This is a genomic window from Psychrobacter sp. T6-6 (assembly GCF_052258185.1).
GTDB lineage: Bacteria > Pseudomonadota > Gammaproteobacteria > Pseudomonadales > Moraxellaceae > Psychrobacter.
The window spans coordinates 288,357-403,699 of sequence record NZ_JBQQEX010000003.1 but is presented as its reverse complement, the minus strand read 5'-3'; the positions used below and the strand labels follow the sequence as shown (position 1 = coordinate 403,699).

The 115,343-nt window shown below is 44.4% G+C and carries 98 protein-coding genes and 1 tRNA gene (2 of these 99 cut by a window edge); 44 read left to right on the top strand and 55 right to left on the bottom strand.

The genetic code is table 11. From position 1 onward, the window contains the following. Positions 1-987, bottom strand: partial view of an AI-2E family transporter gene (locus ACTXGL_RS07635; RefSeq protein WP_443526002.1) — the 5' portion only. Its footprint begins 120 nt before the window's first position; the window shows 987 of its 1,107 coding nt (coding positions 1-987); it begins with the start codon at positions 985-987; the stop codon falls past the left edge of the window. A gap of 467 nt (positions 988-1,454) precedes the next feature. On the opposite strand from ACTXGL_RS07635, the gene purM reads away from it, so the two are divergent. Both purM and purN read left to right on the top strand, forming a co-directional pair. Further along, entirely contained in the window at positions 1,455-2,516 is a 1,062-nt protein-coding gene (gene purM / locus ACTXGL_RS07630; RefSeq protein WP_443526000.1) for a phosphoribosylformylglycinamidine cyclo-ligase, read from the top strand. Then, a complete protein-coding gene (purN, locus tag ACTXGL_RS07625) occupies positions 2,516-3,208 on the top strand; it encodes a phosphoribosylglycinamide formyltransferase (protein WP_443525998.1) in 693 nt (230 codons plus the stop codon). Before purM ends, purN begins: the two co-directional genes overlap by 1 nt. 144 nt (positions 3,209-3,352) lie before the next feature. Here purN and ACTXGL_RS07620 read toward each other — a convergent pair whose 3' ends face one another. Both ACTXGL_RS07620 and ACTXGL_RS07615 read right to left on the bottom strand, forming a co-directional pair. Continuing rightward, positions 3,353-4,726 carry an NAD-dependent succinate-semialdehyde dehydrogenase gene (locus ACTXGL_RS07620; protein ID WP_443525997.1) on the bottom strand — a complete coding sequence of 458 codons (1,374 nt, stop codon included), beginning with the start codon at positions 4,724-4,726 and terminating at the stop codon, positions 3,353-3,355. A gap of 322 nt (positions 4,727-5,048) precedes the next feature. After that, entirely contained in the window at positions 5,049-6,038 is a 990-nt protein-coding gene (locus ACTXGL_RS07615) for a LysR family transcriptional regulator (protein ID WP_058025743.1), read from the bottom strand. 695 nt (positions 6,039-6,733) lie between these two features. Here ACTXGL_RS07615 and ACTXGL_RS07610 point away from each other — a divergent pair. After that, positions 6,734-8,320, top strand: coding sequence for an isocitrate lyase (locus ACTXGL_RS07610; protein WP_319051255.1), 1,587 nt, complete (start codon positions 6,734-6,736; stop codon positions 8,318-8,320). A gap of 148 nt (positions 8,321-8,468) precedes the next feature. Beyond that, entirely contained in the window at positions 8,469-10,046 is a 1,578-nt protein-coding gene (locus ACTXGL_RS07605) for a CYTH and CHAD domain-containing protein (RefSeq protein WP_443525995.1), read from the top strand. 201 nt (positions 10,047-10,247) lie between these two features. Here the strand turns inward: ACTXGL_RS07605 and ACTXGL_RS07600 are convergent, their stop codons facing one another. Next, entirely contained in the window at positions 10,248-10,763 is a 516-nt protein-coding gene (locus ACTXGL_RS07600; RefSeq protein WP_443525994.1) for a L,D-transpeptidase family protein, read from the bottom strand. Positions 10,764-10,903: 140 nt separating this feature from the next. Between ACTXGL_RS07600 and ACTXGL_RS07595 the strand changes: the two genes are divergently transcribed. Continuing rightward, the gene (locus tag ACTXGL_RS07595; RefSeq protein WP_443525992.1) at positions 10,904-12,157 is read left to right on the top strand and encodes a hypothetical protein; all 1,254 of its coding nucleotides are present in this window, start codon (positions 10,904-10,906) and stop codon (positions 12,155-12,157) included. Between the two features lie 155 nt (positions 12,158-12,312). Here the strand turns inward: ACTXGL_RS07595 and ACTXGL_RS07590 are convergent, their stop codons facing one another. Next, positions 12,313-13,551, bottom strand: a complete 1,239-nt coding sequence (locus ACTXGL_RS07590; RefSeq protein WP_443525990.1) for an argininosuccinate synthase — start codon at positions 13,549-13,551, stop codon at positions 12,313-12,315. Positions 13,552-13,889: 338 nt separating this feature from the next. Here ACTXGL_RS07590 and pyrC point away from each other — a divergent pair, with 338 nt between their 5' ends. From pyrC to ACTXGL_RS07570, 4 genes are all read left to right on the top strand, one after another. After that, positions 13,890-14,960, top strand: a complete 1,071-nt coding sequence (pyrC, locus tag ACTXGL_RS07585) for a dihydroorotase (RefSeq protein ID WP_443525989.1) — start codon at positions 13,890-13,892, stop codon at positions 14,958-14,960. 281 nt (positions 14,961-15,241) lie between these two features. Beyond that, positions 15,242-15,901 carry a ribonuclease T gene (gene rnt, locus ACTXGL_RS07580; protein ID WP_443526060.1) on the top strand — a complete coding sequence of 220 codons (660 nt, stop codon included), beginning with the start codon at positions 15,242-15,244 and terminating at the stop codon, positions 15,899-15,901. A 282-nt stretch (positions 15,902-16,183) separates the two neighbouring features. After that, a complete protein-coding gene (locus ACTXGL_RS07575; RefSeq protein WP_319051261.1) occupies positions 16,184-16,381 on the top strand; it encodes a hypothetical protein in 198 nt (65 codons plus the stop codon). Positions 16,382-16,433: 52 nt separating this feature from the next. Further along, positions 16,434-16,509, top strand: a tRNA-Glu gene (locus ACTXGL_RS07570). Between the two features lie 220 nt (positions 16,510-16,729). On the opposite strand, the gene ACTXGL_RS07565 is transcribed toward ACTXGL_RS07570, so the two are convergent. The 12 genes from ACTXGL_RS07565 to ACTXGL_RS07510 all read right to left on the bottom strand — a co-directional run bounded on the left by ACTXGL_RS07565 (position 16,730) and on the right by ACTXGL_RS07510 (position 32,505). Further along, a complete protein-coding gene (locus ACTXGL_RS07565; protein WP_443525987.1) occupies positions 16,730-17,338 on the bottom strand; it encodes a BLUF domain-containing protein in 609 nt (202 codons plus the stop codon). A 419-nt stretch (positions 17,339-17,757) separates the two neighbouring features. Beyond that, positions 17,758-18,489 (bottom strand): 2-C-methyl-D-erythritol 4-phosphate cytidylyltransferase, encoded by a 732-nt coding sequence (gene ispD / locus ACTXGL_RS07560; RefSeq protein ID WP_443525985.1) that lies wholly within the window; start codon positions 18,487-18,489, stop codon positions 17,758-17,760. 116 nt (positions 18,490-18,605) lie between these two features. Continuing rightward, positions 18,606-18,914: a septum formation initiator family protein gene (locus ACTXGL_RS07555; protein ID WP_319051264.1), complete on the bottom strand. Its 309-nt coding sequence runs from the start codon at positions 18,912-18,914 to the stop codon at positions 18,606-18,608. A 161-nt stretch (positions 18,915-19,075) separates the two neighbouring features. Beyond that, positions 19,076-20,392, bottom strand: coding sequence for a phosphopyruvate hydratase (eno, locus tag ACTXGL_RS07550; RefSeq protein WP_443525983.1), 1,317 nt, complete (start codon positions 20,390-20,392; stop codon positions 19,076-19,078). Positions 20,393-20,726: 334 nt separating this feature from the next. After that, complete coding sequence (locus ACTXGL_RS07545) at positions 20,727-23,087, bottom strand: heavy metal translocating P-type ATPase (RefSeq protein WP_443525981.1); 2,361 nt, start codon at positions 23,085-23,087, stop codon at positions 20,727-20,729. 341 nt (positions 23,088-23,428) lie between these two features. Further along, the gene (locus ACTXGL_RS07540) at positions 23,429-23,653 is read right to left on the bottom strand and encodes a heavy-metal-associated domain-containing protein (protein ID WP_443525980.1); all 225 of its coding nucleotides are present in this window, start codon (positions 23,651-23,653) and stop codon (positions 23,429-23,431) included. 263 nt (positions 23,654-23,916) lie between these two features. Further along, on the bottom strand, positions 23,917-24,171 hold the full coding sequence (locus tag ACTXGL_RS07535; protein ID WP_443525978.1) for a hypothetical protein: 255 nt from the start codon (positions 24,169-24,171) through the stop codon (positions 23,917-23,919). A gap of 26 nt (positions 24,172-24,197) precedes the next feature. Continuing rightward, a complete protein-coding gene (gene kdsA / locus ACTXGL_RS07530) occupies positions 24,198-25,073 on the bottom strand; it encodes a 3-deoxy-8-phosphooctulonate synthase (RefSeq protein ID WP_443525977.1) in 876 nt (291 codons plus the stop codon). A 262-nt stretch (positions 25,074-25,335) separates the two neighbouring features. Continuing rightward, positions 25,336-26,970 carry a CTP synthase gene (locus tag ACTXGL_RS07525; RefSeq protein WP_443525975.1) on the bottom strand — a complete coding sequence of 545 codons (1,635 nt, stop codon included), beginning with the start codon at positions 26,968-26,970 and terminating at the stop codon, positions 25,336-25,338. Positions 26,971-27,177: 207 nt separating this feature from the next. Further along, a complete protein-coding gene (locus ACTXGL_RS07520) occupies positions 27,178-28,302 on the bottom strand; it encodes a porin (RefSeq protein ID WP_443525973.1) in 1,125 nt (374 codons plus the stop codon). Positions 28,303-28,605: 303 nt separating this feature from the next. Next, on the bottom strand, positions 28,606-29,715 hold the full coding sequence (locus ACTXGL_RS07515) for a porin (RefSeq protein ID WP_443525972.1): 1,110 nt from the start codon (positions 29,713-29,715) through the stop codon (positions 28,606-28,608). A 591-nt stretch (positions 29,716-30,306) separates the two neighbouring features. Then, the gene (locus tag ACTXGL_RS07510; protein ID WP_443525970.1) at positions 30,307-32,505 is read right to left on the bottom strand and encodes a malate synthase G; all 2,199 of its coding nucleotides are present in this window, start codon (positions 32,503-32,505) and stop codon (positions 30,307-30,309) included. Between the two features lie 580 nt (positions 32,506-33,085). Between ACTXGL_RS07510 and ACTXGL_RS07505 the strand changes: the two genes are divergently transcribed. Next, positions 33,086-33,892: a MiaE family protein gene (locus ACTXGL_RS07505; protein ID WP_443525968.1), complete on the top strand. Its 807-nt coding sequence runs from the start codon at positions 33,086-33,088 to the stop codon at positions 33,890-33,892. 201 nt (positions 33,893-34,093) lie between these two features. Here ACTXGL_RS07505 and ACTXGL_RS07500 read toward each other — a convergent pair whose 3' ends face one another. The 6 genes from ACTXGL_RS07500 to mtgA all read right to left on the bottom strand — a co-directional run bounded on the left by ACTXGL_RS07500 (position 34,094) and on the right by mtgA (position 38,884). After that, positions 34,094-34,294: a hypothetical protein gene (locus ACTXGL_RS07500; protein WP_443525966.1), complete on the bottom strand. Its 201-nt coding sequence runs from the start codon at positions 34,292-34,294 to the stop codon at positions 34,094-34,096. Between the two features lie 145 nt (positions 34,295-34,439). After that, positions 34,440-34,799 (bottom strand): hypothetical protein, encoded by a 360-nt coding sequence (locus ACTXGL_RS07495; protein ID WP_443525965.1) that lies wholly within the window; start codon positions 34,797-34,799, stop codon positions 34,440-34,442. Between the two features lie 106 nt (positions 34,800-34,905). Further along, the gene (locus ACTXGL_RS07490; protein WP_443525963.1) at positions 34,906-35,154 is read right to left on the bottom strand and encodes a hypothetical protein; all 249 of its coding nucleotides are present in this window, start codon (positions 35,152-35,154) and stop codon (positions 34,906-34,908) included. Positions 35,155-35,227: 73 nt separating this feature from the next. Further along, positions 35,228-35,398, bottom strand: coding sequence for a hypothetical protein (locus ACTXGL_RS07485; RefSeq protein WP_319051273.1), 171 nt, complete (start codon positions 35,396-35,398; stop codon positions 35,228-35,230). A 310-nt stretch (positions 35,399-35,708) separates the two neighbouring features. Continuing rightward, on the bottom strand, positions 35,709-37,853 hold the full coding sequence (gene ppk1, locus ACTXGL_RS07480; protein ID WP_443526059.1) for a polyphosphate kinase 1: 2,145 nt from the start codon (positions 37,851-37,853) through the stop codon (positions 35,709-35,711). A 344-nt stretch (positions 37,854-38,197) separates the two neighbouring features. Continuing rightward, positions 38,198-38,884, bottom strand: coding sequence for a monofunctional biosynthetic peptidoglycan transglycosylase (gene mtgA, locus ACTXGL_RS07475; protein ID WP_443525961.1), 687 nt, complete (start codon positions 38,882-38,884; stop codon positions 38,198-38,200). A gap of 327 nt (positions 38,885-39,211) precedes the next feature. On the opposite strand from mtgA, the gene ACTXGL_RS07470 reads away from it, so the two are divergent. The 5 genes from ACTXGL_RS07470 (at position 39,212) to ACTXGL_RS07450 (ending at position 44,445) form a co-directional block, all read left to right on the top strand. Then, a complete protein-coding gene (locus tag ACTXGL_RS07470) occupies positions 39,212-39,571 on the top strand; it encodes a glutaredoxin family protein (RefSeq protein WP_443525959.1) in 360 nt (119 codons plus the stop codon). Positions 39,572-39,627: 56 nt separating this feature from the next. Further along, entirely contained in the window at positions 39,628-40,815 is a 1,188-nt protein-coding gene (locus ACTXGL_RS07465; protein ID WP_443525957.1) for an alpha-hydroxy acid oxidase, read from the top strand. 184 nt (positions 40,816-40,999) lie between these two features. Then, positions 41,000-42,139, top strand: a complete 1,140-nt coding sequence (locus ACTXGL_RS07460; protein WP_443525955.1) for a rhomboid family intramembrane serine protease — start codon at positions 41,000-41,002, stop codon at positions 42,137-42,139. 156 nt (positions 42,140-42,295) lie between these two features. Next, on the top strand, positions 42,296-43,105 hold the full coding sequence (locus tag ACTXGL_RS07455; protein WP_443525954.1) for a MipA/OmpV family protein: 810 nt from the start codon (positions 42,296-42,298) through the stop codon (positions 43,103-43,105). 203 nt (positions 43,106-43,308) lie between these two features. After that, entirely contained in the window at positions 43,309-44,445 is a 1,137-nt protein-coding gene (locus ACTXGL_RS07450) for a hypothetical protein (protein WP_443525952.1), read from the top strand. A gap of 241 nt (positions 44,446-44,686) precedes the next feature. On the opposite strand, the gene fumC is transcribed toward ACTXGL_RS07450, so the two are convergent. Further along, positions 44,687-46,090, bottom strand: a complete 1,404-nt coding sequence (gene fumC, locus ACTXGL_RS07445) for a class II fumarate hydratase (RefSeq protein ID WP_443525951.1) — start codon at positions 46,088-46,090, stop codon at positions 44,687-44,689. A 207-nt stretch (positions 46,091-46,297) separates the two neighbouring features. On the opposite strand from fumC, the gene ACTXGL_RS07440 reads away from it, so the two are divergent. Both ACTXGL_RS07440 and ACTXGL_RS07435 read left to right on the top strand, forming a co-directional pair. Then, positions 46,298-46,948, top strand: a complete 651-nt coding sequence (locus tag ACTXGL_RS07440) for a 5-formyltetrahydrofolate cyclo-ligase (protein ID WP_443525949.1) — start codon at positions 46,298-46,300, stop codon at positions 46,946-46,948. After that, positions 46,948-47,208, top strand: a complete 261-nt coding sequence (locus tag ACTXGL_RS07435) for a hypothetical protein (RefSeq protein ID WP_443525948.1) — start codon at positions 46,948-46,950, stop codon at positions 47,206-47,208. Before ACTXGL_RS07440 ends, ACTXGL_RS07435 begins: the two co-directional genes overlap by 1 nt. 113 nt (positions 47,209-47,321) lie before the next feature. Here the strand turns inward: ACTXGL_RS07435 and ACTXGL_RS07430 are convergent, their stop codons facing one another. After that, positions 47,322-48,683 carry a Na+/H+ antiporter family protein gene (locus tag ACTXGL_RS07430; RefSeq protein ID WP_443525946.1) on the bottom strand — a complete coding sequence of 454 codons (1,362 nt, stop codon included), beginning with the start codon at positions 48,681-48,683 and terminating at the stop codon, positions 47,322-47,324. A 315-nt stretch (positions 48,684-48,998) separates the two neighbouring features. Here ACTXGL_RS07430 and lon point away from each other — a divergent pair, with 315 nt between their 5' ends. Together lon and ACTXGL_RS07420 are read left to right on the top strand one after the other, a co-directional pair. Continuing rightward, positions 48,999-51,608, top strand: a complete 2,610-nt coding sequence (gene lon, locus ACTXGL_RS07425) for an endopeptidase La (protein ID WP_443525944.1) — start codon at positions 48,999-49,001, stop codon at positions 51,606-51,608. A gap of 387 nt (positions 51,609-51,995) precedes the next feature. After that, the gene (locus ACTXGL_RS07420) at positions 51,996-52,553 is read left to right on the top strand and encodes a superoxide dismutase family protein (RefSeq protein WP_443525942.1); all 558 of its coding nucleotides are present in this window, start codon (positions 51,996-51,998) and stop codon (positions 52,551-52,553) included. An 83-nt stretch (positions 52,554-52,636) separates the two neighbouring features. On the opposite strand, the gene topA is transcribed toward ACTXGL_RS07420, so the two are convergent. Together topA and ACTXGL_RS07410 are read right to left on the bottom strand one after the other, a co-directional pair. After that, complete coding sequence (gene topA / locus ACTXGL_RS07415; protein WP_443525940.1) at positions 52,637-55,303, bottom strand: type I DNA topoisomerase; 2,667 nt, start codon at positions 55,301-55,303, stop codon at positions 52,637-52,639. 276 nt (positions 55,304-55,579) lie between these two features. Further along, positions 55,580-56,173, bottom strand: a complete 594-nt coding sequence (locus ACTXGL_RS07410) for a hypothetical protein (protein ID WP_443525938.1) — start codon at positions 56,171-56,173, stop codon at positions 55,580-55,582. Positions 56,174-56,578: 405 nt separating this feature from the next. Here ACTXGL_RS07410 and ACTXGL_RS07405 point away from each other — a divergent pair, with 405 nt between their 5' ends. After that, entirely contained in the window at positions 56,579-57,118 is a 540-nt protein-coding gene (locus tag ACTXGL_RS07405; RefSeq protein ID WP_443525936.1) for a DUF2799 domain-containing protein, read from the top strand. Between the two features lie 349 nt (positions 57,119-57,467). On the opposite strand, the gene ACTXGL_RS07400 is transcribed toward ACTXGL_RS07405, so the two are convergent. From ACTXGL_RS07400 to ACTXGL_RS07390, 3 genes are all read right to left on the bottom strand, one after another. Next, complete coding sequence (locus ACTXGL_RS07400; RefSeq protein WP_443525934.1) at positions 57,468-57,869, bottom strand: ExbD/TolR family protein; 402 nt, start codon at positions 57,867-57,869, stop codon at positions 57,468-57,470. Positions 57,870-58,002: 133 nt separating this feature from the next. Beyond that, positions 58,003-58,674 carry a MotA/TolQ/ExbB proton channel family protein gene (locus tag ACTXGL_RS07395; RefSeq protein WP_443525932.1) on the bottom strand — a complete coding sequence of 224 codons (672 nt, stop codon included), beginning with the start codon at positions 58,672-58,674 and terminating at the stop codon, positions 58,003-58,005. Between the two features lie 108 nt (positions 58,675-58,782). Then, positions 58,783-59,784 (bottom strand): energy transducer TonB, encoded by a 1,002-nt coding sequence (locus ACTXGL_RS07390; RefSeq protein ID WP_443525931.1) that lies wholly within the window; start codon positions 59,782-59,784, stop codon positions 58,783-58,785. A 624-nt stretch (positions 59,785-60,408) separates the two neighbouring features. Between ACTXGL_RS07390 and ACTXGL_RS07385 the strand changes: the two genes are divergently transcribed. The 4 genes from ACTXGL_RS07385 (at position 60,409) to ACTXGL_RS07370 (ending at position 64,602) form a co-directional block, all read left to right on the top strand. Further along, complete coding sequence (locus ACTXGL_RS07385) at positions 60,409-61,398, top strand: siderophore ABC transporter substrate-binding protein (RefSeq protein WP_443525929.1); 990 nt, start codon at positions 60,409-60,411, stop codon at positions 61,396-61,398. A 112-nt stretch (positions 61,399-61,510) separates the two neighbouring features. Beyond that, the gene (locus ACTXGL_RS07380) at positions 61,511-62,605 is read left to right on the top strand and encodes an ABC transporter permease (protein ID WP_443525927.1); all 1,095 of its coding nucleotides are present in this window, start codon (positions 61,511-61,513) and stop codon (positions 62,603-62,605) included. A 92-nt stretch (positions 62,606-62,697) separates the two neighbouring features. Beyond that, on the top strand, positions 62,698-63,783 hold the full coding sequence (locus tag ACTXGL_RS07375) for an iron chelate uptake ABC transporter family permease subunit (protein WP_443525925.1): 1,086 nt from the start codon (positions 62,698-62,700) through the stop codon (positions 63,781-63,783). A 60-nt stretch (positions 63,784-63,843) separates the two neighbouring features. Next, complete coding sequence (locus ACTXGL_RS07370) at positions 63,844-64,602, top strand: iron ABC transporter ATP-binding protein (RefSeq protein ID WP_443525923.1); 759 nt, start codon at positions 63,844-63,846, stop codon at positions 64,600-64,602. A 145-nt stretch (positions 64,603-64,747) separates the two neighbouring features. Here the strand turns inward: ACTXGL_RS07370 and ACTXGL_RS07365 are convergent, their stop codons facing one another. Further along, positions 64,748-66,082, bottom strand: a complete 1,335-nt coding sequence (locus tag ACTXGL_RS07365) for a PepSY-associated TM helix domain-containing protein (protein ID WP_443525921.1) — start codon at positions 66,080-66,082, stop codon at positions 64,748-64,750. A gap of 228 nt (positions 66,083-66,310) precedes the next feature. Further along, complete coding sequence (locus ACTXGL_RS07360; RefSeq protein WP_443525920.1) at positions 66,311-68,383, bottom strand: TonB-dependent receptor domain-containing protein; 2,073 nt, start codon at positions 68,381-68,383, stop codon at positions 66,311-66,313. Between the two features lie 553 nt (positions 68,384-68,936). Here ACTXGL_RS07360 and ACTXGL_RS07355 point away from each other — a divergent pair. The 5 genes from ACTXGL_RS07355 (at position 68,937) to ACTXGL_RS07335 (ending at position 73,347) form a co-directional block, all read left to right on the top strand. Continuing rightward, entirely contained in the window at positions 68,937-69,212 is a 276-nt protein-coding gene (locus ACTXGL_RS07355; protein WP_443525918.1) for a Trp family transcriptional regulator, read from the top strand. Positions 69,213-69,315: 103 nt separating this feature from the next. Further along, positions 69,316-70,734: an anthranilate synthase component I family protein gene (locus ACTXGL_RS07350; RefSeq protein WP_443525917.1), complete on the top strand. Its 1,419-nt coding sequence runs from the start codon at positions 69,316-69,318 to the stop codon at positions 70,732-70,734. Positions 70,735-70,805: 71 nt separating this feature from the next. After that, a complete protein-coding gene (locus ACTXGL_RS07345) occupies positions 70,806-71,453 on the top strand; it encodes an anthranilate synthase component II (RefSeq protein ID WP_443525915.1) in 648 nt (215 codons plus the stop codon). A gap of 75 nt (positions 71,454-71,528) precedes the next feature. Continuing rightward, on the top strand, positions 71,529-72,038 hold the full coding sequence (locus ACTXGL_RS07340) for a hypothetical protein (protein WP_443525913.1): 510 nt from the start codon (positions 71,529-71,531) through the stop codon (positions 72,036-72,038). Between the two features lie 352 nt (positions 72,039-72,390). Then, the gene (locus ACTXGL_RS07335; RefSeq protein ID WP_443525911.1) at positions 72,391-73,347 is read left to right on the top strand and encodes a DMT family transporter; all 957 of its coding nucleotides are present in this window, start codon (positions 72,391-72,393) and stop codon (positions 73,345-73,347) included. Between the two features lie 200 nt (positions 73,348-73,547). On the opposite strand, the gene ACTXGL_RS07330 is transcribed toward ACTXGL_RS07335, so the two are convergent. The 4 genes from ACTXGL_RS07330 to ACTXGL_RS07315 all read right to left on the bottom strand — a co-directional run bounded on the left by ACTXGL_RS07330 (position 73,548) and on the right by ACTXGL_RS07315 (position 77,010). Further along, positions 73,548-74,294: an amino acid ABC transporter ATP-binding protein gene (locus ACTXGL_RS07330; RefSeq protein ID WP_443525910.1), complete on the bottom strand. Its 747-nt coding sequence runs from the start codon at positions 74,292-74,294 to the stop codon at positions 73,548-73,550. 69 nt (positions 74,295-74,363) lie between these two features. Further along, a complete protein-coding gene (locus ACTXGL_RS07325; protein ID WP_319051306.1) occupies positions 74,364-75,101 on the bottom strand; it encodes an amino acid ABC transporter permease in 738 nt (245 codons plus the stop codon). Then, complete coding sequence (locus ACTXGL_RS07320; RefSeq protein ID WP_443525907.1) at positions 75,101-75,937, bottom strand: amino acid ABC transporter substrate-binding protein; 837 nt, start codon at positions 75,935-75,937, stop codon at positions 75,101-75,103. The genes ACTXGL_RS07325 and ACTXGL_RS07320 overlap by 1 nt, the downstream gene beginning before the upstream one ends. Before the next feature lie 287 nt (positions 75,938-76,224). Next, a complete protein-coding gene (locus ACTXGL_RS07315; protein WP_443525906.1) occupies positions 76,225-77,010 on the bottom strand; it encodes a UTRA domain-containing protein in 786 nt (261 codons plus the stop codon). Positions 77,011-77,315: 305 nt separating this feature from the next. On the opposite strand from ACTXGL_RS07315, the gene hutU reads away from it, so the two are divergent. The 10 genes from hutU to ACTXGL_RS07265 all read left to right on the top strand — a co-directional run bounded on the left by hutU (position 77,316) and on the right by ACTXGL_RS07265 (position 87,603). After that, positions 77,316-79,028, top strand: coding sequence for a urocanate hydratase (hutU, locus tag ACTXGL_RS07310; protein ID WP_443525904.1), 1,713 nt, complete (start codon positions 77,316-77,318; stop codon positions 79,026-79,028). Between the two features lie 63 nt (positions 79,029-79,091). Further along, positions 79,092-80,654, top strand: a complete 1,563-nt coding sequence (gene hutH, locus ACTXGL_RS07305) for a histidine ammonia-lyase (protein WP_443525902.1) — start codon at positions 79,092-79,094, stop codon at positions 80,652-80,654. 27 nt (positions 80,655-80,681) lie between these two features. Then, on the top strand, positions 80,682-81,722 hold the full coding sequence (gene hutG, locus ACTXGL_RS07300) for a formimidoylglutamase (RefSeq protein ID WP_443525900.1): 1,041 nt from the start codon (positions 80,682-80,684) through the stop codon (positions 81,720-81,722). Positions 81,723-81,780: 58 nt separating this feature from the next. After that, positions 81,781-83,094, top strand: coding sequence for an imidazolonepropionase (hutI, locus tag ACTXGL_RS07295; RefSeq protein ID WP_443525899.1), 1,314 nt, complete (start codon positions 81,781-81,783; stop codon positions 83,092-83,094). 243 nt (positions 83,095-83,337) lie between these two features. Beyond that, complete coding sequence (locus ACTXGL_RS07290) at positions 83,338-83,700, top strand: roadblock/LC7 domain-containing protein (protein ID WP_040641606.1); 363 nt, start codon at positions 83,338-83,340, stop codon at positions 83,698-83,700. Positions 83,701-83,889: 189 nt separating this feature from the next. Then, entirely contained in the window at positions 83,890-84,384 is a 495-nt protein-coding gene (locus tag ACTXGL_RS07285; protein WP_443525897.1) for a PAS domain-containing protein, read from the top strand. Positions 84,385-84,387: 3 nt separating this feature from the next. Next, entirely contained in the window at positions 84,388-85,137 is a 750-nt protein-coding gene (locus tag ACTXGL_RS07280) for a PhnD/SsuA/transferrin family substrate-binding protein (RefSeq protein WP_443525895.1), read from the top strand. A 99-nt stretch (positions 85,138-85,236) separates the two neighbouring features. Then, on the top strand, positions 85,237-85,866 hold the full coding sequence (locus ACTXGL_RS07275) for a hypothetical protein (protein ID WP_443525893.1): 630 nt from the start codon (positions 85,237-85,239) through the stop codon (positions 85,864-85,866). 62 nt (positions 85,867-85,928) lie between these two features. Next, positions 85,929-86,543, top strand: coding sequence for a hypothetical protein (locus ACTXGL_RS07270; protein WP_443525891.1), 615 nt, complete (start codon positions 85,929-85,931; stop codon positions 86,541-86,543). Between the two features lie 382 nt (positions 86,544-86,925). Further along, on the top strand, positions 86,926-87,603 hold the full coding sequence (locus ACTXGL_RS07265; RefSeq protein WP_443525889.1) for a class I SAM-dependent methyltransferase: 678 nt from the start codon (positions 86,926-86,928) through the stop codon (positions 87,601-87,603). An 18-nt stretch (positions 87,604-87,621) separates the two neighbouring features. Here the strand turns inward: ACTXGL_RS07265 and ACTXGL_RS07260 are convergent, their stop codons facing one another. The 7 genes from ACTXGL_RS07260 to nfsB all read right to left on the bottom strand — a co-directional run bounded on the left by ACTXGL_RS07260 (position 87,622) and on the right by nfsB (position 95,633). Then, entirely contained in the window at positions 87,622-88,182 is a 561-nt protein-coding gene (locus ACTXGL_RS07260; protein ID WP_443525888.1) for a GNAT family N-acetyltransferase, read from the bottom strand. A gap of 34 nt (positions 88,183-88,216) precedes the next feature. After that, the gene (locus ACTXGL_RS07255) at positions 88,217-88,972 is read right to left on the bottom strand and encodes an NTP transferase domain-containing protein (protein WP_443525886.1); all 756 of its coding nucleotides are present in this window, start codon (positions 88,970-88,972) and stop codon (positions 88,217-88,219) included. Further along, complete coding sequence (locus ACTXGL_RS07250) at positions 88,969-90,342, bottom strand: XdhC family protein (protein WP_443525884.1); 1,374 nt, start codon at positions 90,340-90,342, stop codon at positions 88,969-88,971. Before ACTXGL_RS07250 ends, ACTXGL_RS07255 begins: the two co-directional genes overlap by 4 nt. A 109-nt stretch (positions 90,343-90,451) precedes the next feature. Further along, positions 90,452-92,875, bottom strand: a complete 2,424-nt coding sequence (locus ACTXGL_RS07245; RefSeq protein ID WP_443525882.1) for a molybdopterin cofactor-binding domain-containing protein — start codon at positions 92,873-92,875, stop codon at positions 90,452-90,454. 2 nt (positions 92,876-92,877) lie between these two features. Continuing rightward, entirely contained in the window at positions 92,878-93,870 is a 993-nt protein-coding gene (locus ACTXGL_RS07240; protein ID WP_443525880.1) for an FAD binding domain-containing protein, read from the bottom strand. After that, positions 93,867-94,538, bottom strand: coding sequence for a 2Fe-2S iron-sulfur cluster-binding protein (locus ACTXGL_RS07235; RefSeq protein WP_443525879.1), 672 nt, complete (start codon positions 94,536-94,538; stop codon positions 93,867-93,869). Before ACTXGL_RS07235 ends, ACTXGL_RS07240 begins: the two co-directional genes overlap by 4 nt. A gap of 438 nt (positions 94,539-94,976) precedes the next feature. Then, positions 94,977-95,633 (bottom strand): oxygen-insensitive NAD(P)H nitroreductase, encoded by a 657-nt coding sequence (nfsB, locus tag ACTXGL_RS07230; protein WP_443525877.1) that lies wholly within the window; start codon positions 95,631-95,633, stop codon positions 94,977-94,979. 436 nt (positions 95,634-96,069) lie between these two features. Between nfsB and ACTXGL_RS07225 the strand changes: the two genes are divergently transcribed. Together ACTXGL_RS07225 and ACTXGL_RS07220 are read left to right on the top strand one after the other, a co-directional pair. Further along, the gene (locus tag ACTXGL_RS07225) at positions 96,070-96,723 is read left to right on the top strand and encodes a DsbA family oxidoreductase (protein ID WP_319051329.1); all 654 of its coding nucleotides are present in this window, start codon (positions 96,070-96,072) and stop codon (positions 96,721-96,723) included. A 43-nt stretch (positions 96,724-96,766) separates the two neighbouring features. Beyond that, on the top strand, positions 96,767-97,462 hold the full coding sequence (locus ACTXGL_RS07220) for a haloacid dehalogenase type II (RefSeq protein ID WP_443525875.1): 696 nt from the start codon (positions 96,767-96,769) through the stop codon (positions 97,460-97,462). A 128-nt stretch (positions 97,463-97,590) separates the two neighbouring features. Here the strand turns inward: ACTXGL_RS07220 and ACTXGL_RS07215 are convergent, their stop codons facing one another. Continuing rightward, positions 97,591-98,700 carry an S-(hydroxymethyl)glutathione dehydrogenase/class III alcohol dehydrogenase gene (locus ACTXGL_RS07215; protein WP_442967661.1) on the bottom strand — a complete coding sequence of 370 codons (1,110 nt, stop codon included), beginning with the start codon at positions 98,698-98,700 and terminating at the stop codon, positions 97,591-97,593. A 311-nt stretch (positions 98,701-99,011) separates the two neighbouring features. Here ACTXGL_RS07215 and ACTXGL_RS07210 point away from each other — a divergent pair, with 311 nt between their 5' ends. Both ACTXGL_RS07210 and ACTXGL_RS07205 read left to right on the top strand, forming a co-directional pair. Then, on the top strand, positions 99,012-99,902 hold the full coding sequence (locus ACTXGL_RS07210) for a LysR family transcriptional regulator (RefSeq protein WP_443525873.1): 891 nt from the start codon (positions 99,012-99,014) through the stop codon (positions 99,900-99,902). A gap of 93 nt (positions 99,903-99,995) precedes the next feature. Then, positions 99,996-100,511: a DUF302 domain-containing protein gene (locus tag ACTXGL_RS07205; RefSeq protein WP_443525871.1), complete on the top strand. Its 516-nt coding sequence runs from the start codon at positions 99,996-99,998 to the stop codon at positions 100,509-100,511. Positions 100,512-100,586: 75 nt separating this feature from the next. On the opposite strand, the gene ACTXGL_RS07200 is transcribed toward ACTXGL_RS07205, so the two are convergent. The 8 genes from ACTXGL_RS07200 to epmB all read right to left on the bottom strand — a co-directional run bounded on the left by ACTXGL_RS07200 (position 100,587) and on the right by epmB (position 111,502). Further along, on the bottom strand, positions 100,587-100,859 hold the full coding sequence (locus ACTXGL_RS07200; RefSeq protein ID WP_443525869.1) for a DUF4031 domain-containing protein: 273 nt from the start codon (positions 100,857-100,859) through the stop codon (positions 100,587-100,589). A 124-nt stretch (positions 100,860-100,983) separates the two neighbouring features. Beyond that, on the bottom strand, positions 100,984-103,233 hold the full coding sequence (locus ACTXGL_RS07195; RefSeq protein WP_443525867.1) for a transglutaminase family protein: 2,250 nt from the start codon (positions 103,231-103,233) through the stop codon (positions 100,984-100,986). Next, positions 103,230-104,246, bottom strand: a complete 1,017-nt coding sequence (locus tag ACTXGL_RS07190) for a hypothetical protein (protein WP_443525865.1) — start codon at positions 104,244-104,246, stop codon at positions 103,230-103,232. Before ACTXGL_RS07190 ends, ACTXGL_RS07195 begins: the two co-directional genes overlap by 4 nt. A 100-nt stretch (positions 104,247-104,346) precedes the next feature. Next, positions 104,347-105,303, bottom strand: a complete 957-nt coding sequence (locus tag ACTXGL_RS07185; RefSeq protein WP_443526057.1) for an AAA family ATPase — start codon at positions 105,301-105,303, stop codon at positions 104,347-104,349. Positions 105,304-105,419: 116 nt separating this feature from the next. Next, positions 105,420-105,881, bottom strand: a complete 462-nt coding sequence (locus ACTXGL_RS07180; RefSeq protein WP_443525863.1) for a c-type cytochrome — start codon at positions 105,879-105,881, stop codon at positions 105,420-105,422. A gap of 72 nt (positions 105,882-105,953) precedes the next feature. Continuing rightward, on the bottom strand, positions 105,954-108,053 hold the full coding sequence (locus ACTXGL_RS07175) for an EAL domain-containing protein (RefSeq protein WP_443525861.1): 2,100 nt from the start codon (positions 108,051-108,053) through the stop codon (positions 105,954-105,956). A gap of 332 nt (positions 108,054-108,385) precedes the next feature. Next, positions 108,386-110,107, bottom strand: a complete 1,722-nt coding sequence (locus ACTXGL_RS07170) for a hypothetical protein (protein ID WP_443525859.1) — start codon at positions 110,105-110,107, stop codon at positions 108,386-108,388. 387 nt (positions 110,108-110,494) lie between these two features. Beyond that, complete coding sequence (epmB, locus tag ACTXGL_RS07165; RefSeq protein WP_443525858.1) at positions 110,495-111,502, bottom strand: EF-P beta-lysylation protein EpmB; 1,008 nt, start codon at positions 111,500-111,502, stop codon at positions 110,495-110,497. Between the two features lie 148 nt (positions 111,503-111,650). Between epmB and efp the strand changes: the two genes are divergently transcribed. Then, entirely contained in the window at positions 111,651-112,223 is a 573-nt protein-coding gene (gene efp, locus ACTXGL_RS07160) for an elongation factor P (RefSeq protein WP_443525856.1), read from the top strand. 162 nt (positions 112,224-112,385) lie between these two features. On the opposite strand, the gene ACTXGL_RS07155 is transcribed toward efp, so the two are convergent. The 3 genes from ACTXGL_RS07155 to ACTXGL_RS07145 all read right to left on the bottom strand — a co-directional run. After that, positions 112,386-114,164, bottom strand: a complete 1,779-nt coding sequence (locus ACTXGL_RS07155) for a GAF domain-containing hybrid sensor histidine kinase/response regulator (RefSeq protein WP_443525854.1) — start codon at positions 114,162-114,164, stop codon at positions 112,386-112,388. A 21-nt stretch (positions 114,165-114,185) separates the two neighbouring features. After that, positions 114,186-115,055 (bottom strand): tRNA threonylcarbamoyladenosine dehydratase, encoded by an 870-nt coding sequence (locus ACTXGL_RS07150; RefSeq protein WP_443525852.1) that lies wholly within the window; start codon positions 115,053-115,055, stop codon positions 114,186-114,188. 126 nt (positions 115,056-115,181) lie between these two features. Then, positions 115,182-115,343: the 3' end of a TatD family hydrolase gene (locus tag ACTXGL_RS07145; protein WP_443526056.1), read on the bottom strand. Its footprint extends 792 nt past the window's final position; only the last 162 of its 954 coding nucleotides appear in the window; its start codon lies off the right edge, out of view; its stop codon occupies positions 115,182-115,184.

Below are 115,343 nucleotides of genomic sequence, written 5' to 3'. Positions count from 1 at the left end.
CATACCAACAAAACCCAATAAACTTGCCCCTGCTAATACCGCAAATATGACCCATAGTGGTGATAGTCCAATCTTATCACCTAATAGCAATGGTTGCAGAATATAGCCTTCTGCGGCTTGTCCAACCAAAAACGCCCCAACAACTAATGACAAATATGTCCAGTTGAGCCCAAACTGAAATAAGCAGGCAATGATAGCGGCGATAAACCCGATACCAAAACCTAAGTAAGGCACAAAACTAGCGATACCGGCTACCATACCGATAATAAGACCAAGCTCCAACCCAATGAGCTGTAACTGTATCGCATAAATAGCACCCAGTAGTACCATCACCAACAACTGACCTTTGATAAAAGCCATCAATGCTTGATCACATTCTTTTGCGATACCAATGACTTGTTTGCAATAAGGTCCTGGTATTGCCATCTTCCATGTATGCAAACGCTGATCCCAATTAAACAGGAAGTAAAAGGTCAAAATCGGCACCAATACAATAAGGCCTGCATTGTTAATAAAGTTCATACTTGACGTTAAAATTTGGCTCATCATGGTACTGGCATCAGCGAACTTATAATTCGTTTGCATATAATCAACCAATGTATCAGAGAACTCTTTAGACTGTAATTGAGGCAATTGGACACGAGTATTGCTATTAAACCACTCTCGCACAACTTGGTTGTACCAATTAAATATCTTAGGCAGATAATCCCAGGCCGCTTGCAGCTGACTCCATAATGTCGGTATCAACCACCATAATAATAGCGCCATGCCCAATGTGATCGTCGAGTAGACAATAATAATCGCAACCCACCGCTTAAGATATCTCGATAGCCGCTTTACTAAAGGATTAAATAAGTAAGCGAGCATAAAGGCAAAGATGAATGGCACGATTACAGGCAGCATTAGATATAAGAGGAATACAGCCACCACTAGAGCCACGACAATGAATAAACGTCGAAAAAAGGGATCTATTGACTCATTCATCATGCTGGATACTCCTATTATTAAGCGGGTTTGAGATAGTGACAAAGCGTGAGACAACAGCGATTCATTAAATGATTGAGTACTTTTTAGTAAAAGAACTCGGTATGTAATCGACGAACATCTTTAACAAGATTTTTTTGATATGGCTGTGTATTCTTTGGTACTCATCGACTAACATACTAATGATACTTAAGTCATCATTTAGACAATCATTAGCAATAAATTTAGCGTTCTATTATCGCAGACTCCAACGAAGAATCAGTCATTTTTTGTTTCTTAGCAACTTATTTGGCACTTAATGCAAAACTTAGCCAAATATCGGTAAGTTGCTTTGCGAGTGCGGTCTATTTTTGGGTATAATGCGCCCACTGTTTGTAAACTTTGCCATTAAACTTTATAGCGCTGATTGTAGCGTGATTGACTCCCTTACTTTTTAATCCCAATTATCTACCCCCAACTGTGAGATGACTATGAGTGACAAGCCTTCTTTAAGCTACAAAGACGCCGGCGTTGATATCGATGCAGGTGATGCTTTGGTTCAGCGTATCAAGTCCGTTGCAAAAGCCACTACTCGTCCTGAAGTCGTGGGTGGACTTGGCGGTTTTGGTGCGTTATGCCGTATCCCAACAGGTTATACCTCGCCACTATTAGTTTCTGGTACTGATGGCGTGGGCACCAAACTAAAACTAGCATTACAACTCAACCGTCATGACACTATTGGTATTGATTTGGTCGCGATGTGCGTCAATGATCTATTGGTTTGCGGTGCAGAGCCATTATTCTTTTTAGATTATTATGCAACTGGCAAGCTGGATGTCGATGTTGCGGCGACGGTTGTGACTGGTATTGGTGATGGTTGCAAACTAGCTAACTGTGCGCTCATCGGTGGTGAAACTGCTGAAATGCCAGGCATGTACCAAGACGACGACTATGATCTCGCTGGATTTTGTGTGGGCGTGGTAGAAGAAGCAGAGGTCGTCACTGGTGAAAATGTCGCAGAAGGTGATGTACTGATTGCACTTGCCTCAAGTGGCGCACACTCAAACGGCTATTCACTGGTACGAAAAGTTATCGAAGTTAGTGGCATTGACGTGACCAATAGCGATGAGCAATTAGATGGTCAGCCTATTCAAGACGCTCTCATGGCGCCTACTCGTATCTATGTAAAAGCCATCAAGGCGCTACAAGGTACCCTTGGTAGCTCAGCGCTTCATGCGATGTCACATATCACAGGTGGCGGCTTAACAGATAACTTACCACGCGTATTGCCTGATGACCTAGCGGCCAGCATTAATACAAACAGCTGGCAGTTCTCAGAACTGTTCACTTGGCTACAGACCCAAGGTAACATCGCGCAAAGTGAAATGTACCGCACATTCAACTGCGGCGTTGGTTTTGTCATCGTGGTTCCTAAAGACAAAGCAGAAGCAGCTATCAAGATATTGACTGACGCTGGCGAAAACGCTTGGCAATTGGGTGAAATGATCAAACGTAGCACTGATGACCAAGCGGATGCGGTGGTATACCGTTAATGTCTATTGATCAAACAAGCCAGCCTATCAAGCCATTACGTATTGCTGTTTTGGTATCAGGGAGTGGTAGTAACCTACAAGTGCTGATAGATGCTATGCAAGCAGGTGCGCTACCGATAGAAATTGTCGGCGTCATTAGTAATCGCGAAGATGCTTATGCATTGACACGTGCTAAAGATGCCAATATTCCAGTTGCTGTTTTGTCGCACGTTGCGAGTGGCAAACGCATGGGCATCAAGACCTTTGAAGCCCATGCCAATGAGCAGCTTGTCGCATGGCAACCAAATCTGATTGTTTTGGCTGGATTTATGCGGGTATTGAGCGGTTCATTTATCGATAATGCGCCTGCATCAATGATTAATTTACATCCATCTCTACTTCCCGTTTATAAAGGTTTAGATACTCATAAACGAGTCATACAAGCGGGTGATCGTTATCATGGCTGTAGTATCCACAAAGTGACAGCCGAGCTGGATGCAGGTCAAGTGCTGACGCAAGCAGTACTAAGTGTCGGTAACAGTGATACAGCGGAGTGTTTACAGTCACGGGTACAGAAGCTTGAGCATCAGCTACTACCGTGGACGATATTACTACTGGCAAAGAATGTATTATCCCTTGAAGTAAATAATATTTCATCACAAGCTAAGCAATATTTACCAACCCTACCATTACAGTTACTCATTGACGCATAAGAATATCAGTTATTTGAGTTATTGCTTTTGCATTGCACTACAAAAAGCCCAGTCACTCATTATGAGTAACTGGGCTTTTTTGATGACTATTCATGAATCAAATCATAAATAGTCATCTATTATGCTTATATAGTATTTTAAGTTTTAGAATACGTGAACTGCTTTAATGTTTACAAACTCTTTGATACCAAATCCACCATGCTCACGACCATAGCCTGAGTCTTTCACACCACCAAATGGTAGTGCAGGATTTGCTAAGCCATAGCCATTGACGTAGACCATACCTGTATCGAATTGCTCACGGGCCAAGCGCACTGCTTTTTCTTCGTCTTTTGAGAATATTGCACCACCTAGACCGTAACGACTGTCGTTAGCAATACGCATTGCGTCATCTTCGTCTTTTGCACGGATAAGCGAGGCTACAGGACCAAACAATTCATCGTCATAGGCAGGCTGACCTTTCTCGACATTTTCTAAGATAGTTGCTGGATAAAAGCTACCTTTACCTTCTGGTACTTTACCACCAACAGCAATCGTGGCACCTTTGGCTACACTTTGTTCTACTTGCTCATGCAGCTGATCTCGCAAGTCTGCACGTGCTAATGGACCGATGTCTGAACTGTCATCCATTGGGTCACCAGATTTGGTACCTTCAAACTTCTCTACGATACGCTTGCGAAATTCATCATATACGCTGTCAACTACAATGAAACGCTTCGCTGCTACGCAAGTTTCACCATTGTTGATCAAGCGAGCTTGAGTACAAGTTTCCACAGCGGTATCTATGTCTGCATCTTCTAAAACGATGAAAGCATCGTTAGAACCAAGCTCTAATACAGCTTTTTTGATTGCTTTGGCTGCTTGTTGTCCAACGATACGGCCGGCATCATCACTACCAGTCAGCGTCACACCGCGTACTTTATCGTTTCCGATTAGCTCTTCTGATTGATCATGATCAATCAAGATAGTGCGGAATAAATCATTCGGTAATTCTGATTCATGAAGAATCTTTTCAATCAATAAACCTGAGCCAGTGACGTTAGAAGCATGTTTTAGCAATACACTGTTACCAGCCATTAGGTTAGCAATCGTATAGCGGAACACCTGATACGCTGGGAAGTTCCAAGGCTGCATACCATAGATGATACCAATCGGTTGATAGGTCACAAGACCTTTTTTCATACCTTCGATATCACGTACATCATCAGCTAAAGAAGCGACACCGTTTTCAGCTGTGTAGTCGCAAATCGCTTTGCATAGACCTAACTCTTGTACGCTTTGGCTATATAGCTTACCGCGCTCTTCGGTCATGAGCTTAGACAGCTCTTCTTTATACTCCATCAGCTTGTCGCCGATAGTCTTGATAATACGGCCGCGCTCTTCATGGCTGACATTACGCCATTCTAAAAATGCATTGTGGGAAGCGTCAACGATTTTGTTGACTTCTTCATTGCTCATGTAGTCGTAGTTTTTTATGTCTTCACCAGTGGCTGGGTTTACAGTAGTAATATCTGACATATTATTGTCCTTGTTATTTGATTTTATGTGTTTGTATAGTTTTATCTGCTTGGTTATTCTGTATTTAGTAGCAGTGCTACTTTTGATTTTTAATTATTTGTTGTTACATCGATAGCGGCGTTCGTTAATCACTCGTTCTCTATCTGCAGACATATTACCAAGTGTGGGCAGCGAAGAGTTTTACAATATATTGTAAAGTGTGTTGAAGATGTTAAGAGTGTGACCGTCTTATTAAGAATGGCTAAATATTAGAAAAGACTTTATAGCAGCTCTAAACAAAAAGACCAGCCTAGTGGCTGGTCTATATAGAACAATCGAGTCTTTAAAACAAATGGTTGATAACAGGTATTTCCTGTGGTGGGTTTTCTTCTTCAGCTACCACTTGGCGTGCTACATGCATGATGAGCTGACGTAGCCATCGATGCGCTGGGTGATGCTGCAGCAGTGGTGACCAAGCCATCGTCAGCTCAAATTCAGGAATAAAAAACGGCGGCTCTTCCATCATAATGCTGTCGTTGTTAGCTTGCATTCTCGCCACACGGGTGGGCAATGTTGCTATCAAATCTTTATTTGCTGCAAGCATGGCTGGCATCTGATAATGACGAGTAAATACACTAATTTGGCGTTTTTGCCCAAGGCGCTGCAAGGCCTGATCGATTGAGCCAAGTCCACCTGATTTTTCTGGATTAACACCGAAGCCCACACCCATACCTGTCTTAGATACCCAGACATGCTGCGCTTTTAGATAATTTTTCAGATTAAAACGGTTGGCATAAGGACTCTCAGAAGATAATAGACAACTAAACGTATCACGCCATACCAGCACCTGATGGAAGCTTTGCGGTATCTCATTAAAACGGTTGATTGCCAAATCAACACGCCCCTGCTCCATGTCACGATAAGAGACATCTGATGGGGTCAAAAAGTCCAAAATAACATTGGGGGCCTCAGAGCGTAGCGCTTTTACGAGCTTGGGTACCAAGGTCGCTTCGGCATAGTCTGAGGTCATGATACGAAACACACGTGACGTACTATAAGGACGGAACTCAGTACGTGGCTCTAGTACTTGAGTCAGGTCAGCGAGTATCTCCCGAATGCGCGGCTGTAGCTCAAGGGCGCGCTCAGTCGGTGTCATACCTTCAGATGAGCGTACCAGTAGCGGATCATTAAATAACTTGCGCAAACGCCGCAAAATATTACTCATGGCAGGCTGGGTAATACCAAGCTGCTCTGCTGCGCGAGTGACGTTTTTTTCTCGTAGCAACACATCTAAATGGACTAATAAATTTAAATCAACCCGCTGCAAATTCATATCTATTTCTCTTGGCTTTCGAATAAGTACCACTGCAAGTTTGGTATTCTCAATGCTGTAATGGCTAGTACTGTAATAGTTAATGCTGTGATGACAGATTGCGGTTTACAACAGCATCAGTCTTATAATTTTTTATTGATCTTGCTATACCAATCGCTAGTTATAACCCAATTTACCTATCGCAACATACTGTTATACATGCATTATAACCTATAAAAATACTAAAGATAACTATCATAAATTAGATAAATCTTGGTAAGACAGTTATAGTAAGTTCCATAAAGGATTTGCGAAAAAATAATCAAGTTGAGTCTTATGAGCTGATTGCAAACCAAAAAAACTCAATAGCTAAGTAGCATATTAATGGTTTTTATTGGCAGTGAAACATTACCAAGCGACTGTATTATTGTAACATCTCTTGTTACCCATTATGACATCGCTGCCCATTAAATACTGATATGCCTTAGCGATAAACGAATTATCATCTATAAGATAGTCATTATTTTCAACTGCTGAGTTTAGCAATTCCCTTGTATTAGTGCATCGGTTTGTTTAGGGTAAATAGAACTTAGACAGATTAGTAATGACCCAAATTCTACATATAGCTTTGTTAGTTTAATAAGAATCTTAGTAATACACGTTTTTATTACTTTAATAATTAACTTATTTTTTACACCCCACCAAGGAGACTATAGATGTCAACTGCATATAAATCAGCGATCGACTTAGTACGTGAATTGAAGCAAAAGCACGGCAACTGGCAGAACATTAGCGAAGTTGATGCTGCACGTATGATGTCACAAAACCGTTTTAAGACGGGCTTGGATATCGCAAAATATACTGCAAAAATCATGCGTCAAGACATGGAAGATTATGACAATGATACGTCTCAGTACACGCAGTCTTTAGGTGCATGGCATGGTTTTGTAGCACAGCAAACTATGTATGCTAAGAAAAAATATTTCGGTACGACTTCTAAAACTTACATCTACCTTTCAGGTTGGATGGTAGCTGCCCTACGTTCTGAGTTTGGTCCTCTACCTGACCAATCTATGCACGAAAAAACGTCAGTACCTAAGCTAATCGAAGAGATCTACACGTTCTTACGTCAAGCTGATGCTAAAGTACTGAACGACTACTTCCGTGAGCTAAATGCTGCTGAAGAAGCGGGTCAAGATACTTCAGCCATCCTAGAAAAAATCGAAAACTTTGATTCACATGTGGTGCCAATCATTGCTGATATCGATGCAGGTTTCGGTAACGAAGAAGCTACTTACCTATTGACCAAGCAAATGATCGAAGCTGGTGCTTGTGCCATTCAGGTTGAAAACCAAGTATCTGATGCTAAGCAATGTGGTCACCAGGCTGGTAAAGTCACCGTACCACATGAAGACTTCATCTCTAAGCTAAACGCTATTCGTTATGCATTCCTAGAGCTTGGTGTTGAAGATGGTGTTATCGTTGCTCGTACTGACTCTGAAGGTGCATCACTAACGCAAAAAATCCCAGTATCAAATGAGCCAGGTGATCTTGCTTCTAAGTATATCGACTTCATCGAAATGGAAGAAGTATCTCTTGAAGATGCAAAAGAAAACGACAGCTTGCTTAAGCACAACGGTAAACTAGTACGTCCAGTTCGTTTGCCTAACGGTCTATATCAATTCCGTGAAGAAACTAACATCGACCGCGTTGTACTTGACTGTGTAACTGCTCTAGAAAACGGTGCTGATCTACTATGGATCGAAACACCTACGCCAGACGTTGCACACATCAAATCAATGGTTGACCGTATTAAAGAGCAACAGCCTAAAGCGAAGCTTGTATACAACAACAGCCCATCATTCAACTGGACGCTTAACTTCCGTAAGCAAGTTATTGCACAGTGGGAAGAAGAAGGTAAAGACATCTCTAGCTACAACAAAGATGACTTGATGAGTGCTGATTATGATGGTACAGAGCTTGATGCAGCAGCTGATGTTGCCGCTAAGAACTTCCAACGTGATGCATCACGTGAAGCTGGTGTATTCCATCACTTAATCACGCTACCGACTTACCACACGACTGCTCTTAGCGTTCATGAACTTGCTAAAGGTTACTTCGGTGAAGAAGGTATGCTTGCTTATGCAGCTGGCGTACAGCGTAAAGAAATCCGCGAAGGCATCTCTTGTGTTAAGCACCAAGCAATGGCCGGTTCTGACCTTGGCGATGATCACAAAGAAATCTTCTCTGGTGACAACGCACTAAAAGCTGGTGGTGGCAAAAACACGATGAACCAGTTCTAATAACTGACAGATTAGCAGTATTTATCAAAAAACCGCCCTACGTCATGTAGGGCGGTTTTTTATTGCGGTTTAAATAATCAGAGAATGGTAGACTAATAGTAATAAAGCTATCAATCAGAGCCGTCAGTCAGAATTATTAGGAGCCAATATGCAAGAGATAGAGCTGAAGTTTTTGGTACCAGAGTCACGCCTAAAAGGTTTAATGCGTCAAGCAAAAGTTAAATCTTCCCAAGTGACGCAACTGGCTGCACATTACTATGATACGCCTGACCAGCAGCTTGCACAGGCAGGCATTGGTTTGCGCATTCGAAAAGAAAACGATACTTGGGTCCAAACCATCAAAGCCGCTGGTGACGGTATTGCTGCTCGCTTAGAGCACAATGCTATACTCGATAATGAGCAAGTACAAACGATGCTTGACGATAATGAATTAATGCCTGATTTAACGATATATGAAGACACCTCGGTCGCCCCTGCACTGGCGGACTTTAAGCTCAAAAAACTACAAAAAGCACTGACGCGGTTGTATGTTACTGATGTACAGCGCACTACGCGATTACTGACAGAAACTAATGATGACGACATAAATAGCTGTATCGAAGTGGCCTATGATCAGGGAGAGATTATTCATGGCACTGATAAGACTCAGCGAAAAATCATTCAAGAAATAGAGTTCGAATTGGTGTCAGGAGATATAGACTTTTTGTTTATGACAGCAAAAACATGGTGTAAACGCTACAAGCTGTGTCTATCTACCGTAACCAAAGCTGAGAATGGTGGCTTATTGATCAATGAACAAGACCATAGTCCAGCCGTTGATGCCGATCTTAGCCAGTTGCAAGTAGATAAAGACAGTAGCGCGCCCGCCTTCATAAGGTCTGTGGTACATAATTGTCTACTACAGATACTGCCCAATAGCAGTGCTATTATCGCTGGAAGCACTGATCACGAGCATATTTTACAGCTAAGAGTTGGAATAGATCGCCTGCATGCTGCCCTAAAAGCATTTGCTGATTTCTCTGATGAGATCAACCCTGAATGGCTGTCGATACTCGAACAAACGGCAAATTTGCTTGGCACTTATTATCAACTTACTTATATTGGTTCACATATCGAGCCTGAGCTACAGGCACTCGGCGCACCTGCTGTTGACTGGACGACAGATATCGAAGATATAAAAATCACGCCTATCAATACGCTGCAAGCCAATGATTTTCAGATCACTTTGTTAGAGTTGATTGCTTTTACTATGAGTGATCCAAGCATTGAGCCTCACACTGATCAGCTTGCCTGCGATAAGTTGGCAAAGATTCTAACTAAACAGTATAAAAAGTGCATTAAAACCAGTAAAAAAATTGAGGCATTCAGCAGGCTTGATGACAATGACGATATAGATGAAGACGTGATTGATGACAGTCAATCAGAAGACAAGTTGTGCAATCATCTAAAAGAGCTGCGCTACGTTAGTGAATTTTCTATTCCCTTGCTAAGTAAGAAAAAATCTAAGAAAAAAACCAGACGTTGGCTAAAGCGGCTGGCAAAAGCGCAAGCAGCATTAGCACAGCGCAATGATGATAGCAAATATCATGCGTTTTATGCTCTAAAATCAGCCACAGATACAAACGCATTATATGGAGCAGGTTGGTTTGCCGCCATGCTTACTGATGACCCCACTTATATTGAAGCACGTTTGGCTAAATTCAGAGACAGCGCTACGTTTTGGTAAAGTTGTCATCTAGCACTGATGCTAATGACGATACTAACAACGATAAAAAAGACAGCTTACTCAATACGAGCTGTCTTTTTTATCGTCCATTTTTCCTGTTTAGTAGCCTCTCTCATCGTCGAATGCTCAGTATTAGTGGTTATAACTAGAATCATATGACTATAAGACTCTCTTATCTAAAGATAAGTTATCCACTGACAGTCAATTGGGCACGATGGTTACCGGCATGCCCTCTTCGACTTGTTCAAACAATTCAACAATATCTTCATTGCGCATACGCACACAACCATGTGACAACGGTATGCCCATCGGCTCGGTATCAGGTGTACCATGAATATAGATGTACCGATCATAAGTATCACAGCCGCCTTGGCTGTTGCTGCCTTTGTTTGATCCTTCTTCCAATCCGCTTAACCATAGGATACGGCTCAGTATCCAGTCGCGGTTGGGGTGACGCGTACCCAGCTCATCATCATATATTTCACCAGTTGGTACACGTCCTACAAACACGGCACTCATGGGCTCACTACCCCCTATTTTCATCTCGATAATATGCTTACCCAGTGGCGTACATCCACTATCTTGCTGACTTCCGATACCGTTTCTTGCAGTCGATATCGTGTATCGTGCAGTCTCAGCGTGCTGCTGATAAACCGTTAACGTTTGCTCAGCAATATTGATCACCAAATGCTGATCAGGTGTTTTGTTATGAGTCATAAATGTATCCAACGATCGGTCATTCATAAGATTACCATTAGCATAATCCGTAAAATGATTAAAAATTTCTATTATTAAGGGATTGTATCAAGGCATTGGGCACCGTAAGATAGGGGCACACTTTTTGATGCTAGCAGATTATGACGACTATTTCACCGACACGTGTGTCGATGTATGATTTTTTATATCATGATACCAAGCCAATGCTGTCGCTATTGGCTGATGCCTCACAGCTCTCGTTACCACAAGCGCGCTTGGCAATGGATGCCAGCCTACAAGCAATTCTAAGTGCGCTACTTGCCTATCAGCAGCAGCATCAAGGACAGGTACTTAGCAAAAGGCTCTTCGGACGTGCTGCTGTCAAAGAATTGCGACAGTATAACTCTATGAATTTTGCAACCATGAAGGCAACACTATATCACCGTCACGATGCTGCAGATGCTGTATTTAGTGACAATGCACGTGTCATAAAAGCGAGCGATCATATTGCTGAAAAAATTGGTGCCACGACGCAACAAGTTCAGATTTTACTTACCTCTTTGTGCGTGATTGTGCTGCGCGAATTGGCTATTCTGGCAGAATATAGCCAACTTGATAATGACGAGCGAAATAAATGGTTTGCTATGCAGCCACAGTTTTTGTCAGCAGCAAGATTTAGTACAGATGAGGTGCAAGCAGTACCCGCTGAGACAGAAAATATCGATAATGAGCCTGATACGCTGACAGAGCGCTCAGATAATAGTGTAGATAGCGCCGCAGAGCTCACACTATTAAACACTGAACAGCTATCAAGTACGCCGCCGCCATTTGATACTTACTGGTACGAGTTGACTGGATTTAAGCCTGAAAACTATGAGCCTGTACAGGACATGCAGTTAGCGACTGGCAATTACTTAAAAGCCATTGGTCGCTCACCTGATAATTTACAGCAAGGTCGCCATAACGACATGCTGGTATTTACAGAGATGCATGCAGTTGTATTACCTCATCAACGCTGGCTATTACAATTGGCGAAGATCTCTGACATCTATCTTAGTCGGAATCGACTGCGTGTTAACTCTGAACCTGCCAACCCGCCCAAGCCGCCTTTGGTAAGTTTAGGTTTGATCGGTGGTAATCAAGATAACACTCCGACGACGACAAGTGAGAAGCCCATAGAGTATGAGAAATCTACACCGCTTTGGAAAAATCCTGTCATTCTCATCATCATACTGGTCATCGGTGTGCTTGGTGCGCTCGCTGCTCTCAAATATCAATCGCAAAAATCTGATGGACTCATATTGGCTACCGAAGAAGTATTAGAACAAGATGCCATTGAAGAGCGTCAGCAGCAGGATGTCGCTATTGTCATGGTAGATGATGAAGATTCTGACACTGCAGTAGTGGCTGAGTAGGTATTTACTCTCGACAAATTTGTGTTCGAAAAACTCAAGGCAGAATCATGAGTAATACAATAAAAAGTGACTAGCAATAAAAAAAGAGGCTCTATATTAATATAGCCTCTTTTTTGTGTGTCATTCGAATTAGCCAATAGATATAACAGGCAAATCTATTTTGATAAATCGCGACCACGGCTGGCTTCGATAGCTAAGCGTAGACCATTTAGACGAATAAAGCCTTCTGCATCTTTTTGATCATAAGCGCCAGCATCATCTTCGAAAGTAGCGATTTTTTCGTCAAATAATGAATCGTTTGACTTACGTCCAACGACACTTACGCTACCTTTATATAGTTTTACACGTACAGTACCGTTGACGTATTCTTGTGATTTGTCAATCAATGCCTGTAGCATCATACGCTCAGGGCTAAACCAGTAGCCATTATAGATAATTTTTGCATAGCGTGGCATGAGCTCATCTTTTAGATGTGCCGCCTCACGATCAAGCGTTAACGACTCAATGCCGCGATGCGCTTTTAGCATAATTGTACCTGCTGGCGTCTCATAACAGCCACGTGATTTCATACCGACATAACGGTTTTCAACGATATCTAAACGACCGATACCATGTTTTCCGCCCAGTTCATTCAGCTTGATCATTACTTCATACGGCTTGAGCGTCTCACCATCGATAGCAACGATATCACCTTTTTCGTATTCTATTTCTAAATATTGTGCTTCATCAGGTGCTGCTTCTGGGCTAACAGACCAGCGCCACATGTCTTCTTCTGCTTCGGTATATGGCTCTTCTAAAATACCACCTTCAAAAGAGATGTGAAGTAGGTTGGCATCCATTGAATAAGGCGATTTTTTCTTGTTGCCAGCGTAATCAATAGCAATATTATGCTCTTCAGCATATTTCATTAAGCTTTCACGGCTTGACAGGTCCCACTCACGCCAAGGGGCAATGGTGACCACGTCTGGAGACAGAGCAACTGCCCCTAGCTCAAAACGAACCTGGTCATTACCTTTACCAGTTGCACCATGGCTGATAGCGTCGGCGTTGTGTTCTTTGGCAATCTCAACCAAACGCTTAGCAATCAATGGACGGGCGATAGACGTACCGAGTAAGTATTCACCTTCATAGATGGCATTGGCACGGAACATAGGGAATACATAGTCACGAGCGAACTCTTCGCGCAAGTCTTCAATATGAATATGCTTGATACCCATCGCTTGAGCTTTGGCTCGTGCTGGCTCAACTTCTTCGCCTTGTCCGATATCAGCGGTAAAAGTGATCACTTCCGCATCATAGGTTTCTTGCAGCCATTTAGCGATGATTGAGGTATCAAGACCACCTGAATATGCCAATACGATTTTATTAATATTTTTTGGATCAAGTTGAGCCATGAAAAACTCCTGTTATGAGAATGTAGTTTTGGGAAACGCGCTAAGATCAAATCGAAAGCAAATTGAAATACAATTACCCGCTCAGTGTACATCATATTTACTATAGGCAAAAGTCTAACTGCCACACAGCGTACGGTTTTAGCTCAATTTTCAAACCATACCATTTCCTAATCTCAGCACTTATATTTTATGTGATGAAAAAAACCAAATAACGTTCCCTAAATTATGTACAGATATTTAGCCTTATATTTAGTCAAGTGAGCAAATCTGTTATGATAGGCACACAACATCACTCCCTTTTGTTTCCTTTATTTGACGATATAGAGCGCTTTGACACTATGACTGATTCGATTAGAGAATTGACCATCCTTCAACCAGATGACTGGCATATTCACTTGCGCGACGATCTAGCATTGAGCACGACCGTACCTCATGCAGCAAGTAGTTTCAACCGCGTGATCTGTATGCCAAATCTGGTACCACCTGTCAAAAATGCTCATGATGCGCGAGCCTACCGTGCGCGTATTATGGATCAGTTAGACGCTAGTGACTTGAGTCTGGAGCGAAAATCGGCTTTTGATCCACGTATGACTTTATATTTGACTGATAATACCACTGCTCAAGATATTGAGTTGGCAGCACAGTCAGGCATCGTACAAGCTGTCAAACTGTATCCAGCTGGGGCGACTACCAACTCTGCCGATGGCGTCACTAATATTAACGCTTGTGTCGATATATTTGAAGCATTAGAAAAGCACAACTTACCACTGTTGATACATGGCGAAGTCACCCAAGACCACGTAGATATCTTTGATCGCGAAAAACGTTTCTTAGATGAAGTGTTGGCTCAGATCATCGTCAAATTCCCCACACTAAAAATCGTGGTAGAGCATATCACCACCAGCGATGCTGCGGATTTTGTATTGTCTCAAGGCAACCATGTTGCAGCGACTATCACGCCGCAACATTTGATGTTCAATCGCAATCATCTGTTGGTTGGCGGTATCAAACCACACTTTTATTGCTTGCCTATTTTGAAACGTGAAAGCCATCAAAAGGTGCTGCTGGATGTTGCAACCAGTGGTAATCCTAAATTCTTCCTAGGCACCGACTCTGCACCACATGCAACGGATAAAAAAGAAGCCGCTTGTGGCTGTGCTGGCTGCTATAGTGCAGCGACTGCCCTACCGTTATACGCCACTGCTTTTGATAGTGTGGGAAAAATAGACAAGCTAGAGGGGTTCGCCAGTCGTTTTGGTCCGCAATTCTATGGTCTACCTCTAAACGAGAGTACCATTACACTCGTCAACACCCCTATGCAAGTGCCAACTGACTATCCTTATTTCGATGGTGCTTCTCTGACGCCGCTCATGGCAGGTGAAACACTGCCTTGGTCTTTAAAGGCATAGTGCTCGCAGCTCTTAGCACTTATAAAGAGATCTATTAACATCATGATATTAACGATGCCTTTGTACTATATTATTTAGTATTAAAGGCATTATTAATATCACAGGATGCTTATTTTTTATTCAATATACCAGTACGACTGATAAAAGTGATTTAACTTGATATGACCAACCATAATACAGCAACTTTGCCAAGCGAAGAGTTATCAAACCCTACTAACACAAGCCTCAATGTGACTGTAAATACTGCGGCGGATGACAAGGTAGATGACGAACACGCACCTATGCGTTTAAAAGATCGTTTTCGCAAATTTTTACCTGTTGTCGTCGATGTTGAAACAGCGGGTTTCAATGCCCAGACTGATGCGCTACTAGAAATCGCCTGTATTCCTGTGCTACTTGATGAGCAAGGTGTATTTTATACGGGCGAGGCATTTAATGCTCACGTTGAGCCGTTTGAAGGAGCAAATTTAGAACCAAGCGCTCTTGCCTTTACTGGTATTGATCCTAATAATCCCATGCGTAAAGCCATTGCTGAAGACGAAAAGTCTGCCTTGCGCCGTATTTTCAAGGGATTAAAAGATGTGCGGCGTGAGGAAGACTGTCGTCAGTGTGTCTTAATTGGTCACAATGCGCATTTTGACTTGGCATTTTTGAACGCTGCCGTATTACGTACCAATAGTAAAAACCACAATCCTTTTCACAACTTTTCAGTATTTGATACCGTGACCTTATCCGCACTGGCATTTGGTCAAACTGTGCTAGCACGTGCTTGCAAAGCAGCAGGGCTTGAATTCGATGGTAAAAACGCACACTCAGCACTATATGATACTCAAAAAACTGCTGAGCTGTTCTGCCACATACTCAACCATTACCCTATGTTGGCCAATGCCATGCATAATGAAGACGCCAAAGAAGAATCAGTCGACAATAATAGTGAATAAGTCACATATCATGTATTGCCAACCACACGTAATAGTGCTATTTGTAATACTTGATGACTTTGACATCTTGATTTGATAATCAATAGGGATATGATTGATATCACGATAAGCAGGCGGGATTACTTTTATGACAGTAAGTATCATATTCTAGGATGAACAATATGATTAACTTATAGTGAAATATCGCTTTTGAGCGATACAGTTATATCCTATAGATGATTTGAGTTGCTCACACTGTCTTGGTAGCCAATACTACTAAGACCTAATTGGAGGGACTTCATTATGGATCCACAACTGAAACTATGGGGGACCATCATTGGTTATATGCTACTTGCTTTGACCATCAGCGCTTGTACTTCTTTATGGATTCGACATCATTTAAAGCGTAAAGACCTACACCCTCGCCGTGCAATTAAAAAAAGATATTTAATTTTAAAAAGACGTAGAAAAAGGCTTGACAGGAAGCGCCGACGCTATTAAAATACGCACCACTTCAGCATAAACGGTGAAAGCAGTTGGAGTGTTGTTACTAGTCCCCATCGTCTAGAGGCCTAGGACACCGCCCTTTCACGGCGGTAACGGGGGTTCGAATCCCCCTGGGGACGCCACTATTCGGCGTCACTTATTAGCACAAATACTTAGTATTCGATTAGACTAATAAGCGTACCACTAAAAGCCCCCTTCATAATCTATTATGGAGGGGGCTTTTTTTATGTTGATTTTTAGTGCTCAAACGATTCATCCAAACAAGAAAGCCAGCATCTAGTGCTGGCTTTTTTCAATTATATTCTAAGCTAAATATTACCTACTATGATATAGGTCTATCGATTACAGCATTAGCCACAACAATGTAGCAGCTATCATCAAACCCAGTACCGTCTGAATCAAAAAGAACGCCTGATGCTGACCAACAACTTTGCTCAAAGTTACCCCCAGAGTACTATACTTAACAGGTGGCGTATCGATTTCACCTGTTTTACTTCGTTCTTCGTAATAGCACTGCAAAACATCTAAGAACCTCTCCCATTCACTAGTGTTCCAAGTCTGGGGCTTAAACGGCATGAGCTTTTTGAGTTCAGGGTCTTTGGTCATCCAACGCTCAAGTGTGATAGAGCGTAATGACCAGCTACCGAATCGGCGCTCAGTAATTTCCGAAAAATCTAAAATCTCTAAATCCTTGTGTCGATCATCTACTAACAAGCGATTTTTTAAGTTTGTTAGCGCCTGTTCTGAACCTTCTACGCATTGGAAAAAGTAACCGTTGCCGTAGCAAAGGATACCCGTAATATTATTGGTATGGTTACTATCAACTGCGGTCTCTGAAATGTCATTAAGCGTGCTAGGACTTGAAAGACCAGTAGAGGTAATCCGGCTTATATATACAAGACGGCAGAGATCTGTCGTTACTGGATTTGTCGAATCGTTGATTGTTGACAATCAGCTTCTCCCTATTATTAGGTAAATGTCGCTAAAACAATCATACTAACTTCAGAAAAATATAGAGACAACGCTTCTATGCGTGATGAATGAGTCTGATATATTATTGATTTTATAAGTTTTTATATTAATTGTATTAAGTTAGTTACATCATAGGTTAGTTTAGTCATCAAAGCAACCTCTTTCGATTGATAGTCTTATTTCTGTACAAAAAACATGTAACAACAATATATTATATTTCAAGTTAATATATGCGAGCTGATATATACCGTGATATAGGCTTTTTACTACTTACTATGATTTGATATTTGAGAAGGCATTAAGACACCAACTAATGATTGATGTTTATAGAATATGTGAATCGAGAATGGTAGCTGCCTTATATAAAAAGCAACTTGATAGTGTTGAGGAGAATGGAGTTAGGATTGAATAGTCAGAATTGCTGAGAGCAACACCGCATCATCGGGATACGTAAGCTTTATGTTTTGTCGACTACCAGACACTAGACGTATCGGTAACTCTAAATGCTCAAAAGCACTGGCTTCGTCAGTAATACTGAGCTGGTGTTCCGATACATAATTTAGGACCCGTCTGAGCTGTCCCAAACGAAATACTTGCGGCGTTTGTGCTTGCCATATATTGCTACGGTCAATAGTACGCTTGGCATAAGGGCTTGTACTGCTGCCCTCTTCTATCGATACCGGCTTTGTATGAGAGGTTTTTAACGTATCTGCTACTGGTGTTGCCAAGATAGCGCCATAAGGCTCCCTCATCGCCGCTTCAATAACTTGATCTATATCAGCAACAGGCACTGCAGGACGAGCCGCGTCATGAATTAGTACCAGATCTGAATCATTCGCGCCTGTCTGAATGATTGACTCAACCCCTGCTTTTACCGACTGCCAGCGCTCTTCTCCGCCGACTGCGTAGTATATAGGGATAGCAAACTCTAGCTGCTGCGCTGTATTATCATCTGCCGCTATAACCAACAGACACTTATCGATATAGGTACTACGACCGAGCCGTGCCAAACTATGCTGCAATAATGTCTGATCTTGCAGTGTCGTATACTGTTTGGCGATAGACGCACCAAAGCGGCTGCCGCGACCAGCTGCGACAATCATAGCGTGAATGCTTGGGGGTTTATTCATAGTGGTGTACTCATGGTTGGGGCCATGACAGTATATTTAAAGGGGAACGCTGAAGAGGTGAAAGGTAATTACTGATTTTGTGATAAGTCATAACGTACGGTAGTACTTCATACAAACTAGTAAGCGCTATGGGTCGTAGGTGCAGTAGACACTTGAACGAAGGTCTCATTGGGCTTAATCAGTCCCAGGTCTAGACGCGCATGTTCCTCTACCGCTTCAAGTCCGGTTTTTAAGTCTTGAACATCGGTACGTAATAGGTTGTTTGCTGCCACTTGATTATCATTCATGCGCTGTTGATCTTCAATTTGAGTGGTCAACTTATTATGTTCAAACCGACCATTTTCACCCAGCCAATACTGATATTGCAATCCCAAAAGCACTGCAACGGCTAAAGCAAGTAGTATAAATTGGCTAAAGTATTTCATAAGATGATAACGCCAAACGACATAGAAAGAATGATAGTAGGGTTTTGAGCTGATCAGGCGATACATAAGTGATTATATACCGCCTGATTTTGACTGTCATCTCAGTTTACGATATCGGGATCTTTGACGTACAATACACATCAAAAATCCCAGTCAATCTCTTAACCACGTAAACCGATAAACTCTTCACGGCCACGATAGCTTGCACGTACTTGCTGCTCGATACGTAGCAACTGGTTGTACTTTGCAACGCGGTCTGAGCGGCATAGCGAGCCTGTTTTGATCTGACCTGCTGCCGTACCAACTGCTAAATCTGCGATAGTGCTATCTTCAGTCTCACCTGAACGATGCGAGATAATAGTAGCGTAGCCATTTTTCTTCGCCATATAGATCGCATCTAGCGTCTCTGACAAGGTGCCAATTTGATTAAACTTAATCAAAATAGCATTGGCAATATGCTTATCAATACCTTCTTGCAAGATCGCAGGATTGGTCACAAACAAATCATCACCAACCAACTGGACTTTATCACCGATCTGCTCAGTCAAATACTTCCAACCATCCCAATCCGACTCATCAAGACCATCTTCAATAGAGATAATAGGATACTGGCGTGCCAGCCCAACTAGGTAGTCTGAAAATCCTTGGCTATCAAACGCTTTGTTGCCTTCGCCTGCCAAAACGTATTGACCATCTTTATAAAATTCACTGGCTGCACAATCTAGCGCCAAATGGATATCTTCACCGGCTTTGTAACCGACTTGCTCGATCGCCTGCATAATGACGGTAATGGCTTCTTCGTTACTACGTAAGTTTGGTGCAAACCCACCTTCATCGCCGACTGCTGTATTTAGACCTTGTGATTTCAACACAGATTTCAAGCTGTGGAAAATCTCTGTACCAGCACGCAGCGCTTCTGAAAAGCTAGTGAAGCCTACAGGCTCAATCATAAATTCTTGGATATCAACCGTATTGTCTGCGTGCTCACCACCGTTCAAGATGTTCATCATCGGTACAGGCATAGTCAATGACGTCTGATTGCGCAGGTTGGCAATGTACTGATGTAATGGTAGATTTTGTGACTTAGCTGCCGCTTTGGCAGTAGCAAGTGACACCGCTAGCATGGCATTGGCGCCTAGGCTTTCTTTGTTTTCTGTGCCATCTAATGCAATCATGGCATCATCGATACCTTGCTGCTCAGTCACGTTTTTGTCCATCAAAGCACTACGAATTTGACTATTGACATTAGAGACGGCTTTTTTGACACCTTTGCCCATATAGCGAGCATTATCGCCATCACGTAGCTCAAGCGCTTCACGTGAGCCTGTTGATGCGCCACTCGGAGCAGCAGCACGTCCGACAGTGCCATCAGCTAAGATCACATCAGCTTCGATAGTTGGGTTACCGCGTGAATCTAAAATTTCACGAGCGCGGATGTCTTTAATTGCGGTGACGTTGTTGGTTTCTTCAGCGTACATAATGTCTGTTAATTCCTTTGGTCATGCCAAGTTTGTGAGATAAATAACGGCAACTAGAATACAAAAAAGATAAAGCAAAATATCATACAGCATATGCACCAAGAACACCCTAACCCTATATGTCATATAACTATACTGACATAGTAATGACAGGTTTTTTGAGCGCGTTAATGGTTGGCTATAGTGCTTGGCATCATAGCATATATTTTACCAAACTTCCCTTATCTTACACTGACTTGCGGTCATAAATATAATCGGAGATAAGCATATCTACTATAATGTTTCGGTCTGTATTCATACAACCCTACAGCCAAGCCAACACTTTTACTTATGCTTATGTTTTTATTAAAGGGTCTTTGTCCGTAGGGAAAACGGGTACTACCTGCTCAAGCTCAACGGCTGTCTGAAAACGTGTCAACCGTAGTGCATTCATTAAGACAGAGATGGAGCTCATCGCCATAGCAGCGGCGGCAATCATTGGATTCAAAAACCCAAGTGCAGCAAGCGGAATACCAAGACAGTTATAAACAAAAGCAAAAAATAGATTCTGTTTGATATTGCGTAGTGTTGCTTGAGCGATTTTTTGCGCCGCATCGATATGCATGAGCGACTCACCCATCAATCGTGCAGAGGCGCTGTGCTGCGCCACGTCCGTCCCCTCGAACATAGCAAAGCTGGCATCAGCGGTCGCCATCGCTGGCGCATCGTTAACCCCATCTCCTGCCATGGCTACTTTATGACCAGCAGTTTGCAACCGTGCAATTTGGCTAGCCTTGTCACGTGGACTCATCTTGCCATAAGCGTTGTCGATGCCAAGCTGTCCTGCCACATGATCGACGACAGATTGCTTATCACCACTCATCAAAATCACATTGATACCCGCATCTTGTAGCGCAGTGATTGCCTGCGGCGTATCTGCTTTTAAGTCGTCAGCGAGAGCGAATGCCCCTAACGGCTTATCGTTAATACTGATTGCAACCGTACTGGCAATTTGCCAGACCTTTGGCATCAGTTTAGGTAACGTTAAGTTAGCAAACTCTGGCGTACCAATTTTTATCAGCCCAAGCCCTTCGATATTTGCCTGTATGCCAGCACCTTTTACAACACTGATGTCGGTCACATCGAATAGTGACAGCTGACGGGCTTTGGCTGTATTGACTAACGCTGTCGCTAATGGATGACTGGCATGCGCCTCGACACTGGCAGCGATCTGCAACACATCATCAACAGCAAGCGATCGATCTACCATGACATGATCGACGATAGTCGGTCTACCGATGGTCAATGTACCCGTTTTATCAAGTACCACTGTGTCAATATCGCCTGCAGCCTCTAAACTTTGCGCATCTTTAAACCATACGCCATGACGCGCAGCCACACCCATACCAGCCATGATAGCCGCTGGTGTGGCTAGACCCAGGGCACAAGGGCACGCAATGACCAATACCGATACTGCATGCATCAATGCAGTGTCAATCATGCCTGTTAGCCACCACGTGACTCCAAAAGTAATCAACGCAATAGCAACCACGATTGGAACAAATACTGCAGTCACTCGATCAGCAAGACGAGCTAAGTTGGCTTTTGAACCTTGGGCATCACTTAATGCTCTTACCATATCACCAAGTTTTGTGTCACTGCCCTTGGCACTAACGCGATAGAGCAAACTGCCATTCTCTACCAATGCACCTGCTAGCAACTCATCACCCTGCTCTTTTTTGAGCGCTACTGATTCACCCGTTAGATGACTCTCCACACACCAGCCACTACCGGATATCACGGTGCCGTCAGTAGCGACACGGCTGCCTTGCTTAGCACGTAGGACGTCATCTACTTGCACATCAGATAACCCAATATTATGAAATTCACCATTTGGCTGCTGCTGCTCTACTTCATCAGGTGTCAATGACAATAATAAATCAATACTGTTCAAACTGTGCTTCTTGGTACGTTCCTCAAGATATTTACCTGTACGGACAAAAGCGATGACCATAACGCCTGCTTCAAAATATACGGCTGGGCTATTACTCGCACCGTGTCCGCCCAGATGCCCACTTTGCAAAAGACTGTTTAAAGTACCATCGCCATGCGTGAGCCAAAGGTAAGTCGAATACGCCCATATGGTGACAGTACCAATAACTACCAGTACATCCATATTGGCAAGACCACCTTTGATCGATGCCCAAGCACTTTTGTAGAACGGTAGCGCAAAGCCAAACTGCACAATCGTTGCTAAGAGAAACTGAACCCAGATAGGTGGCATCCACGCCATGCCAATACCTGTCAGCATGCCTACCATACCAACCAAAAATGGTATCAGACAAATCCACAATCCAATTAAACGCCATGGATACTTAGTTGCCGTATCCTCATCTGTCTGTGCAAATAAGCTATCGCTGGCTTGTAGGTTGGCGACAAATCCCGTTTTGTTCACCCATTCTATCACTTGTTCAGGTGTCGTCTCAGCCGGATCGTAGTCTACATTGGCAGTCTCACCAGCAAAACTCACGCTCGCCTCGTAGACCGACGGTTTCTTGTTAAGCACCTTTTCAATTCGTGACGCGCAGGCCTGACACGTCATACCATCAATGGCTAATTGTAGATGGGCACGTTGCGGCGTGATCGGTGTGTTTGACTCCACATCAGTATCGACATCGTAAGGCTTTTTAGTGGCGGTATGGGCGTTCTTATTCATAGAAATAACTCGTCATAGCACCTATAACTACATAAGCGCCATCATACAATATCAGTGGATTAATAAAATATTCAAATAAAACAAGCACAGCAATAATAATTATAAACGTGCTGTTTAGGGTCTATTTCTATAACGCAAAGACATACAACAATAGTCTCAAACAGTACGTTGTAGACAGTCATTACTACCCAGCTACTCAAACAAAGCACTGTTATTCAATCAACGGCATTAAGCTAAAGAAATCTGAAACACAGCTTTAAGTTCAGAGATGCTCACCATTAAAAAACCAGCTAACATGCTAGTAATAACAGGTTAGCTGGTTGTTTGGGAAATAACATGATCTACGAGTTGGCAACTGCTGCTTCAAATCCAGCATCACTGATAGCTGAGGCAATAGTCTCTGCGCTGGTTTTGCTATCATCAAAGGTGACCGTGGCTAAGCTGTCAGCCAAATCAACTGTGATGATATCTAAACCGTCAATGTCAGCGGTAGCCGCATGTACACTTGCCACACAGCCGCCACAAGTCATACCATCAATTTGAATAATACGTGTTTGGTCTGCCATATTAGGCTCCTTATTTTTATAAATAAAAATGGCTAATAGTGAAAATGACTCTAATCGTTGTCTCTCGACTATTTATTCTCGATACCTATCTTTAGAGACACTATCAGGTCTTTAGACACACTATCAGAGTGGTGTTGAATAAGCATAAACTTTATCATTTTCACTAACAAGACTGTTTGGTTGTTACTTTATTACTGACACGATATTTCATTACTAAACAGGCAAGGACTAACCGTGCATTTAAGCAAAATGATGCACACAAACTAGTCGTGATGGTGTGGGTTCTGCGGTGCCTCAATAGGGAATGGCTGCGTCACATAGTCCACCATGCTGATTGCCGCTGTTAGAGCATGGATACTGGTATCCGTATCATCATAGCTCACTATGCCGACGTCATGAGCAGGATCAAGATCTATCTTGATCACGCCTGAGATATTTTTGAGCGCTGTCATTACGCTATCTAGACCTTGCTCATCATTTATATTTTCGATACTGACTTTCGCCATTTGAATTGCCATGGTACAACCCTCCTATTATTTCGATATCAATGAGTATCCAAGACATCAAAACCTTTTACCAAGTCATCAATTTGCTTGAGCTGGCGTAAGAACGGCTCTAGTTGGCTCATACGCAGCGCACAGGGTCCATCACACTTTGCAGTTTCTGGATTTGGATGCGCCTCCAAAAACAGCCCTGCCAATCCTGTCGCCATACCCGCACGGGCAAGCGTTGTAATCTGCTCACGGCGACCACCTGCGCTATCACTACGCGCACCTGGCTGCTGCAAACTGTGCGTCACATCAAAGAATACGGGGATATCCATCTGCTTCATGGTATCAAAACCAAGCATGTCAACGACTAGGTTATTATAACCAAAGGCACTACCACGCTCACATAGTATGAGCTTATCATTACCACCCTCTAAGCACTTATTGACGATATGGCGCATCTCATGCGGCGCCAAGAATTGTGCCTTTTTGATATTGATAATCGCATCTGTCTTTGCCATCGCATGGACTAAGTCCGTCTGACGTGATAAAAAAGCTGGCAGCTGAATGATATCAGCGACCTCAGAGACTGGTGCGGCCTGATGCGGTTCATGCACATCGGTAATGATGGGTACTTGGAACTTTTCTTTTATTTGACCTAACCAATCAATTCCTTGCTCAAGTCCAGGGCCTCGGTACGAGTGCAGGCTTGAGCGGTTGGCTTTGTCAAAGCTCGCTTTGAACACATAGCCGATACCTAGACGCTTGCAGATATCTACATACTGCTCTGCAATCTCGAACGCAAGCTCTTTAGACTCTAAGACGTTCATACCACCAAACAATACAAAAGGCTGGTCGTTACCAATGTTAATCGTACTGCCAGTAGGCGTGCTCAGTGCGATGTGTGATTGTGCTGTCAATAAATTTTCCATAAAGTCATTACCTCTTATATTGTTATTAATATACTTATCCCATATTGTAACCGATAGCCCAATTAAAAAAAGTATGTAAGCGTAATTAGCCATTATCGATAGAGAGTATTTTAAGACCGCTATTAGACAATCAAATTTATGAACTGTCATTGCGTGTCATTAAGCAAAGAAAACTTAACAAAAACACTGAGCAAAAAAAAGACCGATCCGAAGATCAGTCTTTTTAAGAATAACGATTTTGCTTTACACTACGTGCCAAGCACTATTTAGCTTCGCTATGGTTTTTTGCCGCTTTTACAAAACTATTGAACAATGGATGACCACCGCGTGGTGAGCTGGTGAACTCAGGATGGAACTGCACAGCGACAAACCATGGATGCTCACTAATCTCAACAGACTCTACTAGATGCTGCTTTGCAGAGTAACCAGAGATCGTCATTCCTGATTGCTCTAATGGCTCGATATAGCGATTATTCATCTCATAGCGATGGCGATGACGCTCAGTGATGTTATTAGCGCCATATATCTGGGCAAGCTTACTACCAGGCACAAGCTCTGCTTGCTGTGCGCCTAGACGCATGGTACCGCCAAGGTCTGAGTCATCACTACGAATCTGTAGCTCGCCGCGCTCATCTAACCATTCGGTGATAAGCCCAATGATTGGCTCAGCTGTCTTACGATCAAACTCAGAAGAGTTAGCGTCGATACTCAGTACGTTGCGGGCGTATTCAATGACAGCCAGTTGCATACCAAGACAAATACCTAAATACGGTACATTGTTTTCGCGAGCATAAGTGATGGCTTTTATTTTACCCATCGTACCGCGCTCGCCAAAGCCGCCTGGTACCAAGATGGCATTGGCATCATTAAGACGGGCAAATAACTGCTCATCACTTTCTAAGAGCTCAGCATCGATATAGTCGATCTTGACATCTACTTTGTGAGTGATACCTGCATGCAATAAGGCTTCATTGATAGACTTATAGGCATCCGGAAGCTCAACATACTTACCAACCATAGCTACCGTCAATGTACCTTCAGGATTTAGCTGTGCTTCGACAACCTTGTCCCAATCGCTCAAATCAGCTTCAGGCACATCCAAACCAAAACGCTCACAGATAAGATCATCTAGGTCTTGCTCGTGTAGCGTACGCGGTATTTGATAGATACTTTGTGCATCTTCACACATAATAACCGCGCGCTCTTCAACGTTAGTAAATAGCGCAATCTTGCGGCGGTTATCTTGAGAGATATGATGATCAGAGCGACAGATTAGGATATCAGGCTGTAGACCAATAGAGCGTAGCTCTTTTACTGAATGCTGTGTTGGCTTGGTTTTTGTTTCACCTGCGCTAGCAATATACGGCACTAGAGTAAGATGCATTAGCATGGCGCGATTGCGCCCCAGCTCTACTTGCATCTGACGTACGGCTTCCATAAAGGGAAGTGATTCGATATCACCAACCGTACCGCCAATCTCGATGATAGCGATATCATACCCTTCGCCACTAGCCAGAATTTTGCTCTTAATCTCGTCAGTGATATGCGGGATAACCTGTACAGTACCGCCTAAGTACTCACCGCGGCGCTCTTTATTTAGAACGTTTTGATAAATACGACCACTGGTGAAGTTATTACTCTTACTCATTTTTGAATGACGTAAAAAGCGCTCGTAATAACCCAAATCCAAATCCGTCTCTGCCCCATCTTCGGTAACGAAGACTTCACCATGCTGGAACGGACTCATCGTACCTGGATCGACGTTGATATACGGATCCATTTTGGTCATCGTGACGGTCACGCCACGTGCTTCTAATACCGCTGCAAGAGAGGCTGCGGTGATACCTTTTCCTAGTGAGGACACTACCCCACCGGTCACGAATATAAACTTGGTCATAGTACTCTGTCGGTAATTGGTAAAGAAGGATTTTACTAAAAATACACCATAAAATATAGGGCAAAAATGCAAACTGTCTGAAACTCTTATTTTTTTGTATAGGTAACAAACATTTTTCTATTATTAAAACGCCATACAACAAAAAAACCCACCCCGAAGGATGAGTTTTTCGATATTTACCGTAGTAGCTATACTAGAGTAGCTATACTAGAATTTGTATTCTAAGCCGCCACCGATAGCGAATACATCTGCATCACCGCGCGCAGCAACTTCAGCAACCGTATCGTCATCATAATTTCTGACTACTAGGAGACCATTGTCTAGATCTGCAGAGTTTTGCCCGATATAGGCATGAGCAATAATGTTGTCTTTAAACATATATTTGCCACCCAGTACAATCTGGTCTGAATCATTACCATCGAGACCCGCTAAGTTTTCGGTCTTGTCATACTGTAGATAAATAGAGGCAGGACGTGCAAAATTGGTCAGGCCCATCTCAGCACTGACAACCAATCCTTTCTCTTCTTCGTCTTGCTGATCAAAATCTACTTGCTGATATAGCGCGCCTAGTGTCACTGGATAAGCCATATATTTGCTCAAATCGATACTAGTAGTACCGCGAAGAATTTCGCCACCATCTGAGACAGACATGTCTTTGTCATAAGCCACACCAGCTGTAAAACCAGCACCTGGGTCAAACATCAAAGACGCACCAAAACCGCTGTCACGGTCATCGTTGTCAGAGACAAATGATTCGTCAGCACCATACTGTAAAGATAGCTCTAGCGGTAAACCATTGTATTTCGGTGCAATCCATACGATAGAATTGTTGATACGGCCACCATCAGTAAGGGTCAATGCTTCGCTCAATGTCCCTTCATCAAGAGAGCTTGAGCCGATGTTGTCCCAATAGCCTTGGTTCACGGTGACGTTGTTGATGTAGTCAGAGACTGAGTAGTTACGACCAAAGCGGAACTGACCATAGTTTTTGTTTTTTAGACCGAGATAAGTATCACGGCTTTTGAAGCCAATATTACTACTACCGCTGTCATCAATGCTAATGCCATACTCTAGTTGGTAAATCACATCAGTATTGGCGGTGATGGCTTCAGACCCTTTGAACCCTATACGTGAAGAATGTGAATTGACCTGCACCGAACTATTATCTTCGTTGACGTTGATAGTATCACCAGGTAGATCCATAGACTGACGGTCAAGTTCAGCATTGACATAATTAGCAGTCACGAATGCTTTACCATAGACAGTTGGCGCTGCCTGAGCGGCAGAAACTGATAGCGTTGCAATTGCCGAGGCTAAAAGTAATTTTTTCAAAGGGTATCTCCACTTTACGATTTGAGTGATAAATTGGCTAAGATTGGCTGATACATATAATGGTTGGGTGACTACCCTATAGAACATTTATATATATGAGCTAGAAGCATTACTTAGACACAACTTTACCAACCAAATATTACAGTAAGGTGAAAAAACCAAAATTTACACAAATGTTATTATTAATTTTACGGATTCTGTTATTTAAGACACGCTGTTGTTTAAAACACACTACTGATTATGGAACAAAAAAAACTCACCCCGAAGGATGAGTTTTTATATGCTATCTATTTACGTGTGATACTAGAATAAGTACTCTAGACCAGCACCGATAGCGAATACATCAGCATCGCCACGTGCAGCAATCGTGTCACCAACTTGATCAGTCTCAGCATCTCTTACAATGAATAGACCATTGTCTAGGTCAGCTGAGTTTTGACCGATATAAGCATGAGCAATCATGTTGTCTTTGAAAGAGTACGTGCCACCCAATACAACTTGGTCTGAGTCATTGCCGTTAAGGCCACTCAAGTTTTCAGTTTTGTTGTACTGAAGGTATACAGTTGCTGGACGAGCAAAGTTAGCAAGACCCATTTCAGCACTTAAGATTAAACCGTCTTCTTCGTCTAAACCATCATAATCAGCTTGCTGATATAAAGCACCCAATTTTACTGGATAAGCAACATACTTGCTCAAATCAAGAGTCGCACTACCACGTAAGATCTCACCATCGATACTCATATCGTCATCTAGTGCGATACCAGCAGTGAAGCCGTTACCTGGGTTGTACATCAATGATGCACCATAGCCATTGTTGCGATCATCGCTATCATCAACAAAACTCTCATCAGCGCCATACTGTAGTGCTAGCTCTAATGGTAGGTTATTGTATTTAGGAGCCATCCATACGATAGAGTTGTTTACACGGCCGCCATCAGTTAGTGTCAAAGCTTCAGCCACATCACCACTACTTAGTGAACTTACACCGATATTATCCCAGTAACCTTCAGTAACAGTTACGTTGTTGATGTAATCAGATACTGAGTAGTTACGACCAAAACGGAACTGACCAAAGTCTTTGTTTACTAGACCAAGATAAGTGTCACGGCTTTTGAAAGCGATGTTGTCTTCGCCAGTATCATCAATCTTGATGCCATACTCTAACTGATAGATAACATCAGTGTTAGCAGTCATTGCTTCAGAACCTTTAAAACCAAGGCGTGAGATGTTTGAGTTGATTTGTACTGAATCGCTATCTGTACTGATGCTAGTATCGCCGTCCATAGATTCACGATCAAGTTCAGCATTTACGTAGTCAGTAGTAACGAATGCTTTACCATATAAGGTAGGTGCTGCTTGTGCGGCAGATACAGATAGGGCTGCGATTGCTGTAGCTAAAAGTAGTTTTTTCATGGGGTATCTCCACTTTACAATTGTAGTAATGAGCAAGCTATAAGTAGCTGGCGCCCATAATGGTATCGTCACAAATCCTCAAAGATATAATGTGTAACTGGCTACCGAGATTAGTCAGAAACAAGTGTGGCGAATTTCTATTACAGTAAGATAAAAAACCATGACTCACATGACTGGGATTAAACAACGTAACTGCCATGTAAACTTAATTTTTTATTGCTCCGTGCGTAACATCCGTTACCAAACTCATACTTCGAATACAAGCATAACAACTTTGACATAATTTGCAACATGTTTTTTTGCTTTTTCGATACATCCAGTATCGAATACATAACCACTATCAAACTTTGGCCACTCACAAAAAAAAGCCCTATCTACTCAATTAGATAGGGCTTTTATTGGTTAATATCATTACTAACAATGTTAATAAATACGGCTAAATCAACCGTAATACATGCTAATTATCGATAAATAATCAGCATCGATAGAAGGTCTATTGTCTTATTTTTGACATATTTGACAGTCACAAATAAGCAATATTGGCTTCTATACTTTGGGTATTAGAAGGTTTTGATATATCTAATTTGAAGCTTAAGCGTCTGCTTTTAGATCAAGACGTGCTTGATGCAATAGTGGCTCTGTATAACCACTAGGCTGCTCGCGACCTTTAAATACCAAATCACAAGCTGCTTTGAAGGCATAAGAGCTATCAAAGTTATCAGCCATTGTCTGATAATCACTATCGCCTGCATTTTGCTCATCAACGACTTTCGCCATGCGCTTCATGGTATCCATCACTTGCTGCTCGCTGACGACACCATGATGCAACCAATTGGCAATATGTTGACTAGAGATACGCAAGGTCGCGCGATCTTCCATTAGGCCGACATCATTAATGTCAGGTACTTTAGAGCAGCCAACGCCCTGATTTACCCAGCGTACCACATACCCCAAGATACCTTGAGCATTGTTTTCAAGCTCTTGCTGCTTCTCTTCATCAGTCCAATTGGTGTTCTTTGCCAATGGAATAGTCAAAATATCATCTAAGCTGGCGCGCTCACGTGATTTTAGGTTGTCTTGTACGTCGGCTACGCTGACTTGATGATAGTGGATGCTATGCAAGGTAGCACCTGTTGGTGATGGTACCCAAGCAGTGCTGGCACCAGACTTAGGATGAGCCGCCTTAGTCTCCATCATCTCTTTCATCTCATCAGGCTTCGCCCACATACCTTTACCAATCTGAGCATGTCCCTGTAGACCTGTTTCTAGACCGATATCCACATTCCATTGCTCGTAAGCTGGCTGCCATGCTTGCGATTTCATTTCACCTTTTGGTACAAATGGACCTGCATTCATACTGGTGTGCATCTCATCACCAGTACGATCTAGGAATCCTGTATTGATGAAGATAACGCGCTCTTTTGCTTGGCGAATGGCTTCTTTTAGGTTGACCGTCATACGGCGCTCTTCGTCCATGATACCGATTTTGAGCGTATTGCGCTCTAGACCCAGCAAGTCCTCTGACGCATCAAACAAATCGTTGGCCATCTTGACTTCTTCAGGGCCATGCATTTTTGGTTTAACAATATACATAGAGCCTTTACGTGAGTTTGATAGCTCGTTTTTGCCTTTGATGTCGTTAAGCGTTAATAATGGCGTGATTAGACCATCCATTAGGCCCTCAAACACTTGCTCCTGACCGTCGCCCAAATCAACTAAAATTGCAGGGTTTTGCATCAAATGACCAACATTACGGATTAACAGTAGCGAGCGACCTGGTAGGATTAGCTTGCCACCATCTGGTGTATTGTATTCACGGTCTGGGTTTTGTTTACGAGTACGTGTCTTGCCACCTTTTTCGAAGGTTTCTTGTAGATCGCTGTTCATCAGGCCGAGCCAGTTACGATAGACTTCAACTTTTTCTTCTGCATCTACAGCAGCAACTGAGTCTTCACAATCTTGAATCGCGGTCATGGCTGACTCAAGTAGCACATCTTTAATATTTGCTGGATCATCTTTGCCGACTGGATGACTGGCATCAATCTGAATCTCAGCATGCAAGCCGTTATTTTTTAGTAGCACGCCAGTAGGCTCGTCAGCTGCACCAACGAAACCGACAAATTTACTGGTGTCTTGTAGCGCGGTAGTGCTATCGCCTTGTACAACCTCAAGCTGACCATCGATAATCTTAAAGCCAGTCACATCGTTATACGACCCTGATGCTAATGCGAAATGTTCGTCCAAGAATGCCTTAGCATAGGCAACAACGGCTGCACCGCGAGTAGGATTATAGCTGCCTGTTGCTTCTTGACCATTTTCGTCACTGATTACATCGGTGCCGTACAACGCATCATATAAGCTGCCCCAACGCGCATTGGTCGCGTTAAGCGCGTAACGAGCATTACGTACTGGTACGACTAGCTGTGGTCCTGCAATATGAGCAATTTCATCATCGACGTTTTTTGTATCGACCGTAAAGTCATCATCCTCTGGTAACAAATAACCGATTTCTTTTAGGAATTCTTTATAAGCTGGATAATCAATCTCGCCCTCTTTAGCAGGGTTTTGCAAGTGCCACTCGTCAATCTGCGCTTGAATCATGTCTCGAGTCGCAAGCAGCGCTTTGTTACGTGGTGTGAATTCTTTAATAACCTTTTCAAAGCCCAACCAGTAACTGTCTGAGTCGACACCGACTTTTGGTAGCACTTCATTTTCAATAAAGTCATACAACTGCTGGTCGATGGCAAGAATACCTTTTTGAATACGATTGGCGTTAGAAGACTGGCCCATGTTGTTATCCTTATTTGTTTGTGAGGTGTGGTAATACTAAGTTGTAATGATCACTGTTGAAAAATACATGTTGCCAATGGCTATGTATATAAGTTAGCAATCAGCATACATACCAACATATAATGTATGTTCAATATCGTAGCAGGGATTTTCGACCATTTATAAAGAAAGACTGTATAAATCTTATATTTTGATACAGGATTAGCAGTTGCTATAATGCTCGCTACCCGCTACTAAATGACAATCAGTAGTAAGACACTATGCCTAAAAAGCAGAATATCATCCTACTATCAAATAATAAAATAAACAAGCAATCCTCATTTAGTAGATAAATATTGAGGTTGTATAATAATGATACCGTACAGAGCGCAAGCTATAGAGGCTATGGCTGCCCAACACAAACTTGTGAATGCTCAGTTTCATCTGAATAGTAAGTAGCCATTATTATGTAAAGTAGTGTTCAAATACCCTCTATCATTCAATACATAGACTGGTAGATAGAAGCTAATATCAATCGTGTTGCAAACGCTTGCCAACCAGTTGTCCTAAACCCACACTTATAAAAAAGTTCTTTTATACTATGACCATAAACCAGCCAGAACTCTCAACATTCATGCCGTCAGATACGATTAACAAATGCAAAGCTCATGATGATAGCTCTCAAGAAGCAGCTGAACACAGTATCTCTAAAGCAAATGTTTCCAAAACAGACGTTATCGCACAGGACTGTAACGAAATTGAGGAAGACAGTGTCGATATCGCGCATCTGCGCTCCCCTATCAAAGTAGATCTGTCTCCTGTTTATAGTTTTTTGGGCGCGCGCACCACACAAGCTTGGGTAGATGCTGCCCTTAATAACTTGCCACTGATCATTCAAGATCATGCCAACTGCGAAAAGAAGGCTGCGGGTACCGCGATGAACTTAATATTCCGTTATGAGTTCTCCTATGACTTGCAGCGTAAATTGGCACAGCTGATACGTGAAGAGATGCTGCACTACGAGCAAGTGCTAGGTATCATGAATGAGCGTGGTCAGGACTGGAAATATTTGAGTGCTGGTCGCTATGCTAAGGGTATGCTAAAGCACAAGCGCACTTATGAGCCAGCAGCGATGGTGGATGTATTGATCATTGGTGCATTTATTGAGGCGCGCTCTTGCGAACGTTTTGCGGCATTGGCCGAGGTTATCGATGATGAACGCCTAGCAAAGTACTACCGCTATTTACTAAAGTCAGAGAGCCGTCATTTCGAGGACTACCTTGTGCTGGCTCAATCGTTATCAGAAGATAATATCGATGAGCGAGTTGCGTTTTTCAAGGAAGTAGAAGCTGAGCTGATAGACAGTCCTGATGCCGAACTACGCTTCCATAGTGGCACGCCTGCCTAGAGATACCTATATAACCAATATCTTATCGCTGATGTCTGTTTACCACTATATGCAACAGACATAGAAAAAGGCACTGCAATTGCTAGAGTGATAGACTCTTTCAATTGCAGTGCCTTTTTTGTTTTTACTAATACTAAAGCTGATACTGGCTATTAGTACTTACTATTGGTGCTTAATGTAGAAATTATCATACATTGAGTACTATTTGTCATCTTCCATAAGCGAGCTGTCATATTGCTTATTGCTCTTAGCGACATTGTGCGGATCATGATCTCCAGCTGCCTTGTCTGCTGCTGCCGGATTTACTTTCTGTAGTGCGTCATCTGGCACGATACCGTTGTTGTCATCTGCATCTTTTAAACTATATTCATCGGTAGCATGCTCATCATGTGATTTGGTCATCGGTATCCCCTATTATTTTTATTTGTTGCCGAGTATATCTTCGGCTCAGTGCAGTTTTTCTTGATACGTTAAATACAGCCAATGGCGTTATGGACGCCATTTGTCTTCACTTGGTTCTGCTCAGTGCATCTAGTTCTCAATGCAACTAGTCTTTGTCATCAGGGTTCAAAGTGCGCGTTTGGGCATTATCAATGTTTGCATAGCGATTCATATTATTGATTTTATCGCTATCAGGCCCTTCACTACGGACAGTTTCTTCATTGATATTATCATCAAAACCATTACCTGGCTGATCACGGCGATCAGGCTGACGTGCTGGATTATCATTTTTGTTAACATGTTCAGACGCTACCACACCTTCTTCAAACGTATCAGTGCCTTTATTTTCGCTAACGTTTTCTTCTAATTCATCATGATTCTCGACTGTTTGCGAATCATTTAGTGTTTCATGAGTATCAGTTTCTGCTATTTTAGTTTTACCTAAAGCGGGATCTCTGGTTTCCATTGTCTTGTCCTTATTATAATTATCGTTTATGTCACTAAAATTTTAATGTACCATTTATAGCGATCTTACTATGCCATTTACGACGATTATCTATTTATAGCAATTATCAGTCGGCTTTTCTGCTTAAATCATGAGCATTCAACTCTGCAACGTTTTTGCCACCCGCCGGTAAGTTCTCTTCTTTACGTGGGTCAGCGTATATTTCGTCAGTCTCTTGAGAGTCTTGTTCAGGACCATCTATTTCTGGCTCGTGCTTGCGTCCTTCGTAACTGTCTTTAGGGTTATCTGATACTGTTGCTGCTGGGTCGTCCACAACCACTTTTTCTTCATTATTTTTCTGTCCTTGAATCGTCATGGTCTCTCCCTCGCACGATTATTATTTATTAGTTGCTAATTTGGTATTTTAATTTGAGTGCCAATATGGACTATTATTTATCAGTACGTAATGCATCATCAATAAAAGGTGTTTGCTCTTCTTCACTTAGCTGCTCGGGAGCATCAGTTTTACTACTGTCTTTTAGGTTCTTTTCTATTTCTTGACTGTTCACTTGATCAACCGCTTTTTTGATATCTGAGGTGTCATTGTCTGTAGTGCTCATAATATATTCCCTGTTCTTTATAGTTCGATTATTTTAGAAACTTTATGACACTATATAAGTGTATGAAGTACAAACAAATAAGTCTTCGATTACAGATCAGATAGCGTCACAATCGAGATTAATTATAAGTAGGACAACGTGTATTGCACCAGTGTACTGCCGTATCAATATGTGAATAAATGTGAGGTTACAAGACAGTTTGTAACTTTTTCAGTTGGTCAGCACAAAAAAACCAAGCACCAGTATTCACCAGTGCTTGGTTGGATAGCTAATTAAAGCGCTAGAAATCTGCTAAATGCATTTTGACAAATTAGTTAGACTCTTCAACACGGTTGATCAGTTTCAATAACTGCTCTTGTGCGACGTGAGGCTCTTCGCCTGCCACTGGTTGTCGCTGCTGCCATACACCTGTGCCATTCAGTGTCCATGCTTGTACATTGTCTTGTAAGTAATTGATCAACCCATCCTGATAAATCTGCTTAAACAGCTTTCTATTCTCAATCGGGAATGCGACCTCAACCCTATGGAACAAGTTACGATCCATCCAGTCGGCACTACCACAATACAGACGCTCATCACCGTCATTGTAGAAATAATAGATACGGGTATGCTCCAAAAACCGACCAATAACAGAGCGTACGGTGATGTTCTCAGACAGCCCTTTTACTTGCGGACGTAGACAGCACATAGACCGTAGTATCAGCTCGATTTTGACGCCTGCCTGCGACGCGTCATATAGTTTATCGATAAGACGACGCTCAGTCAGGGCGTTTGCCTTGATAATGATATGAGCGCGCTTGCCTGCTTTGGCATGAGCGATCTCATCATCGATAAAGCTCATCAGTTTGTCGTGCAAGGTAAACGGCGCATGTAGCAGTTTTTTGAGATTGGCAGGTTTACCCATACCTGTTAGCTCTTGAAAAATCTTATGTACGTCTTCTGAGATATCAGGGTCAGCACTGAACAAGCCATAATCCGTATAGACTTTAGCGTTAGCCGCATGATAGTTACCAGTTCCTAGATGTATATAGCGACGGATTCTATCTTCCTCACGGCGTACGATGAGCATGAGTTTGGCATGAGTCTTGTAGCCGACGATACCATAGACCACAACTGCCCCTGCCTCTTGCAAATAATTGGCAACAGCAATGTTAGAGGCTTCATCGAAACGGGCACGCAACTCGATAACAGCCGTCACTTCTTTGCCGTTGCGAGCAGCTGCAGCTAGCGCTTTGACAATTTCTGAATTGGTACCTGAACGATATAGTGTCTGCTTAATCGCCAACACTTTGGGGTCGCTCGCTGCTTGCCAAAGCAAGTTGATAATGGGCGAGAAGGCATGAAAAGGATGATGCACGAGCACATCGCTCTTACGCAGCGCAGCAAACATACTGGTCGACTTGTCTGACTTGTCCATCTCTCGGCGGAATGCTTTTGGCACGACATGAGTAAATGGCTGATAGCGCAGTGCAGGAAGATTAAAATCAAAAAGCAAACGCGTCAGATTGACAGGACCATTGACACGGTACAGCTGATTGTCATGCAACTCAAACTCATTGAGTAAATAATCGCTAATATGGGCAGGACAGTTTGTGGTCACCTCAAGACGAACCTTGTCACCAAAGCGGCGGTTTTCAAGCTCACCCTCTAGTGCTTTGGCAATGTCTTCAACGTCATCTGCCAAATCTAAATCGGCGTTGCGTGTGAGTCTGAACTGATGACAACCGGTCACGCTCATACCCGGGAACAACTCACCGATATGCTCATGAATGATGGCGGAGAGCATCACATGATGTTCTTTGCCGCCAGTCAGCTCATCAGGCAGACGAATGACACGCGGTAGACTGCGAGGTGCAGGTACAATCGCCAAGTTAATATCACGACCAAAGGCATCTTTGCCCTCTAGTGTCGCGATAAAGTTCAAGCTTTTATTAACCAAGCGCGGGAATGGGTGGGCAGGATCAATACTGATGGGGGTCAATACAGGCAATACTTGCTCAGTAAAATAACGCTTCATCCAAGCAGACTGCTCAGCATTCAGCTCATCTCGCTTTAGATAGCGAATATCTTCGAGCGCAAGTGCGGGCAAAATATCTTCATTAAGAATACGGTACTGCTCACTGATCGCAGCATGAGTAATAATGGATATCTCGTTTAGCACTTCGCTCGGACGCATACCGTGGGCGCTGGTTGATACATCACCGATATTGAGCTTTTGCATGATACCAGCGACACGAATCTCAAAGAACTCATCGAGGTTGGATGAAAAAATAATCAAAAAGAACAAACGCTCAAGCAACGGGTGGCGACTACTGGATGCCTGTGCCAACACACGTAGATGGAACTGTAATAGAGACAAATCTCGATTGATATAACTGCTGGGTGAATAGCTGCCATCTTCTGAGCGCTGCCACTCTATTTCGGCTAGTTCCTCACGATGACTGCTTACACTCATGTCTTGATTTGTATTTGCGCCCGTATCTTCGCTGTGATGATTGACATCAATCATCTCGCTCGCATCACCACTACCCTGATTGTTGTTTGTCTCTACCACGTTGTTACTCCTTTTGCGTTATCGATACGCCATCATCTTATGTCTATCTAAAATCATCTCGCCCGTAATACGACTTAACCAATGGCTTTTTCAAAGATTATCAGCTGTTGTTGTATTTTTGACCGATATTTCTTTTATTTTTCGTCACCCTTACTGCTTTACTCTGCCTACGATGGATTTACACTGCTATATAAACGACTGTAACGACTGTCCGGTTAATACGGTTGTTTATTCCTAATTTACTTCTAAGACGCTTGCGGCAATGCAGCGTTTTTCATTCGCTTCTTGATAATTGCCTGTTTATTGCGCAGACGTCTGTCCCCTTGGTTGTCCTCGTAATACTTTGGGTTAGTGAGCATGGCAATCAGTAGCGCTGACTCATCTCGATTCAGATTGGCGGCTGACTTATCAAAATAATGATGCGCCGCCGCGTCGATACCATAGATGCCGTTGCCGAACTCTGCCACATTGAGATAAGCGGTCATAATACGCTGCTTATCCCATAGCGTTTCAATCATGATGGTGATGACAGCCTCTTCCGCTTTACGGACATAGGAGCGATGCGAGGTCAAAAATAGGTTTTTTGCCAGTTGCTGCGTAATGGTTGAGCCACCAGCAGACGTCGTGCCAGTCTCTTCGTTTTTCTTTTGTGCCGCCTTGATACCTTTTATATCAAAGCCATTGTGCTGACTGAACGTCGAGTCCTCACTCACGATTGCCGCTTGCTTGGCAGACTTGGCAATAGCATCATACTCAGCCCATGTCTGCGTCACCGTGCCACCCGTGAGACGATGAGTCAGCATAAACATGCTGTTATTGATCGGCTGAGTTTTCCAGATTAATAACAGCCCAGCGACCAAGACATGAAAGGCGACGAGTAATAACATGATTGCCAATAACAGTCGTTTGATAAATGTGCCAAAACTTGTCATGTGCGATATCCGAGTGATTAAAAAAGTAATAAATGAACGCTCTATTGATGACCAAGAAACAGCGACGAGCCCATCGTCACCAATCTACTCTTTGCTCTTAGTCATTAGCAGTCAGCTATTGGTCTTCAATAATGACCAATAGCAGGTCATCTTACCTAATCTCACAATCGCTGTCATTATTTACCCCACTTCTTTATGATGTAATAATCACTGGGGTATTTTAAATTTTAGCTCAGCGCGTACTACTAGCAGGTACTGTCAGCGCTTGCTATCAGCACGTACTAAGAGTAGGCGCCTTTTAACCAGTATTAAGATAAGAGAATAACCATGTCCGACAATAACAATTCTCATAATAGCTCACACAACAGCTCGCATAACGACTCACATAATAGTATAGAAATATTACGAGCGCGTGTTATTGCAGAGTACCCTAGCCTTGGAACTGCTGAAAACAGTCATAAATGGTGGCTACTGGGCACCTCTGGTTGTCATTTATGTGATATCGCTGAGCAAATAATCTTACAGTTTCAGGCCGTACAACCAATCACTTACCACAATGTCGATATTGCAGACTTTGATGAGGCACTTATGATGGATTTTGCCACAACTATTCCCGTCATTTTGACGCCATCTAGACGATTAAACTATCCGTTTTCGGTGATGGATTTACAGCAATTACTTGTTTGATAGCAGTCGTCTTATAGTAAAGACACCGTATTACGATGATAGAGTGGTGAGAAACGATGCAAGATTTAAAGAAGGTAACCGAAATCGAAGATTTACGCCGTGTCGCCGAGCGTAAAGTACCTCGTATGTTCTATGATTATGTGGATTCCGGCTCATGGACTGAGACGACTTATCGTAGTAACGAGACTGACTTTGATCGTATCAAGCTGCGCCAACGGGTGCTGGTCGATATGGACAATCGCAGTCTAGCGACACAAATGATTGGCGAGTCCGTCAATATGCCCGTTGCCATCGCTCCGACTGGGTTCACTGGTATGATGTGGGCAGATGGCGAGATTCATGCTGCGCGTGCCGCCGAAAAATTTGGCGTGCCCTTCTCGCTCTCCACCATGAGTATTTGCTCTATCGAAGATGTCGCCAGTCATACCAGTGCGCCGTTTTGGTTTCAGCTCTATGTCATGCGTGATCAAGACTACGTGGCCAATCTAATCCGGCGAGCAAAAGAAGCCAATTGTTCGGCACTGATTCTTACAGCGGACCTGCAAGTGCTCGGACAACGTCATAAAGACATTAAAAACGGGCTATCTGCACCGCCCAAACCCACATTAACCAATATCATGAATCTCATGACCAAACCGCAGTGGTGTATGAATATGCTAGGTACCAAACGTCGCACGTTTGGTAACATCGTGGGACATGCTAAGGGTGTCGAAGACTTGTCCTCTCTGAGCGCTTGGACAGAAGAGCAGTTTGATCCACGCTTGAGCTGGGATGATGTGGCGCGTATCAAAGACATGTGGGGCGGCAAGCTCATCATCAAAGGTATCATGGAGCCTGAAGATGCCATCATGGCCGCTCGTAGTGGCGCGGACGCCCTAGTCGTCTCAAACCATGGCGGGCGTCAATTGGATGGTGCATTGTCTTCTATCTCTGCCCTCGCAGACATCGTACAGGCAGTACAAGCCGAAAACAGCGATATCGAGATCTGGCTAGACAGTGGTATCCGCTCTGGGCAAGATGTGCTAAAAGCCATTGCATTAGGTGCGAAAGGCACAATGATCGGACGCTCCTTCCTTTATGGACTGGGCGCTTATGGTGAAGATGGTGTACGCCGTGCTCTCGAGATCATCTATAAAGAATGTGATATCTCAATGGCATTCTGCGGTCATACGGATATCAATAAAGTAATGGACGATATCTTGGTAAAAGGCACTTATGAGAATCTCAAAATTGGTCAATTTTAGAGCTATCCATTTTTAAGAACTTCCGATCTCTAAGAACTGTCTCTTCTTAAGAGCTAGCTAGTTTTAAGAGCTATCAGCCATTAAAGCTATATAAACTTGTGCCATGATGACTTGCGGATACATAACATTATTTGCGCATACCCTTTATACTATATATACAATATTTTGATGATATCTCGCGTTTATGACCATTTTGCAATTATTAAAAACAGCCCCTATCACTACCTTGCTATTAGCCAGCTTTATTGGGCTGTTTGTCTTGCAGATAGTGACAGGGGTCGATGCCAACAACCCATCGACTGAAGCATTGCTCTCATGGGGTGCCAACGCCCTACCTTTTACGATGAGTGACGAGCCCTGGCGATTGGTCAGCAGTGCGTTTTTGCATATTGGTCTCATGCATCTGCTATTTAACGGCTTTGCCATGTATTTCTTTGGACAGATTGCCGAGCCTATGTTTGGCTCAGCCAAGTTTTTGGCGTTGTTTTTGTTGGCGGCTATCGGTGGTAATTTGCTCAATAACTATGTCACATGGCAGGGTATTATAGACGGTACAGGACAACCTGGCATATCAGCTGGTGCCTCTGGCGGTATTATGGGTATTGGGGCGGCATTATTAATCGCGGCACTATTTAAGATATTGGTCAATGGTATGGTGCTGAACCTTAAGAGCTTGGTATTTATCATGGGTATCAACCTTGTTTACGGTTTTGCCGTACCAGGTATTGATAATGCTGGTCACATTGGTGGCGCGATTACCGGACTGGTCATTGCCTTAGCTTTTGTGATTGGTTATCGTCAGCGAGTGGCTGTCGCACTGCAAAACGCAGCGTTTCAGCAGCAGCGCAATGCTAACCCTTATCAAACCACCCATCATTATGGGAAGCAAGATAGCGATCAGTACAACAGTAAGTACAATTCACAATATAATGATCAACTCAATAATCAGGATAGTCATGACAGCAATGATGATGCCCATTTACCTCCCCTAGATACTGATTTTAACAATCAAAATGCTGGTTTGGATAGCCGTCAACCTACACTAGACCGATATGATTCCGAGATAGACAGCTATAATAGTAATACGCGAGATATACGTAGCAATGACATGAATCACAGCACAGTTAGGCATACCGCGTCACCTGACCACCCAGATCACAATAATATTACTCAGCCCACAGCCCCACCCAAAGAACCTATAAAGCCTGCAATCATTTGGCAACTACTGCCTTGGCTTGTGATGCTACTGATCAGCATCGGATTTGTCTGGTGGTGGCAAGATATTCATGAGCAGTTACTACAAGTACTAAAATCCATTGAGTAAATGCTCATACTTAACTATCATTGCTATATAGCTCTCACGCATAGCCTACTTATTTAGATTATTGCTTTTTTATTGACGCTTTTTTACTGACGTTTTCGAGCACGTTTTATCTGATGCTATTACCCAGTTATCTATACTCACTCACGAGACCCAATTATGTCAAAACTTGCAGCGCTACCTCATATCTCGACACGCACTATGCTTAGCGCGTTGACTGCTACTGCGCTATTTAGCGTAGCAAGCCTCTCTAACGCCGCACTGTTCAAAAACCTACCTGCTGATCAAGACGCTGAGCTGAGCGTTGGGGTCAATGTGATGGCAGTCAACTCATCCTATGATCTAGAAGACAGCACGGAAGTACGTGTGCTGCCCGGTATCTTTTATGACAATAATAAGTTCTACGCGCGCGGTGCCCAAGCTGGCGCGTACTTAGTCAATGATGGTACCAATGAGCTGTCTATCTATGCGCAGCCATCGGGCAATAGCTTTGATCCTGACGACGCCAATGGTGACTTGCAAGGTCTCGATGAGCGCAAACTCTCAGCAGCTGCTGGTCTGAGCTATCTGCGCCGCACCCCTATTGGCGGTATACGTGCTCAGTTTGACACTGATGTGTTGGACCGTAGTGGCGGTAACTCTGGTCGTTTGACCTACCTTGCTAGAATCAGCAAAGGCAAGCTCACCGTCTATCCAAGCATTGGCTTTGAGTATCACGATGCTGACTATAACGAATACTACTATGGCGTCAGTGAAGAAGAGTCAGCAGAAACGGGCGTTGCCGCTTATAAATCAAACTCAAGCTTGAATCCGTATGTCAGCGTGAGTGCTAACTATGACTTCAGTGATAAATGGGCGGGATTTGCCAATCAAAGTGTGAGCTATGTACCCAATGAGCAGTACGATAGCCCAATGGTCGACTCACGTACTGAAGCGGCAACGACACTTGGTCTGCTTTATAAGTTTTAATTGAGATTTGATGTTTGATGTGGAGAAGGCTGAGCGGTTTGCTCGGCCTTTTTCTGGTTTAGAATGAGCTAAATTAGAAGGTGTTATTTCGAGTACTCACAAGATATATGCAAACGAAAAATAACATCTGATAAGCAATGAGTTTTATTGATAATAGATAAAATGACTTATGATTCAATCATATTTAAACTGGAATATGAAAAATGCAGCAACTACCTTTATATCGTCGTGATAAAACGCTGTGGCAACAGCTCGCCTACTCACCGTCAACGTTCATGTCTGATGATGGTTACGACGTCAGTTATGATAAGCAGGCAAAAGCGCGTTATGCCTTATTAATCGAGCTGCAATATGACTTACAAGCGCAGGATGAAGCGCTGGTCAGATATCTATTCACGCAAGATATTTTGAATCATCAGGAGGGTTCAATATGGGGTGTGAGTGATGCTCTTGTTTTAAATGCTTACTTGCTCGCCAGCTTTAAAAATCCAGACGACATCCCTTTGTTCTACAACGCTAAGCATTCAAATTTTGATGCCAGTTTTGTCATCGATAACGAGTTTATGTTTTATGCGTTAGAAGATAAAACAGGGAGATTCATCAAAAATAACTTCCCAGAGATTTATGATGATTTACAAGAATTATATTCTCAATACAGTTGTGCTAGTGCGTTAGAAGAATGGTGGACGCAACTATCGAGTAACTACCCCAAACAAGAGGCTGATGAGCACTTATATACTTTGTATCAGCGCCATTTATATTTAGATAACTACGAGCTCGCCAAAAAATATCTTGAAGCATGGAACGAGACGACCCCTGACTCGGTCAATAAACAGAATACCTTAAAGCATGCCTATACTGAATTAAAAGAATACTTAAAAGTCATCGAACTACTAAAAGAGGAGCTGGCAGCCAGTGACTCACATTGGGATAGCATTAGCTGCTATAGAGATTTATTGGACTTTTATATTAAAACAGAGCAATCAGAAAATGCCTCAAAAACAGTTGATTGTATCGATAAAGAATTAGAAGAATTTAGCGACTGGAAAAACGTAGGGTTGGGTCGTATGACTATCGAGAAAATTTTTGAATTTAGTTTATTGGCTGACAACACTGCGTTCGGTATCAAGGCTTTTAATATAGCGTACAAATGGTTAAGAAAAATTAAATACGACCTCTCATACGTTGGGCTCGATACTGCGCTAAAAGCTGCGAATAAGTACCACTTAACCATACAGGCAAATAAGTTAGAAAAATTGCTTATGGCCGTACAGTATAGAACTGAAAAAGACTTGATGCCAAAAAGCTGGCTCAAGCTGTTCTTAAGACGATTTTTCTAAATAAGAGGTTAAAAATAAAAACCTTAACATCCTTTAAATATTTGCAAATAAACTAGGATGCTTGCTATATGCACAGTACGTTAACTATAAAAAAAGACCTTGTCACACGACAAGGTCTTTTTGATTTCTAAGCTCTCAGTGGCACAAATACGATGCTGCTACCAGAAAGACGAGTGCAAATGGTACTTATCGTACATTAAGCGAGTCTGACGCCGTAGCAGGTCACTATTTGGTCTACTGCTTACTTAGGATGTACCATATCAGCAGGAATGACCCACTCATCAAATTGCGCTTCAGTTAATAGCTCTAGCTCAACCGCCACTTGCTTCAAGGTTTTGTTTTCTTTATACGCCGTTTTAGCGATTTTTGCTGCATTTTCATAGCCAACATGACGGTTCAATGACGTTACTAGCATCAATGAGTTGTGCAAGAAGTCATCAATTTTGTCTTTTACTGGCTCGATACCAACGGCACAGTTTTCGTTGAAGCTGTTGCAAGCATCACCAAGCAGTTTGATAGACTGCAACAAGTTAAACGCGATCACTGGCTTATAAACGTTTAGCTCGAAGTTACCTGATGCACCAGCCATGCTGATAGTTGTGTCGTTACCCATGACCTGAGCAACAACCATGGTCATTGCTTCCGACTGTGTTGGGTTTACTTTACCCGGCATAATAGAAGAGCCTGGCTCATTTTCAGGAATCGTCAACTCACCTAGACCACAACGAGGACCTGATGCCAACCAACGTACGTCGTTAGCGATTTTATTTAAACTGCCTGCTAGCGTTTTTAGAGCGCCTGACGCAAATACTTCGGCATCACGAGCGGCTAGCGCTTCAAATTTGTTTGGTGAAGTAACAAACGGTAAGCCAGTCAAGGTTGATAGCTGCTCAGCTGATTTTACTGCATAGTCAGGATGGGCGTTTAGACCAGTACCTACCGCAGTACCGCCTAGTGGCAATTCATATAGACCTTGTAGCGCATTGTCGATACGAGTTAACGCGTGGTCAAGTTGGCTCACATAGCCGCTGAACTCTTGGCCTAGGGTCAATGGCGTCGCGTCTTGCAAATGCGTACGACCGATTTTTACGATGCTATCGAATTCTTTGGCTTTTTTATCCAAAGTATCACGCAGTGCTTGTACCGCTGGGATCAACAAGCTATTGATCTGACGAGCAGCCGCCACACGAATCGCTGTTGGGAAGCTGTCGTTGGTAGACTGTGCATGGTTGACATGATCATTTGGGTGAATTGGCGTATAGCTGCCACGCTCAGAACCCGCGATTTCGTTGGCACGGTTGGCCAGTACTTCGTTCATGTTCATGTTTGACTGGGTGCCAGAACCTGTCTGCCATACGACGAGTGGGAACTGATCGACCAGACCACCATTGATGATTTCATCAGCGGCTTGTACGATGAGATCACGCTTGTCGCCTTCGATACGCTCTAGGCTTGCATTGGTAATCGCAGCGGCTTTTTTGACCAGTGCCATCGCTTCAATCATCGGACGCGGCAATGTTTCGCCGCCAATTTTGAAGTTTTCGCGGCTACGCTGGGTTTGCGCACCCCAATAAGCATCAGCTGGGACTTCTACGTTACCCATGGTGTCTTTTTCGGTACGAGTTGCCTGATTCTGTGTCGACATAACTACCCTCTTTACTGGTTTGTTGTTTTATGACTGCTCTAAAAAATGCAACATCTGCTGCACATAAAGGAGAATACGATATAAAGTGGCGTTATGATAGCATGACTAGGACGTGTTGAATATTCACAAATCGCCTCGGTCAACGCCTAAAAACGAATGTCTAAAAATGCCCTTTATCAATCTGATATCTCATTGGATAGTCTACTTATGCACTCTGAAACAATACTCGCTGAGCCAAAAACGCTTAACTCACAAGAAACGGCGTTAAGTAACCCACCTAGACGACACTTTACCCGCCAGCGTCGTCAATTAACGGATGTTGCACGGCGACAATATGCTTTATCTGCAAGCTTGCATTTGTCTAAGTTACAGCAGCGCTTGCCAGCACATGCACGTATCGGAATATATTATGATGGATTTTGCGAGCTACCCACTCAGCCACTGCTGGATTGGTGCGGGCGCTTAGGCTATTTACCTCATTTACCTGTAGTTGGTTCGCTCGGCAGTGATGATAAACGATTGCGTTTTGTGCCTGTTTATCATTCAAAACTCGTCAACGTACCAACCCGTATTCATCGTTTGGGTATGAAGCAAAATCATCATCGTCGTTTGCTGTGGGCGCACGAATTAGACGTTATTATCTGTCCGTTAGTCGCGGTAGATAATCACGGCAACCGCATGGGCATGGGTGGCGGTTTTTATGATACGACACTTGGCAAAAGCTATCGCTCAGGGGCGTCAAGACCGCTTAAAATTGGCTGGTGTTATGATTTTCAGGTGGTTGAAGCGTTACAACGTCAGCCGTGGGATGTGCCGTTAGATGGCTTAATTACGCCAAGCAGCATAAGGTGGTTTTGATGAGTGATAACAATAAACAGTCTGATAAAAAAGACTCTAGCGCTGCTGATTCCAGTGCAGACAGTGTGGATGAGTATTTGCAAACATTAGGCAATGAGGACGCTAGGGTGCAACGTTACTACAGTCAAGAGCAACCCTTTAGCGCTGATGAGATGGCACGGCTCGTTAGTGAAGAACGCTTAAATGCGTTGCTGGCGGACAGTGATGCGTTTTTGGGTAGTTTGAATGGTGAGATTAAGGATTTTGATGAAGATTATTAGAAAACGCATCGATTGAGCGATTAGTAGAGATAGAAAAAGGGCGAGCATAGCTGCTATTCGTGATAGTTGCCATACCCACCCTTCTTATCAAACATAACCATTCAAATCATTTATTACAACACCATCGCCGCAATCCAACCAAATGCCAGTAGCGGAATGTTATAGTGCAAGAATGTCGGCACTACACTGTCTTTGATATGGTCATGCTGTCCATCAATATTAAGACCAGAGGTTGGTCCCAATGTCGAATCTGACGCAGGCGAACCGGCATCACCCAGCGCACCAGCCGTACCAATAATCGCAACGGTTGCGAGTGGCGAGAACCCCAAAGAGATACATAGCGGCACATAAATCGCGGCCAAAATAGGAATGGTCGAGAAGGACGAGCCGATACCCATGGTCACAATCAGACCAATGAGGAGCATGATAAACGCCGCCATCGCTTTGTTACCACCGAACAGTGACGCCGCCCCATCAACGAGTGGCTGAATCTGCTCAGTGGCTTTCATCACTTCAGCGAAGCCCTGCGCCGTAATCATAATAAAGCCAATCATCGCCATCAGCTTGATACCGTCATTAAAGACGCCATCAGCCTCATGCCATTTCACCACGCCCGTCGCCATAAATACACCAAAGCCAAACATCGAGCCGAGCAGTAGCGAGTCGGTATAAAGCTGCACCACAAAAGCAGTAACAATAGCAGCCAGTGCGACTAGCGTTTTTAGCTTACTTTGTGACTGAGCGTCAGCTGCGGTTTTGCTTAGGGCATCCCCTTCGACAGCCGCATCATGCGCTTGTTTGTCTATCGCTATCTGCTGATACTCGCGCGGCTTACGGTAGCTAAAGAATACAGCGACTAGCAGACCAAGTAGCATGCCGAGCGCAGGAATCGCCATGGCCTTCACCACAGAGATATTACCAACATCAATACCCGCTTCACCCACGTTTTTTAGCATAATCTGATTGAGGTAAATATCACCAAATCCATAAGGGATAAACATATAGGTGGTAACCAGTCCAAACGTAATCAAACAGGCAATCAGGCGTCTATCAATGTGCATACGGTTGAACGCCAGTAGTAATGGCGGTACCAGTAGCGGAATGAAGGCAATATGAATAGGGATTAAGTTTTGGCTAAAGCAGCTCATGGTGATAAGACCTGCAAACAGCATATACTTAATCATGCCACTCGTACCAGCAGCATCAATGCGTCTAATCACCGCCCCTGCCAACGACTGCGGCAAGCCTGAATGCGCAATCGCTACTGCAAAAGCTCCCAGCAAAGCATACGATAGCGCAATCTGTGCGCCATTACGAATCCCTTCTTGAAAGGCGTCTAACGTATCGGTGATACCAAGACCCGCCAATAGCCCACCTGCCAATGCCCCGATTAATAAACTGAGCACTACGTGCACTCGCGACAGTGACAGCCCTAGCATAATGATAACTGCCAGCAGTACCGCATTGATGGCCATGTATTGCCCCTTGTTTTTTGTACTTTGGTCTTATTTAGACCTATGAATATTGCAACTGATGAATAGCGCTATGCCGTCCAAAATGCTTCCGTATTAGTGCTTTTTTAGACGTGTTTTTAGACGCGCGCCAGTTTACCTTATTTTGGGTGCAAAGCCCACGTATAGAACCAAGTAGACATCAACACATAATGATTATTTAACAAAGATAAGCAGACGACTTTGCCACCAAGCCTTGCAATTTTATATGTGGACACCATTTATCTAGACATGAACCACGAACTTGACTTTACAAGTCTGGGGAACGAGGAAGAATATATGAGTGAACATAAAATAACCCAAGACAATATCGACATTGATGTTGACGTTTCAACAACTGACGTAGAAAACAACGAGGCAGATACCTCGTCAACTGATACGCAAGAAGCAGCAACGACTGATGCCAAAGATACTGATCTTGATGGCAGTACGCTTACTGATACTGACAACAAAAAAGCAAACGATGATCAAGACGAAAGCTATCTGCCACTACTGGCATTACGCGATGTCGTCGTCTATCCGCACATGCAGATTGCCTTGTTTGTAGGACGCGCACCGTCTGTAAAAGCTGTTGAGCTGGCACAAGCTGAGTATGGCAATAAGGTACTGGTCGTCGCCCAAAAAGACTCACTGACCGAAGACATTGATCAAGACAACTTGTATCAATACGGTACGGTGTGCCGCATCGTCAGCACTATGCCGCACGATAGCGATGAGAACTGCATTAAAGTACTGATCGAAGGTCAATATCGCGCCCGTGTCGACAACATAGAGGGCCATGACGAGTTATTGATGGCAAGATTTGAGCGTGCCGATCTTGATATCAGCATGGATGAGAGCCAACAGAAAAATACCATCCAAGCGTTGACCACACTGTTTGAAAGCTATGCAGATGCGCGTTTGCGTAATGCTCGTGAGCTGACTCGCGTTGCCAAGCGTATTGATGACTTGCTTGAGCTGGTGTATTTCATCTCAACTCGCGTGTCGATGGATCTTGATATCAAGCAGTCGTTCTTAGAAGAAAACGATATCAAAACACACATCAACACTTTGACGGAATATCTGGTCAAGCAAAGTGCTGAGCAAAACATCGAACAAGACATTCAAGATGCGGTTCGTCAGCAGATGGAAGACAATCAGCGCGAATACTTCTTGAACGAGAAGATGAAAGCCATCAAAAATGAGCTGTCAGATATGAATGACGGTGCGTTCGATGGTGAAGATGACGTGGCTGAGCTAGAGCAACGTCTCGAAGATGCTGATCTACCAGACGATGTACGCAAAAAAGCAGAGCAAGAGTTTAAAAAGCTCAAAATGATGCCACCTGCGTCCAGCGAGTCATCAGTCGTACGCAACTATATTGAGTGGATCTTAGATACGCCGTGGAATGCGACGACCAAAGTGTCTATTAATCTAGATAAAGCCAAAACGGTATTAGACGAAGATCATTATGGTCTAAAAGATGTGAAAGACCGTATCTTGGAGTACCTCGCCGTACAATCACGCGTGAAAAAACTGCGTGGTCCGATTCTATGCCTCGTCGGTCCTCCAGGTGTCGGTAAAACCTCATTGGGTGAGTCAATTGCCCGTGCAACGGGACGTAAGTTTGTGCGTATGGCGCTTGGCGGCGTCCGTGATGAAGCCGAGATTCGTGGTCATCGCCGCACCTATATCGGTGCGATGCCAGGTAAAATCGTCCAGTCATTGGCCAAAGTAGAAGTCAAAAACCCGCTATTCTTGTTGGATGAAATCGATAAGATGGCGCAAGACTTCCGTGGTGATCCAGCGTCGGCATTGCTTGAAGTATTAGACCCATCACAGAACGATACTTTTAACGACCATTACTTAGATATGGACTTAGATCTATCGCAAGTGATGTTTATCTGTACTGCCAACAGCATGGATATTCCTCCTGCCCTGCTTGACCGTATGGAAGTCATTCGTCTGCCGGGTTATACCGAAGAAGAAAAGGTCAATATCGCGCAGAAGTACCTGGTACCAAAAGCAATTAAGCAAAATGGTCTCAAAGAAGGTGAGATTGAGATTGTTGAGGCGGCATTACATAGTATCGTCCGTAGTTACACGCGTGAAGCAGGTGTGCGTAACCTTGAGCGTGAAGTCAATAAAATCTGCCGCAAAGTAGTTCGCGGTTCAGTTGAAAACCACGGCGCGCGTGCTCCGAAAAAAGCGGAACGTCAGCTCGTCACAGTTGATGACAAGAACATTGATGACTATCTAGGCGTGCATCAGTATGACTACGGCCTAGCAGAAGAAGAGCCTGAGATCGGTCGTATCACTGGTCTGGCGTGGACACAGGTCGGTGGTGAGCTGCTCACTATTGAAGCGGTCGCTATGAAAGGTAAAGGCGAACTTAGCTTTACCGGTTCACTAGGAGATGTGATGAAAGAGTCGATTCGTGCGGCTATGAGCGTGGTACGTGCTCGCGGTGAAAGCCTCGGTATCGATTACGAGACGGTCAAAACCACGGACATTCACGTGCATATGCCAGAAGGCGCGACGCCAAAAGATGGTCCTTCTGCTGGTGGTGCATTAACGACAGCATTGGTATCTGCAATGACGGGGATTGCTATTCGTCCAGATATCGCGATGACAGGTGAGATTACCTTGCGTGGTAAGATCCTACGTATCGGTGGTCTCAAAGAGAAGCTACTTGCAGCGCATCGCGGCGGCATCAAGCACGTCTTGATCCCAGCAACCAATGAGCGTGATTTGGCGGATATCCCTGATAACGTCAAAGAAGGTTTGACCATTCAACCAGTCGCTACGATTGAAGAGATATTAAAGGTTGCCTTGGTCAGTATGCCAAAGCCACTGAAGCCTGCAAAAGTAACGGTTGATAAAACCTCAGGTAAAGCGCTACATAACTAATTGCGTATTGGTTAGTTAACTCGAAAAAGCAAAAAGCCGCTCATCACAATGATGGGTGGCTTTTTTATGCTTATTAGCCGTTCGTTTACTAATAGCTTATTCATTACCAACTCGTGTTTTTTGAGTAGTCCAATGTATTTTGTTATTCAATTAATTTCGTAAGTTTTTTGTGCCATCTGATTTTGTAAACCCATACGAAACTTACATATATTAACTGATTGTTGCGCATTTGATGAATAACTACAAGCATCGCTTGGCTATACTGACCCTGTTGTTAACGAATATTGATACTTGTTTTAATACAAAAACAGTTCTGAATATTTGTAACTTTGACGACAGCTACAATGACGATAATTACAATAATGAATAAAACAATCGGAGATAATAATGAATAAGACAATGCTAGCAAGTGCCCTACTATGTGGATCAGCGTTGGCGATGACTGGTTGCCAAACGGTACAAGACCAAATGCAAACGGGTAACCCTTTGGCGCAGCCTACCCTAAAATCAACCATCAACACAGTAAGCGGTGACAAAAAAGAAGTCGGCCAAGTCTTTCTACGTCCTGTCGATGGCGGTGTACAGGTCTATGGTAAGCTAATGAACTTACAACCAGGCCAAACAGTCGCGCTCCATATTCATGAAACAGGCAGCTGTGCCGACATGGGTAAAGCGGCAGGTGGCCACTTCAACCCTGACAACAACCCACACTCTAATCCAGATGATATGAATGGTCATGCAGGCGACTTGCCTAACTTGACAGCCAATGAAGACGGCGTCGCTACTATTAATTATGTAAACAAAAAGATCACTGCTGATGAAGCAGGTAAATATAGCGTCAATCGCTTAGCCTTTATCGTTCATGCTGGTACTGATGACTATACCAGCCAGCCAGCAGGTGATGCAGGCGATCGCGTTGCTTGTGGTATTATCGAAAAGAACTAATAGCATCTACACTTAGCTATTATGGATAGCACAAAAAGACCTCTTAGCATCTAAGAGGTCTTTTTTATGCTCGATAGAAAAACTTATTCTTCTACCCACTCGCCTTTACGCCAGTACACACCCCAGCGTGTGGCTTTGCCATTCTTTTCAGAGCCGATATACTGCTCTTTTTTCTTACGTGACCAGCGCAAAATAGTTGGATTACCATCTGGATCTTCATCTGGCCCTGCGAACAGATACTGGAACTTATCTTCCATTTTATCTTTAACATCGCGTAGCTCAGCAAGCTTTGGTGCGCGGGTCTCACGCACTTTTGGGAACTTAGAAGCCGCAAGGAACATGCCAGCCGCCCCTTCACGCAAGATGAAGTAATCATCATGCTTGGTCGACTTGAGCTCTGGCAGATGGATTGGATCCATACGCGGCGGCGCAGCTTCGCCTGTCTTTAGTACCTTGCGTGTGTTGTCGCAATTCTGACAAGCAAAGTAAGGACCAAAGCGACCTGTCTTTAGCTCCATTTGCCCATCACACTTGTTACAGTCGATGGTTGGCGCATCTGAGCCGGGTACTTCAAATTTACCTTCTTCTAGGATGTATCCATCGCAATCAGGATTGTTGCCACAAATGTGTAATTTGAGACCACCATCAACGATATAACCATTCATCGCTGTGCCGCATTTTGGACAGCGTTTTTTCTCCATCAAATCTTTAACTTCTGCCGCTTCATCATCACCTTCTGGATCATCCAAGTTGGCAAACGCTTCAACAGGCATCAAGTTTTTGGTGCCTTTACAGCGCTCTTTTGGCGGCAAGTTGTAGCCCGTACAGCCTAAGAATACACCAGTTGAACCTGTACGCAGCTGCATCGGACGATCACAAATATCACAGTGAACATCTGGCACATCAGTTGGATCATTTGGACGCATACCGTCTTTTTCTTTGGCACGCTCAAGCGTTGTTTTGAACTCGCCATAGAAATTATCGAGCACATCTTTCCAATCTTGATCACCTTCTGCCACATGATCGAGCTTGTCTTCTAACGCCGCAGTAAAGGTATAGTCCATTAAGTCTGGGAAGCTAGCCGTCAATCTATCCGTGACGATATCACCCATTTTTTCGGCAAACAGGCGCTTATTCTCAAGCTTCACATAACCGCGATCTTGAATGGTTGAGATGATTGAAGCATAAGTCGATGGACGACCGATACCTTTTTTCTCAAGCTCCTTGACCAGACTCGCTTCGGTATAGCGCGGCGCAGGCTTGGTAAAGTGCTGACTTGGATCTAGTTTATCTAGGTTTAACTTATCGCCTTTTTTGACATCGGGCAATAAGGTATCGTCAGTCTTGGCTGGTGGCATCACTTTTGTATAGCCATCAAATACCATGGTACGACCACGGGCTTTTAGCTCGACATTATCGGCACCAACAAACAGGTTCACTGATAGATATTTGGCAGGTAGCATCTGACACGCCACAAACTGACGCCAGATCAGCTCATATAGACGAATGGCATCGCGCTCCACGCCTTTTAGCTGCGTTGATTTCATGTTGACGTTAGAGGGACGAATCGCTTCATGCGCCTCTTGTGCGCCTTGCTTGTTGCCATAGAAGTTTGGCTTTTCTGGCACATACTTTGCGCCATAGCTGTCTTCGATATGACCGCGGACCGCAGCAAGTGCATCACCAGACAAGAATGTCGAGTCGGTACGCATATAAGTAATATGCCCCGCTTCATACAGACGCTGCGCCAAAATCATGGTCTTTTTGACAGAGAATCCCAAACGCGTACTGGCGGCTTGCTGCAAAGTTGAGGTGATAAAAGGTGCGCTTGGACGCGACTGCGTTGGCTTCTCTTCACGCTCTTTGACAATAAAGTCACTGGCTTTGAGTATCTCTAAGATTTTATCGGTCTGCTCTTTATTGCCAAGCTTTAAGGTTTTGCCGCTTTGCTTGGTCGCCTCTAAGCGTATGCCGATTTGTTCAGCGTCTGAGGTTTTTTTGGCTTTGTCATTAGCAATATGCGTATCCGCATGAATCTGCCAGTACTCTTCTGGAATGAACGCGCGAATCTCATGCTCACGCTCAACGACCAAACGCATAGCGACTGACTGTACACGACCTGCTGATAGTCCGCGAGCAATCTTTTGCCATAACAGTGGCGATACCATAAAGCCAACCACACGGTCTAAGAACCTGCGCGCTTGCTGCGCGTTCACACGGTCAATATCGAGCTTCGATGGTTGTTTAAAGGCATTTTGGATGGCAGATTTGGTAATCTCATTAAACACCACGCGCTGGTATTTGCTATCAGCACCGCCGATGACTTCTTTTAGATGCCAAGCAATCGCTTCCCCTTCTCTATCCATATCCGTTGCTAGATAGATTTTGTCAGCGTCTTTGGCGAGTGCTTTGAGCTCTTTAATGACTTTGGTTTTGTTGGGCAGGACTTCATAGACAGCTGCCCAGTCGTGCTCTGGGTCTACGCCCATACGGCGTACCAGCGCTTGCTGTGCTTTTTCTTCTTTGGTCAGACTGTCATCTTTTTTAGCAGTCGTCGCTTTCTTTGCGCTCTTACTTGCACTGACTGGCAAATCGCGGACGTGACCGATACTTGAACGTACGACAAAGTCATTACCAAGGTATTTATTGATCGTTTTTGCCTTGGCTGGTGATTCTACGATTACCAAAGACTTGCCCTTTGGGCTATCAGCAGTCGATGCTGCGGCTTTTTTGGTTGTGGTTTTTGCCATATTTGACGACACCATAATATAAGTAGATTAAAAGTAAATTTAGCAGCACAGCGATTTATGGAAGCGGATACTCATAGTTTTGCTATGGTTCAGCGATTTATAGTAATAAGTGCTGCTAATAAAAAAGGTTATAAAACAAATTATAACCATAAAATAAAGATATAGTTATAAAGACGTTACACTGCTAAGCGTCAAAATGTCAACTTTAAATAAATTGAATATGACGAATCGCATATATATTGCTCTTAATGGAGACAAACAAATGCTTTACTAGGTTTATGACTGCTGCTGCATTTGTAATGCCCATTTTTCAAGGTTTGCTTTGAGCACTAGCAGATCTGCCTCAATCATTTTTTGCTGGTACGCAGGATTGGATGATGGACGCACATACGCAACGTCTTCCCAATAGATGACAATACTATTCGCTTTGGTCAATAGCCCTTTAACAAACGGCTCAATACTTACTGGCAAATCTAATGACGCTTTGTCCAGACTAAAATTGGTCTTACTGACCGTTACTTTCTTGCTTTGAGTGGCGCGAATGGCACTTGGAACAGTTAGTATCTTGTCGTCAGTACTGGTATCGACAAAGCTGCTGTCTGGGCGCCACTGTCCGTCAATCACCTGATAACGGGTGTGCGGCAGCTTGGTCTCTTCTAATATCAGGCAATACTGCCCCAGCATACCGCGACCATACTCATTATCCTTCCCCTTTATCCAATCAGGACAAGTAACAAGTTTTGGGTTTAACTGTAACCGACGCGCGGTCATACGCAGCTTATCCAAACGCTGATCGATACCGTTCGGTTTGAGCGCCATCATACTCCCTAATACGAATAGTACAATGACAATACCAATCAATGTTCCCATGATGCTCTGACCTTTTGACTAAATAAAAGTGAAGCTAAACACTATAAGTGTACCTACCGCGACTGCTCGCTACTGTCTGTGCAAAGCGTAAAAACTATTGTCTTATAAATAGTGAACGCACAAGCAATGTAGTACTGTTTTACCTGCTCAATACCGAATAACAGATAAGGGTATAGCAAGGCTTATAATGAGCCCAAACCCTGAGAAATCAAGCATAGTAGCTCATCCATGGCGCAACAGACAGCGTTACGCCTCACTGCCCACTCATTAATTACGCTGTTAAATCAAAAACTTAACGTATGCAATTAGATGCATCATAGTCCCATGCAAAAACCAGATACAAAACATGATCGGCGCAAAAAAGTGCTATGATAAACCATAATTTTAAACGCGCGCAGGTTTATTATGAATAATCTTATTAAGTCAAACTCATCAAGTACTTATAGCCCAAATAAACTGGCGGGTAAGATTTTTAGCAAAACGGGTATTAGCCTGTCATTGCTCGGTGCCGTTGTACTGACACTATCGGGCTGTGCCACCACCCAAAGCCTGACGCCCCAACAATGTCAAAGCAGTAATTGGCAGGACGTTGGTTATGCTGATGGTCTACAAGGGCGCTCAGGCGCTTACTTTGGTCACTATACCAACAGCTGTGCTAGCGTAGGCGGCGCTAGCCCCAACCGCATACAGTGGGAACAAGGACGACAGCAAGGGCTCAAAAACTACTGTACCGAGCTAAACGCCTATAAGATTGGCCGCGAAGGCTATGATTGGCAGCCTGTCTGTCCACTAGAGGGTATCGAGAAATTAGAAGAGGCTTACTCTCAAGGGCGCTACTACTATATTCGTCAGCGCGATCTAGACTACTTGCGATCGCCTTACCCATTTGGCTATGGACATGGGGTCTTCGGCTACGGCTATCGCCCATTTGGTTATGGCTGGTAAATGGCTAGTAAAAAGAAAACCTCACTGATGACTTAATTTGAGGTTTAAGTCGTCAATGAGGTTGGAGAAAAACTTATTATTTTAATTGTTCTTTTTATTGCGGTTATGGTCGTTCTACTGATTGGCTTTTTGTTCTATCTAGCCCGCTTTTTGCTATAGCTATGTGATTTGTCACTAAACACTTCGGCATCGATACGGCACTTTATTATCGACATTGTTTTATAGATATTGCGCCTTATAGACATCATGAGCCACAACTATGATTCACAAATAGCTATAGCTTTTGTGAGCATAATAGCCCTTATAAGTATAGTGTCTACTTCCTACCTGCCACTATTGAGCACCAAGACTATTCATTGACGAAAGCAATTTTGGTCAGTCCAGCGTTACTTGCCGCTGCCAAGACTTGAGCGACCGTATCGTATTTGCCTTCTTTATCTGCACGCAACTGTACTGGGGTATCTTCGTCGGTTGCGCCTTGCTGTTGTAGACGCGTCTCTAGCGCTTGCATACTGATTGGGTCGCTATCCCAAAATAGTCCTGCATCCTTATCAATACTGATCTGAATGGCTTCTGGCGGGGTCTGACTGACCTCAGCGCTGGTTTTTGGCAAATCTAAAGGCACCGTCGGGTTCAGTACGGTTGCGGTCAATAAAAAGATAATCATCAATACCAGCATGATATCGATGAGCGGGATGAGGTTCATCTCATCCATGCTGCGTACATCATCATCACCCAATTGAAATGCCATAATTATTCTCAATACTTGTGTTTATTTTCATACTGCTAAAAGGCTGCGCCGTACTTATTCGCTGTTTAGCATTTGTGCTTTACACCCAAATACCGCGCTGCTTTCACATCTCTATCCCGTATCTCAATACTTCTTATAGCTGTTCTGGCACTGAGCTATTGTAGTGATTGGTTTGCTGATCGTTGGTTGCTGTTTCGATCGTATTTGAGCGACTGGTTTTTGCGGCTTGCACTGATGTTACGCTAGCATTCGTATCGGCAGATACTGCCAGTAGGTCATGTGCTCTATCGTTGGCTTGATACATGATGCGGCGATTGATCCGTACCGCTACGTTATAAAATATGACAGCTGGAATGGCGACAGCGATACCTAGACCCGTCATGATCAGTGCCTCACCAACAGGTCCTGCAACTTGTCCTAGTCCTGCCTGCCCACTCATGCCAATATTGTGTAGCGCATGAAAGATACCCCATACGGTCCCGAACAGCCCAATAAATGGGGCGATGGCGGCTGTTGTACCAAGAATAGGTAAACCACGCTCGCTAGCAAAACGATAGCGGCCTATGTGCTTGAGCAGTGTCTGCTCAGTAATCAAACGTCGAGCCGCCGAATCAGAGCCGACCAAGTCAGCTTGCCTAGCTTGCAACTGTTGGCTCAAGTCGTCTGCCACACTGCTTGCCAATTTGCGGCTTTGCAGCACACGTACGATACCCGTCACCCAAGAGAGAATAGATAACGCAAGCAACAAAAAGAACAATGTTTTTGTCACCATGTCACTGATTTGCCAGTATTGCATAAAGTCCATGTCAGACTCCTTAATGTGTAATGCAAGCACATGCTACTGAGATAAGTATCATGTTTAGTCTTATTATGAAAGATTATCAATAAATACGTTGTTATAAAATATAAACCATCAAGGAACCGCGTAGCTGATCGGCAAGGTTACATTACCCACGACCGGTACACCATTCTTGGTAAAGGGTTTGAACTTGCCAGAACGTACCTGACGCTGGGCTTCTCGATCTAGCAGTGAGTTACCTGATGACTGAGCAACGCTAACACTGTCTATCCCGCCTTGCTTATTGACTCGCAATACTAGAACCACGTTGAGTGTATCTCCTGATCGGGCGCGACGTGCCGCACGCTCAGGGAAACTAAAGTTCGGGGCAGACGCCCAATTGGCCGCGCTAGCAGTAAAGCTCACTGGCTCATTACTCTGAGCTGCAGCTTCTGCCTCGGCTTTCGCTCGTGCAGCCGCCTCTGCTGCATCTTTAGCAGCTTTTGCTTGTGCAGCGGCTTTGGCATTTGCAACTCTTCTGGCTTCTTGGGCAGCTCTCGCGGCTTTGAGCTCAGCTTCTTTGAGTTTAGCCTTTTCGATTTCAGCCGCTTTTGCTTCAGCGTCTTGAGCGGATTTTTTTGCTTGCGCGGCAGCTTCTTTGCGACGTTCATCAGCAGCTGACGTATCAACTATCGGTTCTGGGCTTGTCTTTTTTGGCACTGCTTGTTCTGGCAGAGGTTTTTGACTGCTGTCAGGAGCATTCTGCTCTGTTGCGATAACAGGCACCGCTTCAGTTGCTTTCTTTTTCACAACAGGTTCTATGGGTGTCTCGACACGCTGTTTGGGCGGCGTCTCAGTTTTAGGCAGTGTTGTAGACTGCGGTTCTACTGTTGGTTGCGCTGGTTTTTGGACGCTGACTTCTTGTGGCAATACTTCAGCTTTGGGCGCTGCACTTTTGGTAGGTAACGTCACAAACTGAATTTCAACAGGTGGTGTCTCTGTTTCTGGCTCAGGTTTTATTGTAGGCGTTTTTATGGTTACCAATGCAAATGCTGTCAGCAGATGTAACCCTACCACTGTGATGATGGCTAACAGTATCGATCTGATTGGCGGCGCGTCTAACTCTGTTGAACTCATAACAGCCTAATATTTATTGTCCAAGACGGAATGGCGTAGATAATAATGCAAACGATAATTATTATCAATAATAATTTACAATATTTTCTCCTCAGAGCCATATCCATTAAGCTCTCTACACGCCGCCCTATAATTGACTGAAGCATTTACTTTGACTATGTACTGCAGTTATATCCAACCTTGAGTAAGCAGATACCCCTATCGGAACGTGACATTAGCAGCTCACTTTTTGGGCAGCTGCCTATTCTTTAGGCAATCATTTATTGGTAATAAAAACCATTATCATTATCATTTTTATTGATAATGAGTCTCAATTAATTTATCATAACGGCTGTTTTATTATCCATATATTTTCGTAAGACGATAAATGTAACTATGCTCAATTTATAACAACAATATTAAGTAAAGAAATTGAGTAGAGATAGGAACAGGTACGCTATTGGGAAATTTTGAGTCTACGCCCAGTAGTGACTTGTTATTGTTCTATATTTTTATTAGTCAATAATCATTATTATCTCACTAAAAAATCACCCAAACACCTGATATCCCGAGTTCATTATGTCTATTAGTTCACTATCAACACGCCCTACCAGCCCTTTTTTTAAACGTCCCTTATTGACAGCTATGATAACCGCTTTAGTCGCGACTCTCAGCGTGACAGGTTGTAGCTCAAACGAAGCCAATGATTCTGAACCAGCCGATGCCAACACTGCCAACCAGACGGCTGATGAATCATCAAATGTCGCCAGTAATGATGCGGTCTCTGCCGAAAAGATTACGGTAAATACCGTAAAAGGCGATGTCGAGATGCCCATCAACCCATCACCACTCGTCGTGTATGACATGACGTTGATGCAAGATTTGGCAGCATTAGATGTGGCTGTTGACGGGATGCCTGGCGGGATGCTTTTGGATAACCTACACTCCGACACGCAGCCTGAACCAAAATCAGTTGGTACGGTGTTTGAGCCAGATCTTGAAGCATTGAATGCGATGCGCCCGCAAGCTATTTTGGTTGGCTCACGTATGGCAGAAAAATACGATGAGTTATCAAGTATCGCGCCGACGTTGGATATGAGTATTGATACAGCCAATATCTATGAGTCCAGTAAGCAGCGCCTGCATGACTTGGGTGCTTTGTTTGGTAAAAGCGATCAGGCGGCCAAACTACAACAAAACATAGATGACCTCATCGACGAGACCAATAGCCTCACCGAAGAAAACAAAGGTACTGGTCTGGTCGTTATGGTTAATGGCAACAAGATGTCTGCTTATGGCGACAAGTCTCGCTATGGCTTTATCCATACTGTGCTAGGCGTACCAATGGCAGACAACCAAATTGCTGATGCGCCTCATGGTCAGCCAATATCTTTTGAATACTTACAAAAAGCCAATCCAGATTGGTTGTTTGTCATCGACCGTAGTGCGGCAATTGGCGAAGACGGTATTGGTGCCAAAGCCGTATTGGACAATCCATTGGTCGCCCAAACCAATGCGTGGAATAAGCAGCAGGTAGTCTATCTCAGCCCAGACTCTTACCTTGCGTTTGGTGGCTACTATCAATGGATGCAAGATCTGACCACTATTAAAGGTGCTTTTGCTAGCGCCAAATAACGGTTAATTAGACGTTCACCTTCGATCAGTCGTCCATGTTCAGTCAGTCACTAATCATAATCACTAAGCATAGTCACTGTAATGATCTTTTATTTTTTAGCCAGTAGAGATTATGTCGTTATTTTCACACCGTACTCACGCTAGGCTCAAACCTAACACTTCTTTGCCAACATCATCTTGGCAAAGAAATGCCAGCCATAACCTAGGCACAGAAGATCGACGTGCTGCCATACCGCCATGGTTAATAAATACCGCAAGCCTCATTGTTATGGGGCTTTTGGTGCTAATGAGCTTATCTATTGGGGTGGCGGACTTTTCGTGGTCAGGTATTTTGCAAAGCATCATTAGCCATAGTGCCAACTCTGACAGTTCACTGCTAATGGTCAGCCGTATACCACGCACCATTGCGATTATCTTGACTGGTGTTGCGATGGCTGTGGCTGGGATGATCATACAGGTGGTCCTAAAGAACCGTTTTGTAGAGCCGTCTATGGTTGGTGCCACCCAAAGTGCGGCGCTTGGTTTATTGGTGGTCAGTCTGCTATTTCCTGCCAGTGCACTCATCATAAAAATGGGCGTGGCGACTATTGCCGCTGTAGTCGGCATGATGCTTTTTATGCTACTGATTCATCGTATACCGCCGACTGATTTTTTGATGATTCCGCTGATTGGGATTGTCTTTGGCGGCATCATTGAGGCGGTGACGACATTCATTGCTTATCAAACTGAATCGCTACAGATGCTCAGCGTGTGGCAGTTTGGTGATTTCTCAGGCGTATTGGCAGGTCGCTATGAGCTGCTATGGCTGACAGGCGGTCTGTGTGTGCTCGCTTATATTATCGCAGACAAACTAACCATCATCGGTCTAGGCGACAATATCGCACTGAACCTAGGTATCAGCAAGCGGCAGGTCACATGGATCGGCGTGGGAATGGTCGCGATGATGAGCGCTGTTGTCGTCGTGACTGTCGGTATGATTCCTTTTATTGGCTTAATTGTACCCAACATCGTCAGCCGTCTGATGGGTGATAAGTTACGTCGTAGCTTACCAGCCGTTGCCCTACTCGGCGCTTCAGCGGTATTGCTGTGCGATATTATCGGTCGCTCTATTCGCTATCCGTTTGAGGTCCCTGTCGCCACGGTCTTTGGCGTGGTGGGTACGGTGCTGTTTTTGTGGTTGTTATTACGTGCGCCATCTGAGCGATAGCGGATTTAATACTAAGTGCTCAATGCCTTAAAAGCTGAATGACCATCGCTTATTTTTTATTACTAGACAGGCTTGGCACCATAGGATTTTGTATGTTCTCATCGACTAAGCTTACTTCCACCAAGACTGATGCTACCAAAACTAGCGTCGCGATAGATAATTCATCTTTAGCAAACGGTCAGTATTCAGCCGCTGCACAAGGTCAGTTGGCAAAATTTTGGGCATTCATAGCGGCGCATCCAAAGTCTATAGCAGCTGTCACCCTACTGATCTCCATAACTTTATTTTTGACGTTGAATGTTAATGGCTACTGGGATTTTGCGCTACCACTACGGGGCAAGAAACTGTTGGCATTGATGGTGGTTGGCTATGCCATTGGCGTATCAACCTTGCTGTTCCAGACATTGACGCATAACCCTATTTTAACGCCTTCCTTACTTGGGTTTGACTCACTCTACGTACTGCTGCAAAGCTTGCTAGTGTTTTTTTTGGGTGCGATTAGTTTTACCAGTCTTGACCCTATCGCCAAATTTACGCTAGAGATTGTCCTAATGTTTGGGGCGTCTTTGTTATTATTTAAGCTACTATTTTCTAAGAGCAGTCAGGATTTGACGCGCTTGATACTGGTGGGTGTTATCTTTGGTGTGTTGTTTCGCAGTTTATCAGCGCTCATTGCACGGCTGATAAACCCCGATGACTTTATAGTCGTACAGTCTGCCAGCTATGCTCAGTTCAACACGGTCAATCCACAACTGCTTGGCATTAGCCTGATTATCTGTGCCATCATGGCAGTATTTGTCTGGCGCTGGCGCTATCAGTGCGATGTCCTGATGCTCGGTCAGTCGCAAGCCATCAATCTTGGTATTAATTATCAACGTCTGGCATTCGGTTTATTAACTATCATTGCCGTACTGGTCGCTACTGCCACCGCATTAGTCGGTCCAGTGACTTTCTTTGGGCTATTGGTCTGTGCGCTGACCAATCGTATGGCTCGTCATATGTATCATAGTGAGCGGCTAATCCTGGTTAGCTTGGTTGCTATGATTTGCTTGGTACTGGGGCAGACTATTTTTGAGCAAGTGCTAGACATGGCAGGCGTATTGTCCGTCGTCATAGAACTGGCAGGTGGCTTGATGTTCTTGGCATTGATATTTATGTCTCAGCGCCGTACGTCCTGATCGATTAGCCAGCATTATTATTTAAAGCTCATACAAGACCTTTTTGAGATAAGACGCATTATGATTCGACTAAATAACATCTCTCACCATATTGGTAAGCAGCAAATCCTACATGACATCACGCTGTCCTTGCCTACTGCGCAGGTCATTGCGTTGATTGGCCCTAACGGTGCGGGCAAATCGACATTGTTTTCGGTGATGGCGCGCTTGCAACCACTACAGGCTGGACAAGTAAGCTTTGGCGAGCATGATATTGCCAGTTGTCAGGCGCGTACGCTTGCCAAGACCGTCGCTATGCTTGGACAAGACAATCAAGTACAAGGACGCCTGCGCGTACACGAGCTGTTGATGTTTGGTCGTTACCCTTATCATCAAGGACAACCAACCGCAGACGATGTGCAAAAAGTCCAAGAGATCCTCGAACGCTTTGAGCTTGAGCCACTTGCCGAGCGTTTTTTGTCAACGCTATCAGGTGGACAGCGTCAGCGCGTACTCATTGCCATGATTGTCTGTCAAGATACACCCTATTTGCTACTTGATGAGCCACTCAACAACCTAGATATGTATCATGCTGGTCGCCTCATGCGCGAGCTGCGCACACTTAGCCATTCTCAGCAAAAAACCGTAGTAATCGTCCTGCATGATATCAACCAAGCGGCGCAGTTTGCCGATACGGTGGTTACGATAAAATCAGGTCAAGTGACTGCTATAGGTCGTCCTGCTGAGGTCATTACCCAAGAGACAATGAAAGATCTGTACAACGTTGATGTTACGGTCCTAAACCATCAAGGTCGCCCCGTAATTGTTGATACAGTTTAGAGACTGGTAGTTGATTGTTTAGAGACTAGTAGTTGATTGCTCAGTAATCAGACGGCTCGATATCCTGTCAGTACGCATACCGCTACATCTGTATCGGCATTATATTTAGCCTATCAAACGTACTGACATATCTCAGTGATAACCACTATCTACTTTTTTGCAATGCTTTTAAGCGCTGTCGTCGACCTTTCCACCACAGATAGACGCCTGTCACTGATAGTACTGCTACGGCCAGTCCAATCATCGCCAAGAATACTTGATACAGTCTATGTCCCCAGCTTTGACCGATATGTCCCATATGCAGGGTAGATAACCATTGGTCTGCCTTAGTACCAAAGGTAGTTTGATACCCAAAATTGACACGCTCAACCTTGCCTGTCGCCGCATCAACCGTGATAGATGACGCCCCACCTTTTTCACCAATATCTTTATTTGTTTTAAAGCGCATTTGCCATTGTTTGTCTTCTTCAACCCAGCGGATACCTAATAGCTGCTGTACCAATACACCATTCTGCTTAGCAGCTATCTCGGCTTGCGTGCTTAGATAGGCAATGCTATTGGACTTGCTGACAACTTGCGTGCTTATATTCGCGTCATTTGTACTATTGCTAACAGGGGTATTTGAATTTGCCATTCTCTCTGTTCTACCCTGCTGCTCCGCTGATTTGTTCTGCTCAGGCTTAAAGGTTGGTCGGCCCTCTCTTGGTGTTAGCCCGACCACGGCTTGCATCACTGGTTGATAGACGGATTTTAGATTAAAGCCGACGCTCGACCATGCAATGACGAACAACATGACCCAAAGCCATAAACCAAAAGCATGGTGCAAATCATAATTGAGCTTAAAAGTATTGGTCTTGCGACGAATCTTCCAAGCAGGTAGCCAACGCTTAAGGAATGACGCCCGTTTTTTATTGGAAGGCGGCTTGTTTTTGGATGGTTTGATGGCTCGTGGAAAGGTCAGATAAAAGCCAATAAAGCAGTTAATCGTCCAGACCAATGAGACAATACCCAGCACCCATTTGCCAATATCACCAAGCAGTAAGTCGCGGTGCAACCAAAACACCTTCCACATGGTGTTGTTCCATGCCCATGCATCTTTGTCACGCGTGCCAATGATATCGCTGGTATAGGGATTGATATACACTTCTTGGAATGCTGGTTTTGGTTTATTACCGCCCTTGCCTCGGCTCCTATCCACCGAAAACACCACCGCTTTATTGGGTTCTATAGATGTGGGCATACTGGAGAATTTTTGTGCGGGGTAGCTCGCTACAACCTTGTCATGCAGCGCTGCGATAGACAGAAGCGGTGACTTTTGGGCGTCGATACTGACCAGCTTGCGATTGAATACATCATCAAGCTCATGATGAAACGCCAGTAATGTCCCAGTGATGCTGGCAATGATCAAAAAGGCTGCCATAGCAAGCCCAGTATAACGGTGAATCCATAAACAGACTTGGCGCGGATTGAGTGAAGTCATGGGTCTTGGTTCTTTATTCATATAATATTTTAGTAGGTACTTATCAATAAGTGCTTATCAATGAGCATTTGTCAGTAGGCACTTATCAGTGAGTGTTTATTAGAAAATACGTCATCGCTGTTGTGATAATTTAAAAGCTAACCACAATAAAAAGTCAGCTCCCATATATAGACAGCTGACTCTATTGATACGATTAGATTTATCTTAAATTAAACCAGATAAGTGAGATTAGAACTGATACGTTAATGAGGTTTTGATGTTGCGTCCCATCTCAAAGTCAGTATAGTCATCATCTATAGAGTTACGTGATGCATGGCTGGCATAGGTCTCATCAAAGATATTGTATACCCCAAGCGTGGCTTTTAAGCCTTCAACTTGAGTTGGTGTATAGCTCATAAAGATATCATGCACGTCATAGTTTGGTTTTTCGTTGTCATCGCCCGCGGTGTTCGGCGTCACTGAGGCGACGTAAGTGCTGCGCCAGCCAAGCTCAGTAGTCTCAGTTGGTGCATAGCCAAGGTTGACCATATACTTGTCACCAGACTCAGAGCCACTACCACTCACTGAAGTGATGTTGTAACCAGTCTCCTCGCCCTTGCTGCGTGCACGCGCATAGCTTAGACCCATATTGAAGTTATCTACTCTATAATCCGCTGATAGCTCCACGCCCTTTATTTTGAAATCTTCGTCGTTATTAATAACCCCTTGGCAACTGCCGTTTAATTGTCCAGTCGCACAATCTAAGCCAACTCGTCCATTACCAGCGCGTACAAACTCGATGTAGTTTTCGATATTGGTTTCAAAGTACTTACCACTTAATTTTAGCGAATCATTGGCTGTCGTTAGACCACGCAAAGTCGTTGCGATACCGACTTCGGCATTGTCGCCTTCTTCTGCTTTTAGATCATCATTGACATAGGTGCCAGCGCCATCAGTATTGAAGATCGTTTGGCTCAGATCTGGACCGTTAAATAACTGGGTATAGCTTGCAAATAGCTGGGTGCGCGGTGCGATCTCATAGCTAGCAGCCAATGCGCCAACGACATTGTCATAAGTCTTGCCTGCCGATACAAACTCAGGAGACTCGTAGCGGTCGTAACGGACACCTGGCGTTAAGCTAAGTTTGCCGATTTGCCATTGGTCTTCTAGGTATACCGATGTGTTGGTTGCTTCATCGGTACTAGCATCTGCAAAGTCTCGTGACATCTCAGATTCTTTTTTGTAATGCTCAACACCTGCAATTAGCTTATGAGTGCCTTTGATACCATCAATGATGCTGCTATCGACAATACTGGTGTTTTGTACTTTCCCGCCAGTGGTTTTGACCTCTGCATCAAACTCGAACCCAGGCTCACCATCAGAGTTACGTAAGATCTGCGTGCTGGTCTGATAGACATTAGTGTCTATATCAACCAATTGATTGGCAGGGTTATAATTATGATCGAGCGCGTAAGTGTCGCGTTTTACTTCTTGCGGCAGGATTGGGTTCCAACCGCCAGCAGGGAAATCTGGACGTAATGGAAATAGCCCTTTGTTTTCGGTACGGCTAAAGCTAGCGCCCACATGATGATCTTGGCCAACATATGCGCCTGCTTTTAGAAGGATGTTTTCGCCTTCACTGTCTTCGGTTTGGATTTTGCGGCCGCTACCATCTTCGCCAGCATTGGCATCACGCTTGCCATAATAAGCAAGTAAGTCGATGTTTTCTGTTGGAGCGCCATAAACGGTCGCTGAGGTCAACAGCTCATCGTTATTGCTGCCATATCCTGCGTGGATTTTGGCGCCTACTGTTTGACCAGGCTTGAGTAGATCTGCTGCATCGACGGTTTCAAAAGCAACCGCGCCGCCGATGGCATCGTTGCCAAGCGTTACTGAGTTATTACCTACTGACACTTCTGCTTGCTTGAGCAAGTCTGGATCGATAGTGACATCGCCCATATGGTAGAACAGCGCACCCTCTTGACGGGCACCATCGATAGTGACTTTTAGGTTGGTATCATCAAGACCACGCACACGTATGCGCTGATTGACCGATGAGGTACCGCCTACATCTACTCCTGGTACCACATCTAAAAAATCACTCAAATGACTTGCTTGAGCAGCTGGTGTGTAGTCATCTATATAGACAGAGTCCTCTTGCACACTATCACGTACTGAGCTATTGGCCGTTACGGTAATAGTCTGTAGTGTGGTATTTGGCATATCATCTGCCGTAGCGGCGTTGGCCGCTTGTGTCCACAATACCGCTGCCACGCCTACAGATAGCACAGTCAATGGGCTAGATAACTTTACTTCACGCATAACACACTCACTTTATTTTACTATTAGAATTTTTAAGCCGTCGATAAACGGTCTCTTATAAAACTGCTCTTGGGGGGTATATAAACTTGCATATATTTAAGCTAATACGCGAATAACATCATTAATGTTAATGATAATGATTAGCATTTAATTATTGAGGGGCATAATAACGAAGTATTAACAATTTGGCAATAATTAATGTGCAGAATTTACATGAATGACATTGGGCAAGGATAAACCTAAGATGGGAGGTTTCTATATCGGTTAGCACAGCGGTATCAACAGCTCGATTCACTATTCAATTCTATGCTTACTCATACTCACTTGGCTTTGATTGTTCAGCCTTCATTGCTTGGTTCTGATGACATTTGACAACGAGGAACAGCTCCGGACTGTATTGATGAATGACAGATTATATCGATGATATGATAGCAAGTTACCTAGCACTTGTTTTTCTTGTACTACTGTACTAGAATGCTGAAACAAGGCAGTTCTTTGCAGAATAGCTGCTTGACGAGCGCGCTGTCTCCTTTTTTGTTTAAGACTATTTACTATGACTACCGATCCTTATCAGAGCTTACTAACTCATTTGACAAACTGTACTGATAGCAAAGACATCGATAAGCTATTAAGTGCACTACTGACAAATAAAGAGCAACACGATATTGCCAATCGTATTCGTATTTTTGACTTGCTTGAGCAAGGCGTTACACAACGTGAGATCTCTGAGCAACTGGGCGTTGGTATTGCCACGGTCTCTCGCGGTGCTAGAGCCATGCAAAGCCATGATGTAAGCGCGTTACTTGCTACTCATAGAGCGCGCTCCTAAGCCACTACCTAGCGCATTTACTACTCTTTTACTAATTACCTTCTTAATAACTACTTTATTAATTGCCTAATCGACACCTATTTGATGAATTTCGGACTTTGTTATGACTTCTAGTACACTTGCACAAACCCAGCCTGCACCTATCGATATCCCTAGCAAACCAAAGCGCATTAAGCTCACACAGGATATTGACTTTTTTGCGTTATTTAAACGTATCGAGAGCGCGTTTGACACTTGTTATTTGCTCGAATCGTTGGGTGAAGACAGCCATATTTCACGCCATCATGCGATCGGCTTCAACCCTGTGACTACCATCGCAGCGTTAGACCGCCATACGCTTGCTATCACGGATAATAAAACAGCGACCACCACCAAGTATCAAACTGACAATCCTTATGAGCTGCTTCGCGCCATCACGCCGCAACATGTTATTGCCCGTGATCAGAGCGGCGGACTTGTCGGTTATTTGGGTTATGACTGTGTGAACTTTTTTGAGCCGAGTCTGACGGCAAAAGCCAGTGAAGACTTTGAGCCGTTTAAGTTTGGTGTGTATCTAGATGGATTGACGCTTGATAAGATGACAGGCGAGATTTTCTACTTTTATTATCCCACTGCACAGCAAAACAACCGTATCGAGCAGATCAAAGCGCTACTCGATGACCCAATTCCAAGTTATGAAGCGCCTACCGTTGAGTTCTTGGGCGATGGTATGAGCCAAGCAGAACATGCCAACGTCGTCATGCAAGTCAAAGAAGACATCATCTCTGGCCGTATCTTTCAGTGTGAAGTTGGGTTCAAATCCAAATATCGTATCGCTGGTGACAAGATGCCTATCTACGAAAAACTGCGTGCGGTCAATCCATCACCGCACATGTATTTTATGAAATTTACGCAGCAGTGCATCATTGGCGCGTCGCCTGAGCTGCTGTTCCGCTTACGTCAAGGCGAGATGGAAACCTATCCACTAGCAGGGACAGCTAAACGCGGCGTCGATGTAATAGAAGACCGTAAGCTTGCCCGCGCCCTACTCAACGATGACAAAGAAATCGCCGAGCACAATATGCTTGTCGATTTGCACCGTAATGATATCGGCCGTGTGGCGCGATTTGGTACGGTAAAAGTCCGTAGTCTCATGGATATCAAACGCTTCTCGCACGTACAGCATATCTCCTCTGAGATCGTTGGTATCTTGCATCCTGACGAAGATATGTTTAGCGCGCTTGCCAGCAATTTCCCTGCGGGCACACTATCAGGCGCACCTAAGGTAGAAGCCATCAAAGTCATCAATGAGCTAGAGCCAGATGGACGCGGTGCTTATGGCGGTGCGCTAGGATCATTCAACTTCAATGGCGATTGTATCTTTGCCATTCCTATTCGCAGTCTATTTATCAGCGGCGAGTCAGCCTACGCGCAGACATGCGGTGGCAATGTCTATGACTCAAATCCAGCCGATGAGTATCTAGAGATTCAGCGCAAACTGTCTGCGATGAAAGTCGTGTTAGACAGCTTTATGCAGCCGTAATCTTATCAAGCGTCATTCGCAAGTTGGCCCTATTTTACCCAGCTATATTTTTATAAAAGAGTTTATGTCCCATGAATGTTTTAATTATCGATAACTACGACTCGTTTACCTTTAATCTCTATCAGTATGTCGGCGAGATTTTGCAAACTTTGGACGGCAGCAATGAAGCCAAAGTCACTGTCAAACGTAATAACGAGATTACCCTAGCTGACGTACAAGCCATGAATTTAGATAGAATCATTATCTCACCCGGCCCTGGTTCGCCTGATGATCCAGCGTATTTTGGCATCTGTGCGGAAGTTATTGAGACATTGGGCAAGACAGTACCACTACTAGGCGTCTGCTTGGGTATGCAAGGCATTGCTCATGTATTCGGCGGTGATGTGATACGCGCCAGTGTGCCGATGCACGGCAAAGTATCCTCTATTCGTCATGATGGTACAGGTATCTATCAAGGCTTGCCGCAAGAGCTTGAAATCATGCGCTATCACTCACTGGTGGTAAAAGCAGACACCATTCCAGATTGTCTGACCATTACCTCAATCGTCGCCAATGATGAACGTGCGGAATTGAGCTTTGACGAGTCTGCGCTGACGGGCGATGAGATTATGGGACTGGCGCACAAAGACTATCCAATACAAGGCGTTCAATTCCACCCTGAATCCTTTGCCACTGAAGGGGCTAAGCGGTTGCTGAGTAACTTTTTATTGCAGGTGTAGACCGATATATCTATTGCTAGGTCTGTCTCAAGCCTAAATAAATACTGCTTATTATTCAGACGTATTGTGTTGCTCTTGAGCCTAGCTTTAGTGACTGCTGTCAGCTCGGCAGTAACGCCAGTACAAGCAAACTTCATCTTGGGTATGGATATCCAAGGTCAACGTCTAAATCTATATAAAGGCTGCAAAGAAAGGAATGTGACCTGTAGTGATATGCTACTGGTCGCGCCAGATCTGGGACGATTACTACAGACAAAGCAACTAGGGGAAAAGCTCGATGGCGCACCCTACTCGGTCAATCTGTCTCCTGCTAAAACCAAATATAGCTTATGTAACGATGGTATTACACCTTGCCAATTTCAGGATTATCGTTTTGAAGAAGAAGATCTCAACGGGTTTATAGATCCATCAAATCATGAGCTGTATTTATCCAGCAACTGGACGACAGATAACGATACTTTTACCTGCACAGAAAATACCACTTATTTACCATTGGTTTCGCAAACGGCGTTAATTGACGATAGCTACAACATATCAGATCAAACACTAAACAGCAGCTATGGCGTTGCACAGCGGGAGGCTTAACGTTTTTGTGATAAACAAACCTCAGCTGACCTCAAAAAAGAGTAGATTCAATGGATAAAGCCGCGAACAAAAAATTGCGGTGCTGATGCTAATCATTTGCCAAGGACTCAAGCCGAAAAAGTGTGCTTTATTCAGCAAAACACCCTACGGGTTCAAGCGTGGTTTTTGTGAATTGATTAAATGTAGCATGCCCCAGTAGCGACTGACTATCTTTTAGTGATAGACTGAGAGAACCAACAAAAGACAGCCTTTAATCAGGTTGTCTTTTCTTATTTCAGTATTGCTCAGAGCGTTTAAATCACTGGTAATCTGACAAAACTTTGTGTCATTTAGATCGTAAGAAGACAACAGTATGGCAAACATCGACAGCGGAACGACGATACAATACTCGCATCAGTCATGGATAGGCACTATTCAAATCATTACCGCAGCAATTTGCTGGGGCACGCTTGGTATATTTTCAACCTATCTTAATCAAATAGGCTTTAGTGGGTGGCAGGTGACGATATTACGTATCGTGACGGCGGCATTTATTATCTTGGCTATGCTACCAAAACTATGGCCAGCCATAATCAAACTACAACCCAAGCAATGGTTTGGACTCGCAATGCAGTCTTTGATCGGTGTGCTGGGTATGTCGGTGTGCTATTTTTTTGCCGTCATCTATGTCGGAGCAGGTCCTGCGGTGGCCCTACTATATACTGCGCCCGTTTTTAGCTTGTTGTTTTCGAGGTTCTTACTGAGTGAGTCGATTACTCGCAAATCTCTCGCGCTGGCATTCATGGCGGTATTTGGCGTTGGTTTGACGATGCTAGGCGAGCAGGCACAAGTCAATTGGGGTATTTTACTCGGCTTGGCAGCAGGTATGTGCTATTCCTTATATGGGGTATTAGGCAAGCGGGCGATGCATTACGCTCACCCTGCTCCTTTGGTGTTTTTTACCTCTATCGTCATTAGTGCTGGCGGATTGCTACTCCTACCTGAGACTTATCGTACTTATGGGCAGCTGTTAGATCTTCCTGTAATGACTTGGGGTTATGTCCTAGGGCTGTCTCTATTAGGTACTGTAGTCCCGTTTGGGCTATATATGAAAGCGTTAGAAAAACTGCCTGCCACGCGTGCATCAGTCTTTACTATTTTTGAGCCATTGACAGCGATTGCACTTGCAGTACTGTTATTGCAGCAGTCTTTATCTTGGATTCAATACTTAGGTGTCGGACTTATCTTGCTAGCAGCGTTATTGAACGCGGTGCTAAACGGTACTGCCACCCGCGTACCTCGCTGGCTAAAACAACGGCAAAAGGTATAACGCCATTGCCTAATGTTTAAAACATATACTCGTTAAGATACGTGCTAACTAAAATACATTTTGGTTATGTCGATAAAAAAGCCCCAACCATGACTGCATGATTGGGGCTTTTTAGTTTATCGTTTTCTGCTTTAGCAACTGACTTAATAACACAGACTGTAAGCGCTAAAAATACGGTAGACAGTTCGAGTGATTCGATTCTACTTCTGATCAATACGCTGTAAAAATGCCTGCGTACGCGGATGCTTGGAGTCTTCAAATAACTGCTTGGCACTGCCCTCTTCGACGACTACACCGCCTTCAATTAACACCACATGATCAGCAACGTCACGAGCAAAGTTAATTTCATGAGTCACCACGACCATCGTCCAGCCCTCAGACGCGAGCTGCTTCATGGTTTCAAGGACATCTTGTACCAGTTCAGGATCAAGCGCAGAGGTTGGCTCATCAAACAATAGTAACGACGGCTCAATCGCCAGCGCACGGGCGATGCCAATACGCTGCTGTTGACCACCGGATAGCTGAAATGGATATAGATCGGCTTTGTCCGATAGCCCTACCTTATCGAGCAGTACCAATGCCTGCTCGCGTGCTTGCGCTTTGCTTTGTCCTTGTACCACCGTAGGACCAAGCATCAGATTCTCAATAGCTGTCTTATGCGGAAACAAATTATAAGACTGAAAGACCATGCCAGATTTGCGCTGTAACGCTAGCAGCTTTTTTTTGTTTGGTTTGGTCGCAAAGTCAACGCTTAAGCTGTCATCATCAAACGCAATCACGCCTTTGTCAGGAATTTCTAGCGCATTAAGGCAGCGCAAAAACGTGGTTTTGCCCGATCCTGAAGGCCCTAATATAACAACCACTTTGCCTTTATTGATAGTCAAATCAATGCCTCTGAGCACCTGATTGCTACCAAAGGTTTTATGGATATTAGTGACTTTGATCATAAAAATTCCTGTTGGGCTGGTCTATATTTGCGAGTATCTATTGAGCCATGATTTGTTTTGCCGCATGACTTATTTTGCCACGTAGCGATCAAGGCGGGTTTCAAGCTTGCCTTGGATAAAGGTCAAGAACAGACAAATACCCCAATAAATAACCGCCGCTTCTGTGTACACCAGCATAAACTCGTAGTTACGAGCGGTAATGATTTGTGCTTGTTTAAATAGCTCAGTGACCAACACCAGTGACGCAAGTGAGGTATCTTTTACCAAACTGATAAAGGTATTGGATAATGGTGGTACCGACACGCGTAGGGCTTGCGGTAAGATTACATGACGAAACGTTTGCAAGTACGTCAAACCAACGGTAGAACCTGCTTCCCACTGCCCCTTTGGAATCGATAAAATCGAAGCTCGTACCGTCTCTGAGGCGTATGCGCCAATATTTAGAGAGAACGCAATAATCGCTGAGGGAAACGGATCGAGCTTGACACCGACACTAGGCAGACCATAAAAGATAATAAATAGCTGCACCAGCATCGGCGTACCGCGAATCGCAGACACATAGATACGCGCCAAGCGATAGACGATCTCATGAAACCAACCAGCACGCGGTACAATACGAATCAAAGCGACCGTCAGAGCAATCGCCATACCAATCGCAAACGAGATCAACGCCAGTGGTATCGAATAATAAATACCACCTTTGAGCATTGGCCAAAATGATGAGATGACAATCTGCGCCCGATCAGGACTCATAAATGGCAATAGCGCCAGTAGTTCAGCGAGCACAGCGGTGATAGACGCTAACATTATTTTTGTTGACTTACATCAGCACCAAAGAACTCTTCGCTAAGCTTGGTGAGGGTGCCATCAGCGGCAAGCGCTGCCATTGCTTCATCCAGTTTTGCCACGACTTCATCATCGCCTTTGATGAGTACTAGACCTGAGCCTGTTTGCTCACTAGCAGGTGCGGTCAGTTTGATCTCGAGATCAGAGTCTGGGAATTTTTTGAGATAATCGAGTACGGCAAGATTGTCGTTCATCGTAAAGTCAGCACGGTCTTGCTTAACCAATTGAATCGCTTGCGCCATACCATCGACAGGGACGATTTCTGCGCCATATTTTTCTGCCAGCTCGCCATAGTTACTGCTCAGTGATTGGGCGGTACGTAGGCCTTTTAGATTGTCCCAAGAGCTGTAACGATTGTCATCCGTTGGTGCTAGTGCAACCGCACCTGACCAGCTATAAGCCATAGACTTATCATATTTAGCCAGACGTTCAGGAGTCGTTAAGCTCACTTGGTTAGCAACCATATCGAAGCGTTTTGAGTCCAAACCTGCCAGCATGGCATCCCACTGGGTCTCTTTGAACTCGACCTCTACGCCCAGCTTATCCGCAACGGCACGCGTCACTTCGACGTCATAACCTGTCAGCTTGCCACTCTCATCATGATAGGTGAACGGAGGATACGTACCCTCTGTACCGACGTTGATGGTGCCGCCTTCATTGATACGTTGCAGCAAATCAGAACCGCCTGTCGCTGCACTGTCAGTTGCGGTAGTATCGGCTTCATTGGTAGATGACTGACCACAAGCGGCAAGGAATATAGTACTAGCGGCAAGGGCTAAAAGAGTACGACGTTTCATAAGACGTCCTTATAAGAATGAATAGAGTGAATATCAACAAATAGGAAAAAGCCGATACACAAGGACAGTACGATAGCTGCTCTATAATATTCGGCTTTGGCTGCTCGATTTGAGGTTACTCAGCATATTTTTCAATGCTGTTTGAATATTATTTTTCAAAAGTATGGATGTATAATTGCGGCTACATAAGAAGCCATGACGACTCAATAAATAACAACTTATGGATATAGTAGCTCATTTTGGATAGCACAAACGTACAAAATCAGTGAGTATACGTAAGACAGTCACTATAACCTACCTGAGAACTGGTAACGATCGCCAGCATGCCACATTTTGACAAAGGTCACTACTTGACCTGCTGAGTAAGTTTGCCTACGTAGTACTAGAGTTGGGGATTGCGGGGTAATCTGCAGAGCGTCTGCCACCTCGTTTGGCGCGGCAAGGGCACGGATGGTATAGCTGCCACTCTCTAGCGGTATTTTTTCAACCAGATAATCACTAGTATTGACGACCGTAAAGTCCTGCTCGATGAACTCTGGTGCCCTGTTGGCGTCAACCCAGCGCTCTTCAAACTGTATAGGCTGACCATCTGCGAAATGGATGATCTTTACCTCATAAAGAATAGGCGCATCGCCCAAGCTGTCTATACCAAGGTTACTACCCGTTTCATTTGCATCAGCGCTTGGACTAACAGGCGCTGCTACTTCATCAATACCGAATTTGCGACGTAATTTATCACCAATCATAGCAGCAGTCATCGCACGCTTGCTCACGACTTTGGCTTCATAGTCACGATTGGCTGATTTGAGGTCCTCTGCGATATTACGCACTTCTACAAAGGTATGGTTAAACTGCTGCTGCGCGACAAACGTACCTGAACCTTGACGGCGTTCCAATACCCGCTCCTCGCTCAGCTCTTTGAGCGCGCGATTGACCGTCATCCGTGATACGCCAAACTCTTCAGCCAATGCCATTTCAGTAGAAATCGCCTTACCTGCCTGCCATTTACCAGAATGAATATTGTCTAATATGGCATTTTTTATACGTTGATATGCTGGAGTTGTCTTCGTCATGTTCGTCTTTAACCGTCAATTCTGCTCACAATAATGACAGCATAATATCATGAGACCACTGTGCAAACCTCAGCCAAAATGCCTGAGCAGTAAGCAATTTGCTAAATCAATAACAAAAATAATGAGTAGGCAAATAAAAAATCCTTGCATGAAAAAATAATCTTTGATAATTTGTATATACAAATATACAGCAGCGCTTAAAATATTAATTGAGCTACTCGATATTTCGATGAATTTATAGGCTGCTTGTCAAACACTGACTATGACTACTCTATTGCCCTATTTGTTATTACAAGGATATGACCATGACTACCGATAATGGAACCAACAATAAGCTAACTCGCCGTGATGAGTCTCGTGATATCGCTGCGCCTACTGGTAGCACACTACATTGCAAAAGCTGGCTGACCGAAGCGCCTTATCGCATGCTGCAAAACAACCTACATCCTGATGTCGCTGAAAACCCAAAAAGTCTGGTCGTCTACGGTGGTATCGGACGCGCTGCCCGTAATTGGGAAAGCTATGATCAAATCTTAGAGTCACTAAAAGAATTAGAAGATGATGAGACGTTGTTGGTGCAATCTGGTAAGCCTGTAGGTGTGTTTCAGACGCATGAAAATGCACCACGCGTGTTGATTGCCAACTCTAACCTTGTGCCGTGCTGGGCGACATGGGAGCACTTCAATGAGCTCGATCGCAAAGACTTATTTATGTACGGTCAGATGACGGCAGGTAGCTGGATTTATATCGGTACGCAAGGCATCGTACAAGGCACATATGAGACTTTTGTGGAAGCCGGTCGTCAGCATTATGACGGTAGCTGGGCAGGTCGTTGGATTTTGACCGCCGGTCTTGGCGGTATGGGCGGCGCACAGCCACTAGCCGCGACTTTTGCAGGTGCAACATCACTGAATATCGAGTGTCAGCAGTCTAGTATCGATTTTCGCTTGCGTACGGGTTATGTCGATAAGCAAGCAGACGATCTTGACCATGCTTATGAGTTAATCAAACAACATACGGACGCAGGCGAAGCGGTTTCAATCGCCCTACTTGGTAACGCCGCAGATATCTTACCTGAAATGGTTAAACGCGCTAACGCTGGCGGCATGAAGCCTGATCTGGTCACCGATCAAACCTCGGCGCATGATTTGATCAATGGTTATCTACCAAGTGGCTGGACAGTAGAGGAATGGAGGTCCGCGCAAGAGGATCCAGAGCAACACGCAGCACTGACTAAAGCAGCCGCTCAGTCTTGTGCCGTACACGTCCAAGCAATTTTAGATCTGCAATCGATGGATATTCCAGCGACCGATTACGGCAATAATATCCGTCAGGTAGCTTTTGATGAAGGGGTGAAAGATGCCTTTAACTTCCCAGGTTTTGTCCCCGCCTATATTCGTCCGCTATTTTGCCAAGGTAAAGGCCCTTTCCGCTGGGTAGCATTATCAGGTGATCCAGAAGATATCTATAAGACTGATCAAAAAATCAAAGAGCTGTTCCCTGAAAACACCCACGTCCATCGTTGGTTAGATATGGCAAAAGAGCGCATTCAGTTCCAAGGCTTGCCTGCTCGTATCTGCTGGTTAGGTCTGGGTGAGCGTGACAAGGCAGGTTTGGCATTTAATGAAATGGTCAAAAACGGTGAACTAAAAGGCCCTATCGTCATTGGTCGTGATCACTTGGATACAGGCTCTGTCGCCAGTCCAAACCGCGAAACCGAAAGCATGAAAGATGGCTCAGACGCGGTATCTGATTGGGCACTCCTAAACGGTATGCTCAATGTGGCAGGCGGCGCGACGTGGGTCTCATTGCATCATGGTGGAGGTGTCGGCATGGGCTACTCACAGCACTCAGGTATGGTCATCGTCGCAGACGGTACGGATGCGGCTGCCAAACGCTTGTCACGAGTGCTCGTTAATGACTGCGGCTCAGGGGTTATGCGTCATGCTGATGCAGGTTATGAGCTGGCGATTAAGACCGCAAAAGATTATGGTCTAAACTTGCCAATGATTAGATAATAAGCATCGCCTTAACACCATAAAAATAATTAACTATACGACTATGCAACTAGGATTACCCTTATGAGCAACATCAAACAATTGACCCTACATCCACGCCAGCTTAGCTTTGAGATGCTACGTGAAATCTATGATCAGCCCGTGGTATTGAGCTTGCCTGAGAGCGCTTATGAGGCGATTGATGCCTCGCACGAAGATGTGCGCACGATCATTGCCCGTGATAAAAGCGCTTATGGCATCAATACTGGTTTTGGCTTACTTGCCAAGACACGTATCAGTGATGACCAGCTTGAGCTGCTACAGCGTAACCTGATCATTTCTCATTCGGTAGGTACTGGTGACGCGCTACCAGACGGTGTGGTACGACTGATTATGGTGATGAAGGTTGCTAGCCTAGCACAAGGCGTTTCTGGTGTACGCCGCGAGGTGGTTGATAGCTTACTTGGTTTGATCAACAATCAAATCACGCCAAACATTCCCGCCAAAGGATCGGTTGGTGCATCTGGTGACTTGGCGCCATTATCACACATGACACTTGCAATGATGGGCGAAGGTGATGTCTTTGTTGACGGTAAAAAAGTGCCAGCTGCTGATGCTCTAGCCCAGCATGGACTAAAGCCGATTACACTGGCAGCCAAAGAAGGCCTTGCTCTCATCAACGGTACGCAAGTATCAACCGCACTAGCATTACGTGGTTATTTCTTAGCACGGGATTTGCTTGAGACAGCGACTATCGTCGGCTCGCTATCGATTGATGCCGCCAAAGGCTCAGATTCACCATTTGATGCCCGTATTCATGAAGTACGTGGTCATCATGGTCAGATAGAGATCGCCAAAGCGCATCGTCAATTGATCAAAGGCAGTGCTATTCGTGCCTCGCACGATGGCGAACAAGATGATCGCGTACAAGACCCTTACTGCCTACGATGTCAGCCGCAGGTCATGGGTGCTTGCCTTGATATCATCAACCAAGCAGGAAAAACGCTACTCATCGAATCCAATGCGGTGACAGACAATCCGCTTATCTTTAATAGCGAAGATGGCCCGGTCGCCATATCAGGTGGTAACTTCCATGCCGAGCCAGTCGCTTTTGCCGCGGATATTTTAGCCTTCGCAATCGCTGAAATTGGCTCGATGTCTGAGCGCCGTGTGGCCTTGCTGATTGATGCAACGCTGTCAGGTGGTCTGCCGCCATTCTTGGTTAATAACGCTGGGGTCAACTCAGGTTTTATGATTGCGCATGTGACCGCCGCAGCACTGGCATCGGAAAACAAATCTATCGCCCATCCAGGCAGCGTCGATAGTATCCCAACTTCTGCCAACCAAGAAGATCATGTATCTATGGCAACATATTGTGCGCGCCGCCTATACGAGATGGCGCAAAACACGGCCACTATCATCGGTATTGAGCTATTAGCTGCTGGTCAAGGTATCGACTTCCATCGCGGACTCGAGACGTCAGAGCCGTTGACAGTGGCACATGAAAAACTGCGTGAGCAAGTGACGTTCTATGATAAAGATCGCTACCTAGCCCCTGATATCGAAGCCGCCAAACAGCTAGTACTAGACGGTACACTTGCTGAGCATTGGCAAGAACTGCGTCGCGACTGGTACGAGTCTAAGTAACCGTTAATTGGTTAAAGGAGAGCAACGATGACAGTAGCAACCACACCCATTAACCATACACCTGCTGATATGACCCAGTGGACAGGCCGTGCTGAGCCGTTTGAGACTGCGCGCGCCCGCTACTGGTATCAGCTTGCCCAGCCTTATGAGGCTCAAAATATCGGGTTGGTTGGTTTTGCATGTGACCAAGGCGTCAGACGCAATCAAGGGCGTGTGGGTGCAAGGGCCGCCCCGCCATTGATTCGTCACGCGTTCGCTGCATTGCCAGTCATTGCCGAGTTGCAACAACGCTTTGACGATCAACTACCATCCTTACTCGGTGATGCGGGTGATATTCATTGTCATGACAACGACGGCTTTGCCGAGCGTACACTTGAGCAAGCTCAGATCAAGTATGCCGATGCAGTCGGCACTATCATCAAACAAGGTGGACTACCCATCGGATTGGGCGGTGGTCATGCCATCGCTTACGGTAGCTTTTTGGGATTGTGGCAAGCGTTAAAAGAAACAAATGACACGACTGTCAGCACATCCGCAGCACCGACAATCGGAATCATTAATTTTGACGCACATCTTGATATTCGTCAGTCTGATGTGGCGACCTCTGGGACACCGTTTCGTCAAATTGCTGAGCACCTTGACGCACACGATCAGCCCTTTCACTACTGCTGTATAGGCGTCAGTCGCTTTTCTAATACCGCCGCACTTTTTGATCGTGCCGAGCAACTGGGCGTACAGGTCATTAGCGATGAAGACTGTCATTATCAGCCTTGGGATACACTTGCCGAGCAGGTCAAAAGCTTCATAGATCAGGTCGATATCTTGTATCTCACCATCGATATGGATTGTTTGCCATCTAGTGTCGTTCCAGGTGTAAGCGCACCTGCCGCCTTTGGTATTGAGCTTGGTTTTGTTGAGCGTATGGTGAAGCTGATCATGTCATCAGGCAAAGTAAAAATGGCTGATATTGCTGAGATCAACCCGACCTTTGATGTAGATAGCCGTAGCTGCAAGGTCGCTGCTCGCTTACTAGCGACTATTGTAGAGCAGCACTTACTTGTCAGCTAGCTCTTACAAAGAAAAGGACTTAACAGGTTACTCGCCTCCCAATCATTAGGAGCATACTATGAATGAATCAGAAAATTTTAACGAGCAGACGCTCGACAAATTTACTATGACATCGTTTGATCAACTCATTATTAATGCCAATATAGCGACGTTCTCGGCACAATATGGTTTTGATATTTACGAAAAAGAAGAGACTGATAGCGTCCCATATGGTCAACTACATGACGCGGCTATCGGTATTAAAGACGGCAAAATTGCTTGGCTTGGGGCACAGGAGCAAATTGCTACGCATCTGCCTCATTATCATGAGAACCAAATCACAGACGTCGATGGTAAATGGATAACGCCTGGGCTCATTGATTGTCATACGCACATTGTCTATGGCGGCAACCGCAGCAATGAGTTCGAAGCGCGTTTGCAAGGGGCCAGTTATCAAGATATTTCTGCACAAGGTGGCGGTATTGTCGCAACCGTGAGCGCCACCCGCGCGGCCAGTATTGAATCGCTATTTGCACAAAGTGAAAAGCGTTTAATCGCCCTCATTAAAGAAGGCATCACCAGTATCGAGATCAAGTCCGGTTATGGCTTAGATTTAGACACTGAACGCAAAATGCTCACGGTCGCTCGCCAGCTTGGCGAAAAGCACGGCATTCATGTGAGTACTACTTACCTTGGGGCACATGCGCTACCGCTAGAATACAAGGACCGTGCGGACGACTATATCGAGCAAGTCTGCGAGTGGTTACCGATTCTGCATGCAGAAGGCTTGGTCGATGCGGTCGATGGCTTTTGTGAAAACATTGCGTTTAGTAGCGATCAAATCAGACGCGTTTTTGAGGTCGCGCGCTCATTAGAGCTGCCCGTCAAACTACACTCTGAGCAGTTATCTGATATCGGCGGTAGCGCATTGGTTGCCGAATATAAAGGGCTATCTAGCGACCATTTAGAACACTTATCAGAAACTGACATAGCGAAGATGGCCGCTAGCAACACGGTTGCGGTGATATTACCCGGAGCGTTTTATACCTTGCGTGACACCAAGCTGCCGCCGATTGAAGCACTGCGTAAGCACCACGTACCCATGGCGATTTCGACCGATTGCAACCCCGGAACCTCACCGTTAACGTCGCTATTATTGACGATGAATATGGGCTGTACGCTATTTTACCTCACCCCTGAAGAAGTATTGGCAGGATCAACAATTTATGCAGCGCAGGCTCTAGGATTATCTAATAAAGGAAAAGTAGAGGTTGGTTGTGACGCTGATTTAGCACTATGGGACATCGCCCGCCCTGCTGATTTGGCATACCAAATGGGTCTCAACCCTCTCCAAGGCATTATGGTTCAAGGACAATGGCGCGAGACCATATAGTCAAGCTACCTTTATTTATCTCAGTTAAAAAGCCCCAGTCATTCAATGATTAGGGCTTTTTTGGTAAAAATATTAAAAATTTTATGAAATTAAAGAAAGAAATGTTCATAACCTTAATTTAAATAGGGATTTACTATATCAATATCTTTAGTAAGGATTTATAATACCCTTTTTTAAACAGGGTTATTTTTGGCTAACTATAGTTCATAAATGAAAATTAACACACAGTATAGAGAAAGCGATATGCGTACAGATTCATTTCAACAGATATTGGAAGACTTAAACAGCTCATCAGCAGATGTTGAAGCATCCGCCCTAATCTCTAACGATGGTCTAATGATTGCTTCAGCTCTACCCACTGGCGTTGACGAAGACCGTGTTGGGGCGATGTCAGCGGCACTGCTATCATTGGGCGACCGTGCAGGCCGCGAATTGGCACGCGGTAGTATCGATCGCATCATGATTCAAGGCGAAAAAGGCTATGTGATTATGACTTCATCAGGCGAAGAAGCAGTGCTCACCATCATGGCAAAACCCAATGCCAAGCTTGGCTTGATATTCTTAGACATCAAGCGTGCTTCAGAAGCCTTGGCAAAACTCATTTGATTGATGGCTTTGGCTTTTAACAAGCGCCTTATCTATTCGCTTTTTAATTATTATAAACATAGTCGGTTCAATATGATTTGAATACAAGCAAGCCGAGTGAAAGCCCTATAAGTAGTAGACTAAGCAAGGCTGACACCGTATCCAATTTATAGAGGATTGACGACATAACGACTAACGAAGGAGATGACCATGGGTTCTCCAATCCCTGATGCACACAATCCTGAACTGCCTGCTGAGCAAATCACCCTAACCTATTATGATGGCACGTCGCGGACTGTCTATGATACGGGAATAGAACGCCCTTATCCCGACGGCAAATTGATTGTCTCGCGTACCGATCTGGACGGTATCCTCACTCACGTCAACGATGCCTTTGTCGAGATTAGTGGGTATAGCGTTGCTGAGCTCATCGGTCAACCGCAATCTATCTTGCGCCACCCTGATATGCCAAAAGCCGCCTATAAAGACCTGTGGGATACCGCTGAATCTGGACAAAAATGGCATGGTTACGTCAAAAACTTATGCAAAGACGGTAGTCACTATTGGGTATATGCCACTGTCGTGCCCAATGTTCGCCGCGGCGAAACCGTTGGCTATACCTCAGTACGCCGCAAGCCATCACGCAGCAAAATCGAAGCGGCGATGTTGCAGTACGCCCAAATGAAACAAGATGAGGAAGGCTAAATCATGACGACACACAATATGTTAATCGCCCCTGATTTCTCGCCTGAGCGCTTTGCAGGCTGGCATATGTTCAATACCTTGATTCAAAAACGTGCCAACCTAAACATGCACCTAAACATCCCAGCATCACATGCTGAGCAAGAAGCATTGATTGAGGCAGGTGATATTCAAATTATCTATGCCAATCCTTTTGATGCAGCCGCCCTGATACGTGAACAAGGCTACCGCGCCATTGCGCGACCTATCGGTAAGTCTGATGAAATGGTCATTGCAGCAGCGGCCAATAGCAATATCAACTGCTTAGAAGATATCCATGCGGGTGCAACTGTCGCCATGGCAGACAACCGCGACGTCAAGCTGATTGGCTTACGTTTGCTAGAAGCTGTCGATATAGAAGAATCTGATCTCAACTGGGATGTGACTGAGACCTATCAAGCCGCCGCCCGAAAAGTGATCAAAGGCGATGCCCAAGCTGCCTTTTTCTTAGCGGAGATCTTCCATAGCTTCTCACGCTTGACCAAGACTCAGCTATCGGTACTTATCGAAAGTGACTTGGCTGATATCAGTCATGTACTCCTGATCAAAGAAGACTTTCCCGATGCGCAAATCTTCCTAGAGACCATCCTCAATTTGCATAACGATGCAGATGGTAAAGAAGCCTTGACTGAGCTTGGTATGCCTCAGGGGTTTGAGGCAATGAGCGAAGAAGATGCCGAATTTATGATTGATTTGATGCAAACGCTATTGGACTGATCGCTTATTCGCTTTATTGATATCGCACTTCGTTTTACGGAATAAGGCGGTGACTTGTTGCACTTATTGCCATCACGGCTATGATACAAGGATACTATGATGTCTGATGTAGACCTGATTAAAAAAAATGAGAAAGTGGCGCACCGAGTATTTCGACTTTACTCGCGCAAGGTGTTTTTGGCACCCAATAACCGTCACTTTCATGAGCAGCGCATCAACGCCGCCTTACTGATGACTGAAAAAGAACCGTTACAAGGCGCTGTAGCGGACTTTTTCTATGGGTGTTGGTTTGATATTCCGTACGATGTCAACAATCTCTTTACGCGTATCAAGGATCGTTTGTATCCTGATGCCCAGCAAGGGTTTCGCGATTGTATTGATAAAAAGAGCTACATTCAGCGCAACAGTATGCTTGCTACTCGCTGGAGCGTGCTAGTGTCGCCGTCGCTCAATGAGCAGAAACAGCGACTGCGTATCAGTAGCGATGATGCCAAAGAAATCGCTAAAGACATCACAAGCGAGTTGATGCAAGCACGTGCTAATCAAGACTGGGGCACCATTGAGCAAATTGAAAATGAGTTTTTTGCCCATTGTACGGCACGCAACGATCGTCTGGCATTTTCCTTAGTGTGGTTTAGCTTGGGCAAAAGTGATTGGCAGTTTGATAAGCGCTGGGATAATTGCCAACAGCATCTTGATCAAACCATTAGACCTTCTACTACACGATAGATCATCATTTGTTTATCACCTTAAATATTTTTTGTCACCCTTTCATCACTACGGTAGCCGCTATGTCTTCTTACTTAAATGCTGATAAAACCTATCTAACCCTCACGCCTGCTGGTATTTTTGAGGCGTTTTCACAAAATGAGCCGACTGACGAGCAGTTGGCGCTACAAGATTTATTGTCTTATGGGCAGACACTACTCGCTGCTGATTGGTTACAGCGTTATTCTGATATCTGGCTACAGAGCTTTATAGAGCAAGGCTGGATTGAAAAACTGTCTTTGCTTTTACCTGCACCCAACTTACCTTTAGATCAGTTTTTGCCTTATGTGGTGGCAAGCTTGTCTGGCAAACGCCGTGCAGCGATCGGCTCTGATGAAGGGTTTTGTCTGGCTCGGATTGGCTACAGTCAAGAAGAAGCGGACATGCTCAGTGTCGCCGCCGCTGACTTTTCGGGCTTTATGCTCCGCCAAAAACAGCGCGGCTGGGCAGTAGAGAGTCAAGCGATTTCGTTTTTTCAACAAGTTGATTTGCTCATTCCTGAGACAAACTTTGTGTTTTTATGGATTGATGGCGCGGGCTATGTGCTTATTATCGATGGTGAACCTTTAACCAACAGTCGCGCCTTTGTAGAGCTAGTATGGGCACTCAAGACGTCTGGACTAAAATTTCTTAGCTGATTAAATTAAAAATATCAAAGATACACTCCATATTAGATTCGTGCGCTTATATCCACTAAAGCGCACAATATTTTTCATTACTCTTTATAAATTCTCACACATCAACGCTTCTCGTCCTTTTTTCGATGCCATGCTTTAGTTGTAGCTAAGCTGATGCAGCAATAACAATACCTTCAGAATTAACAATAACTTGTCAATATTTGAGGCATACTCTTCTCACGCTTATCTTATTGCCGATTAAATTTCTGCCAGATGTCAGCTTCTACAAAATCGAGTTTTACATCATTTCCAAGATTTAAATTATCGCCTCCAACGTCCTACCTTACTGAAAGTGGCACCCTCTGCCAGGCTTTGCATTCTTGCTTCTTTTTTAGGACAGTTTATGACTTCACTGACCACCGTGCGCGTGCGCTATCAAACGATCGAAATTGGCAACACTGACATTCATGTGTGCACTTTGCGTGACAATCAACAATTTAGCGACCCTAATGATGAGGCGTTAAATTTGGGTATTTGCTCGGCGTCTTGGCCGATGTTTGGCGTCATATGGCCGTCCAGTTTGGTGCTGGCCAATCATATGCTCGATTACAATATCACGGGTAAACGGATTTTGGAGGTGGGCTGCGGCATGGCGCTATCGAGTCTACTGCTCAATCATCGCCATGCGGACATCACAGCGACCGACTATCATCCAACGGTTGAGTATTTCCTTGATAGAAATACCACGCTGAATAATAACAAAGATATCAATTTTGAGCGTTTAGACTGGGCAGAGGACAATAGCCACCTTGGCAAGTTTGATATGATTATTGGCAGTGACTTGCTCTATGAAGATCAGCACATTGATATACTGGCGGAATTTATCGAGCGCCATGCCTTACCGACCTGTGAGGTCATCGTAGTCGACCCTGGCCGTGGCCGCAAAAACAAACTGACCAACAAGATGATTGAGTATGGCTATAGTAGTCAACACATCAAACCTGAAAATACGACTTATCTAGAGTTGCCGTTCAAAGGGCATATTTTGACATTTTCAAGAGCAGCCGTATCAGATGAATAGTCAGATAAATAGAATGCGTTATGCTCTAAGGACTTGCCATTGCTGCCGCGTAATTTTGTACAGGACATGCTCAGCAAGTGGGTGCTTAGCATCAAGCATAGGATGATAAAAATCTTGCTGCATGTTAGTCATATCAAGGCGCTCCATAAGTTTTTGCGAGCGTTTATTGATAACGGCAGTAAAGGCAACGACGTCGCTAAGTTCTAATACCTCAAAAGCATAGCGCAAAGCAGCATGCGCTGCCTCTGTCGCATACCCTTGTCCCCAATACTCACTACGCAAGCGCCAAGCAATCTCAACAGCAGGAGCAAATGGCATATCAGCATGTACCTCATTTAACCCAACCATACCGATAAAGTCATCACTTTTATCTGAGCTGTCTTTGCGACTCACCGCCCAAAACCCCCATCCATTATCCTCAATCAGCGTCTGGCATTTTTTGGCGATAATGTTACTCATAGAAGTGGTTAATAATTTAGGAAAGTATTCCATTACTTCGGGATTGGCATTCATCTCAGCGAATGGCGTAAAATCACTCGCTTGCCACTGTCTAAGGTACAGTCGTTCGGTTTCTATCATGCTTGTCATTTCGGTCGCTTAATACTTATTATCGCTAGGATTTCTCATCCAGCCAGCCTCGTTGCTTGGCATAGATAAGCTGATCGGGCGTATCAATATCATAGGTAAGATTATCGTTGATCACTGTACCTATTTGATCGGCTGGTAACCTTCTAATCAAATATCGTAACCCTTTATCTCCTACTAACATTGCCTGCCATTGTTTAAGCAGCTTATAGTTAATTGCTAAAGGTAGACCAATGATATGGTTTGCAGGTTTTCTAGTAGCAGAGTTTTTATTAGATTCCGCTTCGTCCAAATTTTGATGCTTTTCTAAACGCTGCCAACTACAATAGCCACTTGCCACCACGGTTTGATCGCCAGCAAGTAATGCGGTCAGATGTAACTCATCTAATGAAACCTGATCAATCCCCATAATAAGCACTTTCTCGATTGAATCAGCATCAAGACTGGCAATTTCAAAACTAGCAATGGTCTCAATACCCAAATACAAACTGCCCGCCATGCCGGTGTCAGGTTTTGAATTTAGCACCGCTTGAACCGCTGGATATTGTATAGCCAGCTCTGTGACTGCACTGGCAATTGCAGGATGCTTATCAGGAATCACCACGACAATGGATTGCGGATTAGTGCTCACTGCCAATCGGATCATATAATTAATCAACGGCTCGCCATTCTTAATAAGTAGTTGCTTAGGTTGTCCTAAACGCTGACTGAGGCCACTTGCCAATATGATGACCGCATGATTTTGCTCCTGTCTATCATTGTCTTCTAAAACTATACTATTCATACGGTACTCGGCACAATATCAGCATCCGTATTACCAACGCTTTTTGCTACATTCGAGCCCTCACTGTGAGAGCCTTCTACTGATGCAGCTTGCCCATGCATGACTGCATTCACCTGTGCCATGATGCCAAGCGCAAGAGCTTCAGGGCCATCGCCGCCTAGCTTATAGCCAATCGGATAATGCAACTTACGGATACCAGCAGCCAAGACGTCAGGTTGTGTGTGAGTGGCGCTTATCTCATTGATCAAGCGTTCGGTACGATAACGCGGCCCCAACTGACCTAAATATCTATAATTTTGCGAATGTCTTAGCAGTATCGCCAAGCGAGCGCGGTCTTGGGTCAGACTGTGAGACATCAAAGCGACCGCTGCATTATCACTCAGTGTCAGCAAGGTATCACTATCCTCTAAAGATAACGACATTACTGCATCTGCCTGAGGAAAACGCATACGAGTCGCATATTGCGTGCGGCTGTCTATAACCGTCACATGCCAGTCTTGTAGCTTTGCCATCGTCACCAGTGGCATCACGTCATTGCCCGCGCCGCAAATTAATAAACGCACTTGTGGTTGCAAGCGTTGTACGAGCCACTCAGTAGTTACCTCATTCGTTTCTATGGTCACGTATTCGGTATTGCCCTCAGACAGCTTGTATTCTGCTAACTTTTCTACAATATCCACCATCGTATTCAAAGGATTTATCGCCTCTTGTTCTGGTAAGCTTCCCGAATTGTAATATTCCTCTAGATTGATGCGCGTGCCTATTCTTAGCTCAGCGCTTTTCTCTAGACTATCCGTTTGATACTGGGAATCCTTAGTACGAATCAAAGTAGCGACCGTAATCAGCTGCTGAGTTCGCCGAACCTGACGAACTAAGGCTAAGAATGGTACAGCTGTTGCCAAACGCTCAAACAGTACATGTACACGTCCATTACAACCGAGTCCAAAGTTCAACTCATCAAAGTCTAGGCCATCCAAGTCATCTAAGTCGTCTAAGTCGTCTAAGTCGTCTAAGTCGTCTAAGTCGTCTAAGTCGTCTAAGTCGTCTGCCTCAGCATCTGCGTCGCTCGTTTCTTTGTCGATCACAACCTGCGCTTGACCATTTTCGGTATATTCAACGTCATCACCGGTCTGATAGACTTGCACAGTAGCGCCGTCACGCGTGAGCCAAAAGGCACGCTTGATAATATGTGGCTCCAAGCAGCCTCCACTGATCATCCCAACCGAGCGGCCATCTTCACAGATGAGCATCATTGCACCAGCACGGCGATATGCTGAGCCCTCAGTATGTACGACCGTTGCCAATACAGCATCGACACCTTGCTGCTGAGCGTCACCTGCCAGTTGAAGAATATCAGCGACTTGATTCATAACGTCTCTTATTTAATGATTATTTTTTGATAATGTTGAAACATACTACCGATTAATTTACAAAAACCCGCTCAGTAAGCGGGTTTTCGTCATATATAAACTTATAAAACTACTCTGGCATCTCATACAGCAGCTTGTCGAGCGTAATTGGGAAATCGTAGACACGGACACCGACAGCGTTGTAGACGGCATTGGCAATCGCGGCAGCCGCACCTGCGATAGCCGTCTCACCGATACCTTTGATATGCATTGGGTTGGTATACGGATCATCCTCTTCTACCAAGATAACTTCCAACTGCGGTACGTCTGCATTGACTGGCACATGGTACTCGGCGAGGTCGTGATTACAGAGACGACCGTCACGTTTATCATGGATAACTTCCTCCATTAGTGCTGAGCCGATACCGAACACCATGCCGCCGTAGCATTGTGAGGTTGCTGTTTTGTGGTTAAGAATACGACCAGCGGCAAATGCACCTGTCATACGCTTGACCCGAATCTCACCAGTCACCTTGTGAACAGCGACTTCAGCGAAGTTAGCACCAAACGACGACTGACGATACTTTTTGCCATTCTTGCCTGGCTTTATCTGACCTTTAGCACTGACTTTTTGCTCATCATAGCCAGCGACTACTTCTGCAAGCGCGTAAGCATCTGTATTATCAAAGTCATACTCCTGTGATGCCGACTCTCCTGATAATGAAAGCCCTGTAGTTTGCGATAGCTTATCAATAGTACTATCAGCAAATGATTGACCACCCTTCTTAGCCGCTTCTACTGCCGTTAAATCATGCTCGCCTGCTTTTTTAATTTGACCATTGTCCAACTGAATGTTATCAGGATACAGACCAACTTTTTCTGCTAGCATTTCACGCAGCTGCTCGCAAGCTAGGTAGACACTACTACCAGAACTCGCAGCGCCCCAACTACCGCCTGAGCCTGATGCTGGTGGCAATGCACTGTCACCTAACTTCATTTCGACATGATCGATAGGCAGTCCTAGCAGGTCTGCAGCTACCTGAGAAAACACCGTATAAGACCCTGTACCAATGTCTGTCATATCTGTCTCGATAACAGCTTTGATACCGAGTGCTTTTGACTCATCTACCTGTAGGGTTGCACGTGCTTCAGATGCCTGTAATTGGTTGCCGCGAGCAGCAGCAGCCATGCCTGTACCTATCCACCAGTCACCTTCTAGCTGACTGGCAGGTTTTGCATTTCTTTTATCCCAACCGAACTGCTTAGCACCTTGCTCCATACACTCAATCAGCTTACGTGTCGAAAATGGAATGTCTTTGCTAGGATCTTTTTCAGGTTCATTGCGACGACGCAGCTCGATAGGATCAAGCGCTAACTGGGTAGCCAACTCATCCATTGCACACTCAACGGCAATCATACCAACCGCTTCCCCAGGCGCACGCATTGAGCCGGATAACACTTGGTTCATGTCTACCATTTCATAATTTACACGGCGGTTTTTGCCACTATATAGATAGTGTGTAGACAAGGCAGTTGGCTCAAAGAAAGCCTCATCTGGCAAATTACTAGAGATCGTATCGTGAATCAATGTATCGATCACACCGTCATTGTTCGCACCGATTGCGATACGCTGACGCGTGTTTGAGCGTCTGATTGTCGCCTCCATCACTTGTGGACGCGTCATAGTGATCAGCACAGGGCGACCAAGATCTTTTGCAGCAATCGCCGCCGCAATAGATTCAGGAGCAATACCAAGCTTACTACCGAACCCACCACCGACATAGTGTGCGATCAGTTGTACCTGATCTTTGTTCAAATCTAGAGCATCCATGACCTGCTGTTTGCAAGACGCGAGCATCTGATTGGCGGTATACAGGACTAGCTTATCGTCTTCCCAATGAGCCAACGTCGCATGGGGCTCCATCGCAGAGCTGTTTTGACTTGGCGTATGATAAAAGCGATCAACGGTCACTGCCGCATCAGCTAAGCCTTTATCCGGGTCACCTTGGACATAGTTTTTGTCAGAGCCTTTCTGCTCATCGACCGCGTGTGCATTAGAGAGCTCTTGAGTAAAGTTCAATGCTGCCTGATCAGTCTCGTCTGTATAAGTAACCTTGAGCGCCTTCGCGCCTTCTCTCGCTGCTTCGAAAGTCTCAGCGATGACTACCGCGATGGGCTGACCATGATAAAAAATCTCAGTCGCTCCCTGCGTCGGTGCTTTTTTTAATCCACCTTGTTGAGAGTTACGTAAAAAATGCTCAGGATCGGTCACAACCTTAATAATATTAGGAATGCCTTTGAGCGAATCGTTATCAATGCTCTTAACTCGCCCTTTGGCAATTGTCGCACCTACCAAGACACCATACGCTTTGTTGTCTAGATGTATCTCAGCACTATAATGCGCTTGCCCGCTGACTTTTAATGAGCCATCGACACGATTGATCGGCTTGCCGACTAGCTTACTTGCCGTTGAGCTAAATAGCGTTTCAACAGGCTCATCCATGGTCAGTTTTTTGGTCGGTTCTGACTGCGTGATTGATTGTAATAGTGCCATAATTATGCTCCCTCGCCCGCTAGTGCGCGCTGAATGACTTGTTTTAGTAGGCGACGCGTCAATGGTATTTTAAAGTCGTTCTGACCATTGCCTTTGGCATCACTCAATAGCAGATCGGCTGCCTGTGTGATGACGTCATTGTTGCCATCGGTATCTGTCAATAATGCTTCAACCGCCTCATTGCGCCATGGCCTAGTACCAATACCACCAAATGCCAAACGTACTGTGTTCAGCTTACCACTGTCATCAACATCTACCACTGCTGCACAAGAGACCAGTGCAAAAGCATAAGAGGCTCGGTCACGTACTTTGTCATAAGTATGTACACCCTTAATAGGAGCTGGCAGTACAACATGGGTAATCAGCTCACCTGCCTCCAATACATTTTCGATATGCGGCGTGTCTTTTGGCAAACAATAAAAGTCTTTGACATCGATAGCACGAGTCGAGCCATCTGCTTTAACCGTCTCTATCGTCGCATCTAGTAAGCGCATTGCCACTGCCATATCGGATGGATGCTGAGCAATACATGAATCACTGGTACCTAAGACAGCTAGAGTACGGTTCTCCCCATTGATAGCAGGACACCCTGTGCCCGGTTCACGCTTGTTGCAAGCGCTGTCTGTTTGATAGAAATAGTAGCAACGGGTACGCTGCAAGAAATTGCCACCTGTAGTCGCCTTGTTACGTAGCTGACCGGTCGCCCCTGCCAAAATTGCTCGCGACAATACTGGATAATTGGCAATCACGTCAGGGTGGGCGGCTAGATCACTATTGGTGACTAGCGTGCCAATACGTAAACCACCATTATCAGTAGTCTCAACCTGCTCTAATTCTAAACGGGTGATATCGACCAGTTTGATTGGGCTCTCGATCTCTAGTTTCATAAGATCTAATAAGTTGGTACCACCAGCGATAAAAGAAGCATCTTTGGTACTTGCAGATATTGCGGCTTGCTCTGGTGCATCAGCACGGCTGTATTCAAAACGTTTCATGAGCGGCCTCCTGTCGTACCAGTTACTGTTTCTTTGTTTGTATTCTTATTGGCTGCTGAAGCTTTACCAAGTTGCGTCTCGCTTGGCGGCGGTGACCAAATACCTGTCACGCTTGAATTTTGTGTGGAGGTGTTATTGGTCTGGGCAGCAGACTCTGACATCTCACTTTCAAGTACTTGTGAGATGGCTTTAATAATATTTGGGTAGGCAGAGCAACGACAGATATTACCGCTCATACGCTCAGCGATTTCTTGTACCAGTAGACCATCAGGATGTTGTAAGTCTGTGCTCACATGGCTTGGCCAATTTTGTTTTACTTCTTCTATTAATGCAGTGGCCGAACAAATCTGTCCTGGTGTGCAATACCCACACTGAAAAGCATCGTTATCTTTAAAGGCTTGCTGCAACGCCGAGAGCGAGTCTGGCATCCCAATACCTTCGATCGTCGTAATGTCATCGCCATCATGCATGATGGCAAGTGTAAGACAAGAGTTGACACGGCGACCATTGATAAGCATGGTACAAGCACCGCATTGACCGTGATCACAGCCTTTTTTGGGTCCAGTAATTTGTAGATGCTGACGACAGACGTCGAGCAGTGTCGTACGGGCGTCAAGATTCTCGAGCTGATAATCCTGCTTATTGATTGTTAACGTCAAGGTAGACATGCTGGCTTCTCGCTGGCAGATGAATATAATGGGTGAAAAGATCGCCTTGTAGCTACAGCGACAATAAATCCATTATGACGTACCAAAAAACTTGTTTTGTTTTTACTTTGTAGTTATTACAGTGTAGTTTTTAAACCGTAGCAAGTTCTGTAAGCGAGCATTACCAATAGCTGCAGGTTAATTGATAATCATTTGCATCAACTATAATTAACCACCTATTGATGCCTAATATAGGTTGGTTGTTGTCTATAAGTACTCAAATTTAGGCTTGATAATCTGACAATATACTTTGTGATGCGAGCAATACGTTCTTAGAAAAAGACAGCAGATTGAATAAATTTTGATAAAAAAAAGCTCTATAAACGAAAGCTTATAGGGCTCTTAAAAAGCTAATTTAGAATAGTGGTCACAAACAAGTTGCGAACCAAACACTATAAACTAAGCCTTTGTGATAATGGTCTCTTCGTCAAAGCGAGATTTGGGTAACTCAGCATTGAAATCATCTTCGCTACGGTAACCAAGCGAGATGATGGCAACGGCTGTGTAGCCCTTACTACGTAATTCAAACTCTTCATCAAGCGCTTTTAAATCTGCGCCTTCCATCGGCACAGCATCAATACCCAAAGTAGCAGCTCCCAGTAGCAGTGCACCCATATTGAGATAGAGCTGTTCAATCAACCAATGCGGCTCATCCTTTTGCTCATAACGGCGAATATCCAAGAACATTTTGCGCGTTTGATGCATTTGCTCTCTGAATTTTGGTTCTGCAAAGCGACCATCACTATCTTCTTTGTCTAATATTTCCTGTAAAAACTCATCATCAGCATAGACACGGCTACAGAATACGATGACGTGCGAAGCATCTTTTACTTTGGCATCATTAAACTCATACATACCTTCAGTGCCTTTGGCGACTCGAGCTTTGCCAGCTTCATCATCAGCAATCACAAAGTGCCAAGGCTGAATATTAGTGCTTGACGGACTGAGTCGCAAAATGTCCTTTAAACTCTGAAAGTCTTCTGCTGATATTTTTTTATCGGTATCAAATTCTTTGGTGCTGTAACGCCATTTCATTGCTTCAGTGATACTTTTCATATATGACTCCTATAATTAAAATTTTATTTGTGGTTAGAGCTCTATTATTGATTAGGTATCCGATATTAACGTGGTTTATTTGTTAGCCTACGTTATCAGTTGTCATTGCTCATATATAAGATCATCTCAGACAACCACCCTTTTTATGACCGTGATAAATGGGTTAATTTTTCATATGCTTTATTATTAATACTTTAAACCATCTTAGACACCAGTCAGAGTTTGCAAAAGACTTATTTGTCTCATTGGTGACAGTTACAATTAAGCTACCTAAGTGGTAACGCTGGCTGCAGAGGATACATTGTAATCACTCGATCATTCTCTTAGTATGAACTGACCTATTTTGCAGTGAGCAGGGTTATCTAGACAACTGTCCCTCATACCCCTGTCGTTGCCTTATCACACAACATACCAATAAAAATCCCTGCGAGGACTTATGAAACCATCAGAAAACACGCTCCGTATAGACATCGTCTCTGACGTTGTCTGCCCATGGTGTGTCATTGGCTATCGTCAATTGGCAGCAGCACTTGAGCAAACCAATACAGAACATACTATCCACTGGCATCCGTTTGAGCTGAACCCAAATATGCCAGACGAGGGTCAAAACTTACGCGAGCACATCATCGAAAAGTATGGCTCGACCAAACAAGAATCAGATGCGAGCCGAGTCAGAATGACCGAAGCCGGTCGTGAGGTTGGTTTTGAGTTCAACTTCAATGACGACACACGCATGCACAATACCTTTAATTTGCATCAGCTTCTGCATTTTGCAGATCAACAAGGCAGCATGCATGACTTAAAACAAGCGTTGTTTACCGCGCACTTCACTAACAATAGAGACATCTCAGACATCCATGTACTTGCTGATATTGCAGCAGAGACTGGTCTTGATAAAAGTGAAGCGTTAGCGGTATTAGAAGGTCAGTTTTTTGCAAAAGAAGTACGAGCAGAAGAACAACACTGGCAACAACAGGGCATCCAAAGTGTACCAGCGATCATCTTTAATGAACGTCATTTGGTCAGTGGTGCTCAAGGTGTCGAGAACTATGTCAGTATTTTAGAGCAACTGGCTAACATGGCTGAGTAAATCACTTGTCGTTATAAAAAATCATTATAAAAAGGGATACTTTATGTCTTCTAAAAACTTTCCTTCGATTATCGTGTTCGATGTCAATGAAACGCTATTGGATATCGACACGCTTACGCCATTTTTTACGCGAGTTTTTGGTAAGCAGATAGTATTACGCGAATGGTTTGCTCAGCTGGTGTTGTATTCGCAGACAATGACACTCTCTGGTCTGTATGCACCTTTTGGTGAGATTGGTGTTGGCGCATTGCAGATGGTGGCTGATATCAGACAAGTGACGCTGACAGACAACGATATCAATGAGTTCAAAGAAAGAATGAGCGCGCTGCCTGCTCATCCTGATGCGGCGCCTGCCCTTACACGTTTGCGGGAGGCAGGGTTCCGACTGGTGACGCTCACCAACTCAGCGAGTAGCCCATCTCCTACGCCGTTAGAAAAAGCAGGGCTAAGCCAGTTCTTTGAACAACATTTTAGTGTTGAAACCGTTAGTAAGTTCAAGCCAGCGCCTGAGACCTACCAGATGGTAGCTGATACGCTTGCTGTTGAGACGTCGGACTTGTGCTTAGTTGCTTGTCACCTTTGGGATACCATCGGTGCCCAAGCGGCAGGTTGCCGAGGTGCCTTTTTGACGCGGCCTTACAATGAGATGCTGAGCGCGCCAAATGTACCCGTACCAGATCTGACCGCAGCAGACTTATTGACACTAACGGACCGAATCATTAGCAAGCAAAACACTTGATACACCAAGCTAAGAGCCTGTGTTTAGACATAACATACGAAAAAGCTGCTTCAATATCGAAGCAGCTTTTTTATTGTGCAGTCGTCAAGTTAAAAACTCGATTCTGACATCATCATCAGTAGCGACGCTTAAAAATTGACAACCGTACGGATGCTCTCGCCTTTATGCATCAAGTCAAACGCTTCGTTGACATCTTCTATTGGCATCGTATGCGTGATGAAATCCTGCAATGGGATTTCGCCCGCAAGGTAACGCTCTACATACCCTGGTAGTTCTGTGCGACCTTTGACACCGCCGAATGCTGACCCTTTCCAGACGCGACCTGTCACTAACTGGAATGGACGCGTTGAGATTTCTTGCCCGGCACCAGCGACACCGATGATGACTGACTCGCCCCAGCCTTTGTGACAGCACTCTAGCGCCGAGCGCATGACATCGACATTGCCAATACATTCAAATGAATAATCAACCCCGCCATCGGTCAGCTCAACGATGACTTCCTGAATCGGCTTGTCATAGTCTTTCGGGTTAATGCAATCGGTTGCACCTAGCTTTTTGGCCAGTTCAAACTTGCTCTCGTTGATATCAATGGCAATGATGCGTTGGGCTTTTGCCATTGCAGCGCCAATTACTGCTGATAGTCCGATACCACCCAGACCAAAGATAGCCACGGTTGCGCCTTCTTCGACTTTTGCCGTATTCATGACTGCGCCCATGCCTGTGGTCACACCGCAACCAAGCAAGCAAACTTCTTCTAATGGTGCTTCTTTATTAACTTTGGCTAATGAGATTTCTGGTAATACCGTATATTCAGAGAACGTTGAGCAGCCCATGTAGTGATAGATTGGTTCGCCGTCTTTGTAAAAACGTGTGGTACCATCTGGCATCAGTCCCTTACCTTGAGTCTCGCGCACCGCAGAGCAAAGGTTGGTTTTGCCTGAGCGGCACATTTTACAAACGCCGCACTCTGCTGTGTATAACGGAATAACATGGTCGCCAACTTCTACGCTAGTCACGCCTTCGCCAACTTGCTCAACGATACCACCACCTTCATGACCCAAAATCGCAGGGAATACGCCTTCTGGATCTTCACCAGATAAGGTGAACGCATCTGTGTGACAGACGCCGCTTGCGACGATTTTGACCAGCACTTCACCTTTACGCGGTAGCATCACGTCGACTTCTTCGATAGATAGTGGCTCATTTGGTGCCCAAGCGATGGCGGCTTTTGATTTGATAAATTTATCTGACATAGGAGTCTCTCTTTTAGTTGATTGTTATTTGTGAGTTGCGGTGTCGTGCAGACTTAGCAAACCACCGTCACACCTTTTTCGTTATTTCATCCGGTTATCTACTCGGCTCGATAGCTACGACTGTCATCGCTGAGACGACTAAAGATAGATTGAGCTTATCTTGCCTGCTGTCTATAGGCAAGCCTCTATAAAAGGAAAGCACCATCTCTATACATTGTTGCTGACCATTATATTTATCTCTGAGGCGATAACAATATGCTATATTTGCAAATATCTTTTACATATTGGTAATAATCATGCGCTGGGAAGGCATCAGTGAGTTTGTGTGTGTGGCAGAGCACGAGAGCTTTACACAAGGGGCAAAAGCGCTTGGCATCTCAACGGCTCAAGTTAGTCGGCAAATCAGCGCTTTAGAGCAGCGTTTGAATATCAAACTGCTCTATCGAACCACGCGCAGGGTCTCACTTACCGAAGAAGGTCGCGTCTTTTATCAGCATTGTCGCGGTGTACTCGATGGGCTAGATGCCGCTGAGCAAGCAGTAAGTAATTTGCAATCAAAGCCTCAAGGCAAGATCAAACTAACTGCACCTGTGACTTATGGCGAGCAACAATTGCTGCCTTTAATCAATGATTTTATGGTGCAGTATCAAGATATTGAAGTGAGTGCTTTTTTGAGTAATCAAAAAATCGATTTGATTGAAGGAGGTTATGATTTGGCTATTCGTATTGGCAAATTAAACGACTCAACAATGATGGCAAAAAAACTCAGCCAGCGTACCAACTTTGTCTGTGCAGCGCCTGCTTATCTTGATAAACATGGGATACCAACAGTGCTCAATGATCTCAGTCAGCATAATTGCTTACTTGGCACTCGAGATTACTGGCACTTTATAGATACTGGCCCACGTGTCAGTGAGGATACAGGTAAAGAAAAAAACCTGCGCGTCTCTGGTACCGTACAATATAACAGCGGCTATAGTCTGGTTGACGCAGCCCTAAAAGGGCTTGGTATCGTACAGTTGCCTGACTACTATGTACAAAAATATCTAGCGTCTGGAGAGCTGATAAGCGTATTGGATAATTATAGAGAGCCTGAGGAAAGTATCTGGGCCATTTATCCACACAACCGCCAGTTATCACCAAAGATTAGATTATTGGTTGATTATTTGGCAGAGCAGCTGGCTTAGTCATCTATGAAGGTGTGTTGCAATAACCAAATTGATTACGCACAATGACTATTCGATGTTACTCACTTATGGATAACCTAAAAGGATATAACTATGATAAAAATCATCTCTATCACTGCTCTAGCAATCGCCGTATCATCCTGTGCCAGTATCAATACGCTATTAGATAACACGGATACGACAGGCGCTATGACCAAAACCGCGACGTCTATAAATGCCGAAAAAGGCTTGGTCACTTTACAGAGCAATCACTCTGTCCAAGCTACTGCTGATAAACTGGTCTCAGTTATCGAAAGCAAAGGTATGAAAGTATTTGCACGCGTTGATCATCAAAAAAATGCGCAAAGTGTCGATCTGTCATTGCGACCCACACAAGTTGTTATGTTTGGGAACCCTAAAGCAGGTACGCCCTTGATGAACTGTGAACAGACCGTTGCTATTGATCTACCACAAAAAATACTCATCAGTGAAGATGCCGGTAACCAGGTATGGTTGTCATACAACAACCCTGACTATCTTAAGACACGCCACAATATCAAAGGCTGCGATACTGAGATTGCTAATATCTCAAAAGCACTCGATGCCATCAGCACGGCAGCCGTAAAATAAGGCGCTTCGCTATTCACTTAATTTGGCAAAAGCGCTAGCGATTGATTCAAAAAATCGAAATGAACGACGACCAGATCACCTTATCTGGTCATTAAGTTCTACTTTTAACTTTTTGGCACACTCAATAATTTTTTTCCTATCGGCAACAATAGCGCCTTGGGCAATAGCCTTTTCGCGCATTTGTACCGTAATATCATAGTGAGGATAGCTGGCATTACGGTGGAACAAGCGTGCATCTACCTCAATCAATGCCGCAAAATCATGCAGCTCTTGCAGGCTGTCTGCAAGCATATGGCACCATTTATAGCCTTTGAATGGTATCTGCACAAAATCTACATATATCGCCATATCTCAATCTCTTACTTATTTACTGAATTAGCATGCTGCATCGAGTTCTACTCTAACAACTGCTCTAATGTTGGCATGGGCATTTCTGATCACAAGTAAATCAGTGACACCAAACCCAAAAACCTTAGAGTAATTCACGTACGTTTTTCTTGAGTTGCTGAAGTGCTTTTTGATACTCGCTATGACTGGTATCAAAGGTACTCAAGCGTCCATAGCGTAACTGACGGTAGTCTTGTCTAATTTCAATGAGCTTGGTCTGAATCGTTATCGGGTTTTCACTGTCTGTCAACTTACTTGTCGCATGAGGAGTGTTGCCGTCAAGCCGACTATCAATAGCAATAGCCAAACGCTCTAGCCACGCCAGTTGCCCCTCACTGTCCTCTCGAGCCAGCGATTGATCACGTTTACCCACACGTTTTGAGAGCTGTGCAAGTGGCAAGTCCGCTGGATGCCAGCGTTTGCGGCGGCGCTGCCATATGATAAATACTAAGACTGCCATAATAATAACAGCACTGGCTGCTAACCAAATGATTTGCTGCGTGATTGATCTGATATTGAACCATTTTAATAGCGAGTCTGCCTGCTTGTCTTGATCATAGCCAACGACATCTTTTTGCCAGTAATAGCTTGCTTGGTCTGATAAGCGCCTTAATGTTTGTAGCATTTGATACTGCTGATAGCTGATTTGAGCACTAGCACCACTGCCAAACATGGCGGCCCCTTGTTGCTGGGTCATCGTATTCATGCCCTGCTCAACACGCTCAGGTGCGACAAATGCCGTCGGATCCACACGCACCCAGCCTTGACCCTCAAGCCATACCTCAGTCCATGCATGTGCATCCATTTGACGCACTTCCCATACGTTACCATTACGACTCGGCTCACCGCCTTGATAGCCTGCTACTACTCGCGCAGGGATACCAGCTGCCCGCATCATAAAGGTAAAGCTTGAAGAATAGTGCTCGCAAAACCCTGCTTTGGTCTCAAACAAAAACTCATCGATACGATTAGTATTCAGTGGCGGCGGCGATAAAGTATAGCGAAACTCTGTCTGATTGATCCAGCGCTCGATAGCAGCCATATAGCGCACCGGATCTGAGCCTGACTGCGCAAACAACTGCTTAGCAAGCGCGCGTGCCTGCGGATTACCTTCATTAGGCAGCGCAAGGTTCGAGCGCCGGGATGCTTCTGCTAACACTGGATCTATACGCATCGGCGCAAACTGCACTACATCGTAGCGAAGCTGCTGCGTCACCGGCTGGTCTTTGGATAACGTAAAGTTGGACGTGATGTTGATATCTGGTTGCTGAGAGAAAGGATAATCTAGTCCAAACAACCAGTTTTGCTGTGTAGGTTCTAGGATAACTTGATATCGAGTAGGTGCTGCTTGCACTTGTTCAGGAACAGTAGCAAAAGCGTTCTGGATCCACATAGGTGGTTGTGATCTTACTGACCACTGGCTTGCCTGAGGGCTTGGACGCCAAGTTACCCCATCAAAATCACTAAATACCAAACCGCGCCAGTAAAGCTGCTGCTGCGGTGGACGCTCATCTTCAAACTCTACGCGAAAAGCCAGCTCGGTCGACTGACCTAAATTAGCAAAATCACCAGGTGACATGCTATCAGAGACCCCTGTAATCGCTTGCTGACCTGACAACTGTACGGACCACAGCGGCGGCAATCTCGGGAAAAATAAAAACAGCACTACCAATAAAGGTAACGCGCCAATACCCAATACCCCCAAGGTACGTATGCGTCCATCACCGCGAGCATTGCTATCATCGTTGAGCGCGATAAATGCCAATAAGACGATGAGGGCACCAATGATGACCTCTAGCGTGGTAATCAAGCCTTGATCCATCAAAAATAAAGCAGCCAATACAAACAATGATAAATTCAGCACCACGTAAGCATCGCGGCGTTTGTATAATTCCCAAAGTTTACTGACCAAGCATAGCACCAAAAATGCCACGCCCATGTCCAAACCAAAAGCGGTGTTATAAGTCAGCCACAGACCGACCAACCCCAGCAAAAAACCTAGCATTTGCATGCCTTGATAGACACGCTTTAGATGAGATATTTTTTTGAATCGTCTTTTGATACGTGGCAATTGCCCAACAATACTGACAACAGCAAACCCTATTAACCACAACGGCAAGTGAGCAGCATGCGGTAATATGACTGCCACTTGAGCGATTAGGACCCAGTAGTACGCTGGTAATGCCAGCAGCTGCCGATACCATTTTTTGTTATCTGCTACGCGGTGGAGCGTTTGAGTACTATTTTTCGCTCGGGTGCGAGACCCAAGTGACAACTGCTCAAAACTTGCCATATCTGTAGTATCAGTCGCTGGAGGTTGCTTAAATTGGGTCATGGTGATTTCGCTAGCCTTAGCAAGCACGCTTGCGCAAAAACCTCACCGTCACCCATCACTGCGGTAGCAGGAGCATCATTGGGTAAACGCATTTGAAAGGGCACACCGAGCTGACCGAGCGTTAACGCACCATGAGCCAGTTGCGCCAGTTTTTGTTCATGATGCGCAGCTGGCATATCTGCATAATCTAATGTCTGCTCATGACCAACAGGATCCGCAAAATGCTTAGTAAACATTCCTTGTCCCCGTGCTACGTGACTCCAAGAGACACGCGCCAATGACTCCCCTTCTATATAATTATCTAGGCGCTCAAAGTCGTCCTGCCCTTGCCTATACTGACCGCCTGTTGGCAAATCTTCCATGCTTGCAATTGCATACTGAGTTTGCCAATCAAAGGTTTCAGGCTTGGGGTATACCCAAGCTTTACGCGCAAAATAGACATAAGACCATGCCCGCATGATACCCAAAGGATAGACAGTTTTGATGGTCAACCGTGGTAGCTCAAATTGACCACGATTGCTTGTCTGCACGGGTAGCCTTATGATTTGCTCACCTTGTAGCCTGGTAATAAGGATAGCGTTTTGATCATCCGTATCTGCTTTATCTTTACGATCAGCAGATGTCTCAAATTCAAATAGCAGCTGCCTGCGTGGTTGACGACTCTTGCTATCTAACTGTAACGTCACCCAAGCAGGACTACCTGCCTGAGTCATCGTAACGTCTAATAGACGAATATGTAGACCGGATATGTGCGCAAAAGTCACATGGAAGCTAATCAGCCAGACACTGACCAGATAAAAACATAAACCAAGCACCAAGTTGTTGCCATAATTGACACCCGCAATAAAGGTGATCACTAATAGCACAGCAAATAGCATGCCTTCACGGCTAAAAAAAATATAAACATTGCGTAGATTGAGGGTGGCACTATCGTTTTTGGGTGCACGAGAAGCAAACCAACGGCTCAGTGCTGACTTGATTGGTACGGTTAAGGCCTTTGGTAAAAAGCTCATGACTACCCTACTCTTGCCATGTGATTGACTGTGATACTCGTCTTCAACCGACGAATGTAGCCATTTGTTGTAGCCACTGCTCGAGCTACAGTATGGACAGTTAAACAGTAACTGACACTTCTGCCAATATACGCTGTGCGATCGTTTTGGTTGCCTGTCCACCGCTCACATGTGCAGGCACGAAGCGCTGGCCCAGACGATGATCCACTACGGCTGCAAACACCGCTTGGATGTCTTCAGGTACCACCTCCATATGCCCCGATACATAGGCATGAGCTTGGGCAGCACGCTGTAGCGACAGTACGCCACGCGGTGATAGTCCATGATATTCCTGGCTTGCTCGAGTTTTTGCAACGAGCCTTTGTAAATAATCCAACACAACATCTGCCACATACACTTGTCTAACACCTTGCTGAGCCATCAGTACCGCGTCAGTATCAAGTACTGCATCTAAATCTTTTAGTAGCTCGCGACGATCTTGACCTCTTAGCAGCTCACGCTCTGCTATAGGTGATGGGTAACCTAGTGATAAACATAATAAGAACCTATCTAGCTGTGACTCAGGGAGTGGATAAACACCTGCTTGCTGTAATGGGTTTTGGGTGGCAATGACAAAAAACGGTCGCGGTAAGGGATACGTTTGACCATCTTGAGTCACTTGTCGCTCTTCCATTGCTTCGAGTAGCGCACTTTGCGTTTTAGGGCTAGAGCGATTGATCTCATCAGCGAGTAATAGCTGGGTAAAGACAGGCCCAGGACGGAACTCAAAGCGTTGTTTACTTTGGTCGTAGATGCTCATACCTAAGATATCAGCAGGTAGCATGTCATTAGTGAACTGCACGCGGCTGAAGCTCAGCCCTAATAGCTGAGCCAATCCTTGAGCCAGCGTTGTTTTACCCATGCCCGGCAAATCTTGTAATAACAGATGCCCACCTGCCAAGATACCACTAAGTGCAAGTTTAACGGCTTGAGGCTTGTCCAATACGATTTGATTCAACTGGGCCATCAGCTGTGCAATTTTTTGCTGATTATATTGAAAGTCAGCAGTAGTCGGCATGGACTGATTAGGCGTCGCTGCTGTTTTTTGAGAGTTGGATGATGATATATCGTTCGCGGTCTGGGTCATAGTCAGTTATCGGCTCATTTTTATGTCATAACGTTCAACAGTTAGCATCAGTTTGTATCCTCTGCAACTGCTGGAGGCTCAGCGCGGAGGGTAGATAGATAAGCAATGACGTCTGCACGCTCTTTGGCATCTGGCATGGGGTCAGATAGCATTTTTGAGTTTGGTATGGCTTTTTGTGCATCCGCAATATAAGGGTCAAGCGTTTTGGCATCCCATACCCACCCTGATGACTCTAGTCCTTTGCTATAGTCATAATCTTTTAGTTCGGCAGCTGGCGCACCATATATATTCATGAGCTGTGGGCCTTTTTTATTCAGACCTGCATTGAGCTGATGGCATTGACCGCACGCCTCTTTGTAAACCACCAAGCCATTTTTAACATCACCTTTTGTATATAAAGGTAGGGTCACTGGGTCTCGATGGTCAGGCGGAATACTGCTCTCACACGCGGTGAGCAACAAAACAGCGGCAAAAAGACTGTTTATTTGATATTTACTAATAAGTGGCATTTGGGCAATCTTTGGTTGGTAAGTGTCAGTGATAAAGAGTCTATGTCATTACAACTTTAGCATCACAACTTTCTAACTTGCTGCATGGCTTTCTAGTTTTATCGTCTGACTAGGCTCTTCTAAGTAGTACCCTTGTAGATAGCGCGCACCAACACTCCATGCAACCGACATGGTCGCCGCCTCTTCGATATAAGGCATCAACACATCCACTTTCACCTCATTGGTACTTGTGATGAGTGATTTGACAGTATCTAAGTTATCTGCTGAATTGATATCTTGTACGTAACTGCGCGCCAGACGCACCATATCTGGCTGTACCAAACTGGCAATTTCGATAGATTTGGCAGAAGATCCGAAGTTGTTAATGCCCATTTGGCAATCAACTTCACTCAGAGCGGAGAACTGAGATTTGGCTACAGTTAGGTGATCAACGATGTCTTTTTCATTGAATTGTAATGTTAATACACCGGCGGCACCGCCTACTGCCTTGATCAACTGGCTTGCAACGTTGGGTAGTTTTTTATCGACCAAGGTTGCACTCGTCAGCTGTATCAACAGTCTGGCTTCAGGATGGTGCTTGCGTACATCATTGATTTTTTTGCAGGCGTTAATAAGTACCCAGCGATCTATCTTTTCTAGTAGGTTGTGGCTCTTGGCCACAGTCATAAATTGATCTGGTGTCAATACGGTGTTTTCGGCATCGGAGAGAGGCAGGCGTAGATACACTTCAAAAAAGTCACTGCGATCCCGATCAATATCATAGATTGGTTGAAATGACAGCTCAAAGCGGTTGTTAGTGATAGCGTCAACTAACGATTCAGCAAGCGCATGGTCATCACTGTTGGCGTGTTCGCTTGGATCGTATATATGATAGGTACCGCCATGATTAGAGGTTTCTACCATAATATGGTTGATGGTTTCCATGGCACGCTCGAGTACAATGGTAGGCTCAGCGGTATTTTTCTCGATTTTGACCACTGCGATACTGACGGTCGTACTGGTCGTACGCTTATCGACTTCGATGAGCATCTCACTGATACGAGAGCCAATATGTGCTGCGAGCTTTTCAAGATCAGCGGTACTTTTATTTTTGACCAGTATCATAAATGCAGTATCACTAAAGCGGCTGACGTGCCCATCAGGTATGAGCTCATCTAACATATAAGCCACTTGTTTGACGGTTGCATCAATCCCTTTCAAACCAAGACTGCTTCTAATCTTACCAACGCTATCGAGTTGCACATACAGCAGCCCTGCTGTCAGCTCCCCTTGAGTCGCTTGCTGGTGTATTACCACCATTTGCTCCTCAAAGCCGCGACGATTATCAAGACCTGTCAGATTATCTGTGCGCTCAGCTTCAGCTAAGCGCTTAGCAACCTCTGCACTGTTACTCTGGTTTTGTTGAATGATAATCTGAGTGACCGGCTCACCCTCAAGTGTCGCTGAAGCCATTTGTAGCTTTGCCTCAAAGGTGCTGCCATCAGTACGTACACTCTCAAAGTTAAACTCTACATCTTTGCGACTGCCTTTATCAAACTGACGCAAAAATTGCTTGAAACCTTTGACATTACTTCCACCCGAAATCAAATCAATTACTGGCACACCAACGACATCATTCATCGATTTAAAGCCAAATAACTGCAGATATGGGTCGTTGGCATAGATGTGAATGCCTTCATCGATATAAGCAACGGCACTTTTTGAGTTCTTAATCAAAACATTGGCACGCTGTTCTGATTCAGAGAGCACTTGGCGTAAGGTTTTTAGCGTACGGCGACTGCGCAAGTTACTGTGCTGCAGACAGATAGCCATAACTACTGGCAGCTCTTGATCAAACCTAAGCGCTTTAATCATCGTACCACTAACAACAGCAGGTAGCCCTTCATCATTAGAGACCGCTGCTGCCGTCTCTTCATTCACTAAGCAAATCATTGGCAAATCGATACTTTGCTCTTGTACGATACTCACCACATCCGTAAAGCTCATATCATAGGCTTTGCCAAATACGAGAACGTCCCACTGTTGACGTAGTACTTTTAACAACTCTTCTTTATCGTCTAAAAATCCTAAGTTCACACTGTCATAATAACCGCTAAGCAATTGCACAAGACGTTCCGCGTAAAGCTGATCATCATTGATAACTAACAAGTTTAAGGTAGACTGAGTGCGCATAGGAAGCCTTTTAATCTTATGGACGTATTTTTATCTATTATTTCTAATAACCTGACACCTTTTCCAAAAATAAACCTAGCACAGAAAACAATAAGCTTGGCGATTATCATAATAATAACTGAGCCTTGCTCTGTATAATACGCTTGGTTAACTAATTTTGGTTACATTAAATAGGGTATCAATTAGAATAACAATATCCATCATTATAGACAATAACTCGGCAAGCTGCAGATTAACTTATGACCTTTCTTGTTTATTAGGATTCTGCGAAGAAACCCTCCAAAACCTCCACATATCAACATGTGTCTGCTTTTTGACAAAAATACCGTAGGCTACAACTGAACTATCTCATACTGACTAAACTCATCAGTCATCAGTATCTTGTTTCCCAAGCGTAATGGTGTTTGCTTGCTACCAATACGCATAACGACTCGGTCATTGTTCTGAAAGTAAGAAGGCGGTACGATGAGCGTACTCGTGGTTTTTAGTTGCTCGTCCCTACCCAAGATAAATGCAGGTACAAAGTGACGGTTTCGTAGCTCTCTACCCTCTAGACGCAAGCCGCAAGCCACAAGTTTATGTCCGAGCACTTGCCATTCTATGATTGGGGCTTTGCTATCAAGATTCGTCCAGCGCACGACACCTATTGACCAGTCAGTTTGTTCTGTTGCCGTAGAGTGGCAGATCAAAAACAAACGCATGAGATGTAATAGTGGCGGTGCATTTCTAGAAGTGTCATCTTCAGCTATTACTTGATCAGGGCTATCAGCATTCTCTTTTTCGGGCCCATCTGCTTCTGGCAACAGTTGCAGCGCACGAAACAGTGAAAGGTGATCATGGCTATCAAATACTCTAATATTTAACGGATTGTTGCTATTTTGCTCTTTACCAAATGTGTCATAACGAGGTCTCTCTTCCTCTGCTAGCTCTTTTATTGATACCAAATTAGCAAAGCTGTTGAAATCGCCCACACGGTAATGAATATCATTAAAACCTGTGACCAATAGCGCTTCTTGTTTTTTGCTATATTTGGTAGGCAAAGTAAGCGGAGGCTGTAAGTAACGATAACTGACTGTTGATGCGATTGTATTGAGCAAACCGTACTCTAACGCTGCACTACTATCTCCAAGTAGAGCCTGCTTGCGTGAATCAAAATACTCAATCATCGGTGCCAGCTCTAAGAATAGACAAGTGCGATGTTCTTCATAAGGGTTTATCTCAGAGTTAGCCGTGAGATAGCTTGGTGGGTAATGAGCTTCCAAATCAACAAATACGCGTGTTCTGGTGGTAGGCTCTGTTGTCGCGACCATGTGCTTTGCCCATTCAGGCAAAAAACGCTGCACTAGCAAAATATTGGTGCGACGCATACCGCGTAGGTTTAGCAGACTGTGTAAACAGATTTGACAATATAGCTGATAGATATTGTTTGCATGAGGGACAGCCGCGTCTATACCCAAATCAATATCGGTTATGCGGTGCTGATAGGCCAGATGATACAGCTGATTGATTTTTGACCACAGATAACTTGCCGGTGGTCGATAGCAGAGTACCTCTTCTGCCAGTATTTTTTGATAGCTGGACAAAGACTGGTAAATAGCAATAGCAAACGTATTAGAAGATTTCTTATTATTGAAATAACGCTGCCAGCCATTGCCCAAAGAGCGTTTAGACCCAGTATTAGGCTCTGAATCTTGTTGGCGTATGATCCTATCATAGACCATGATGATGAGATAATGTAACGACTTGGTTTGTGCGACATAGCCTAGCTGAACCTCATCGAACACCCCTGTCTCATAAATATACTGTTGCCGTAAAGCAGCAATCAATCGAATTGAAGCGTCAAGTACTGATGCCATCAACTTGAGACGCTGATCTTCATCTATATGAGCTTCTCGTAAAGCTATGAGTACACTCTCTAGATGCTGGTATTGCTCCTCAGGCGTTTGTGATGGTAGCGTGGTCAGTAGCTTGACTAAGTAACGCTCTTGACCGTTTACTGATCGATTTGACGATATTGGCAATGCTACAGTAGAAGACAAATGCTCTTGAAACATGGATAACGTTATCATTGGTATTACTACTCACTATCAGTCAATATCAGTCGCTTTGAACGAACGTGCAAAAGTACGCAATCACAAAAAATAGCGTTCCATGAGGTACAGAATATAAATGTAATAACGCTATAAAGAGCAGTACCTACACTCATAAGTATTTATACAATCGAGTTGATAGATACACATTATCAAATATAAGGACAGGCTGTATTATGAATTCTAGTATCTAAGCACAACGAGGTAGCTTTTATAAGCAAATACAACTCCCTTACGCACTATTACCATATGCACTATGTTGTCACAACAACTGGCACACTCGCTTTTAATAGTACGCGCGCTTTCAATAATTGCTTTTTGTTTGCTATTCAAAGCACCATATTGCCTAAACTAAGTCTTGCTGTAAATGTCAATCGGCACTTTAAACGGTCTATTCGGCAGCTCTCTCACCAGCTTAGGTACCAAATATCCTGGTAATGCTGATAATAGTGACCAGTAAAGCTCAATTGACGACCGCTCGTCGCTATCGAAATGTGCGGCACCAGCAACTTTATCTAGCACATGCAAATAGTATGGTAATACGCCAGAAGCAAACAAACGCTGACTAAGCTGCACTTGTGCGTCGACAGTGTCATTGACACTTTTTAATAACACTGCCTGATTCAATAGCGTAACGCCAGCTGCCCGGGCACGTTGCAAGTATTCAGCTGTTAATTCATCAATCTCATTGGCATGATTGCAATGGATCACCATGACGATACGGCAACGACTTTGAGACAGTCTATCTAATAGATCGGTATCTAAACGCGCTGGGATGACGAGTGGCAAGCGGGTATGCAGCCTAATCGTAGTGAGCTGCGCAACAGACTCAAGAGCATCTAACCATGCAAATAAGCGTCTGTTGTTCACATTTAATGGATCACCTCCACTTAAAATCACTTCATTAATCTCGGGGTGTTCGCCAATATAATTGATGATATTTTGTTTTGCCTCCGCAGTAGGCATATTGGCGCTATAGTCAAAGTGCTGACGAAAGCAGTAGCGACAATGAATGGCGCACGCCCCCGTAATTGTCAACAGGACTCTCGACTGGTATTTATGTAGCATGCCCTTGATAGGGTTTTGAGTATTTTCACTCAAAGGATCGGCCACGTAGCCTGTGACGTTGATTTGTTCCTGCTGATCCGGCAGTACTTGCTTTAATAACGGATCATCACGGTCACCCACGACCATCTTTGCTACAAAAGCGCGCGGCACACGTAGCGCAAAATGCTTGGGTATATAGACATCGGCACGCAATGACTCCAGCTGTAGGATACTCAGCAGCTCGTCAACGGACGTAATGGCTTCGGATAATTGATTTTGCCAGTTTTTTTGTGTGATTAAATGGTTTATCATGACAGCCTACTACCTGTACCCAAAATCCGATATTATACGCCCTTAGTGTCTACCCTATCAAAGTATACCCGCTGATACGTAAATACTTGGCTGAACAATAGCTTTTGGTATAGTCAGCCTCATCTATTACAACCCCTAGGAGTCTCTTGTGGCAAGTTTTTCTACTAATGAATTCAAAGCTGGTCTAAAAGTTATGCTTGATGGCAACCCTTGTGCCATTCTTGAAAACGAGTTTGTAAAGCCTGGTAAAGGTCAAGCCTTTAACCGCGTTAAATTGCGTAACCTTCGTAGCGGTAAGGTATTAGAGCAAACATTCAAATCAGGCGATAGTTTAGAAGCCGCTGATGTGATGGATACTGAAATGAACTATCTATACAACGATGGTGAGTTTTGGCATTTCATGCATCCTGAAAGCTTTGAGCAGATTCAAGCTGACAAAAACGCCATCGGTGATGCTCCTAAATGGCTAAAAGAGAACAGTAATGCATTGTGTACCATCACTCTGTTCAACGGCTCCCCATTATCAGTCACGCCGCCTAACTTTGTTGAATTGCAGATTACGGAAACTGATCCTGGCGTACGCGGTGACACGTCAGGTGGTGGCGGTAAGCCTGCCAAGCTAGAGACAGGTGCCGTTGTACGTGTTCCTCTATTTGTGCAGCAAGGTGAAGTTGTTCGTGTTGATACTCGTACTGGCGACTATCAGACTCGTGTGAGCTAACCGATCTGTAAGCCTAGCTGGCAGCTGATACTTGTATCACTATCATCAACAAAAAAGATTAACCACCAATAGAGTGGTTAAGCTTTTTTGTTTTTATAACTATCGCTTTACTGCTAAATTAGTCGTTTACACCACGGCGTTACTATAAATGCTGTCTACTGTTTACTCTTCTTCTAATGGCGGCTTCTGCATCAACCAGTATTGTACCAAAGCGTTAAGCTGCTCTTGTTTAAAGGGTTTGGTGCAATAATCCTGCATACCAACTTTTAAGTACTTTTCACGCTCGCCATCCATAGCATTGGCAGTCAGTGCGATAATGGGCGGCAGATCTTGAGGGTCATAAAGCTCGTGGAGTTTGATCGTTGCCTGTACGCCATCCAAGATCGGCATGTGATGATCCATCAAGATAACATCATAGCGGTTGGGGAATAGTGCAAAAGCTTCAATGGCTTGTTGACCATCTGTCACATGCGTCACCTTGTGACCACTATTGGTCAGCGCCTTTTTGGCAATGATTGCATTGACGGCATCATCTTCAACCAACAAGATATGTCCTGCACGCTCATGGCTCGGCTCTATCAATGTTAGATCGTTAGAGTCTTGCCATGTTTCGTACTTGTTCTCATCAATAGTTGGCAAAGGCAATAGAACACGAAAGGTCGTACCCACTCCCACTCTACTCTCCACATGGATATAACCCTCCATCAGATCAACCAGAGACTTACAGACCGAAAGACCTAGACCGGTGCCACCATAGAGGCGATGCGTAAACTTATTGGCTTGGTCATAAGCATCAAATATTGCTTCTAACGATTCAGGTTTGATACCAACACCCGTATCTGTCACCTCAATACACAAGGTCATATTTTTGTCAGACTTATTGTTTACCACACTCTTATTGCCGCCAGTCTTGTCAATCTCCTCGCAATAACAGTTGTCCATATGCCTGACATCGATGCTCACGCGCCCACCCTCACGAGTGAACTTTATCGCATTGTTGACCAGATTTGCTATGATTTGCTTAAGGCGTACTGGATCTCCTTTCACGTAAGGCGATAATGACTCAGTATAATGATAATCTAACGTCAAACCTCGTTGACGTGCTTTGATAGAGAACAGACTGACCACTTCATTACATAATGTCGATAAATTCAATGGGATAGAATCGATGGTCATTTTGCCCGATTCAACCTTCGATAAGTCTAAAATACCATTGATAATCACCATCAGATGCTCGTTTGAGACCTTAATATTATCCACGTATTCTCGTTGTTCAGCGCTAAGCTCGGTATCACCCAGCATTTCTACCATACCAATGATGCCATTCATTGGCGTGCGTATTTCATGACTCATGTTGGCCAAGAAACTAGATTTCATTTCATTGGCATGCTTGGCATCACGCTGTTTGTCTTGTAATTGCAATGCGTCTGCTGCCATCATGGCAAACTGCGCTAATATTTGCTCTTGCTGGGCATCAAAATTATGGTTTGGCTTGATATCCATGAGACACAACGTACCTAGACGATAGTTTTTATTGTCTTCATGTAGCAAAATTGGGGCACCAACATAAAACCTTAAGTATGGCGACTCTGTGACCATTGGGCTTTGGCTAAATCGGCTGTCTTCCAATGTATCGGGTACTATTAACACATCATCAGACAGTATGGTGTAATTACAAAAAGCCATTTCGCGTGGTGCTGTACTGACACTCTCAGACATCGTCTCAAATTTGCAGGCTGGTTTTAGATACTGCGTTTCTTCGTCCATAAAAGTGATCGTGACCACGGGTACGTCAAAGAATAACTTTACAAGGTCGACCAGTCTATCAAATGCTGGCTCTTCGTCTTCATTGAGCACCTGATATTTTCTGAGCTTATTGATACGCTCTATTTCACCTACCGCGACTGGGTAACTTTGTTTGGGTGAGTTAGATATAGACAAGGTAGACTCCATTAAATAATATCAGACGCTCGGTTGATGGCTCGTCTGTTTTATCAATAATTGTAATGCTTCATTGACCATAATCATTGCTACTACCGATGTGACAACCACTGCTGACCCATAGCCTCCACACTGCAAACCGCCTGCTTGGCAACTCTTGTCTACATGTGGCGGCTCTATAGAATAAACACACTTGATGCCGAACTTGTCTTTTAGTGCGCTATTGATGCCTTTTTCATGACGTAATTTATTGCGCAGTTTGGCCAGTAGTGGATCTTGATAGCTGTCGCGCAAATCGCTTACTCTAACTTGACTTGGATCTATTTTGCCGCCTGCACCGCCCGCACAGACGAGCTTTAGTTTATTAAAACGGCAATGCAGTGCGATTGCTAGCTTGGCATTCATGTCATCTACGCAGTCTAACACTACTATGGGCTTACCTTGCTTGGCAGCAGCTTTTGCATCATCAAGACTTGGTAGTAGGGCAGCGACGTTATCTACTGTCAAAAAATCATCAATAAGATTCAACGTCACTTTGGGGTTAATCTCTTTGATACGTGCTGCCATTGCCGCAATCTTACTTTGACCAAAGCTACTGTCTAAAGCAGGTAGCTGCCGATTGACATTAGAGGCGACCAATACATCCAAATCAATCAAAGTGATGGTACCTACTGCTGTTCGAGCCAGTGCCTCAGCGGCCCAAGAGCCCACACCCCCTACGCCAATAACGTAGACATGAGCTGCCGCAAAAGTATCTACCGCTGACGTACCATAGAGCGTGCGCGTCCCTTGAAAACGGCGATCATACTGCTCACTTTCTTGATCAGCGTCGCGTTGTACTAGAGCGTTTTCTTTTAATTTTGGCGGCTCAAATTGTTGTGTTTCATTCATAACGGTTCGAATTACTCTTTTTAATGATAACTATTGCTTTATGTGCTAACCACGACATTTATGACTTGCGTCTAGCCGCTCGCCTTTTCCATTTTCCTATCGTCTCTCATGGTCATGCAAGATTAGTCATGCCGGATAGGTCCATGTTATTTTTAGGGCGTCACAGCTATTTTGCCACAACTGCTTAGCAAGTTTATCACGTGATACGCCCAATAGCTCACTCAGACTTATTAGCACCCAAGGCAAATTAGCAGGGACATTTCTATCGTGCTTATGGGCATTTTCTCT

Excerpts from the sequence above, each read along its gene's own strand:
- purM (WP_443526000.1), top strand. The coding sequence starts at position 1,455 with ATGAGTGACAAGCCTTCTTTAAGCTACAAAGACGCCGGCGTTGATATC.
- purN (WP_443525998.1), top strand. The coding sequence starts at position 2,516 with ATGTCTATTGATCAAACAAGCCAGCCTATCAAGCCATTACGTATTGCT.
- ACTXGL_RS07620 (WP_443525997.1), bottom strand. The coding sequence starts at position 4,726 with ATGTCAGATATTACTACTGTAAACCCAGCCACTGGTGAAGACATAAAA.
- ACTXGL_RS07615 (WP_058025743.1), bottom strand. The coding sequence starts at position 6,038 with ATGAATTTGCAGCGGGTTGATTTAAATTTATTAGTCCATTTAGATGTG.
- ACTXGL_RS07610 (WP_319051255.1), top strand. The coding sequence starts at position 6,734 with ATGTCAACTGCATATAAATCAGCGATCGACTTAGTACGTGAATTGAAG.
- ACTXGL_RS07605 (WP_443525995.1), top strand. The coding sequence starts at position 8,469 with ATGCAAGAGATAGAGCTGAAGTTTTTGGTACCAGAGTCACGCCTAAAA.
- ACTXGL_RS07600 (WP_443525994.1), bottom strand. The coding sequence starts at position 10,763 with ATGACTCATAACAAAACACCTGATCAGCATTTGGTGATCAATATTGCT.
- ACTXGL_RS07595 (WP_443525992.1), top strand. The coding sequence starts at position 10,904 with ATGACGACTATTTCACCGACACGTGTGTCGATGTATGATTTTTTATAT.
- ACTXGL_RS07590 (WP_443525990.1), bottom strand. The coding sequence starts at position 13,551 with ATGGCTCAACTTGATCCAAAAAATATTAATAAAATCGTATTGGCATAT.
- pyrC (WP_443525989.1), top strand. The coding sequence starts at position 13,890 with ATGACTGATTCGATTAGAGAATTGACCATCCTTCAACCAGATGACTGG.
- rnt (WP_443526060.1), top strand. The coding sequence starts at position 15,242 with ATGCGTTTAAAAGATCGTTTTCGCAAATTTTTACCTGTTGTCGTCGAT.
- ACTXGL_RS07575 (WP_319051261.1), top strand. The coding sequence starts at position 16,184 with ATGGATCCACAACTGAAACTATGGGGGACCATCATTGGTTATATGCTA.
- ispD (WP_443525985.1), bottom strand. The coding sequence starts at position 18,489 with ATGAATAAACCCCCAAGCATTCACGCTATGATTGTCGCAGCTGGTCGC.
- ACTXGL_RS07555 (WP_319051264.1), bottom strand. The coding sequence starts at position 18,914 with ATGAAATACTTTAGCCAATTTATACTACTTGCTTTAGCCGTTGCAGTG.
- eno (WP_443525983.1), bottom strand. The coding sequence starts at position 20,392 with ATGTACGCTGAAGAAACCAACAACGTCACCGCAATTAAAGACATCCGC.
- ACTXGL_RS07545 (WP_443525981.1), bottom strand. The coding sequence starts at position 23,087 with ATGAATAAGAACGCCCATACCGCCACTAAAAAGCCTTACGATGTCGAT.
- ACTXGL_RS07540 (WP_443525980.1), bottom strand. The coding sequence starts at position 23,653 with ATGGCAGACCAAACACGTATTATTCAAATTGATGGTATGACTTGTGGC.
- ACTXGL_RS07535 (WP_443525978.1), bottom strand. The coding sequence starts at position 24,171 with ATGGCAATTCAAATGGCGAAAGTCAGTATCGAAAATATAAATGATGAG.
- kdsA (WP_443525977.1), bottom strand. The coding sequence starts at position 25,073 with ATGGAAAATTTATTGACAGCACAATCACACATCGCACTGAGCACGCCT.
- ACTXGL_RS07525 (WP_443525975.1), bottom strand. The coding sequence starts at position 26,970 with ATGACCAAGTTTATATTCGTGACCGGTGGGGTAGTGTCCTCACTAGGA.
- ACTXGL_RS07515 (WP_443525972.1), bottom strand. The coding sequence starts at position 29,715 with ATGAAAAAACTACTTTTAGCTACAGCAATCGCAGCCCTATCTGTATCT.
- ACTXGL_RS07510 (WP_443525970.1), bottom strand. The coding sequence starts at position 32,505 with ATGGGCCAGTCTTCTAACGCCAATCGTATTCAAAAAGGTATTCTTGCC.
- ACTXGL_RS07505 (WP_443525968.1), top strand. The coding sequence starts at position 33,086 with ATGACCATAAACCAGCCAGAACTCTCAACATTCATGCCGTCAGATACG.
- ACTXGL_RS07500 (WP_443525966.1), bottom strand. The coding sequence starts at position 34,294 with ATGACCAAATCACATGATGAGCATGCTACCGATGAATATAGTTTAAAA.
- ACTXGL_RS07495 (WP_443525965.1), bottom strand. The coding sequence starts at position 34,799 with ATGGAAACCAGAGATCCCGCTTTAGGTAAAACTAAAATAGCAGAAACT.
- ACTXGL_RS07490 (WP_443525963.1), bottom strand. The coding sequence starts at position 35,154 with ATGACGATTCAAGGACAGAAAAATAATGAAGAAAAAGTGGTTGTGGAC.
- ACTXGL_RS07485 (WP_319051273.1), bottom strand. The coding sequence starts at position 35,398 with ATGAGCACTACAGACAATGACACCTCAGATATCAAAAAAGCGGTTGAT.
- ppk1 (WP_443526059.1), bottom strand. The coding sequence starts at position 37,853 with ATGAGTGTAAGCAGTCATCGTGAGGAACTAGCCGAAATAGAGTGGCAG.
- mtgA (WP_443525961.1), bottom strand. The coding sequence starts at position 38,884 with ATGACAAGTTTTGGCACATTTATCAAACGACTGTTATTGGCAATCATG.
- ACTXGL_RS07470 (WP_443525959.1), top strand. The coding sequence starts at position 39,212 with ATGTCCGACAATAACAATTCTCATAATAGCTCACACAACAGCTCGCAT.
- ACTXGL_RS07465 (WP_443525957.1), top strand. The coding sequence starts at position 39,628 with ATGCAAGATTTAAAGAAGGTAACCGAAATCGAAGATTTACGCCGTGTC.
- ACTXGL_RS07460 (WP_443525955.1), top strand. The coding sequence starts at position 41,000 with ATGACCATTTTGCAATTATTAAAAACAGCCCCTATCACTACCTTGCTA.
- ACTXGL_RS07455 (WP_443525954.1), top strand. The coding sequence starts at position 42,296 with ATGTCAAAACTTGCAGCGCTACCTCATATCTCGACACGCACTATGCTT.
- ACTXGL_RS07450 (WP_443525952.1), top strand. The coding sequence starts at position 43,309 with ATGCAGCAACTACCTTTATATCGTCGTGATAAAACGCTGTGGCAACAG.
- fumC (WP_443525951.1), bottom strand. The coding sequence starts at position 46,090 with ATGTCGACACAGAATCAGGCAACTCGTACCGAAAAAGACACCATGGGT.
- ACTXGL_RS07440 (WP_443525949.1), top strand. The coding sequence starts at position 46,298 with ATGCACTCTGAAACAATACTCGCTGAGCCAAAAACGCTTAACTCACAA.
- ACTXGL_RS07435 (WP_443525948.1), top strand. The coding sequence starts at position 46,948 with ATGAGTGATAACAATAAACAGTCTGATAAAAAAGACTCTAGCGCTGCT.
- ACTXGL_RS07430 (WP_443525946.1), bottom strand. The coding sequence starts at position 48,683 with ATGGCCATCAATGCGGTACTGCTGGCAGTTATCATTATGCTAGGGCTG.
- lon (WP_443525944.1), top strand. The coding sequence starts at position 48,999 with ATGAGTGAACATAAAATAACCCAAGACAATATCGACATTGATGTTGAC.
- ACTXGL_RS07420 (WP_443525942.1), top strand. The coding sequence starts at position 51,996 with ATGAATAAGACAATGCTAGCAAGTGCCCTACTATGTGGATCAGCGTTG.
- topA (WP_443525940.1), bottom strand. The coding sequence starts at position 55,303 with ATGGCAAAAACCACAACCAAAAAAGCCGCAGCATCGACTGCTGATAGC.
- ACTXGL_RS07410 (WP_443525938.1), bottom strand. The coding sequence starts at position 56,173 with ATGGGAACATTGATTGGTATTGTCATTGTACTATTCGTATTAGGGAGT.
- ACTXGL_RS07405 (WP_443525936.1), top strand. The coding sequence starts at position 56,579 with ATGAATAATCTTATTAAGTCAAACTCATCAAGTACTTATAGCCCAAAT.
- ACTXGL_RS07400 (WP_443525934.1), bottom strand. The coding sequence starts at position 57,869 with ATGGCATTTCAATTGGGTGATGATGATGTACGCAGCATGGATGAGATG.
- ACTXGL_RS07395 (WP_443525932.1), bottom strand. The coding sequence starts at position 58,674 with ATGGACTTTATGCAATACTGGCAAATCAGTGACATGGTGACAAAAACA.
- ACTXGL_RS07390 (WP_443525931.1), bottom strand. The coding sequence starts at position 59,784 with ATGAGTTCAACAGAGTTAGACGCGCCGCCAATCAGATCGATACTGTTA.
- ACTXGL_RS07385 (WP_443525929.1), top strand. The coding sequence starts at position 60,409 with ATGATAACCGCTTTAGTCGCGACTCTCAGCGTGACAGGTTGTAGCTCA.
- ACTXGL_RS07380 (WP_443525927.1), top strand. The coding sequence starts at position 61,511 with ATGTCGTTATTTTCACACCGTACTCACGCTAGGCTCAAACCTAACACT.
- ACTXGL_RS07375 (WP_443525925.1), top strand. The coding sequence starts at position 62,698 with ATGTTCTCATCGACTAAGCTTACTTCCACCAAGACTGATGCTACCAAA.
- ACTXGL_RS07370 (WP_443525923.1), top strand. The coding sequence starts at position 63,844 with ATGATTCGACTAAATAACATCTCTCACCATATTGGTAAGCAGCAAATC.
- ACTXGL_RS07365 (WP_443525921.1), bottom strand. The coding sequence starts at position 66,082 with ATGACTTCACTCAATCCGCGCCAAGTCTGTTTATGGATTCACCGTTAT.
- ACTXGL_RS07360 (WP_443525920.1), bottom strand. The coding sequence starts at position 68,383 with ATGCGTGAAGTAAAGTTATCTAGCCCATTGACTGTGCTATCTGTAGGC.
- ACTXGL_RS07355 (WP_443525918.1), top strand. The coding sequence starts at position 68,937 with ATGACTACCGATCCTTATCAGAGCTTACTAACTCATTTGACAAACTGT.
- ACTXGL_RS07350 (WP_443525917.1), top strand. The coding sequence starts at position 69,316 with ATGACTTCTAGTACACTTGCACAAACCCAGCCTGCACCTATCGATATC.
- ACTXGL_RS07345 (WP_443525915.1), top strand. The coding sequence starts at position 70,806 with ATGAATGTTTTAATTATCGATAACTACGACTCGTTTACCTTTAATCTC.
- ACTXGL_RS07335 (WP_443525911.1), top strand. The coding sequence starts at position 72,391 with ATGGCAAACATCGACAGCGGAACGACGATACAATACTCGCATCAGTCA.
- ACTXGL_RS07330 (WP_443525910.1), bottom strand. The coding sequence starts at position 74,294 with ATGATCAAAGTCACTAATATCCATAAAACCTTTGGTAGCAATCAGGTG.
- ACTXGL_RS07325 (WP_319051306.1), bottom strand. The coding sequence starts at position 75,101 with ATGTTAGCGTCTATCACCGCTGTGCTCGCTGAACTACTGGCGCTATTG.
- ACTXGL_RS07320 (WP_443525907.1), bottom strand. The coding sequence starts at position 75,937 with ATGAAACGTCGTACTCTTTTAGCCCTTGCCGCTAGTACTATATTCCTT.
- ACTXGL_RS07315 (WP_443525906.1), bottom strand. The coding sequence starts at position 77,010 with ATGACGAAGACAACTCCAGCATATCAACGTATAAAAAATGCCATATTA.
- hutU (WP_443525904.1), top strand. The coding sequence starts at position 77,316 with ATGACTACCGATAATGGAACCAACAATAAGCTAACTCGCCGTGATGAG.
- hutH (WP_443525902.1), top strand. The coding sequence starts at position 79,092 with ATGAGCAACATCAAACAATTGACCCTACATCCACGCCAGCTTAGCTTT.
- hutG (WP_443525900.1), top strand. The coding sequence starts at position 80,682 with ATGACAGTAGCAACCACACCCATTAACCATACACCTGCTGATATGACC.
- hutI (WP_443525899.1), top strand. The coding sequence starts at position 81,781 with ATGAATGAATCAGAAAATTTTAACGAGCAGACGCTCGACAAATTTACT.
- ACTXGL_RS07290 (WP_040641606.1), top strand. The coding sequence starts at position 83,338 with ATGCGTACAGATTCATTTCAACAGATATTGGAAGACTTAAACAGCTCA.
- ACTXGL_RS07285 (WP_443525897.1), top strand. The coding sequence starts at position 83,890 with ATGGGTTCTCCAATCCCTGATGCACACAATCCTGAACTGCCTGCTGAG.
- ACTXGL_RS07280 (WP_443525895.1), top strand. The coding sequence starts at position 84,388 with ATGACGACACACAATATGTTAATCGCCCCTGATTTCTCGCCTGAGCGC.
- ACTXGL_RS07275 (WP_443525893.1), top strand. The coding sequence starts at position 85,237 with ATGTCTGATGTAGACCTGATTAAAAAAAATGAGAAAGTGGCGCACCGA.
- ACTXGL_RS07270 (WP_443525891.1), top strand. The coding sequence starts at position 85,929 with ATGTCTTCTTACTTAAATGCTGATAAAACCTATCTAACCCTCACGCCT.
- ACTXGL_RS07265 (WP_443525889.1), top strand. The coding sequence starts at position 86,926 with ATGACTTCACTGACCACCGTGCGCGTGCGCTATCAAACGATCGAAATT.
- ACTXGL_RS07260 (WP_443525888.1), bottom strand. The coding sequence starts at position 88,182 with ATGATAGAAACCGAACGACTGTACCTTAGACAGTGGCAAGCGAGTGAT.
- ACTXGL_RS07255 (WP_443525886.1), bottom strand. The coding sequence starts at position 88,972 with ATGAATAGTATAGTTTTAGAAGACAATGATAGACAGGAGCAAAATCAT.
- ACTXGL_RS07250 (WP_443525884.1), bottom strand. The coding sequence starts at position 90,342 with ATGAATCAAGTCGCTGATATTCTTCAACTGGCAGGTGACGCTCAGCAG.
- ACTXGL_RS07245 (WP_443525882.1), bottom strand. The coding sequence starts at position 92,875 with ATGGCACTATTACAATCAATCACGCAGTCAGAACCGACCAAAAAACTG.
- ACTXGL_RS07240 (WP_443525880.1), bottom strand. The coding sequence starts at position 93,870 with ATGAAACGTTTTGAATACAGCCGTGCTGATGCACCAGAGCAAGCCGCA.
- ACTXGL_RS07235 (WP_443525879.1), bottom strand. The coding sequence starts at position 94,538 with ATGTCTACCTTGACGTTAACAATCAATAAGCAGGATTATCAGCTCGAG.
- nfsB (WP_443525877.1), bottom strand. The coding sequence starts at position 95,633 with ATGAAAAGTATCACTGAAGCAATGAAATGGCGTTACAGCACCAAAGAA.
- ACTXGL_RS07225 (WP_319051329.1), top strand. The coding sequence starts at position 96,070 with ATGAAACCATCAGAAAACACGCTCCGTATAGACATCGTCTCTGACGTT.
- ACTXGL_RS07220 (WP_443525875.1), top strand. The coding sequence starts at position 96,767 with ATGTCTTCTAAAAACTTTCCTTCGATTATCGTGTTCGATGTCAATGAA.
- ACTXGL_RS07210 (WP_443525873.1), top strand. The coding sequence starts at position 99,012 with ATGCGCTGGGAAGGCATCAGTGAGTTTGTGTGTGTGGCAGAGCACGAG.
- ACTXGL_RS07205 (WP_443525871.1), top strand. The coding sequence starts at position 99,996 with ATGATAAAAATCATCTCTATCACTGCTCTAGCAATCGCCGTATCATCC.
- ACTXGL_RS07200 (WP_443525869.1), bottom strand. The coding sequence starts at position 100,859 with ATGGCGATATATGTAGATTTTGTGCAGATACCATTCAAAGGCTATAAA.
- ACTXGL_RS07195 (WP_443525867.1), bottom strand. The coding sequence starts at position 103,233 with ATGACCCAATTTAAGCAACCTCCAGCGACTGATACTACAGATATGGCA.
- ACTXGL_RS07190 (WP_443525865.1), bottom strand. The coding sequence starts at position 104,246 with ATGAGCTTTTTACCAAAGGCCTTAACCGTACCAATCAAGTCAGCACTG.
- ACTXGL_RS07185 (WP_443526057.1), bottom strand. The coding sequence starts at position 105,303 with ATGCCGACTACTGCTGACTTTCAATATAATCAGCAAAAAATTGCACAG.
- ACTXGL_RS07180 (WP_443525863.1), bottom strand. The coding sequence starts at position 105,881 with ATGCCACTTATTAGTAAATATCAAATAAACAGTCTTTTTGCCGCTGTT.
- ACTXGL_RS07175 (WP_443525861.1), bottom strand. The coding sequence starts at position 108,053 with ATGCGCACTCAGTCTACCTTAAACTTGTTAGTTATCAATGATGATCAG.
- ACTXGL_RS07170 (WP_443525859.1), bottom strand. The coding sequence starts at position 110,107 with ATGTTTCAAGAGCATTTGTCTTCTACTGTAGCATTGCCAATATCGTCA.
- epmB (WP_443525858.1), bottom strand. The coding sequence starts at position 111,502 with ATGATAAACCATTTAATCACACAAAAAAACTGGCAAAATCAATTATCC.
- ACTXGL_RS07150 (WP_443525852.1), bottom strand. The coding sequence starts at position 115,055 with ATGAATGAAACACAACAATTTGAGCCGCCAAAATTAAAAGAAAACGCT.